Origin of the sequence: Neotabrizicola shimadae (genome assembly GCF_019623905.1) — a bacterium.
Taxonomy (GTDB): Bacteria; Pseudomonadota; Alphaproteobacteria; order Rhodobacterales; family Rhodobacteraceae; genus Neotabrizicola; species Neotabrizicola shimadae.
In genome coordinates this window covers 1,793,397-1,904,190 of the sequence record NZ_CP069370.1, presented here as the reverse complement: position 1 = coordinate 1,904,190, position 110,794 = coordinate 1,793,397, and the positions used below count along the sequence as shown (strand labels likewise).

The 110,794-nt window shown below is 66.4% G+C and carries 109 protein-coding genes and 1 tRNA gene (1 of these 110 running past the window's edge); 62 read left to right on the top strand and 48 right to left on the bottom strand.

Features of this window, described 5'->3' with window-relative positions:
- The 5 genes in view from urtA to urtE are tightly spaced (at most 57 nt apart) and all read left to right on the top strand, a layout consistent with a single transcriptional unit that may run on beyond the window.
- On the top strand, nt 1-261 hold the 3' end of the coding sequence (urtA, locus tag JO391_RS09150; protein ID WP_220664234.1) for an urea ABC transporter substrate-binding protein. Its footprint begins 1,023 nt before the window's first position; 261 of the gene's 1,284 nt are visible here — the last part of the coding sequence; its start codon lies off the left edge, out of view; it ends in the stop codon at nt 259-261.
- 57 nt (nt 262-318) lie between these two features.
- Nucleotides 319-2,253 (top strand): urea ABC transporter permease subunit UrtB, encoded by a 1,935-nt coding sequence (gene urtB / locus JO391_RS09145; RefSeq protein WP_220664233.1) that lies wholly within the window; start codon nt 319-321, stop codon nt 2,251-2,253.
- A 4-nt stretch (nt 2,254-2,257) separates the two neighbouring features.
- A complete protein-coding gene (urtC, locus tag JO391_RS09140) occupies nt 2,258-3,490 on the top strand; it encodes an urea ABC transporter permease subunit UrtC (RefSeq protein ID WP_220664232.1) in 1,233 nt (410 codons plus the stop codon).
- Nucleotides 3,487-4,233: an urea ABC transporter ATP-binding protein UrtD gene (gene urtD, locus JO391_RS09135; RefSeq protein ID WP_220664231.1), complete on the top strand. Its 747-nt coding sequence runs from the start codon at nt 3,487-3,489 to the stop codon at nt 4,231-4,233. Before urtC ends, urtD begins: the two co-directional genes overlap by 4 nt.
- The gene (gene urtE, locus JO391_RS09130) at nt 4,230-4,925 is read left to right on the top strand and encodes an urea ABC transporter ATP-binding subunit UrtE (protein ID WP_220664230.1); all 696 of its coding nucleotides are present in this window, start codon (nt 4,230-4,232) and stop codon (nt 4,923-4,925) included. Before urtD ends, urtE begins: the two co-directional genes overlap by 4 nt.
- Here urtE and JO391_RS09125 read toward each other — a convergent pair.
- The 8 genes from JO391_RS09125 to JO391_RS09090 all read right to left on the bottom strand — a co-directional run bounded on the left by JO391_RS09125 (nt 4,922) and on the right by JO391_RS09090 (nt 10,377).
- Nucleotides 4,922-5,614: a M48 family metallopeptidase gene (locus tag JO391_RS09125; protein ID WP_220664229.1), complete on the bottom strand. Its 693-nt coding sequence runs from the start codon at nt 5,612-5,614 to the stop codon at nt 4,922-4,924. The two genes, urtE and JO391_RS09125, sit on opposite strands and share 4 nt — an antisense overlap.
- 39 nt (nt 5,615-5,653) lie before the next feature.
- Nucleotides 5,654-6,250, bottom strand: coding sequence for a DedA family protein (locus tag JO391_RS09120; protein WP_220664228.1), 597 nt, complete (start codon nt 6,248-6,250; stop codon nt 5,654-5,656).
- A complete protein-coding gene (locus JO391_RS09115) occupies nt 6,250-6,558 on the bottom strand; it encodes a hypothetical protein (RefSeq protein WP_220664227.1) in 309 nt (102 codons plus the stop codon). The genes JO391_RS09120 and JO391_RS09115 overlap by 1 nt, the downstream gene beginning before the upstream one ends.
- The gene (locus JO391_RS09110) at nt 6,555-7,193 is read right to left on the bottom strand and encodes a DedA family protein (protein ID WP_220664226.1); all 639 of its coding nucleotides are present in this window, start codon (nt 7,191-7,193) and stop codon (nt 6,555-6,557) included. Before JO391_RS09110 ends, JO391_RS09115 begins: the two co-directional genes overlap by 4 nt.
- The gene (locus JO391_RS09105; RefSeq protein WP_220664225.1) at nt 7,190-7,564 is read right to left on the bottom strand and encodes a hypothetical protein; all 375 of its coding nucleotides are present in this window, start codon (nt 7,562-7,564) and stop codon (nt 7,190-7,192) included. The genes JO391_RS09110 and JO391_RS09105 overlap by 4 nt, the downstream gene beginning before the upstream one ends.
- Entirely contained in the window at nt 7,561-8,745 is a 1,185-nt protein-coding gene (locus JO391_RS09100) for a vWA domain-containing protein (RefSeq protein WP_220664224.1), read from the bottom strand. Before JO391_RS09100 ends, JO391_RS09105 begins: the two co-directional genes overlap by 4 nt.
- Before the next feature lie 63 nt (nt 8,746-8,808).
- Entirely contained in the window at nt 8,809-8,976 is a 168-nt protein-coding gene (locus JO391_RS09095; RefSeq protein ID WP_220664223.1) for an apolipoprotein acyltransferase, read from the bottom strand.
- 36 nt (nt 8,977-9,012) lie between these two features.
- Complete coding sequence (locus tag JO391_RS09090; protein ID WP_220664222.1) at nt 9,013-10,377, bottom strand: DUF2927 domain-containing protein; 1,365 nt, start codon at nt 10,375-10,377, stop codon at nt 9,013-9,015.
- Between the two features lie 457 nt (nt 10,378-10,834).
- On the opposite strand from JO391_RS09090, the gene JO391_RS09085 reads away from it, so the two are divergent.
- Nucleotides 10,835-12,124: a phytase gene (locus JO391_RS09085; protein WP_220664221.1), complete on the top strand. Its 1,290-nt coding sequence runs from the start codon at nt 10,835-10,837 to the stop codon at nt 12,122-12,124.
- A gap of 4 nt (nt 12,125-12,128) precedes the next feature.
- Here the strand turns inward: JO391_RS09085 and JO391_RS09080 are convergent, their stop codons facing one another.
- A complete protein-coding gene (locus JO391_RS09080; protein ID WP_220664220.1) occupies nt 12,129-12,971 on the bottom strand; it encodes an AAA family ATPase in 843 nt (280 codons plus the stop codon).
- A gap of 171 nt (nt 12,972-13,142) precedes the next feature.
- Here JO391_RS09080 and dksA point away from each other — a divergent pair, with 171 nt between their 5' ends.
- Both dksA and JO391_RS09070 read left to right on the top strand, forming a co-directional pair.
- Nucleotides 13,143-13,565, top strand: a complete 423-nt coding sequence (gene dksA / locus JO391_RS09075) for an RNA polymerase-binding protein DksA (RefSeq protein WP_220664505.1) — start codon at nt 13,143-13,145, stop codon at nt 13,563-13,565.
- 94 nt (nt 13,566-13,659) lie between these two features.
- A complete protein-coding gene (locus JO391_RS09070) occupies nt 13,660-14,844 on the top strand; it encodes an FAD-dependent monooxygenase (protein ID WP_220664219.1) in 1,185 nt (394 codons plus the stop codon).
- A gap of 620 nt (nt 14,845-15,464) precedes the next feature.
- Here the strand turns inward: JO391_RS09070 and JO391_RS21455 are convergent.
- Together JO391_RS21455 and JO391_RS09060 are read right to left on the bottom strand one after the other, a co-directional pair.
- Nucleotides 15,465-16,070 carry a class I SAM-dependent methyltransferase gene (locus JO391_RS21455; RefSeq protein WP_259444866.1) on the bottom strand — a complete coding sequence of 202 codons (606 nt, stop codon included), beginning with the start codon at nt 16,068-16,070 and terminating at the stop codon, nt 15,465-15,467.
- 42 nt (nt 16,071-16,112) lie between these two features.
- Complete coding sequence (locus JO391_RS09060) at nt 16,113-17,276, bottom strand: deoxyguanosinetriphosphate triphosphohydrolase (protein WP_220664217.1); 1,164 nt, start codon at nt 17,274-17,276, stop codon at nt 16,113-16,115.
- A gap of 74 nt (nt 17,277-17,350) precedes the next feature.
- On the opposite strand from JO391_RS09060, the gene JO391_RS09055 reads away from it, so the two are divergent.
- Together JO391_RS09055 and JO391_RS09050 are read left to right on the top strand one after the other, a co-directional pair.
- Nucleotides 17,351-17,698, top strand: coding sequence for a HesB/IscA family protein (locus tag JO391_RS09055; protein ID WP_375155693.1), 348 nt, complete (start codon nt 17,351-17,353; stop codon nt 17,696-17,698).
- A 90-nt stretch (nt 17,699-17,788) separates the two neighbouring features.
- Nucleotides 17,789-19,447 (top strand): tetratricopeptide repeat protein, encoded by a 1,659-nt coding sequence (locus JO391_RS09050; protein WP_220664216.1) that lies wholly within the window; start codon nt 17,789-17,791, stop codon nt 19,445-19,447.
- On the opposite strand, the gene JO391_RS09045 is transcribed toward JO391_RS09050, so the two are convergent.
- Nucleotides 19,444-20,244, bottom strand: a complete 801-nt coding sequence (locus JO391_RS09045; RefSeq protein ID WP_220664215.1) for a glycosyltransferase family 2 protein — start codon at nt 20,242-20,244, stop codon at nt 19,444-19,446. The two genes, JO391_RS09050 and JO391_RS09045, sit on opposite strands and share 4 nt — an antisense overlap.
- Nucleotides 20,245-20,403: 159 nt before the next feature.
- On the opposite strand from JO391_RS09045, the gene xth reads away from it, so the two are divergent.
- Nucleotides 20,404-21,183, top strand: a complete 780-nt coding sequence (gene xth / locus JO391_RS09040; RefSeq protein WP_220664214.1) for an exodeoxyribonuclease III — start codon at nt 20,404-20,406, stop codon at nt 21,181-21,183.
- Nucleotides 21,176-22,015: a sugar phosphate isomerase/epimerase family protein gene (locus tag JO391_RS09035; RefSeq protein WP_220664213.1), complete on the top strand. Its 840-nt coding sequence runs from the start codon at nt 21,176-21,178 to the stop codon at nt 22,013-22,015. Before xth ends, JO391_RS09035 begins: the two co-directional genes overlap by 8 nt.
- A gap of 9 nt (nt 22,016-22,024) precedes the next feature.
- Here the strand turns inward: JO391_RS09035 and JO391_RS09030 are convergent, their stop codons facing one another.
- From JO391_RS09030 to JO391_RS09020, 3 genes are all read right to left on the bottom strand, one after another.
- Nucleotides 22,025-22,387 carry a SpoIIAA family protein gene (locus JO391_RS09030; RefSeq protein WP_220664212.1) on the bottom strand — a complete coding sequence of 121 codons (363 nt, stop codon included), beginning with the start codon at nt 22,385-22,387 and terminating at the stop codon, nt 22,025-22,027.
- Between the two features lie 206 nt (nt 22,388-22,593).
- Nucleotides 22,594-23,058, bottom strand: a complete 465-nt coding sequence (locus JO391_RS09025; RefSeq protein WP_220664211.1) for a disulfide bond formation protein B — start codon at nt 23,056-23,058, stop codon at nt 22,594-22,596.
- A complete protein-coding gene (locus JO391_RS09020; protein WP_220664210.1) occupies nt 23,055-23,642 on the bottom strand; it encodes a YqaA family protein in 588 nt (195 codons plus the stop codon). Before JO391_RS09020 ends, JO391_RS09025 begins: the two co-directional genes overlap by 4 nt.
- A gap of 135 nt (nt 23,643-23,777) precedes the next feature.
- On the opposite strand from JO391_RS09020, the gene ypfJ reads away from it, so the two are divergent.
- From ypfJ to JO391_RS09000, 4 genes are all read left to right on the top strand, one after another.
- Complete coding sequence (gene ypfJ, locus JO391_RS09015) at nt 23,778-24,620, top strand: KPN_02809 family neutral zinc metallopeptidase (RefSeq protein ID WP_220664209.1); 843 nt, start codon at nt 23,778-23,780, stop codon at nt 24,618-24,620.
- A gap of 41 nt (nt 24,621-24,661) precedes the next feature.
- A tRNA-Leu gene (locus tag JO391_RS09010) sits at nt 24,662-24,745 on the top strand.
- Between the two features lie 708 nt (nt 24,746-25,453).
- Nucleotides 25,454-27,739: a Hint domain-containing protein gene (locus JO391_RS09005; RefSeq protein ID WP_220664208.1), complete on the top strand. Its 2,286-nt coding sequence runs from the start codon at nt 25,454-25,456 to the stop codon at nt 27,737-27,739.
- A 193-nt stretch (nt 27,740-27,932) separates the two neighbouring features.
- Nucleotides 27,933-31,292, top strand: a complete 3,360-nt coding sequence (locus JO391_RS09000; protein WP_220664207.1) for a Hint domain-containing protein — start codon at nt 27,933-27,935, stop codon at nt 31,290-31,292.
- On the opposite strand, the gene JO391_RS08995 is transcribed toward JO391_RS09000, so the two are convergent.
- Both JO391_RS08995 and JO391_RS08990 read right to left on the bottom strand, forming a co-directional pair.
- Complete coding sequence (locus JO391_RS08995) at nt 31,262-31,876, bottom strand: nucleotidyltransferase family protein (RefSeq protein WP_220664206.1); 615 nt, start codon at nt 31,874-31,876, stop codon at nt 31,262-31,264. The genes JO391_RS09000 and JO391_RS08995 overlap by 31 nt on opposite strands.
- Before the next feature lie 289 nt (nt 31,877-32,165).
- The gene (locus JO391_RS08990) at nt 32,166-34,589 is read right to left on the bottom strand and encodes a GcvT family protein (protein WP_220664205.1); all 2,424 of its coding nucleotides are present in this window, start codon (nt 34,587-34,589) and stop codon (nt 32,166-32,168) included.
- A 512-nt stretch (nt 34,590-35,101) separates the two neighbouring features.
- Between JO391_RS08990 and JO391_RS08985 the strand changes: the two genes are divergently transcribed.
- Nucleotides 35,102-36,718: an ArnT family glycosyltransferase gene (locus JO391_RS08985; protein ID WP_220664204.1), complete on the top strand. Its 1,617-nt coding sequence runs from the start codon at nt 35,102-35,104 to the stop codon at nt 36,716-36,718.
- Here the strand turns inward: JO391_RS08985 and JO391_RS08980 are convergent.
- The 6 genes from JO391_RS08980 to JO391_RS08955 form a co-directional block, all read right to left on the bottom strand.
- Nucleotides 36,687-37,991 carry a branched-chain amino acid ABC transporter permease gene (locus JO391_RS08980; protein WP_220664203.1) on the bottom strand — a complete coding sequence of 435 codons (1,305 nt, stop codon included), beginning with the start codon at nt 37,989-37,991 and terminating at the stop codon, nt 36,687-36,689. The genes JO391_RS08985 and JO391_RS08980 overlap by 32 nt on opposite strands.
- The gene (locus tag JO391_RS08975; RefSeq protein WP_220664202.1) at nt 37,988-38,998 is read right to left on the bottom strand and encodes a branched-chain amino acid ABC transporter permease; all 1,011 of its coding nucleotides are present in this window, start codon (nt 38,996-38,998) and stop codon (nt 37,988-37,990) included. The genes JO391_RS08980 and JO391_RS08975 overlap by 4 nt, the downstream gene beginning before the upstream one ends.
- Before the next feature lie 3 nt (nt 38,999-39,001).
- Nucleotides 39,002-39,379: a hypothetical protein gene (locus JO391_RS08970; protein WP_220664201.1), complete on the bottom strand. Its 378-nt coding sequence runs from the start codon at nt 39,377-39,379 to the stop codon at nt 39,002-39,004.
- 3 nt (nt 39,380-39,382) lie between these two features.
- On the bottom strand, nt 39,383-40,096 hold the full coding sequence (locus tag JO391_RS08965) for an ABC transporter ATP-binding protein (RefSeq protein WP_220664200.1): 714 nt from the start codon (nt 40,094-40,096) through the stop codon (nt 39,383-39,385).
- The gene (locus JO391_RS08960) at nt 40,089-40,880 is read right to left on the bottom strand and encodes an ABC transporter ATP-binding protein (RefSeq protein ID WP_220664199.1); all 792 of its coding nucleotides are present in this window, start codon (nt 40,878-40,880) and stop codon (nt 40,089-40,091) included. Before JO391_RS08960 ends, JO391_RS08965 begins: the two co-directional genes overlap by 8 nt.
- Nucleotides 40,881-40,991: 111 nt before the next feature.
- Nucleotides 40,992-42,176: an ABC transporter substrate-binding protein gene (locus JO391_RS08955; protein ID WP_220664198.1), complete on the bottom strand. Its 1,185-nt coding sequence runs from the start codon at nt 42,174-42,176 to the stop codon at nt 40,992-40,994.
- Nucleotides 42,177-42,339: 163 nt separating this feature from the next.
- Here JO391_RS08955 and JO391_RS08950 point away from each other — a divergent pair, with 163 nt between their 5' ends.
- Entirely contained in the window at nt 42,340-43,449 is a 1,110-nt protein-coding gene (locus JO391_RS08950; RefSeq protein WP_220664197.1) for a PQQ-dependent sugar dehydrogenase, read from the top strand.
- On the opposite strand, the gene JO391_RS08945 is transcribed toward JO391_RS08950, so the two are convergent.
- The 3 genes from JO391_RS08945 to JO391_RS08935 all read right to left on the bottom strand — a co-directional run bounded on the left by JO391_RS08945 (nt 43,446) and on the right by JO391_RS08935 (nt 46,665).
- Complete coding sequence (locus JO391_RS08945; protein WP_220664196.1) at nt 43,446-44,168, bottom strand: M15 family metallopeptidase; 723 nt, start codon at nt 44,166-44,168, stop codon at nt 43,446-43,448. The two genes, JO391_RS08950 and JO391_RS08945, sit on opposite strands and share 4 nt — an antisense overlap.
- Nucleotides 44,165-45,493, bottom strand: a complete 1,329-nt coding sequence (locus JO391_RS08940) for a caspase family protein (RefSeq protein ID WP_220664195.1) — start codon at nt 45,491-45,493, stop codon at nt 44,165-44,167. The genes JO391_RS08945 and JO391_RS08940 overlap by 4 nt, the downstream gene beginning before the upstream one ends.
- Nucleotides 45,494-45,639: 146 nt before the next feature.
- On the bottom strand, nt 45,640-46,665 hold the full coding sequence (locus JO391_RS08935; protein WP_220664194.1) for a GlxA family transcriptional regulator: 1,026 nt from the start codon (nt 46,663-46,665) through the stop codon (nt 45,640-45,642).
- A 145-nt stretch (nt 46,666-46,810) separates the two neighbouring features.
- Here JO391_RS08935 and JO391_RS08930 point away from each other — a divergent pair, with 145 nt between their 5' ends.
- Nucleotides 46,811-47,386, top strand: a complete 576-nt coding sequence (locus JO391_RS08930; protein WP_220664193.1) for a hypothetical protein — start codon at nt 46,811-46,813, stop codon at nt 47,384-47,386.
- A gap of 92 nt (nt 47,387-47,478) precedes the next feature.
- Nucleotides 47,479-48,849, top strand: a complete 1,371-nt coding sequence (locus JO391_RS08925; RefSeq protein ID WP_220664192.1) for a class II 3-deoxy-7-phosphoheptulonate synthase — start codon at nt 47,479-47,481, stop codon at nt 48,847-48,849.
- 49 nt (nt 48,850-48,898) lie between these two features.
- Here the strand turns inward: JO391_RS08925 and JO391_RS08920 are convergent, their stop codons facing one another.
- Complete coding sequence (locus JO391_RS08920; RefSeq protein WP_220664191.1) at nt 48,899-49,504, bottom strand: PAS domain-containing protein; 606 nt, start codon at nt 49,502-49,504, stop codon at nt 48,899-48,901.
- Nucleotides 49,505-49,669: 165 nt separating this feature from the next.
- On the opposite strand from JO391_RS08920, the gene JO391_RS08915 reads away from it, so the two are divergent.
- The 12 genes from JO391_RS08915 (at nt 49,670) to JO391_RS08860 (ending at nt 60,916) form a co-directional block, all read left to right on the top strand.
- Nucleotides 49,670-50,563 (top strand): YicC/YloC family endoribonuclease, encoded by an 894-nt coding sequence (locus JO391_RS08915; RefSeq protein ID WP_220664190.1) that lies wholly within the window; start codon nt 49,670-49,672, stop codon nt 50,561-50,563.
- A gap of 2 nt (nt 50,564-50,565) precedes the next feature.
- Nucleotides 50,566-51,213 carry a guanylate kinase gene (gene gmk, locus JO391_RS08910; protein ID WP_220664503.1) on the top strand — a complete coding sequence of 216 codons (648 nt, stop codon included), beginning with the start codon at nt 50,566-50,568 and terminating at the stop codon, nt 51,211-51,213.
- A complete protein-coding gene (locus tag JO391_RS08905; RefSeq protein ID WP_220664189.1) occupies nt 51,210-51,728 on the top strand; it encodes a gamma carbonic anhydrase family protein in 519 nt (172 codons plus the stop codon). Before gmk ends, JO391_RS08905 begins: the two co-directional genes overlap by 4 nt.
- Nucleotides 51,729-52,024: 296 nt before the next feature.
- Nucleotides 52,025-53,419, top strand: coding sequence for an aspartate aminotransferase family protein (locus JO391_RS08900; RefSeq protein WP_220664188.1), 1,395 nt, complete (start codon nt 52,025-52,027; stop codon nt 53,417-53,419).
- 298 nt (nt 53,420-53,717) lie between these two features.
- Complete coding sequence (locus tag JO391_RS08895; protein ID WP_220664187.1) at nt 53,718-54,509, top strand: sulfite exporter TauE/SafE family protein; 792 nt, start codon at nt 53,718-53,720, stop codon at nt 54,507-54,509.
- Between the two features lie 85 nt (nt 54,510-54,594).
- On the top strand, nt 54,595-55,629 hold the full coding sequence (locus JO391_RS08890) for a cysteine synthase A (RefSeq protein ID WP_220664186.1): 1,035 nt from the start codon (nt 54,595-54,597) through the stop codon (nt 55,627-55,629).
- The gene (locus JO391_RS08885) at nt 55,626-58,226 is read left to right on the top strand and encodes a DUF3772 domain-containing protein (RefSeq protein WP_220664185.1); all 2,601 of its coding nucleotides are present in this window, start codon (nt 55,626-55,628) and stop codon (nt 58,224-58,226) included. Before JO391_RS08890 ends, JO391_RS08885 begins: the two co-directional genes overlap by 4 nt.
- A complete protein-coding gene (locus JO391_RS08880) occupies nt 58,226-58,945 on the top strand; it encodes an alanyl-tRNA editing protein (protein WP_220664184.1) in 720 nt (239 codons plus the stop codon). Before JO391_RS08885 ends, JO391_RS08880 begins: the two co-directional genes overlap by 1 nt.
- 154 nt (nt 58,946-59,099) lie before the next feature.
- Nucleotides 59,100-59,933 (top strand): urease accessory protein UreD, encoded by an 834-nt coding sequence (locus tag JO391_RS08875; RefSeq protein ID WP_220664183.1) that lies wholly within the window; start codon nt 59,100-59,102, stop codon nt 59,931-59,933.
- Nucleotides 59,934-59,942: 9 nt separating this feature from the next.
- Nucleotides 59,943-60,245, top strand: coding sequence for an urease subunit gamma (locus tag JO391_RS08870; protein WP_220664182.1), 303 nt, complete (start codon nt 59,943-59,945; stop codon nt 60,243-60,245).
- Nucleotides 60,246-60,252: 7 nt separating this feature from the next.
- Entirely contained in the window at nt 60,253-60,558 is a 306-nt protein-coding gene (locus JO391_RS08865) for an urease subunit beta (protein WP_220664181.1), read from the top strand.
- 22 nt (nt 60,559-60,580) lie between these two features.
- A complete protein-coding gene (locus JO391_RS08860; protein ID WP_259444865.1) occupies nt 60,581-60,916 on the top strand; it encodes an antifreeze protein in 336 nt (111 codons plus the stop codon).
- Between the two features lie 23 nt (nt 60,917-60,939).
- Here the strand turns inward: JO391_RS08860 and JO391_RS08855 are convergent, their stop codons facing one another.
- Nucleotides 60,940-61,794, bottom strand: coding sequence for a c-type cytochrome (locus JO391_RS08855; protein ID WP_220664180.1), 855 nt, complete (start codon nt 61,792-61,794; stop codon nt 60,940-60,942).
- A 145-nt stretch (nt 61,795-61,939) separates the two neighbouring features.
- Here JO391_RS08855 and ureC point away from each other — a divergent pair, with 145 nt between their 5' ends.
- The 9 genes from ureC to JO391_RS08810 all read left to right on the top strand — a co-directional run bounded on the left by ureC (nt 61,940) and on the right by JO391_RS08810 (nt 69,845).
- Nucleotides 61,940-63,682, top strand: coding sequence for an urease subunit alpha (gene ureC / locus JO391_RS08850; protein WP_220664179.1), 1,743 nt, complete (start codon nt 61,940-61,942; stop codon nt 63,680-63,682).
- A gap of 144 nt (nt 63,683-63,826) precedes the next feature.
- The gene (locus JO391_RS08845; protein WP_220664178.1) at nt 63,827-64,087 is read left to right on the top strand and encodes a hypothetical protein; all 261 of its coding nucleotides are present in this window, start codon (nt 63,827-63,829) and stop codon (nt 64,085-64,087) included.
- A gap of 88 nt (nt 64,088-64,175) precedes the next feature.
- On the top strand, nt 64,176-64,793 hold the full coding sequence (locus JO391_RS08840; RefSeq protein ID WP_220664177.1) for a hypothetical protein: 618 nt from the start codon (nt 64,176-64,178) through the stop codon (nt 64,791-64,793).
- Nucleotides 64,794-64,812: 19 nt separating this feature from the next.
- Nucleotides 64,813-65,385, top strand: coding sequence for an urease accessory protein UreE (ureE, locus tag JO391_RS08835; protein WP_220664176.1), 573 nt, complete (start codon nt 64,813-64,815; stop codon nt 65,383-65,385).
- The gene (locus JO391_RS08830) at nt 65,382-66,023 is read left to right on the top strand and encodes an urease accessory protein UreF (RefSeq protein WP_220664175.1); all 642 of its coding nucleotides are present in this window, start codon (nt 65,382-65,384) and stop codon (nt 66,021-66,023) included. Before ureE ends, JO391_RS08830 begins: the two co-directional genes overlap by 4 nt.
- On the top strand, nt 66,020-66,643 hold the full coding sequence (ureG, locus tag JO391_RS08825; RefSeq protein WP_220664174.1) for an urease accessory protein UreG: 624 nt from the start codon (nt 66,020-66,022) through the stop codon (nt 66,641-66,643). Before JO391_RS08830 ends, ureG begins: the two co-directional genes overlap by 4 nt.
- Nucleotides 66,644-66,803: 160 nt before the next feature.
- Nucleotides 66,804-67,457, top strand: coding sequence for a protein-L-isoaspartate O-methyltransferase family protein (locus JO391_RS08820; RefSeq protein ID WP_220664173.1), 654 nt, complete (start codon nt 66,804-66,806; stop codon nt 67,455-67,457).
- 47 nt (nt 67,458-67,504) lie between these two features.
- A complete protein-coding gene (locus JO391_RS08815; protein WP_220664172.1) occupies nt 67,505-68,920 on the top strand; it encodes a TolC family outer membrane protein in 1,416 nt (471 codons plus the stop codon).
- Between the two features lie 67 nt (nt 68,921-68,987).
- Nucleotides 68,988-69,845: a hypothetical protein gene (locus JO391_RS08810; RefSeq protein WP_220664171.1), complete on the top strand. Its 858-nt coding sequence runs from the start codon at nt 68,988-68,990 to the stop codon at nt 69,843-69,845.
- 92 nt (nt 69,846-69,937) lie between these two features.
- Here JO391_RS08810 and JO391_RS08805 read toward each other — a convergent pair whose 3' ends face one another.
- Both JO391_RS08805 and ygfZ read right to left on the bottom strand, forming a co-directional pair.
- Nucleotides 69,938-70,258, bottom strand: coding sequence for a DUF6280 family protein (locus JO391_RS08805; protein WP_220664170.1), 321 nt, complete (start codon nt 70,256-70,258; stop codon nt 69,938-69,940).
- 261 nt (nt 70,259-70,519) lie between these two features.
- On the bottom strand, nt 70,520-71,308 hold the full coding sequence (gene ygfZ, locus JO391_RS08800; protein ID WP_220664169.1) for a CAF17-like 4Fe-4S cluster assembly/insertion protein YgfZ: 789 nt from the start codon (nt 71,306-71,308) through the stop codon (nt 70,520-70,522).
- A gap of 144 nt (nt 71,309-71,452) precedes the next feature.
- On the opposite strand from ygfZ, the gene JO391_RS08795 reads away from it, so the two are divergent.
- On the top strand, nt 71,453-72,655 hold the full coding sequence (locus tag JO391_RS08795; RefSeq protein ID WP_220664168.1) for a pyridoxal-phosphate-dependent aminotransferase family protein: 1,203 nt from the start codon (nt 71,453-71,455) through the stop codon (nt 72,653-72,655).
- 198 nt (nt 72,656-72,853) lie between these two features.
- Here JO391_RS08795 and JO391_RS08790 read toward each other — a convergent pair whose 3' ends face one another.
- Together JO391_RS08790 and JO391_RS08785 are read right to left on the bottom strand one after the other, a co-directional pair.
- Entirely contained in the window at nt 72,854-73,585 is a 732-nt protein-coding gene (locus JO391_RS08790) for a porin family protein (protein ID WP_220664167.1), read from the bottom strand.
- Between the two features lie 138 nt (nt 73,586-73,723).
- Nucleotides 73,724-74,086: an ArsR/SmtB family transcription factor gene (locus JO391_RS08785; protein ID WP_220664166.1), complete on the bottom strand. Its 363-nt coding sequence runs from the start codon at nt 74,084-74,086 to the stop codon at nt 73,724-73,726.
- Between the two features lie 234 nt (nt 74,087-74,320).
- Between JO391_RS08785 and JO391_RS08780 the strand changes: the two genes are divergently transcribed.
- From JO391_RS08780 to JO391_RS08760, 5 genes are all read left to right on the top strand, one after another.
- Nucleotides 74,321-74,662, top strand: a complete 342-nt coding sequence (locus tag JO391_RS08780; RefSeq protein ID WP_220664165.1) for an AtpZ/AtpI family protein — start codon at nt 74,321-74,323, stop codon at nt 74,660-74,662.
- Nucleotides 74,652-75,425: a F0F1 ATP synthase subunit A gene (locus JO391_RS08775; protein ID WP_220664164.1), complete on the top strand. Its 774-nt coding sequence runs from the start codon at nt 74,652-74,654 to the stop codon at nt 75,423-75,425. Before JO391_RS08780 ends, JO391_RS08775 begins: the two co-directional genes overlap by 11 nt.
- A gap of 46 nt (nt 75,426-75,471) precedes the next feature.
- Nucleotides 75,472-75,711 carry a F0F1 ATP synthase subunit C gene (locus JO391_RS08770; protein WP_220664163.1) on the top strand — a complete coding sequence of 80 codons (240 nt, stop codon included), beginning with the start codon at nt 75,472-75,474 and terminating at the stop codon, nt 75,709-75,711.
- Between the two features lie 83 nt (nt 75,712-75,794).
- Nucleotides 75,795-76,349, top strand: coding sequence for a F0F1 ATP synthase subunit B' (locus JO391_RS08765; RefSeq protein WP_220664162.1), 555 nt, complete (start codon nt 75,795-75,797; stop codon nt 76,347-76,349).
- Nucleotides 76,349-76,903 (top strand): F0F1 ATP synthase subunit B, encoded by a 555-nt coding sequence (locus tag JO391_RS08760; RefSeq protein WP_220664501.1) that lies wholly within the window; start codon nt 76,349-76,351, stop codon nt 76,901-76,903. Before JO391_RS08765 ends, JO391_RS08760 begins: the two co-directional genes overlap by 1 nt.
- 97 nt (nt 76,904-77,000) lie before the next feature.
- On the opposite strand, the gene JO391_RS08755 is transcribed toward JO391_RS08760, so the two are convergent.
- Both JO391_RS08755 and JO391_RS08750 read right to left on the bottom strand, forming a co-directional pair.
- Complete coding sequence (locus JO391_RS08755) at nt 77,001-77,654, bottom strand: YiaD family glycine zipper/OmpA-like lipoprotein (protein ID WP_220664500.1); 654 nt, start codon at nt 77,652-77,654, stop codon at nt 77,001-77,003.
- Nucleotides 77,655-77,758: 104 nt separating this feature from the next.
- The gene (locus JO391_RS08750) at nt 77,759-78,625 is read right to left on the bottom strand and encodes a methylated-DNA--[protein]-cysteine S-methyltransferase (RefSeq protein ID WP_220664160.1); all 867 of its coding nucleotides are present in this window, start codon (nt 78,623-78,625) and stop codon (nt 77,759-77,761) included.
- Nucleotides 78,626-78,723: 98 nt separating this feature from the next.
- On the opposite strand from JO391_RS08750, the gene nth reads away from it, so the two are divergent.
- Together nth and JO391_RS08740 are read left to right on the top strand one after the other, a co-directional pair.
- Nucleotides 78,724-79,371 (top strand): endonuclease III, encoded by a 648-nt coding sequence (gene nth, locus JO391_RS08745; protein WP_220664158.1) that lies wholly within the window; start codon nt 78,724-78,726, stop codon nt 79,369-79,371.
- Entirely contained in the window at nt 79,368-80,357 is a 990-nt protein-coding gene (locus JO391_RS08740) for an adenosine kinase (protein ID WP_220664156.1), read from the top strand. Before nth ends, JO391_RS08740 begins: the two co-directional genes overlap by 4 nt.
- A 22-nt stretch (nt 80,358-80,379) precedes the next feature.
- On the opposite strand, the gene JO391_RS08735 is transcribed toward JO391_RS08740, so the two are convergent.
- Complete coding sequence (locus JO391_RS08735; protein WP_220664155.1) at nt 80,380-80,820, bottom strand: MarR family winged helix-turn-helix transcriptional regulator; 441 nt, start codon at nt 80,818-80,820, stop codon at nt 80,380-80,382.
- Between the two features lie 71 nt (nt 80,821-80,891).
- Between JO391_RS08735 and JO391_RS08730 the strand changes: the two genes are divergently transcribed.
- Entirely contained in the window at nt 80,892-82,103 is a 1,212-nt protein-coding gene (locus JO391_RS08730) for an MFS transporter (protein WP_220664154.1), read from the top strand.
- An 8-nt stretch (nt 82,104-82,111) separates the two neighbouring features.
- On the opposite strand, the gene mnmH is transcribed toward JO391_RS08730, so the two are convergent.
- Together mnmH and argE are read right to left on the bottom strand one after the other, a co-directional pair.
- Nucleotides 82,112-83,167 (bottom strand): tRNA 2-selenouridine(34) synthase MnmH, encoded by a 1,056-nt coding sequence (mnmH, locus tag JO391_RS08725; protein ID WP_220664153.1) that lies wholly within the window; start codon nt 83,165-83,167, stop codon nt 82,112-82,114.
- Entirely contained in the window at nt 83,167-84,333 is a 1,167-nt protein-coding gene (gene argE / locus JO391_RS08720; RefSeq protein ID WP_220664152.1) for an acetylornithine deacetylase, read from the bottom strand. The genes mnmH and argE overlap by 1 nt, the downstream gene beginning before the upstream one ends.
- A 148-nt stretch (nt 84,334-84,481) precedes the next feature.
- Here argE and JO391_RS08715 point away from each other — a divergent pair, with 148 nt between their 5' ends.
- Nucleotides 84,482-85,162 carry a hypothetical protein gene (locus JO391_RS08715; protein ID WP_220664151.1) on the top strand — a complete coding sequence of 227 codons (681 nt, stop codon included), beginning with the start codon at nt 84,482-84,484 and terminating at the stop codon, nt 85,160-85,162.
- A gap of 213 nt (nt 85,163-85,375) precedes the next feature.
- On the opposite strand, the gene JO391_RS08710 is transcribed toward JO391_RS08715, so the two are convergent.
- The 4 genes from JO391_RS08710 to rpoH all read right to left on the bottom strand — a co-directional run bounded on the left by JO391_RS08710 (nt 85,376) and on the right by rpoH (nt 89,018).
- A complete protein-coding gene (locus tag JO391_RS08710; protein WP_220664150.1) occupies nt 85,376-86,359 on the bottom strand; it encodes a Gfo/Idh/MocA family protein in 984 nt (327 codons plus the stop codon).
- Between the two features lie 65 nt (nt 86,360-86,424).
- Complete coding sequence (pssA, locus tag JO391_RS08705) at nt 86,425-87,165, bottom strand: CDP-diacylglycerol--serine O-phosphatidyltransferase (protein WP_220664148.1); 741 nt, start codon at nt 87,163-87,165, stop codon at nt 86,425-86,427.
- 3 nt (nt 87,166-87,168) lie between these two features.
- On the bottom strand, nt 87,169-87,885 hold the full coding sequence (locus tag JO391_RS08700; protein WP_220664146.1) for a phosphatidylserine decarboxylase: 717 nt from the start codon (nt 87,883-87,885) through the stop codon (nt 87,169-87,171).
- Between the two features lie 236 nt (nt 87,886-88,121).
- The gene (gene rpoH, locus JO391_RS08695; protein WP_220664144.1) at nt 88,122-89,018 is read right to left on the bottom strand and encodes an RNA polymerase sigma factor RpoH; all 897 of its coding nucleotides are present in this window, start codon (nt 89,016-89,018) and stop codon (nt 88,122-88,124) included.
- Nucleotides 89,019-89,414: 396 nt separating this feature from the next.
- Here rpoH and JO391_RS08690 point away from each other — a divergent pair, with 396 nt between their 5' ends.
- Nucleotides 89,415-91,424 (top strand): potassium transporter Kup, encoded by a 2,010-nt coding sequence (locus JO391_RS08690; RefSeq protein ID WP_259444864.1) that lies wholly within the window; start codon nt 89,415-89,417, stop codon nt 91,422-91,424.
- On the opposite strand, the gene JO391_RS08685 is transcribed toward JO391_RS08690, so the two are convergent.
- The gene (locus JO391_RS08685; RefSeq protein ID WP_220664142.1) at nt 91,421-92,458 is read right to left on the bottom strand and encodes an RluA family pseudouridine synthase; all 1,038 of its coding nucleotides are present in this window, start codon (nt 92,456-92,458) and stop codon (nt 91,421-91,423) included. The two genes, JO391_RS08690 and JO391_RS08685, sit on opposite strands and share 4 nt — an antisense overlap.
- Here JO391_RS08685 and JO391_RS08680 point away from each other — a divergent pair.
- Complete coding sequence (locus JO391_RS08680; RefSeq protein WP_220664141.1) at nt 92,457-92,753, top strand: DUF6476 family protein; 297 nt, start codon at nt 92,457-92,459, stop codon at nt 92,751-92,753. The genes JO391_RS08685 and JO391_RS08680 overlap by 2 nt on opposite strands.
- Nucleotides 92,754-92,987: 234 nt before the next feature.
- Entirely contained in the window at nt 92,988-94,631 is a 1,644-nt protein-coding gene (locus JO391_RS08675; RefSeq protein WP_220664139.1) for a DUF1254 domain-containing protein, read from the top strand.
- Nucleotides 94,632-94,785: 154 nt separating this feature from the next.
- Here JO391_RS08675 and JO391_RS08670 read toward each other — a convergent pair whose 3' ends face one another.
- The 4 genes from JO391_RS08670 to JO391_RS08655 form a co-directional block, all read right to left on the bottom strand.
- Complete coding sequence (locus JO391_RS08670) at nt 94,786-96,612, bottom strand: M3 family oligoendopeptidase (protein WP_220664137.1); 1,827 nt, start codon at nt 96,610-96,612, stop codon at nt 94,786-94,788.
- Between the two features lie 80 nt (nt 96,613-96,692).
- Nucleotides 96,693-97,985 carry a caspase family protein gene (locus JO391_RS08665; RefSeq protein ID WP_220664135.1) on the bottom strand — a complete coding sequence of 431 codons (1,293 nt, stop codon included), beginning with the start codon at nt 97,983-97,985 and terminating at the stop codon, nt 96,693-96,695.
- Between the two features lie 10 nt (nt 97,986-97,995).
- Entirely contained in the window at nt 97,996-99,621 is a 1,626-nt protein-coding gene (locus JO391_RS08660; RefSeq protein ID WP_220664133.1) for an ATP-dependent DNA ligase, read from the bottom strand.
- Nucleotides 99,618-100,616: a ligase-associated DNA damage response exonuclease gene (locus JO391_RS08655; protein ID WP_220664132.1), complete on the bottom strand. Its 999-nt coding sequence runs from the start codon at nt 100,614-100,616 to the stop codon at nt 99,618-99,620. Before JO391_RS08655 ends, JO391_RS08660 begins: the two co-directional genes overlap by 4 nt.
- A 199-nt stretch (nt 100,617-100,815) precedes the next feature.
- On the opposite strand from JO391_RS08655, the gene JO391_RS08650 reads away from it, so the two are divergent.
- From JO391_RS08650 to JO391_RS08635, 4 genes are read left to right on the top strand one after another with little or no spacing between them, the layout of a single operon-like run.
- Complete coding sequence (locus JO391_RS08650) at nt 100,816-102,207, top strand: circularly permuted type 2 ATP-grasp protein (RefSeq protein WP_220664498.1); 1,392 nt, start codon at nt 100,816-100,818, stop codon at nt 102,205-102,207.
- A gap of 4 nt (nt 102,208-102,211) precedes the next feature.
- The gene (locus tag JO391_RS08645) at nt 102,212-103,162 is read left to right on the top strand and encodes an alpha-E domain-containing protein (RefSeq protein ID WP_220664131.1); all 951 of its coding nucleotides are present in this window, start codon (nt 102,212-102,214) and stop codon (nt 103,160-103,162) included.
- Entirely contained in the window at nt 103,162-103,965 is an 804-nt protein-coding gene (locus JO391_RS08640) for a transglutaminase family protein (protein ID WP_220664130.1), read from the top strand. Before JO391_RS08645 ends, JO391_RS08640 begins: the two co-directional genes overlap by 1 nt.
- A gap of 24 nt (nt 103,966-103,989) precedes the next feature.
- Nucleotides 103,990-104,715 carry a proteasome-type protease gene (locus tag JO391_RS08635; protein WP_220664129.1) on the top strand — a complete coding sequence of 242 codons (726 nt, stop codon included), beginning with the start codon at nt 103,990-103,992 and terminating at the stop codon, nt 104,713-104,715.
- A gap of 156 nt (nt 104,716-104,871) precedes the next feature.
- On the opposite strand, the gene JO391_RS08630 is transcribed toward JO391_RS08635, so the two are convergent.
- On the bottom strand, nt 104,872-105,804 hold the full coding sequence (locus JO391_RS08630) for an alpha/beta fold hydrolase (protein WP_220664128.1): 933 nt from the start codon (nt 105,802-105,804) through the stop codon (nt 104,872-104,874).
- 67 nt (nt 105,805-105,871) lie between these two features.
- The gene (locus JO391_RS08625) at nt 105,872-106,159 is read right to left on the bottom strand and encodes an SCP2 sterol-binding domain-containing protein (protein ID WP_220664127.1); all 288 of its coding nucleotides are present in this window, start codon (nt 106,157-106,159) and stop codon (nt 105,872-105,874) included.
- Nucleotides 106,160-106,336: 177 nt separating this feature from the next.
- Between JO391_RS08625 and JO391_RS08620 the strand changes: the two genes are divergently transcribed.
- From JO391_RS08620 to fdxA, 4 genes are read left to right on the top strand one after another with little or no spacing between them, the layout of a single operon-like run.
- Nucleotides 106,337-106,804: a tetratricopeptide repeat protein gene (locus JO391_RS08620; protein ID WP_220664497.1), complete on the top strand. Its 468-nt coding sequence runs from the start codon at nt 106,337-106,339 to the stop codon at nt 106,802-106,804.
- 22 nt (nt 106,805-106,826) lie between these two features.
- On the top strand, nt 106,827-109,844 hold the full coding sequence (locus JO391_RS08615; RefSeq protein WP_220664496.1) for a helicase-related protein: 3,018 nt from the start codon (nt 106,827-106,829) through the stop codon (nt 109,842-109,844).
- 48 nt (nt 109,845-109,892) lie between these two features.
- Complete coding sequence (locus JO391_RS08610; protein WP_259444863.1) at nt 109,893-110,171, top strand: RNA-binding S4 domain-containing protein; 279 nt, start codon at nt 109,893-109,895, stop codon at nt 110,169-110,171.
- 49 nt (nt 110,172-110,220) lie between these two features.
- The gene (fdxA, locus tag JO391_RS08605) at nt 110,221-110,559 is read left to right on the top strand and encodes a ferredoxin FdxA (protein ID WP_220664125.1); all 339 of its coding nucleotides are present in this window, start codon (nt 110,221-110,223) and stop codon (nt 110,557-110,559) included.
- Nucleotides 110,560-110,794: the final 235 nt, after the last annotated feature.

The following is a 110,794-nucleotide window of genomic DNA, read 5'->3' as shown; positions in this document are numbered from 1 at the left end:
GTCGGCCAGAAGGTCACCAACCTGACCGGTTCCACCGCCGAGATGCTGCCGAACCACCACCTGACCAAGCCGGTTCTGATCGGTGAAATCCGTGCGGATGGCCAGTTCGACATCATCAGCCAGACCGAGCCGGTGCCCGGCGACGCCTGGACCGACTATCTGCCGGAATCGGCTGTGCTCGAGTCCGACTGGGTCACTCTGAACTGTGGCATGTACAACAAGGACACCAAGACCTGTGTCCAGCTGAAGTCCAACTACTGACGCGAAAGGGGAGGGGCCGCATCGGGCCCCCTCCCGCCTTTTCCCTTCGGGATCCCCATGCGCAAGCTTCTGCTTTCCCTTCTCGCCGCGCTGGCGATCGGCTTCGGTCTGCCCGCGAAAGCCGAGACCGCCGCCGAAATCCTTGCCGCCAATGCCGCGCAGGTGGAAAAGCCCTCGCGCCAGACGATCGGTCCGGTCATCTCCGCGCTTGCCGGATCTGGCGATCCTGCCGCGGCGGCCGTACTGTCCGCCTGGGCCGACCGGCGCCTGGCGGTGCGCAAGGCCGATGGGGCCTTTGTCATCATCGACGGTGACACGATCACCGATCCGGCCGGCTCGGTGGTTGGTCCGCTTGTGACGTCCGACCTGACGATCCTCAAGCCCAATGCCGGCGTTCGCGGCCTGATCGCCACTGCGCTGGTACAGTTCACCCTGTCCGATCCCGACCGCGCCACCCGCGCCGCCGCGCTCGATTCCATCGCCCGTGACCCCGCGCCCGAAACGTTGGAGCCGTTGCGTGCCTCGATCGAGGGCGAGACCGATCCGGTGCTCAAGACGCAGAAGGAACGGCTGGAACGCCTGCTGACCCTGCGCTTCGATCCCGACAGCGCAGCGCGTGTCACGGCGATCGACAGCTTTGGCGCCGATACCAGCCTTGACCTGCGCGGCGCGCTGAACCCGATCCTTGCCACGACGCGGATTGCGGCGCAGGGCGATGTGCCCGAGGGCACCAACGTTGCCCGCACCCTGACCGTTGGCCGCGACCTCACGGCAGACGAGGCTTTCGACCTGCTCGTTGCGGCCGGTCTGGCCGCGCCCCGTCTCAGCCTGGCCGATCAGAAAGCCGCTCTGGCCGCGAACATCGTTGATGGAGCGGTGGGCGGCGTGCCCGTGGCCGAGCTGACCGATCCTGCCGCCCGCGACCGCGCCTACACTGCGCTGGAAGCCGCCGGGACGGTGCCGACCGCAGCCACGCCGGACGAAGTGGCGGCCGCCATTGCCGGCGCCACCTTCCTGGAGACTTATGCCGAGCCCGATCCTGCCGTGACCGAGGCCGCCGCGGCTGCGCTGCAGAAGATCCAGCTTCAGCTGGGCCTCATGCAGGCGGCCGACCTTGCCTTGGACGCCATGTCGCTCGCCTCGATCTACTTCCTCGCCGCCATCGGCCTTGCCATTACCTTCGGCGTGATGCGCGTGATCAACATGGCGCATGGCGAGTTCATCATGATGGGCGCCTACACCGGCTATGTCACCCAACTCTGGATCAGCGACTACACCGCCTCGATCCTCGTGGCACTGCCCTTGGCCTTTGCCGTGACCTTCCTTGCCGGGGTGGCGCTGGAACGGCTGGTGATCCGGCACCTGTACAAGCGCCCGCTTGAAACGCTGCTTGCCACCTTCGGCATATCCATCGCGTTGCAACAGCTTGCCAAGAACATCTTCGGCACCCAGGCCCGGCCGCTGACCGCGCCGTCCTGGCTGGACGGGGCGCTCAGCTTCAACGACGTGGTGTCGATCTCCTACATCCGCATCGCGATTTTCGTCCTCGCCCTTCTGTTCCTGGGCTTCTTCCTTTGGCTGATGAAGCGCACCCGCCTCGGGCTGGAGGTTCGCGCCGTGACGCAGAACCCGACCATGGCGGCATCCATGGGCATCAATCCCGGTCGCATCAACATGCTGACCTTCGGCATCGGGTCAGGGATCGCCGGTATCGCGGGCGTCGCCATCGGGCTTTTCGCCAAGGTCACGTCCGAGCTTGGGCAGGACTACATCGTGCAAAGCTTCATGACCGTGATCGTGGGCGGTGTCGGCAACATCTGGGGGGCACTGCTTGGCGCCACGATGATCGGCTTCCTGCAGAAGGGGATCGAGTTCCTGAACCCCTCGAACACGCTGGCGGCGCAGACCTACATGATCCTGTTCATCATCCTCTTCATCCAGTTCCGCCCACGGGGCATCATCGCCCTCAAGGGCCGCGCGGCGGGGGATTGAGCCGATGACCAAAGGCTTCCTGTCGCGCAACCCTTCGGTCCTGTGGTTCCTGCTGGTGCTGTCGATCTTCACGCTATCCGTGACCTTCCTCTCGGAAGCCTATGGAATCGCATTCGTTTCAACCTCCTTCGTAAAGGTGCTGGGCAAGACGCTCTGCCTTTGCCTCGTGGCCCTGGCGATGGATCTGGTCTGGGGCTATACCGGCATCCTGTCGCTTGGCCACATGGCGTTTTTCGCCATCGGCGGCTACATGATCGGCATGTGGCTCATGTATGCCCGGACCGAGGAAATCGTGATCCAGGCCATGTCCGCCGACGTGATCCCGCCCACGGCGGACGAGATCCGGAACGGCATCGCCACGCAGATCTTTGGCGTGGTCGGCTCCTCCGAACTGCCGCCGGTCTGGGCCTTCGCCCATTCGCTGACCTTGCAGATGCTGCTGATCCTGCTGATCCCCGGCCTTCTGGCGCTGGTCTTCGGCTGGCTCGCCTTCCGCTCGCGTGTCACCGGCGTCTATCTCTCCATCCTCACGCAGGCGATGACGCTCGCCCTTGCGCTTTGGCTCTTCCAGAACGACTCGGGCCTTCGCGGCAACAACGGGCTTTCCGGGCTTCAGAACATCCCCGGCCTTGGCGATGTCAGTCAAGACCGCCTGTCCATCTGGTTCTTCTGGGCCTCGGCTCTGGCCCTTGGTCTTGCCTATCCCATGCTGGCCTGGGTCGTCTCGGGCAAGTTCGGCTCGGTCATCCGCGCCATCCGCGATGACGAGGCGCGGGTGCGCTTCCTCGGCTATCCGGTCGAGGGCTTCAAGCTCTTCGTCTTCACCATGACCGCGATGATCGCCGCCATCGCCGGCGCGCTCTACTATCCGCAGGCCGGCATCATCAACCCGGCCGAGCTTGCGCCGATCGCCTCGATCTACCTGGCAGTCTGGGTGGCCATCGGGGGCAGGGGGCGCCTCTATGGCGCGGTGATCGGCGCGGCCTTCGTCTCGCTTCTGTCCAGCTGGTTCACCGGCGGCCGCGCGCCCTCCATCGACCTCGGCTTCTACACCATCAACTGGGTGGACTGGTGGCAGGTGCTGCTCGGGCTGGCCTTCGTGCTGGTCACGCTGTTCGCGCCCAAGGGGCTGGCCGGCATCTTCGACTGGCTGGAAGGCATCCGCACCCCTGACCGCAAGGGCGCACCGCTTGGTCCCGACGACGGGTCGCTCCAGGAGAAGGAGGCCCAGCAATGACCGCGCTTCTGGAGGTTTCCGGCGTCTCCGTCACCTTCGACGGCTTCCGCGCCATCAACAACCTGTCCTTCACCATCGGCCCGCAGGAATTGCGGGCCATCATCGGCCCGAATGGCGCCGGCAAGACCACGTTCATGGACATCGTCACCGGCAAGACCCGGCCCGACACCGGCAAGGTTCTCTGGGGCGAAAAGTCGATCTCGCTCCTGTCGATGTCCGAAAGCCGCATCGCCCAGGCCGGCATCGGACGCAAGTTCCAGCGTCCCACGGTGTTCGAGGACCAGACCGTCACGGAAAACCTGATGATGGCGCTGAAGGCCCCGCGGTCGCCTTTCCGCGTGTTGGGCTGGCGCGCGACAGCCGCCGACCGCAAGCGGGTGGAGGAATTGGCGGTTGAGGTCGGGTTGGGCGATCAATTGCCCCGCAAGTCGGGGGAACTGTCGCACGGCCAGAAACAATGGCTGGAAATCGGCATGTTGCTGGCGCAGGAGCCGCGGCTCTTGCTGGTGGACGAACCCGCCGCCGGCATGACGCTGGCCGAACGTGAGCATACCACCCGGCTTCTGGTCGATCTGGCGAAGACCCGGGCCGTGGTGGTGGTGGAACATGACATGGATTTCGTCCGGCGGCTGAACTGCCGGGTGACGGTGCTGCACGAAGGCGCGGTGCTGGCCGAAGGGTCCTTGGACCATGTGACGGCCAATCCGCAGGTGATCGAAGTCTATCTGGGGCGCGGCGGATGATTACGACCAAGGGCCTGACCCTGCACTATGGCGGAAGCCAGATCCTCTATGGCATCGACTTCGAGGCGAAGGCCGGCGAAGTCACATGCATCATGGGCACCAACGGCGTAGGCAAGACCAGCTTCCTGAAGGCGCTGGCCGGCACCCATCCCCGCTCGGGCGGCGAGGTGACATTGGCGGGCGAAAGCCTGCCCCGACTGGCCGCCCAGGACATGGCGCGGCGCGGTCTGTCCGTCGTGCCGCAGGGGCGCATGATCTTCCCGCTGCTTTCGGTGCGCGAGAACCTGGAAACCGCCTACTCGGTGCTGCCCAAGTCCGAACATCGTGTGCCCGACGAGGTCTATGAGCTTTTCCCGGTGCTGAAGGACATGTCGCACCGGCGGGGCGGCGACCTCTCGGGCGGCCAGCAGCAGCAGCTTGCCATCGCCCGGGCCATGATCATGAAACCCAAGGTCCTGCTTCTGGACGAGCCGACCGAGGGCATCCAGCCCAACATCATCCAGCAGATCGGCCGCGTCATCGGCTACCTGCGCAACAAGGGCGACATGGCCATCGTGCTGGTCGAACAGTACTTCGAATTCGCCTATGGCCTGGCCGACAGCTTCTATGTTTTCCGGCGCGGATCGGTGTCGATGTCGGGCACCAAGGCCGACCTGTCCAAGGACGTGCTGAGGGCCGAGGTTTCGGTCTAGCCGTCGGCCTGCATCCAGCGGGCTTCCTTGGCGGCAATCGCCGCGATGCGGTCTTCGGTCGCCGGATGGCTCATCAGCCAAGCCGGCGTGCCGCTGCCCGCCCCGCCGGTCAGGTGGCCGAGCTTTGACAAGAGCGACTTCTGCGGCGCCGTGCCGATCCCCGACTTGATCAGCAGGGCTGCGGCCCATTCGTCTGCCTCGTACTCGTCGCGCCGCGACAGGCCGGCCATCAGTGCTGTCGAAAGCCCACGCGCCAGCAGCACGCCCAGGCCGGGGATCAGCCGTCCCAACACCGCTGACAGCATGACGAAAACTGCGTTCTGCCCCGTGAAATCGATCATGCGCCGCCGGGAATGGCCAAGCGCCACATGGCCCAGTTCATGCGCGATGACCGAGGCCAGTTCCTCGGTCGTCACTGCCCCGGCGCGATGCCGGTCCAGAAACCCCTGCGTCAGGAAGATGCGCCCGTCCGGCGCGGCCAGCCCGTTGATCGCGGGCACGTCGAAGACATTCACCGCGATCTTCGGCAGGTCGAGCGCCTGCGCCAGTCGTTCCGACACCTTCACCAGTTCCGGGTCGGTCAGCGGGCGCGACCGCGTGTCCAGCATCCGAGCGGTCCGCCATGCCGAAAACTGCAGCATGGCAAAGCCGTAAAGCAACATCAGTACGAGCGGTAGGAACTTCAGCATGGGGACAATATGGGATCGGGCGCGGGTCTCGCCAAGGCGTCAGCCCTTGCGCCGCCGCCAGATCAGATGGCCAAGCGCCGCCGCGATGGCGAGTGCCGCAATGGCCCCCAGAAGCGAGGTCATTGTCGTGCCAAGTGCCTTCACCCGGTCGGCAAAGTAGGTGCCGCCCACGAGGTAGATCACGACCCAGACCGTATCGCCGATCGCTACTCCCAGGGTGAAGCGGCTCCACTTCACCCCGGTAGAGCCTGCGACCAGGTTCACCGAGGGCCCGATGGCCGACAGCGGAAACCGGCTGATGATCACGGCAATCTCGGCCCGCTTGTCCAACTCTTGCGCTGCCCGGTCCAAGGGCGCAGACAGGCGCGGCCGGGCGCGCAGCCGCTCCCACAGCGGCGCACCGCCAAAGCGTCCGGCGAAGAAGCCGATCTGGTCACCGATCATCGCGCCCACCAGCGTCGCCACAAACACAGTGGCCAGCGCCATGTCTCCCGATGCGATCAGCGCGCCCGAGGCCAGCATCATCGCCGAAGTCGGGATCGGCGCGCCCGCGCAGGACAGAAGCGCCGCCAAGAACATAACCACCGGCCCGTGCTTCGGGATCGCGGCATAGGCTTCGTGGATCAGGGTCTCCATCACGGCACCTCGGCCTGCAGCCGGGCGATCAGCGCGTCCGAGGTCTCGCCCCGTTCCGCGGCCAGGTCGCGCAATGAGGCGAAGGGCAGGGCGCCCGTGATCCCCAGGACCTCTGCCACACGCGCTGGCGGAATGCCGAACACCGCCGAGACATGGGCCGGTGTCATCCAGTCGGCCATCGGGTCCGGCGCAAAGCCCGTGCCGCTGGCGATGCGCCAGGTGGCCTGGACGCCCAATCCAAGCCCCAGCCCGAGACATAGAAGAAAGGCCAGCTTCAGGCCCGTGCCACCGGCCTCTGTCTCGCTCATGCGCTATCCTCCTGCCTCGTGCCGCCTTCGTCCCGCTCGTCCCGCGCCGCGCGCCACAGCATCCGCCCCAGAACCAGAGCCACCGCCGCGGCGCCCAGGCCGCCGGCCACGTTGGCCATCGCGGCGCCGATCTCGTCGATCTGCGCCGCAAAGGCGAAGCCGAGCCCGACATAGATCGAAACCCAGACCGCCTCGCCCGCGACCCCGGCGATGGTAAAGCGCCCCCAGTCCAGCCGCGTCATGCCGGCGGCAAGGTTCACATAGGGCCCGAGCGCCGAAAACAGCCAGCGCGACAGGAAGACCGCCAGAAGATCCCGTCGCGCCAGGTCCGCCACCGCCCGCGTCATCAGCGCCCCGGCCCCCGGGCGGGCCGCCATCCGTTCCCACAATGGCCCGCCGCCAGCCCGCGCCAGCGCATAGCCCACCTGGTCGCCCGCCACGGCTCCCAGAAGCGCCGCCCCCGCCACCACGATCAACGAAAGGTCACCAGAGGCGGTAAAGGCCCCGCCCGCCAGCATGACCAGCGAGGCGGGCAGGGGGAAAGCCAGACAGGACAGGAAAGTGACCGACAGGATCAGCCAGCCGCCCCATTCCGGCACAAGGGCCAGCGCGGTTTGCGACCATTCCGCGATCATTCGCCACCATCCGGCGGCGGTCCGGGCGGAGGCTCGCCCGGCGGCAGGCCCGGCGGGCGGTGCGCGTCCACCTCGGCCTGAAGCTCTGCCAACAGGTCGGTGACGATCACACCCTGCGCCGTGGCGATCTCGGCAATGGTCTGGCGCCTGTGTTCACCGGGCGTCAGGCCCAGGATCTCGCCCACCACATCTGGCGGGATGTGGTAGGTATGCACGACGAAGCCCGGCGTCATCCAGGCCGCCACCGGGCGCGTCGGATCACCGCGCGGCGGAACCAGGACAAAGCCCCGGATCAGGAAGCCTGCGGCCAGCACCACCATCACCGCGAAGGCGATGACCAGCTTGCGGTGATTGGCCCAAAGCCGCCTCATGCCTTCACCATCCGGATGCCCCGCGCCAGCCCGTCCACCGTCATCGGCACCATGCGTCCGCCGAAGATGCTGCCGATCATCCCGGTCGAGGCGCTGTGCCGCCAGTGCGCCTCGGGCACCGGGTTGATCCACAGATGCGCCGGCCATTGCGCGCAGGCGCGTTCCAGCCAGACCTGACCCGCCTCGCGGTTCCAGTGCTCGTTCGCCCCGCCCGGATGTGTGATCTCGTAGGGGCTCATCGCCGCATCGCCCACGAAGATCGCCCGCCAGTCCGGCCCATAGGTGCGCAGCACGTCCCAGGTCGGCACCTGCGCGTCCCACCGCCGCGCATTGTCACGCCAGACACCCTCGTACAGGCAGTTGTGGAAATAGAAGCTCTCCAGATGCCGGAACTCGGCCCGCGCCGCGCTGAAAAGCTCTTCCGCCACCCGCACATGCCCGTCCATCGACCCGCCCACGTCCAGGAACAGCAGCACCTTCACCGCGTTGCGCCGTGTCGGTCTTGTCTGCACGTCCAGCCAGCCATGCTCGGCTGTGGACCGGATCGTGCCGGGCAGGTCCAGTTCCTCTGCCGCACCGTCCCTTGCCCACCGGCGCAAGGCGCGCAGCGCCACGCGGATGTTGCGTGTCCCGATCTCCACCCGGTCGTCCAGATCGCGAAACTCGCGCCGGTCCCAGACCTTCACCGCCCGCTTGTTGCGGCTTTCGGCCTGGCCGATGCGCACCCCTTCCGGGTTGTAGCCATAGGCGCCAAACGGGCTGGTCCCCGCCGTGCCGATCCACTTGCTGCCGCCCTGGTGGCGGCCCTTCTGCTCTTCCAGCCGCTTCCGCAGCGTCTCCATCAGCGCATCGAACCCGCCAAGCGCCTCGACCGCCGCCTTCTCTTCCGCCGTCAGCGTCTTCTCGGCCAGCTTTGCCAGCCAGTCCGCCGGCAGGTCCAGCGCCTCCAGCACCGCTTCGGGCGAGATGTCCTCCAGCCCGCGAAAGGCTTCGGCAAAGGCGCGGTCAAACCGGTCCAGGTGCCGCTCGTCCTTCACCATTGCCGTGCGGGCCAGGTGGTAGAAGCCCGTGACGTCATGCGTCACCAGCCCGGCCGCCACCCCCTCCAGGAAGGCCAGGTACTCGCGCGGCGACACCGGCACGCCGGTGCGACGCAGTGTCAGGAAGAAGGGCAGGAACATTGCGTCCCCCGAAGATGCGCAGGCAGCGTGGCGGCTTCGGCCGGCGCGGTCAAGGCAGGCCGATCAGGCCGCCAACCGCTCGATCACGATGGTGGCGAACAGGCCCAGAAGCGTGAAGGCGATGCCATAGCCCGCGGCATATTGCAGGATGTCGGCCAGCCGCCCGCCGCGCCGCCGCGCCGTCAACGCGCCGATCAGCACGCCCAGAATGGCTGCCCCGATGACGATCATCCTGCATCTCCCGGTCCGCTGTGGCCCGGCGGTCTGTTAGCCGCGGCGCCCCGCAGCCGCAAGGGCGGCGATGTCAGCCATCCGCGCCATCACCTCGACATCCGAGCCAAAGCCATAGCGTGCCCAGCCCAGGCTTTCTGCCCGCGCCGCCTGTGCCTCGGCCGTCCTGCCCAGACCGTCCAGCGCCTCGGCGCGGATTTGCAGCAGCGTCGCCAGCAACGCCGCATTCTGTGCCGTGCGCACTGCCGGTATCGCCCCGTCCGCCAGCGCCAGCGCCTCCCTGAACCGCCCGCGCGACAGATCGAAGGCCGCAATCTGCATGTCGGCGTGGGCGGCATGGACGGAACAGCCTGGCAGGCTTGCATAGATCGTCTTGGCAGAGCGGAACGCATCGGCCGAAAGGTCCGGGTCGGTGCCCGTGGTCAACCGGCCAAGCGCGAACCAGGCAAAGGCCATGCGCGTATCGCGCCAGCCCTGTGCCTGGCCGATCGCCACCGCCTGCCGTGCCGCAGCCTGACGCTGGTCCAGCGCCGCTCGGCTGCCGAAGGCGGTCTCGATGGCCTGTGTCCAGTCGCGCGGGGTGGCTGACCCGGCGGGGATCGCCCCCACCGCGCCGCCTGCCGGATTGGCGCGGGCAATGACGCCCGGCAAGACAGCCGCGACCTCGGTCTCGGTCATGCCGCTCTGCAACTCCGGTGCATAGTGCACCTTCAGCATCAGCATGTCGAAGCCGGTCAGCACGGTGTGGAAATTGTCGTCGTTGTACACGGAATCCGGCAGGCGATAGAGGTCGTTCAGAGGCCCAAGCGCCTGCGCTGTCTCTTCGTGCAGGCAGTCGCGCACCTCCTGCGGCGACGTATCCGACGGCACGAAGACCGTGGCCGAGGTTCGCACCTCCATCCGCGTCCAGTCCACCGCCGCGCTGCCACGTTTGGCGCGGTAGTCGGCCAACCCGGTCACATTCGGCACCACATAGCAGGCGGCTGTCGGAACAAAACGCTGCAACTGCGCCTTCGGACGGAACTCTACGGTGATCGAGGCCGGGCCGGAGCCCACGCGGCTGATGTCGATCCCCGCCTCATTCCGCAGACGTGCGATCAGAAGGTCCAGGTCGGCTGCGGCCGAGGGCGGGATATCGCCCGCCATCGCCACCGTCACCGGCCCTTCGAACCGCGTCAGCCGTTCGACGCGACGACCGCTTTCCATCTGGAACTCCAGGTCCAGGAAGTCGCGCGCCATCTGCGCGTTCGACCGCCGCGCCGGTTCCACCGGCCCGCCGGAAAATCGCGTCGCCGGGGGCAGGGGAAAGTTGAACTCCGCTGCCTCGGGCAGGGTCCGGCTTACACCGACGCTGTCAGGCGTCGTTCCGGCGCAGGCCGAAAGAAGCAGCGCAGCACTCATGGACACAAACCGAGGCAAGTGGCGGACCGGGACCACAGGGTCGGAACCGGTGGGAGCACCGGCAACAGAAGGCAACTGGTACAAGGCACAGGCTCCGGGCAGTTCGGGGTATTGCGATGGCATCGTCGCGCCTTGGATCAGCGAACAAAGTGCGAGTGTCGGGATCGCGGCGGCATTGTGTCAAGACATGGGCAGTGTCTTTGCTTTCAGATACAATCTGTTGCGCCACGAACCCGATGTTTCGCCACAGCTAGGCAATCGCTGCGAACCTGTGGCGGCAACGTGCCCGAAGCCAGACGGAATTGTGGCGGAGCCGGGCGCCCTTTGCCGGCTTGCGCCTCCACGATTCGCCTCTTGCTGCCTTGGAGGGGCGACGGTCATCCCGGCGTTACCCATCTGTCACGGGGCTGTCAGTCAGAGGGCCTAAGGCGCGGGGACAACGCTTCAGGAGTCCCAGATGTTCCGTGCCGGCCTGTCCCTTCTTGCCTTTGCCGCCGCCTTGCCGACCGCCACCCTCGCCTGGGAGGTGGCCGACGTCGCGCCCACCCTGCAGACGCCGGTGCTGACCGAGGCCGACGCAGATGCCGATGCCGACGATCCGGCAATCTGGGTCGATCCCGCCGATCCGGCGAAAAGCCTGGTTGTCACTGCCGTGAAGAACGGCGGTGTCCGCGTCTATGACCTGACCGGCGCGCTGGTTCAGACCGTGCTTCCCGCCGAGGATGGCCGCATCAACAATGTGGACGTGGCCTATGGCGTGACCCTTGGCGACGGCAGCACCGCAGATCTGGTGATCGGCTCCGACCGGGGCCTGGACATCATCCGCATCTGGAAGATCGCCGCCGGTGACGCCCCCCTGACCGAGATCACCGCCCCTGCGGCAGGCCGGGCCTTCCCCACCCGCCCGGAGTCCGGCGCTGCGGTCGACAACCCGCTGGATGACCAGAACACCGTCTATGGCCTGACCACCTGGAAGGACGGCGACACGCTCTGGATCGCCGGAACTCAGCGCCACCAGCCGGTGGTCGGTCTGTTCAAGCTGCAGGCCAATCCCGACGGCACCGCGCAGGCGGTCAAGGACCACGAATTCTCTGTGCCCGCCACTCACAAGGGGCAGGATCTGACCGTCGAGAGCGACGAAGACCCGGCAAAGGACTGGTCTAACCAGTTCGAAGGCTCGGTGATCGACCGCACCACCGGCACGCTTTACACGGGGCAGGAAGACGTGGGCATCTGGGCCGTTCCCGTGACGGGCGGCGAACCGGTGCTGGTCTATGAAACCCGCGGCGCGGCCGGCTCCAGCTTCCGCAACGAGGACAGCGTGATCGCGCGCGATGTCGAAGGGCTGACCATCTGGTACGGCGGCGACGGCACGCGGTATCTTCTGGCCTCCAGCCAGGGCGGCGCCCATGGCGACGCGCCCCTGGCCGACGCGCCCTACGATGACAGCTTCGCCGTGTTCCGCCTTGGCGGCACCGCGCCCGAGCTTCTGGGGTCCTTCCGTGTCGCTGCCAGCGGCGCGATGGACGCCGTTCAGGAAAGCGACGGCGCCGATGTGATCGCCATGGCGCTGCCCGGCTTCCCGAACGGCCTGTTCATCACCCAGGACGGCTATGCCGGCGATCTGAACGGGCTCGACGGCGAAGTGGCCTCGACCAACTTCAAGTTCGTGGACTGGAAGGCCATCGCCGACAGCTTCACCCCGCCGCTGGCCGTGGCCCCCGAAGGTGCCGATCCCCGGCAGTGACGTCTCAGCCGCGCCCGCCGCGGTTCAGGAAGGCCAGCCGCTCGAACAGGTGAAGGTCGGCCTCCGTCTTCAACAGCGCGCCGTGCAGCTTTGGCAGCACGGCGCCCGGCTCGGCGCGCAGATCCTCCGGCGCCAGATCCTCGGCCAGGATCAGCCGCAGCCAGTCCAGCACCTCGCTGGTCGAGGGCTTCTTCTTCAAACCCGGCGTCTCGCGCAGTTCAAAGAACTGCACCAGTGCCGCGGTCAGAAGCCGGTCCTTGATGTCGGGGAAATGCACGCGGACAATGGCCTTCAGCGTGTCGATGTCGGGAAACCGGATGTAGTGGAAGAAGCACCGCCGCAGGAAGGCGTCGGGCAGCTCCTTCTCGTTGTTCGACGTGATGATCACCACCGGCCGGTGCCGCGCCCGCACCACCTCTCCCGTCTCCTCGACGGTGAACTCCATGCGGTCCAGCTCTTGCAGCAGATCGTTCGGAAACTCGATGTCCGCCTTGTCGATCTCGTCGATCAGCAGCACCACGCGGCCCTCGGCCTGGAAAGCCTGCCAAAGCCTCCCCTTGCGGATGTAGTTGCGCACGTCATGCACCCGCGCATCGCCCAGCTGGCTGTCGCGCAGCCGGCTGACCGCGTCGTACTCGTAAAGCCCCTCGCGCGCCTTGGTTGTGCTCTTCACATGCCACTCGATCAGGGGCAGCGACAGCGCCGCCGCCACCTGCCGCGCCAGTTCCGTCTTGCCGGTCCCCGGCTCGCCTTTCACCAGAAGCGGCCGTTCCAGCATCACCGCCGCGTTTACCGCAACGGCCAGTTCATCGGTGGCGACATAATCCGTCGTGGAAGCAAATTTCATCGGTCTGTCAAGGCTCTGTGAAGCGGGGCGAAAGCACCCTAGTCCGGCCCCGAAATTGTCGCAACCGCTAGTGACAATCCGGGGGCCATGGGATAGATGCACCGCCAGCAGGAGGACGCGATGACAGAAGCTCACCTGTCGGAGCGATCCGGCCCCAAGGAGAGAAGGCAGATGAAGGCCGAAGTCTTTCTTCCCGATGATTATCGCCCCGCCGAGAACGAGCCTTTCATGAACGAAAGGCAGCTCGAATACTTCCGCCGCAAGCTGCAGACCTGGAAGCAGGAACTGCTCAGCCAGTCGGCCGAGACGATCGACAACCTGCAGGACAGCGCCCGCAACGTCCCCGACCTGGCCGACCGCGCCAGCGAAGAAACCGACCGCGCGCTGGAACTGCGCACCCGCGACCGCCAGCGCAAGCTGGTCGCCAAGATCGACGCCGCGCTCCGCCGGATCGAAAACGGCGAATACGGCTACTGCGAGATGACGGGCGAGCCGATCAGCCTCAAGCGTCTGGACGCGCGCCCCATCGCCACCATGACGCTGGAAGCCCAGGAAAAGCACGAGCGTCGCGAAAAGGTCCACCGCGACGACTGAGTGACGCAGGCGCGCGGGCTTGCCTCGCGACCCCGTGACAACGAAAGTGGCGCCGGGCCGAAAGGTCCGGCGTTGTTCTGTCCGGAGGTCGGCGATGAGCCTGCATGGTGAAAAGGTCACGGTCCTTGGGGCTGGTGTCGCCGGTCTGGCCGTGGCGCGCGCGCTCGCGCTGCGCGGCGCCGCCGTCACCGTGCTGGAACAGGCCGACGCCATCCGCGAGGTTGGCGCCGGCCTGCAGATCAGCCCGAACGGCGCCGCCGTGCTTCGGGCGCTCGGGCTGGAACCCGAACTCGACCGCCTCGGCCAGCGCGCTGATGCCGTGGAGCTGATGGACGGGCTGGACGACACGCCAGTGATGCGCATGGACCTCTCCCGCTCCTCGGCGGGTCAGGGATTCCGCTTTCTGCACCGCGCCGATCTCATCGACCTTCTCGCCCGCGGCGCCCGCGAATCCGGCGTGGAAATCCGCCTCCTGCAAAAGGTGAAGACGGTCGATCTCTCCGGCCCGCGCCCCCGTGTCACCACCGCTCAGGGGGGCGAGATCGAGACTGGCCTCCTGATCGCCGCCGACGGGTTGCACTCGCCCACCCGCACGGCGCTCTGCGGGGCCGGCAAGGCGATCTTTACCAATCAGGTTGCCTGGCGCGCTGTCCTGCCGAACGACAGCCCCATCCCCCCGGTCGCCGAGGTTCACATGGGCCCGGGCCGTCACCTGGTCACCTATCCTCTGCGCGGCGGCACGCTGCGCAACATCGTCGCCATCGAGGAACGCCCACGGTGGGCCGAGGAAAGCTGGGCCCTGCGGGACGATCCGATGGAACTGCGCCTTGCCTTCAAGGATTTCGGTCCCCGAGTCCGGGGCTGGCTGGATCAGGTCCAGGATGTCTGGCTCTGGGGCCTGTTCCGTCACCCGGTTGCCCGGACCTGGACGAAGGACATGGCCGAAGGTGCCGTTGCGATCCTGGGCGATGCCGCGCACCCGACGCTGCCCTTCCTCGCCCAAGGCGCCAACATGGCGCTGGAAGATGCCTTTGTCCTCGCCCAGGCGCTGGACACGCATGACGACCGTGCCGAGGCGCTGGCAAGCTATCAGGCCGCCCGCGCGCCGCGCTGCAAGAAGATCGTGGAAGCCGCCAACCGCAACGCCCGCGCCTATCACCTGTCCGGCCCGTTGCGCTCCGTCGCGCATCTGGGGCTGAAGATCGGCAGCACGCTCCTGCCCGATTTCGCTCTGTCGCGCTTCGACTGGATCTATGGCCACGACGTGACGGCGGGGTAGGGGCGGCCGGGGTCTCCCCGACAGGGCCAGACCCGTGTAGGCTCAGGCCATCCACCACAACGGGAAGGCCGCCATGGCAACGCTCTTCCAGGGAATGAACCTGTCGCTCGACGGCTATGTGGACCACGACCGCTTCGCCCCCGACGACGCGCTGTTCCGCCACTTCACCCAGATGGTCGGCGACCTGACCGGCAGCCTCTACGGCCGCCGCCTTTATGAACTCATGCGCTACTGGGACGAGGACCAGCCGGACTGGACGCCTGACTTGCACGACTTCGCCAGGGCCTGGCGCGCCCAACCGAAATGGGTGGCCTCGCGGACACTCACATCGGTCGGCCCCAATTCCACCCTGCTTGGCCCCGACCTCGCGGCCGAAGTGCGCCGCCTGAAGTCCACGCTTCCGGGCGAGATCCAGGGCGGCGGCCCGGTGCTGGCCCACGGCCTCTCACACCTCGGGCTCATCGGCGAATACCGCCTGTACATCCGCCCGGTGGTACTGGGCCGGGGCAATCCGTCCTTCGCCGGCCCCTGCCGCCGCCACGCCTCCTGTCCAGCGCCCACGTGGGCGAGGATGCCGTACAGCGAACGTTCGTTCCAGCATAGCAAACTCGGCCCAGAAGTCATTCCGGTCGTCTTGTCAGGATCGCTAGCCAGGGGCCTTGAACGCCTTTGTCGAACCCTCCCCCGATGTATTCGACAACAGACAGGATATCCCAATCGCCCGATGCCTCATAGATTGCGACCAGTTCGTCGCGCGACAGGTAGTTGAAATAGCGACCGTGACTGTCCCGCCCTTCTCGGTCGCCCCCTTTGTAGCTCGCATGGTGAAGCCCACCCGGCTTCAGCGCACGCCTCACCTTCGATAAGACTTCCGGAAGGTCCGGACGAGGAACATGCAGCAAGGAGGCATTGGCCCAGACAGCATCGTAGTCCTCCTCGGCCTCCAGTTCATCGAAGCGCATCACACGCACGGGAATCTGCAAAAGCGCTTCGGCCTTTGCGGCAATCGCCGCCGAGCCATCCGTCGGATCGACCCGATGTCCCGCCGCGATCATGGCTTGGGCGTCCCTTCCACCGCCGCATCCCAATTCAAGGATCGTGGAACCGGGCTTCAAGACCTCAAGAAAGTAGGGCAGGTGTCGGCTTACGCCGCCTGCGCCGCTCGCAACGTAGGTGGGGGCGAATTCGGAATAGAACGCCAGTGTCTGCGCGTCAGGGGCTGGCATTTCTGGTCACCTATCTCCGCAAGAAGGGCTTCGCCCGACAAGTCACCCGCACAGCCGCGCGTGTTCCTGCAAGGCGAACCGGTCCGTCATCCCTGCCACATAATCCGCAACGATCCGCGCAAGCACCACCTCGTCGGTGGCCGCGGCAATGTCGGCCTGCCATTCGGCCGGCAGAAGCGCCGGTTCGCGCAGGAACAGCGGGAACAGGTCGTTCACCACCTGCGTCACCCGCGCCCGTTCGGCCATGACCGAAGGCGCGCGGTACATGCGGTGGAACAGGAAGGACCGGATCGCCTTCAGCTCCTGGTAGAGCGGCTTGGAAAAGCGGATGATCGTGGTGCCCATGTGCCGGATATCGTCCACCGATTTCGGTTGCGCCGCCGAAAGCCGGTTCTGCGCCACCGCGATCACGTCCTCGACCATGCGCCCGAACACCCGGCGCAGCGCCTCGTGCCGGCGGCGCATCTTCTCCAGCCCCGGATAGATCGCATCCACCTCGGCGAAGGCCGGCCCGGTGACCGGCAGGTCCATGAGGTCGTCCTCGGTGAACAGGCCCGACCGCAACCCGTCGTGCAGGTCGTGGTGCGAATAGGCCACGTCATCGGCAATCGCCGCCACCTGGGCCTCGGCGCTGGCATGGGTGTCCAGTTCCAGATCCCACATCGCATTCACTTCGGCCAGGGCATAGGGCAGTGGCCCCTCATGCTTCTTGTCGGCATTCGGCCCGATGACCGGCCCGTTGTGCTTGGCAATGCCCTCCAGCGTCTCCCAGGTCAGGTTCAGCCCATCGAAATCGGCATAATGCCGCTCCAGCCGCGTCACGATCCGCAGCGCCTGCGCATTGTGGTCAAATCCGCCATAGGGCGCCATCAGGCGCTCCATCGCATCCTCGCCGGTATGGCCAAAGGGCGTATGCCCCAGGTCATGCGCCAGCGCGATCGCCTCGGCCAGATCGGTGTTCAGGTTCAACACGCCCGAGATGGTGCGCGCCACCTGCGCCACCTCGATCGAATGGGTCAGCCGTGTGCGATAGTAATCGCCCTCATGTTCCACGAAGACCTGGGTCTTGTGCTTCAGCCGGCGGAAGGCGCTGGAATGTATGATCCGGTCGCGGTCGCGCTGGAAGGGCGACCGGAAGGACGACGTGCGTTCGGGGTATAGTCGGCCACGGCTCTGGTCGGGCAGGCAGGCATAGGGGGCAAGCATCCGGGGCCGTTCTTGTTGCGGTCTTCACTCCGACTTATATTCATGGAACCGCACCAAGGATATGCGAACAAACCATGACCCTCATGTTGCCGCCAGATGCGTCCAATCCCCGCGTGACCGACCGGGCCTTCGCCCGCCTGGCCGAGATTGCCGAGGCGATGGGCGAAACGAAAGCCCTGCGCATCGCGGTCGAGGGCGGGGGATGTTCCGGCTTCCAGTACGATATCCGCCTGGACGAAGCGGCCGAGGATGACCTTGTGCTGGAAAAGGACGGCCAGCGCGTCCTGGTCGATGCCGTCTCGCTGCCCTTCCTTGCCAATGCGGTGATCGACTTCACCGACGAACTGATCGGTGCGCGCTTCGTGGTGCAGAACCCGAACGCCACCGCCTCCTGTGGCTGCGGCACATCGTTTTCCATCTGATGCCACCCTCCGGCTGAACCCGCGCTTGCCGCAGGGGCCTGCCCGATTCATGCTGCCCGAAAAGAGCAGATAACAAAATCAGAGGCAGGCATGACACTCGATCCGCTGTCCCGGATGGCGGTGCTGAACGGCACCGACAAGTTCGGCTACCATTGCTACACGCCCAACTACCACAAGCTCTTCCACCGCTGGCGCGACCGCGAGCTGAAGATCCTCGAGATCGGCGTCGGCGGCTACCAGGACGAAGACCGCGGCGGGCAAAGCCTCGCCACCTGGCGCGACTACTTCCCGAAGGCCCAGGTCACCGGCATCGACATCCAGAAGAAGGTGCTGGATTTCGGCCCCCGCGTCGCCATCCGCCAGGGCAGCCAGGTGGACCCGGATTTCTTTGCCGCGCTGGTCGCCGAACGGGGCCCCTTCGACCTGATCGTCGATGACGGCAGCCACCGCAACGAACATGTGGTGGAAACCTTCCGTCTGCTCTTCCCCACGCTGAAGCCCGGCGGCATCTACGTGGTCGAGGATGTCCAGACCTCCTTCATGCCCCGCTTCGGCGGCTCGCTCGACCTGGCCCAGCCCAATTCCGTGGGCTTCTTCCGCGACCTGATCGCCGCCCCGCCCGCGGGCGTCACGGCGATGGAGCGGTTCCACAACATGGTGGCCATCCACAAGGCCGGCGGCCCCGATGCCGGCCTCGACCGCTCCACCGCCGCCACGCTGCCCGGCACCGGCGCCAAGGTCCGCCGCCTCTCCGCCGCCCATGCCACGCCCGAAAGCTGGCGCCGCGCCTTCGCCGAGCTTCCCGAGCGCGCGCTCCTCGTGCTCGACGGCCAGCCCGGCCCGGCGCTGCTGGCCGACCTCCTCGCCCGCTTCGTCGAGGTCGACCACCGCGAGATCCGCCACAACTTCCCCAAAGCCACCCCAGACCCGGTGGCAACCCAGCTTTACGGCATCGAACGCCATGCCGAAGGCTGGGTGCTGATCAAGGCGCCGAACGACTATCCGTCCAACTTCGCCTTCGATATCGACCATCCCCAGGCCCAGGCCACCTGCGCCGCCATCGAGGCCATACTGCGCGAAACCCCCACCGAGGAGGGGCTCGTCCACTACGCCGGCCTCGTCACCGCCGAACGCGGCCGCGAGGCGGCACGCGACTGGGTCGCCCAACTCGACCGGATGGAGGCGACGGCGCGGCAGTACTTCCTCCTCTCCGGCGGCCTCGCACAGCGCGACCGCCAGCTTGACCGCGCCGCCCAGGTCTTCGCGCGCGCTCTGGTCCATTTCCCCAACGACCCCGGCTTCGCCCTCGCGCTCGGCTCGGTCCTCCTGGCGCAAGGCCGCGCCGAGGATGCCGGCCATGCCATCGCCGCCCCGCTGCTGGCCCATCCCCGCGACGCCAATCTGCACCTGCTCATGGCCCGCATCGCCGATGCCCAGGACGAGGAAGCCCAGTCGATCGACCATGCGACCAAGGCCGTCACCTACTCGCCGGTGCCGAAAAAGCCCCGCGCCCAGGCGGTGCTGGGCGAGCTTCTGGTGAAGGCCGACCGGCTGGACGAGGCCGAAGCGGCGCTCACCGCCGCCGTGGCCGACGACAGCCGACACGCCGCCCGCGCCTGGCGCATGCTGTCTGACCTGCACGCGCGGCGGGGCGAAAGGGAAAGCGCCCTTGCCGCTGCCGACCGCGCCACCGACGCCTCACCCTCAACGCGAGAATACCGCGACTGGCGCGCAAAACTGGCGGGTTAACCCGCCACTCCGGCCGCAAAGGCATAGAAGTGCCGCCCCGCGCCCTCCGACGCGTGGCGGCGGTTCAGTGCCATCTTTGCCTCGAACACCCGCGCCGCTGCCTCGGCGCAATCGGGCGACAGCACCGTCTCGCCAGCCCGAAACGCCCGGATGTGGTCGCGGTAGGCCGCCTCCACCCGGTCGGCGAAATCCCCCGCATCCGTCACCGACCCCTCGGTCAGTTCCATGACATAGGGCGCGGCGGTCAGCGGCAGACGCCCGCCATGCGCGCCGATCACCTCCAGACCATGCGCCACGTCCTGCGACAGCAGGTTGCGGAACCGTCCGACGCGCGTGCGCCGCACCACGGGCCGCAGCGAGGCCCCGGTGCGCGCCGCCAGGTCGAAATCCGCCCCGGCCCCGTGCCGGGCGAGGTCAAAGATGGTCTCGCCCGCCAGCCGTACCTCCAGCCGCGCCATGGCCGCCCCCGATCCTTCGGCCAGTGCAACAGCCTCGGCCAGAAAGCCCGGCGCCAGCCAGTCGTCGGCATCCAGGAAGGCCACCCAATCCCCCGTGGCCCGGTCCAGCGCGCGGTTGCGCGCCGGCCCCACGCCACTGGCCACCGCGCCGCTGACTCCCACCTTTACCGCCGGCGACAGCGCCGCCGCTGCTGGGTAATCCGCGCCGTCGTCGCTTTCGACCAGGATTTCCAGCGCCGCCTCTGGCAATCCGCCCTGCAATACCGAACCCACCGCCCGCGGCAGCACCGCCCCGGCACGATAGGCGGGGATTACCACGGAAACGGCAGGGGTGGTCATGTCAGGCCTTTCGCGGCGGGGCAGGGGCCGGAAGTGGCGCAATGTTCGCTCCGGTCAAGGGTCACAACCATTCCTGCCCTTTGCGTGCCACCCCAACCCCCGCTTGCCCCTTGCCCCACCCCAAGGCTACACCTTTCCCCGAGGCGGCAGGAGAGCCCGATGAAGATCGCGACCTTCAACATCAACGGCATCAAGGCGCGCATCGAGGCGCTGACCGAATGGCTGGCCGAGGCACAGCCCGACGTGGCCTGCCTGCAGGAAATCAAGTCGGTGGACGAAGCCTTCCCCCGCGCGCATTTCGAGGACCTGGGCTACAACGTCGAAACCCACGGCCAGAAAAGCTTCAACGGCGTCGCCATCCTGTCGAAGCTGCCGCTGGAAGATGTGACGCGCGGCCTTCCCGGCGACGACACCGATGAACAGGCCCGCTGGATCGAGGCCACCGTGGTCGGCCGCACGGCCATTCGGGTCTGCGGGCTTTACCTTCCCAACGGCAACCCCGCGCCGGGCCCCAAATACGACTACAAGCTCGCCTGGATGAAACGGATGCAGGCCCGCGTGACCGAGCTTCTTGCAACCGAAGAACCCCTGGTCTTCTGCGGCGATTACAACGTGATCCCCCAGCCCGAGGATGCGGCGAAGCCCGAGGACTGGAAGACCGACGCGCTGTTCCTGCCCGAAAGCCGCGCTGCCTTCCGCCGGCTCATCCACCTTGGCCTCACCGATGCCATCCGGACCCGAGACCCGCGCCCCGGCACCTATACCTACTGGGATTTCCAGCGCGGCGCGTGGGAACGCAACAACGGCATCCGCATCGACCACCTGCTGCTCTCGCCCCAGGCCGCCGACCTGATGCGCGAGACCGGCATCGACAAGGCCGTGCGCGGCCGCGAGAAGCCGTCCGACCATGTTCCTGCCTGGGTGGACCTCGATGCCTGATCTTCCCCGCGCCGGATGCGCCACCTATCTGGCGAGCCTGTCCGCCGTGCCCGGCCTGCGGGACTGGCTGGCACAGGGGCGAGATCTGGAATTGCGCGACTTCACCGAGATCGGCGCGCTCCAGAACGACGCCTGGCGCGACATCGCCGCGCGGGCAAGGTCGGACCTTGCCGGCCATACCGGGCGCATCGGGGTGCACGGCCCCTTCTGGGGCTTCCAGATCGACCAGCCCGATCCCGACCTGCGCGCCATCGTGCAGGACAGGATGCTCTGCGCCCTCGACGCGCTGGACTTGATCCTGGGGGGCAAGGGCGGTGGCCACATGGTCGTGCATTCGCCCTTCACCACCTGGTCCGGCTTCAACCGTGGCACCGAGATGGACGATCAGGCCGGCATCACGGCCCGCTCGCTGGAAACCATGGCCCCCGTGGTGGCGCGGGCCGAGGCTCATGGCATTACCCTCGTGGTCGAAAACTGCGAAGACCGCGATCCGCAGGAACGGGTGGATCTCGTCCGCGCCTTCGCCTCGCCCGCGGTCGCCGTCTCGCTGGACACCGGCCATGCGCATTATGCCCACGGCTCCACCGCCGCACCGCCCGTCGATACCCATGTGCGCGCCGCCGGGCCGCTTCTCGCCCATGTTCACCTGCAGGATGCCGATGGCGTGGCCGACAGGCATTGGGCGCTCGGCCAGGGCACGATCCGCTGGCACGGGCTGTTCCGGGCGCTGGCCGAACTGCCGCAGATGCCCCGCCTCATCATCGAGATGGCGCGTCCCGAAGATATCCTCGTCTCGGCCCGATATCTCGAAGCCGAGCGGCTGGCCGTCTGATCGACCGTCCTATTCCCGCAGCCAGGCTTCGGCCTCCGCCAGCCGGGCCGCAGGAAAATGGCGCATGTCCACCGCCAGCATGGCGCGCCCGAGCGTCTCTGCAACCGGGCCGAACCCGGCGTCCGTTACAAGAGCGACCTTGGCCAGCCTGCGGTGAAACTCGCGGATAAGCCCGACATGGGCCATCAGCGCAGAGACATCGGCATAACCCGGAAACTGCGCCGCATTCACCAGAAGCCCCCGCACCGCATGACCCGCCTCTGCCTGGTCCTCCAGCGCCTTCCGCAGCCGGTCAATATCGCCCTCCTCGATCACCCCATGCGGATGCAGCGCAAGGATCGTCCCCGGCTCCATCAGGTGTATTGTCAGCATCTCTTCCCCCACCACTTACCCGAAACTGGTTCCCCGTGAGGCAGAGGATGCCACATTTTTAATCTTTATCAAAATGTCGTGAGCACTGGGCGGCCCGGCACGATGACGCAGCCCGCCGGAGCGTGGCCAATTATGAAGTCCAAGTTAATATGCGTCGGTAAGATATTGATTTTACATGGATTAGTAAAGCGTCCGAGCTCGGACGCCTATCGCTTCCGGGTCGCCGCGATCACCCAGACCAGGGTCAGGCCCAGGCTCACGATCACATTCCATCCGGCCATCGAGATACCCCACATCTCCCAGGGGATCACGTCACAGGCCACCGGCCCGCCGACCGTGACGTCCAGGTTCAGCAGGTCATCCCTGCCCACCCCCGACAGCGCATCCACGGTGCAGGTGGCCAGCCCCTCCCACCACCTTTGCTCGACCCCGACGTGGAACACCCCGATCCCCGCCGTGGTCAGCGTGGCGAGCGCCCCCACCCAGGGCCAGAGCCTCCACCGCGTCACCAGCGCCAGCACCCCCGCCAGCACCGCCGCCCCATGCGGCCAGCGCTGCCACAGGCACAACTGGCAAGGCAGCAGCCCCATCCCGTACTGAAAGAAGAACGCCCCGCCCAGCACAGCGGCGGAGCCAAGCGTGGCCAGCACGACAAGAAAGTTCCGGCTCATGATAGGACCCCTTTGACAAGCAGGTAGGCGAGCGCCCCCAGTACGATGACTCCGGCCGCGATCCAGGGAAAGCGCCGCTCGATGAAGCCCAGGATCGGCCGGCCATAGTGCCTCAGCAGCCATCCCAGCAGAAAGAACCGCCCGCCCCGCGCCACAATGGCCGACGCCACAAAGGGCGCCAAGGGAAACCCGATCAGCCCCGCCAGGATCGTCACCACCTTCATCGGCGGCAGATGGGAAAAACCCGAGGTCACCAGCAGAAGCAGCACCAGCCCTGGACCAGAAGCTGCCAGCGCCTCGAAGGCATCCAGCTTGCCGTAGAATTCCAGCAGCGGCCGCGCGATGAGCGCGAAGGCAAAGCGCCCGATCAGCCAGCCGGCCACCCCGCCCAGGACCGATGCCACCGTGGCCACCGCCGCATAGCGCATCGCCCGGTCAGGCCGCGCCAGACACATCGGAATGAACAGGACATCCGCCGGGATCGGGAAGACGGAACTTTCCGTGAAGGACACCGTGGCCAGCACCGGCTCGGCATGGCGATGCGCGGCCTGCCGCAGGGTCCAGTCGTAAAGGCGTCGAAGCATCGGGCTTCCTTTCGGTGCCGACATGGCGCGGCCAGGGCCGGAAGGTCAAGCTGCCCCTTGTGCAGGACGCTTCCCCAGGCTGCAAACCCCGCCTACACTTGAGCGTGATCGACCTGGAAGCTTGGAGGCGGGGTCATGGAGTGGCGCGGGCGGCGGCAAAGCCAGAACATCGAGGACCGCAGAGGTTCGCGCGCGGCCAGGGGCGGCGGGATCGGCGTGGTCGGGCTTCTGGTCGTGCTCGCCGTGGGCTACTTCTTCGGTGTTGACGTGACGCCGCTGATCGAGAATGGCGGGCAGGTGACGACCAGTGAGCCGGCCGATCTGACTGCAGCCGACCAGGAACGCGCAGAGTTCGTCGCGGTCACCCTGGCCGATACCGAGGAGGTCTGGGCTGATGTCTTTCGCCAGCAACTGAACGCCTCGTACGCGCCGCCGGTTCTCGTGCTGTTCAAGGGCGCCACGGCGTCTGCCTGCGGCGGGGCCGACATGTCGACCGGCCCGTTCTATTGCCCGGTCGACCGCAAGGTCTATCTCGACACCGATTTCTTCGTGCTCATGGAGCGCCAGCTTGGCGCGGGCGGCGACTTCGCCCAAGCTTATGTCGTGGCGCACGAAGTCGGACACCACGTGCAGAACCTTTTGGGCATCCTGAACGAGACCGCGCGCCTGCGTCAGCGCATGAGCCCCGCCGACAGCAATGCCGTGTCGGTCATGGTCGAGCTTCAGGCGGATTGCCTGGCGGGAATCTGGGCGCGCAAGGCGTCCGAGAAGTTCGGCACGATCGACCGAGCCGACGTCGAGGAGGCGATGAATGCCGCCCGCCAGATCGGCGACGATACGCTGCAGCGCAATGCAGGCCGCCGCCCGATGCCGGACAGCTTCACCCATGGCACATCGGCGCAGCGGGCGGACTGGTTGTTGCGCGGGATGAAGACCGGCCAGATTGACGCTTGCGACACCTTTTCCGGCAATCTTTGACCAGTTGACCATCCCCCGCCCGGCAGGCTAACTGCGCCGGGGCCCGAGTGGCGGAATGGTAGACGCAGCGGATTCAAAATCCGTCGCCGCAAGGTATGCGAGTTCGAGTCTCGCCTCGGGCACCACCCCAGGATCATGGCTAGAAGATGGCGAAAGCCGGTTCGCGATTCGGCGATTCGACCGACACAATGTTCTTAACGCCGCGTCATTTTCAGTAGAATCCTTGCATTGGTCCGCCTTCGGCAACGGCTCCTAACCAATCAGGGCCAAAATCGGGCGCACACGCGGCAATTGTGGCGAGATGGCGACAAGAGGCGATTGTTGCGGCATCGGAAACGCGCTTCTCGATGGCGCCTGGATTTACCCAATCATTTTAGGCATTTGTGTTCCGGTCTGCGGGGGAGCGATGCGGAATTGTTGCGGGAATGCGGCCGGGGGTGCAACCAGAGGCTGTTGAGCGTCGCGCTACACGCCCGGTAACCAATTGGAGATCACGGGTTTTCAGCTTTCTGAAACCTTGTTTTCCCTGTATCCAAACTTTGTCTGCTGGATGGCGCGGAACCGTGGGGGCGGGACTGCGTCATAGGTGCACTGAAAGGTGTATCAACGGTGACAATGGGCTGCCGAGGTTAAACCTCACCAAGAATCGGCTGAGCCGGCACTTCGCCGGACCGGAAGAGGTTTGGTGTCGCGCAAGACGGGCCGTGCCCCTGTAACCGGAGACCCCTCGGGTCGAAACCAGTGGACCGTCGCTCTCGCAAGGGGGGGCGGACGTTGGGGCGAGGCCGATCGGCCTCGCTCGGGTTCGGGTCGGTTTGGATATTGGTCGCACAATGAGCAGCACGTACAGCAAGAACAACGATGGATGCGGCGGTGGCAGCACGACCACCCGCGACGGAATTGTCACCGGCACGGCCGGCAACGACTTCATGGATACAAGCTATGTCGACAAGGACGGTGATCGCCCCGACTCCTACGACGCGATCCTGCCTGGCGCTGCCCCGAACGATGATCTGATCTATGCCAAGGATGGCAACGATACGGTGATCGCGGGCCTCGGCAACGACAAGGTGTATGCCGGCAACGGCAACGACTATGTCGACGGTGGTGTGGGGAATGACACCATCTATGGCGAGGCTGGCAACGACACGCTCTGGGGGCGTGAAGGTCAGGATCTGATCTACGGCGGCGAAGGCGCAGACTTGCTCAAGGGCGGGGCGGACAACGACACGGTTGACGGCGGATCTGGTAACGACGTGATCTACGGTGGCGACCTGGGCCCGATTTGCAACGATGGTGCCGATGCGCTTGATGGCGGCGATGGCAATGACACGATCTATGCGGGCACGGGCAACGACACGGTTTCCGGCGGAAACGGAAGTGATCGTATTGAGGGCGGCGATGGTGACGACCTGATCGACACCGCGGGCGGAACCACGACGTCTGCCATCAGCGCGGCGAGCCTCACCTCCGGCAACGTTGGCCTGCCCGACCGCGGCTATCCCGGGCTCTATCCTGCCGACAGCGATCCCTACAACGACCGCGACACCGTGTTTGGCGGCAACGGCAACGACACGATCCGCACGGGCGACGACAATGACTCGGTTGCCGGTGGCGAGGGCAATGACCTGATCGACGGCGGCGTCGACGATGATACGCTGAACGGGCAGGGTGGCCGCGACACCATCATCGGTGGCGAAGGCAACGACCTGATCGACGGCGGTAACGAAGGCGACCTGATCTATGGCGGCTACGACTCGTCCGTTCCGGATGCGGTGAACATCCGCGACGATGCGGGCGATCTGCGCCCGGACAACGGCCTGGACACGATCTACGGCGGCGAAGGTAACGACACGGTCTTCGGCATGGACGATGCCGACCAGATCTTCGGCGGCAACGGAGATGACTCGCTGGATGGCGGCATCGACAACGATCTTGTCGATGGCGGCGAAGGCAACGACACGGTGATCGGCGGCCAAGGCAATGACACGCTGTTCGGCGGCGGAGCCCAGGACCGGCTGTACGGCGGTGATGGTGCTGACAGCGTTTCGGGCGGAGAGGGCGACGACTCTGCCGAGGGCGGCAATGGCAACGACAGCCTGAGCGGTGGTGGCGGACAGGACACGCTGGCCGGCGGCGCGGGCGACGATGTCATGGACGGCGGCACCGGCGATGACCGCCTGACGGGCGATGCCGGCAACGACGCCCTCACGGGTGGCGATGGCCAGGACCGGCTGGATGGCGGTGCCGGCAACGACACGCTGACCGGCGGCAATGGCGTCGACACGATGCTGGGCGGCGACGACCGCGATACCTTCTACGCCGGCTTCGGCGACAGTGTGGATGGCGGCACGGGCGGGGACGATTTCGACACGCTGGACCTGACGGCGCTGATCCCGCCGGGTGGTTCGGTCGAACTGGCCAATGTGACCGACGACCCGGACGGGGACTCGATCAGCGGGATTGCGATCATCCGCAACTCCTCCGGCGGTGAAGTCGGCCGCGTGACATTCACAGAAATCGAACAGTGCGTGCCCTGCTTCACCCCCGGTTCGCTGATCGCGACGCCGCGTGGTGAAGTGCCGGTCGAAAGCCTGAAGGTGGGCGACAAGGTCATCACCCGCGACAACGGCATCCAGGAAATCCGTTGGGTCGGCCAGAAGGACCTGTCATGGGCCAATCTCGTGGCCATGCCCCACCTGAAGCCGGTTCTGATCCGTCAGGGCAGCCTTGGCAACGGCCTGCCCGAGCGGGACATGCTGGTGTCTCCCAACCACCGGATGCTGGTGGCCAGTGACCGCACGCAACTCTATTTCGACGAACACGAAGTGCTGGTTTCGGCCAAACATTTGGTCTCGGGCAATGCAATTCATCAGGTGGACCGGGCCGGGGTGTCCTATATCCACTTCCTGTTCGACGATCACCAGATCGTGCTGGCGGACGGCGCCTGGACCGAAAGCTTCCAGCCAGGCGACTATTCGCTGAAGGGCATCGGCAATGCGCAGCGGTCGGAAATCCTGGAACTCTTCCCCGAACTGGCGACCGAGGGCGGGCTGCAGGATTACGTGGCGGCCCGCCGCACGCTGAAGCGGCACGAAGCGCGTCTGCTGGTTCGCTGAAGCCATTGAAATGACTTGAAAGGGGGGCTTCCGGCCCCCCTTTCGCTTTCCGCCCTGTTGCGAAGCCGCAACGGCCCCGACCGGTTCTGGCGAGTGCCCACTACCTTTCCGCCTTCGACCCGGCCCCGTGCCACGATTATGCCGCATTTCGGCTGTCCTGCTGCCCAAATCAGGCAATGGTCAGAAGCAGGAAATGCCGACCTATTCAGGCAACGGGTCCAGCAACACGCTGAACGGTTCGTCCGGCAATGACGTCTTCTACGGCGGCAATGGCGACGACACGATCAACGCCTATGGCGGCAACGACTTTGTCTACGCCGGTTCAGACGACGACAGCGTGCTGGCGGGCGATGGCCAGGACACTGTCTACGGCGGAAACGACAACGACACGCTGGACGGCGGCACCGGCAACGACAGGCTATTCGGCGACGACGGCAACGACAGCCTGCTGGGAGGCACGGGCACCGACACGCTGGACGGGGGCTCCGGCAATGACAGCCTGTACGGCGGCGAAGATGCGGACAGTCTGCTTGGAAGCTCGGGCACCGACCTGCTGTTCGGTGGAGCGGCCAACGACACACTTTCCGGCGGCACCGATGCCGACACCTTGTCCGGCGACGACGGAAACGACAGCCTGCTTGGCGACGACGGCAACGACAGCCTGATCGGCGGCCTTGGCAATGACACGCTGGATGGCGGCAACAACAACGACACGCTGGCCGGTGGCGATGGCGACGACAGCCTGATCGGTGGTTCGGGCGCCGATCTGCTTGATGGAGGTCTCGGAACCGACCGACTTTTCGGCGGGGATTCCGCGGATACGCTGTCTGGCAGCGACGGCACCGATTATCTGGATGGCGGGACCGGCACGGACTCCCTGTCCGGCGGCACCGGCAACGACACAATTTTCGGCGGCGCCGATGCTGATACCCTGTCCGGCGACGACGGGAACGACAGCCTGCTTGGCGACGACGGCAACGACAGCCTGGTCGGTGGCCTCGGCAACGACACGCTGGATGGTGGCAACAACAACGACTCGCTGGCCGGCGGTGATGGAGACGACAGCCTGATCGGTAACTCCGGTTCCGACCTGCTGGATGGCGGCACCGGAACCGATCGGCTCTTCGGTGGCGACTCCGCTGACACGATGTTCGGCGGCGACGGCACCGATTATCTGGATGGCGGGACCGGCACGGATTCCCTCTCCGGCGGCACCGGCAATGACACGCTGTATGGCGGCGGCGAGAACGACACGCTGTCCGGCGACGATGGCGACGACAGTGTCTTCGGCGACGACGGCAATGACACCCTGTTTGGCGGCTTTGGCAACGACACGCTGGATGGTGGCAGCGGGACGGATTCCCTTACCGGCGGCGATGGCAATGACGTCCTGACCGGCGGCTTCGGCAACGATACGCTTTGGGCCGGCGTGGGCGACGACAGCGTCTATGGCGGAAGCGACACTGACACGATCTATGGGGGCGACGGGCGCGATCTTCTGGATGGCGGATCGGCCAACGACCTGATCGACGGCGGCACCGGTATCGACACACTCTATGGTGGCGACAGTGCCGACACGCTTTACGGCGGTTCCGAAGACGACCTGATCGACGGAGGAACAGGTACGGATTCCGCCTTTGGCGGCGACGGCAATGATACCGTCCTGGGCGGCACCGACAACGATACGCTCTATGGCGATGCCGGCGACGACAGCCTTGATGGCGGCGATGGCGTGGATTCGCTCTATGGCGGCACAGGGCGGGACACGCTGGACGGCGGGTCGGGCAACGACCGTCTGTTCGGTGGCGACGACAACGACATCATCACCGCCGGTCTGGGCGTGGATACCGTCGACGGCGGCCTTGGCGACGACTCGATCTATGGCGGCGGCGACAGCGACTCCCTGGCCGGCGGCGATGGCAATGACCTGATCGACGGCGGCACCGGAAACGACACGATCGACGCCGGTACGGGCGATGACCGGGTATTTGGCGGCGATGGTACCGATCAGATTTTCGGCGGGGACGGGGCCGATTCCCTCGATGGGGGCGCCGGTCCCAATTCCCTGTATGGCGGCAACGACAACGATACGCTGGTTTCGGGCGCCTCGGGCGATCTGCTCTATGGCGGCGAGGACATGGACTATGTGGACTATTCCCAGTCCACTTCGGCCATCCGCATCGACCTCGCCACCTATGCGGTCAGCGGCGGGTATGCCGCTGGCGACACGTTGGCCGGCATTGATGGCGTCATCGGTTCCGCCTTCAACGACACCATCTACGGCTTCGACAATTCGGGTGTAACTGGCAACGACATCTACACCAACATACTCTATGGCGCGGCCGGCAACGACTACATCGACGCCCGCGGCAGCGACGACATCGTCTTTGGCGGCGCCGACAACGACACGGTTCTGGGTGGCGACGGCAACGACACCGTCTCAGGCGATTCCGGCAATGACAGCGTCTTTGGCGGTGCAGGGAATGACAGCCTGTCCGGGGGCGACGGCAACGACACGGTTGACGGCGGCGACGGCAATGACAGCGCCGATGGCGGCATCGGCAACGACAGTCTGTATGGCGGCATCGGCAACGACACCCTCTCGGGAGGCGATGGGCAAGACCGCCTGGAGGGCGGCACCGGGACGGACCGGCTGTTCGGCGGGGCAGGGGCCGACACGCTGTACGGCGGCGACGGCGACGACACGCTGTCCAGCGGCACGGGCGCCGACCTGGTCTATGGCGGCGGCGGGCGCGATACCTTCAGCTATGCCGACCGCACCGAAGCCTTCGGCGATACCGTCTTCGGAGACGAAACCGGCACCGACCTCGACACGATCGACCTGTCGAACGCCGGCCCGCTGCGCATCACCTACACGTCGGCCGATCAGGAGCATGGCTATGTCGAGTTCCTCGACAGCTCGGGCGCCGTGGTCGGGCGGCTGGATTTCCACAACATCGAGACGGTGGTGCCCTGCTTCACCCCCGGTACGCTGATCACCACACCCACGGGCGCGCGGGCGGTGGAGGCTCTGGCTCCGGGCGATCTGGTGCTGACACGCGATCATGGGCCCCAGCCCGTCCGCTGGATCGGCCAACGCGCCCTGTCTCTGGCCGATCTGATTGTCGCCGAACGCCTTCAACCCGTGCGCATCGCCGCCGGGGCGCTTGGCGGTGGCCTGCCCGAACGCGACCTTGTGGTGTCGCCCCAGCATCGCATCCTTGTCGAAGACGCCCGCGCCGAACTGTGCTTCGGCGATGCCGAGGTGCTGGTGGCGGCCCTTCACCTGGTGGGTCGGCCCGGTATCACCCGGATCCTGCCGCGCGGCGTGACCTACATCCACCTGATGTTCGACCGGCACGAGATCGTGTTGTCCGAAGGCGCATGGACCGAAAGCTTTCAGCCCGGCCCGCAATCCGTCGGCGGGCTGGCCGATGCCGCGCGGATCGAGCTGCTGGAACTGTTCCCCGATCTGGCCCGGACCGGCGCATGCCAGCCTCCGGCACGGCTCACGCTCAAGGCCTACGAGGCACGGGTCTTGATGTCGGCCTGAGTTGCCCGCCAGGCTTCCCAGTCCTCTGGCGTGTCCAGATCGGTCAGCGCACGGTTTGCCGGCAAAGGTACCAGGCGCACCAGGTCACCATGGCGCTGGATCAGCGCCCGTGCGCCTTCATCTCCCGACAGCGCCTCGATCTCGGGTCGCAGCCATCCGGGCAACAGAACCGGATGGCCCGGCCGCCCGTCTTGCGCGGCCCCCCGCAGGATCATGTCGGGCGCTTTTGCCGCGGTCGCCAGCACGGCCCGCAGGTCATCAGTCTGCAGGTCCGGCAAGTCAGCCAGCATCGTCAGGACCGGTCCCCCCCCGGGCAAGGCCGCGAAGCCGGCCTTCAGGCTTTCGGACATGCCTTCCCGCGCCAGTGGCACCGGCACGCGGTGCAGGTCCAGCCCCGCAAGCGCGACCTCCCGCTGCGGCCGGTCCGTGGCCAGGGCGATGCTCACGGGATGGCCGGTCGCCAGCGCGGTCTTTGCCACGCGGACAAGAAGCGGCTCGCCCGCGACATCCTCCAACAGCTTGTCGCGCCCGCCCATGCGCGACGAGGCTCCGGCAGCAAGGATCAGGATCGGGATCATTGTCATGGGGGTGAAGCCTAGCGCAGAGGACCACCATCGGCTTGCCCGAAATTAAGTCAGTAATATTGACCTTGCGGCCCGCCGTGGCATCCTCCTGTCAGGAGGTGCATCATGCGCGACGATCTTGTGAACGCCTTTAACGCCCGATCCAAAGCCCCGCCGCAACCTCGGTTCTCCCTTCATCGCCCGGTTGATGCAAATCCTGTCTGCTCCGTCGCCCGCGCCGGGTTCCACGGTCAGTGGGTCAGAACGACCGATGAAGCGAAAGCACCGGCCTAGGGCCGGCGCTTCCTTCTCAGCCCCGCATCCGGCCGCCGTCGTCCCATAGGGGGGCCAAGTGCACTTTCGCAGGCCGCCGCTCGCCCAGGATCTCGATCTCGCAGGCGAGGCCGTCCTGCACCCGGTCGGCCGGCAGGAAGCCCTGCGCCACCGACTTGCCGGTCCAGAAGCTGAACCCGCCCGAGGTGCACCAGCCCACCACCGCGCCGTCCAGCCAGATCGGCTCCCAGGCCACCACGTCGGCGTCCGAGGCATCGACCACAAAGGACACCAGCTTCCGTTTCGGCCCTGCGGCCTTTTCGGCTGTCGCGGCGGCCTTGCCGATCCATTCGGCCTCCTTGTTCCAGCGGATGAAACGGTCCAGGCCGGTTTCCATCGGCGTGTAATCAGGGCTGAACTCGCGGCCCCAGGACCCGAACCACTTGTCCAGCCGCAGCGACATCATGGCCCGCATCCCGAAGGGCCGCAGCCCCAGGTCCTTGCCGGCTTCCGAAAGCACGTTCCACAGGTGCCGCACCGACATGTGGTCGGTGAAGATCTCATAGCCCAGGTCCGCGGTGTAGCTGACGCGCTGCACGATGCAGTTGGCCATGCCGACGGTCATGTGCTTCACGTCCATGAACCTGAACGCTTCGGCCGACACGTCGCTTCGCGTCACCCGCGACAAGAGCTCGCGTGCCTTCGGCCCTGCGATCTGGAAGCCTGACCGCGCGTCCGAGATGTTCTCGACCCTGACATCCTGCCCCATGTTCTGTTCGAACCACCGCGAATGCCAGCCCTGCGCACCATAGCTGGCGGTCAGCTGGAACTCGATCTCGCTGAGGCAGGACACCGTGAAATCGCCGAAGATCTTGCCCGAATGGGCCAGCATGGGCGTCAGCGAAAGACGGCCCGGCTTCGGGATCGTCCCGGCCATGATCCGGTCCAGCCAGGCCCGCGCACCCTTGCCGGTCACGCGGTACTTGCCGAAGTTCTGCACCTCGTTGATGCCCACGCTCTCGCGCACCGCCAGCACCTCCTGGCGCGTCGCCTCCCACGCGTTCGACCTCTTGAAGGTCGGTGTCTCATAGCGCGGTTCGCCCGGCAGCGCGTGGTAGTTCACCACCTCCAGCCCGTATTGCTGGCCCCAGACCGCGTTCATCTCGTCGAACACCTGATACATCGGCGTCGTGCGGAAGGGGCGGGCGGCGGGACGTTCCTCGTTGGGATACGAGACGTTGAACCGCATCTGGTAGTTCTCGATCACCTTGGGCACGGTATAGCCGGGTGAGGTCCAGTTGCCGAAGCGCGCCACGTCGAACCCGCGGGGATCGCGCTCCACCTCGCCGTGGATCATCCATTGCGCCAGCGCCAACCCCATGCCGCCGCCCTGGCTGAAGCCCGCCATCACCGCGCAGGCGGACCAGTAGTTGCGCAGGCCCGGCACCGGGCCGATCAGCGGGTTGCCGTCGGGGGCAAAGGTGAAGGGCCCGTGGATCACCCGCTTCACGCCCGACCGCTCCAGAACCGGAATGCGCCGATACGCGAAGTTCACCGAATCCTCGATCTTGTCGAACTGCTCGTTCAACAGCTCGTGGCCGAAGTTCCAGGGCGTGCCGTCCACCGCCCAGGGCTCGCAGGGCTTTTCATAGAAGCCGATGCACAGGCCGCGGCCTTCCTGGCGCAGGTAGAACTCGCCGCCGGGGTCCATCACATGCGGGAACTCCTGGCCGCGGCCCAGGATTTCCAGGATTTCGGGGATGTCGTCGGTCACCAGGTATTGGTGCGCCATCGGCAGCAGCGGCAGGTAGATGCCCGCCATGGCGCCAACCTCGCGCGCCCAGAGGCCGCCTGCGTTCACCACATGCTCTGCGATGATCGTGCCCTTTTCGGTCACCACCTCCCAGCTTCCATCCGGGCGCGGGTTCGTCTCCAGCACCCGGTTGTGCAGAACGATTTCCGCCCCGCCCATGCGCGCGGCCTTGGCATAGGCATGGGTGGTGCCCGATGGGTCAAGGTGCCCGTCCAGCGGGTCGTAAAGCCCGCCGATGATGTTTTCCAGGTTCACCATGCCGTCGGTCAGGCGGCTGATTTCCTCTGGCGTCACCAGTTCGGTATCCAGTCCCATGTAGCGGTGCTTGGCACGTTCGGCCTTCAGCTGCTCGAACCGCGCCATGTTGTCGGCCAGCGTGATGCCGCCCACATGGTGCAGCCCGCAGGACATGCCTGTAATCGCCTCCAGCTCCTTGTAGAGCCGGATGGTATAGCCCTGAAGGGCGGCCATGTTGGTGTCGCCGTTGATGGTGTGGAACCCACCCGCGGCATGCCAGGTGGATCCGCTGGTCAGTTCGGACCTTTCGACCAGCATGACATCCGACCAGCCCAGCTTGGTAAGGTGGTACAGCACCGAACAACCGACGACACCGCCGCCGATGACGCAAACGCGGGTATGGGTTTTCATGGAGAACCTCGCAGGATTTGCCCAAACCTGTGCGCAAGCACGCCGTGCGGCCCGCGCGTTTACGACAAAGTTTGTCGCTCGTTGCGTGTCGATGCTCGGCATAGCCGTGGTTGTGATCTTCAGACGGTATGTTCACCGTTGGTTAAGGGTCTTGAGTGGCCCTGTTCGTGACATGAAGACTGGCGCCGCTCCGGCGGTTCTGCTCGTTTCTGGCTTACCGGCTCCGTCTTGCTCCGCTTGACACATTGCAGACGGTGAAGCGACAGCGCCGCCACTCCCGATGCAAGGGCTTCTTGGCCTCGCCGGCCCGGACCAACATGCGAACAGCGGGCCAGCAACCTGCTGCAAGCGGTACAGCCAGGGAAAGGGCTGAGGCGACAGCTTCAATTCGCACGGGAAGTCGTGCCGCAAGGGGGGCGGCTGTGCCCGCGATGGGTAAGCACCCGCTGATACAGCACCTGGAATGCATTGCTCACGTGGTCGCTGTGCGCTTGCCCCGCTAGGTTTGCCCCATGCACATGCCGTCCGATTCCCGCCCTTCCGCCCCCCCGGTGATCAGTTCCACCCCGTCCACCAGTCTTGCCATCGTCATCGCCGCGATGCTTCTGCTGCTGGCGATCCCGGCGCTCCGCCCTTTCCTTCCGGTGGACGAAACCCGCTATCTTTCCGTTGCGTGGGAGATGAGGCTTTCCGGCGATCCCTTTCATCTCACGATGAACGGCGCCCCCTACAGCCACAAGCCGCCGCTCCTGTTCTGGCTCATCAACCTGATCTGGTCCTTCACCGGCCCATCTGCCTATGCCGCGCGGCTGGTCGGGCCGCTGGCGGCCATCGCCGTCATCGGCCTGACCGGGCTTCTGGCCCACCGCATCGCCCCGGCCGACCGCGGCCTGCCGCTGGCCGCGATGGCCGTGCTGGCCGGCACGACGGGCTTTCTCCTCTACGGTGGCGCGACGATGTTCGATGCGCTGCTGACCATCTGGGTTCTGCTTGGCATCGGCGCCATCTGGCGCGTGGGCCAGGGGCAGCGCGGGGCGGGGCCCTGGCTGGTCCTTGGGCTCGCCTTCGGTTTCGGTGTCCTGACCAAGGGCCCCGTGATCTTCCTGCATCTGATCCCGGTGCTGCTGACCGTGCGCTTGTGGGGCGTAACACCGCCCACGCTGCGCGACGCGATCCGCGGTCTGGCGGTCGCCCTCGGCATCGGTCTGTTGTTGGTCGCCATCTGGCTTGTGCCGCTGGTGCTTGGGGCGGATGCCAGCTTCTTGCGGGAACTCCTTTGGGACCAATCCGCCGACCGCATGGCGGGCAACATGGGCCACGGTCGCCCGGTCTGGTATCTGGCCGCGGTGCTGCCGGCCCTGATCTTTCCCTTCGGTTGGTCCTTCGCCATCTGGCGCGGTATCCCCGCGGCCGTGCGTGCCGACGGGGCAGGGCGGATGCTGGCGATTTGGGCGGTCTCGGCCTTCGTGCTGTTCTCGCTGATCGGCGGCAAGCAGCTTCACTATCTGCTGCCCGAGCTGCCTGCCTTCGCCATCCTCGCCGGCCGTGCTTTGCCAGCCGGGCAGCGCTCGATCGTCTTAGCCTTCCTGCTACCCCTGATCTTCGCGCTGGTTGCCCTTGCGGCCAGTTTCGGTCTGGTCCCGGTCAAGGGCATGGAAGGCGCCATCGGCCCCCTCTGGGTGCTCCTGCTGGGAACGCTGGCCTTCCTCGCGCTTGCCGCCGCCGCCTTCCGCCTGCCGCTCCCCACGGGCCATGCCATTGCCGGCATCGGCACGGCTCTGGTCGCCACGCTGATCCTGTCGGCCTCGGGCATCGGCGACCGGCTCGATCCCACCCCCATGGGCGAGCGCCTCAAGTCCGCAGAGGCCGGGGGACTTGCCATCTGGAAGGGCGACTACCAGGCCGAGTTCAACTATGCCGGCCGTCTGACCGCGCCGCTTGCGGTCTTCACCGATCCGGCGCCCTTGGCAAGCTGGCTTGCCGCCCACCCGGAGGGCACGGTCATCGCCCCCATCCTCGCTCCGCCGGCCGATGTCGAACCGGCAAGCGTCCTTCCGTTCGAGGATCGGCTCTGGGGCTTCTGGCCAGCCCCCACGCTCATTTCTCCGGGATCAGCCCCCGCGGACTGAACCGCAGAACCAGAAGCAGCACGATCCCCATGGTCATGAACCGCATGTGCGCGGCCGATTCCAGCAGATGCGCCTTCAGCGCCCCGTCCGGCATCCCCGCCGTCACCGCGCCAATCAGCCACTGGCCCATCGGCTCGACCATGACCCACAGCCACCAGATCAGGAAACCGCCCAGAACCGAGCCCCAGTTGTTGCCCGATCCGCCCACGATCACCATGACCCAGACCAGGAAGGTGAACCGCAACGGGATATAGCTGTTGGGCGTCAGCTGCCCCTCCATCGAGGTCAGCATGGCCCCGGCCAGCCCAAGCGCCGCCGAGCCCAGGATGAAGATCTGCAGATGGCGCCGGGTCACGTCCTTGCCCATCGCCTCGGCCGAAACCTCGTTGTCGCGGATGGCGCGCATCATGCGGCCCCAGGGGCTCTTCAGCGCCATCTCCGACATCCAGATCAGCCCGGCCAGCACCAGGCCGAACAGCCCGATGTAGATCAGCTTCACGACGATGGACGAAGCGGTCGCCGGATCGAAACCCCAGTTCGCCACCCATCCCAGGAAGCCGGGGTCCTTCTGAAGCTCCACCTCATAGGGCACAGGCCAGGGCCGCGGCAGGTTGATGATGTTCTTCACCCCGCGCGCCAGCCAGTCTTCGTTGCGCATCACCGCGATGATGATCTCGGCAATGCCAAGCGTGGCAATGGCCAGGTAATCCGACCGCAGGCCAAGCGCCGTCTTGCCGATTGCCCATGCGGCGATGGCGGCAAACAGCGCCCCCACCGGCCAGGCCACCAGCGACGGCAAGCCAAAGCCGCCGATGTTGCCGGCCGTCGCCGGGTTGAAGGCTTCCACCGCCGTCACTGCCGGGTCGAAGACCCCGCGATACAGCACGAAGCCGCCCACCAGCAGCAGGGCCATCACCACGTTGCGCATCCGGCCCTTGGGCAACCGCCCCCAGGCGAAGATCGCCACGGCAATCGTCACCGCCCCGGTCAGCAGCCCCGCCAGCAGCCGCGGCCCGCCGGCGGCCCAGGCCTCAGGAATGGGGGCCGATGACATGATGACAACCGCCAACCCGCCGAGGGCCACAAAGCCCATGACGCCGGTGTTGAACAGCCCGGCATAGCCCCACTGCATGTTCACCCCCAAAGCCATGATCGACGAGATCAGCGCCATGGTCAGGATGTTCAGTGCCAGGTTCCAGCTCTGGTACATCCCCGTCAGCAGGAACAGCAGAGCGACCGCCGCGAACAGCAGGGGTGTGCGATAACGGGTCATACCGATTTCCCCTTGAAAAGCCCGGTCGGCATGAACAGCAGCACGATGATCAGGATCGCGAAGCTGACCGCCAGCTTGTAGTCGGTGGACATCAGCTGCACGAGCCCGTCAGGCGCCATGTCCGCCGGCACCAGGTAACCCAGGACCTTCTTCCAGGCATAGGTGACCATGATCTCCGAGAAGGCGATCAGGAACCCGCCAACGATGGCACCGATGGGCGATCCCAGCCCGCCCACGATGGCCGCCGCGAAGATCGGCAGCAGAAGCTGGAAATAGGTGAAGGGCTTGAAGCTCTTGTCCAGCCCGTACAGCACCCCAGCAATGGTGGCGAGCGTGGCAGCGATGATCCAGGTGATCTGAACCACCCTGTCCGGGTTGATGCCGGAAAGAAGCGCCAGATCCTCGTTGTCGGAATAGGCCCGCATCGACTTGCCAGCACGTGTCTTTTGCAGGAACCAGAACAGAAGGCCCACGCAGATCAGCGCCACCACCACGGTGATTGCCTGGGTGGACTTGATCGCCAGCCCTTCGGCCAGCCCCGTCGCTGCCTTGAAGTCCCCGGCCGAAATCAGGAACCGACCCCCATCTGCAAAGTTCTGCTCGCCAACGCCGATGATGAACCGCGTCAGCGCGTTCATGATGAACATCACGCCCATCGACACGATCACCAGGATCACCGGTGGCGCCTTGGTCCGGCGGTAATAGGCATAGACCATGCGGTCCGTACCCAGAACCAGAGCGCAGGTCACGACGATCCCGAAGGGCAGCGCCAGCAGCGCGGTGGGCAAGGGGCCGAAATGCCAGCCCATCGACTGGAACCACCAGGTGAACAGGATCGTGGCCATGGTCCCGAAGGCCATCGTGTCGCCATGCGCAAAGTTGGAAAAGCGCAGGATCGAATAGATCAGCGTCACGCCAAGCGCGCCAAGCGCCAGCTGCGCGCCATAGGCCACCGCCGGCACGAAGACGAAGTTGAGGAAGGCCACCAGGGCATTCAGAAAATCCATGGTTCAGCTCCTCGGCTTGCAGTTGCCGAACGTCGTCTCGACATTGGGGCCGTTCAGGTCCTGCTGCACGGTCATGGCAAAGCGCCCATCGACATAGATCGAAAGGATCACCGCCACACCGTCCTCCGAGACGGCGTTGAAATGCACGATCCCGCCCGTGGCCGAGCCAAGCGGCGACAACAGCACATCGGCGCCCGCATCCAGTGTGGCGCGGTAGCCCGCGCCTTCGGGATCAAGCTCCACTTCCACACCAAGCGCGTTGCAGTCGCCGCCCGCAATGCAAACCACATCTGCCTGACAGGTCAGGGCAGGGGGGGCAGCAAAGGCGGGCAAAGACGGCACGAGGGCAAGCACCAGCGGAAGGCCGAAAGGAACACGCATCGGTCAGCCTCCCAGGAAACTGCGGCGGACTTCCGGGTCCGCCAGCAGCGCCGCGCCGGTATCGGTGAAACGGTTGGCTCCCTGCACCAGCACATAGCCGCGGTCGGCAATTTCAAGCGCCTGCCGGGCATTCTGCTCGACCATGAGGATCGAGATGCCGGTCCGCGCCACCTCGATGATGCGGTCGAACAGCTCGTCCATCACGATGGGCGAAACGCCCGCCGTCGGCTCGTCCAGCATCAGCACTTTGGGCTGGGTCATCAGCGCGCGGCCCACGGCCACCTGCTGGCGCTGCCCGCCCGACAACTCGCCGGCGGGCTGGCGTCTCTTCTGTTTCAGGATCGGGAACAGGTCATAGACCTGCTCCATCGTGCCCTTGATGTCGTCCTTCCGCAGGAAGGCGCCCATCTCCAGGTTCTCCTCGACGGTCATCGAGGTGAAGATGTTGTGCGTCTGCGGTACGAAGCCCATGCCCTTTGCCACGCGGGCCTGGGGCGACAGGGCGGTGATGTCCTCGCCCGCCAGCCTCACATGGCCCTTGCGCAGCTTCAGCATCCCGAAGACCGCCTTCATCGCCGTGGACTTGCCTGCGCCGTTCGGCCCCACGATCACCGCGATCTGGCCGGGGTCCACCGCCAGAGTGCAGCCATGCAGGATGTCCGCGCCGCTGCCATAGCCGCCGGTCATGCCTTCGCCGATCAGGAAGGGTTCAGCCATGCGCGGCCTCCTCCTTGATCTTGTTCTTCAGGCCGCGGCCCAGATAGGCCTCGATCACCCGCTCGTCGTTCTTGACCTCGTCCACCGTGCCTTCCGCCAGCACCTTGCCTTCGGCCATGCAGATCACCGGGTTGCACAGGCGGGCGATGAAATCCATGTCGTGCTCGATCACGCAGAAGGTGTAACCGCGTTCCTTGTTCAGCCGCACGATGGCATCGCCGATGGTGTTCAGAAGCGTCCGGTTCACCCCGGCGCCCACCTCGTCCAGAAAGACGATCTTGGCATCCACCATCATCGTCCTGCCCAGTTCCAGAAGCTTCTTCTGCCCGCCCGAAATCTGGCTGGCCTTCTGGTCGGCCAGGTGGCTGATGGTCAGGAACTCCAGCACCTCGTCGGCCTTGGCCCGCAGCGCCCGCTCCTCCGCCGCCACCTTGCCGCGGCGGAACCATGCGTTCCACAGCGTCTCGCCCGACTGGCGCGGCGGCACCATCATCAGATTCTCGCGCACCGTCATCGACCCGAATTCATGCGCGATCTGGAAGGTGCGCAAAAGGCCCTTGCCGAACAACTCGTGCGGGGGAAGGCCCGTGATGTCCTCGCCGTCCATGGCCACCCGGCCCGAGGTCGGCGGCAGGCGTCCAGCGATGACGTTGAAGAGCGTGGTCTTGCCCGCGCCGTTTGGCCCGATCAGGCCGGTGATCGTTCCGGTGCCGATCGTCAGGCTCGCGCCATCAACGGCCCGGAAACCGCCGAAATGGCGGTGCAGGTCTTCGACTACGATCATCCGTCTCCCCATGCCTGCCGCGTTCCGGTTTCCCGCCGGGCAGGCTTTCCTTGTGGCAACGGCCCGGGCTTTGCCCCGGGCCGTTCCTGTCTGTCAAGTCTCAGGCCAGGATCACTTCCAGCCGACCGTGGCGTTCTTGCCGTCCTGCACTTCGATCAGGCGATAGCGCCCGGCGCTTTCGCCCGGCCCGATCAGGGTCACGGCGGTCGCGCCTTCATAGTCGATGGGCTGGCCGGCCGCGATCAGCTCCAGCGCCTTGGCCAGGTCGCCGGGATAGATCTTCTCGCCCGGGCCGTTCGCCAGTTCCATTACCTTGTCCTTGTAGACCTTCGGGTCCGTGGACTTGGCCGCCTGCATCGCCAAGAGGATCAGCGCGGCGGCGTCATAGGATTCCGGCGAATAGGCCGAGGTCCCGTCGAAGCCGCCGGCCTTCATCATTTCCTCGAACTTGGCCGCACCGGCCGAATCCGAACCCGCGATCTGGCCCCAGGACCCGTTCAGCCCCGGCCCGATGGCGGTGGGCAGCGAGTCGCCGATCATGCCGCCCGGCAGACCGAAGGTCGAGAAGGCGCCGGTGTCCAGCGAGGCCTGGATGATGCCCTTGCCGCCCTGGTCCAGATAGCCCGCGACAACTAGGATGTCGCCGCCCGCCGCCGCCAGCGCCGCCACTTCCGAGGAGTAGTCGGCCTTGCCGTCGTCATGCGCGGCGTTGATCGTCACCGTGCCGCCCTTGGCGATGAAGGCATTGGCGATCGATTCCGCCAGGCCCTTGCCGTAGTCGTTGTTGGTGTAGGTCAGGGCGATCGACTTGATGCCCTTCTCGGTCAGCGTCTCGGCCATCACTTCGCCTTCGCGCGCATCCGACGGCGCGGTGCGGAAGAACAGGCCGTCGTCTTCGGCCGTGGTCAGCGCCGGGCTGGTGGCCGAGGGCGAGATCATGACCATGCCGTTCGGGCGCGCCACGTTCTGCAGCACCGCACCGGTCACGCCCGAGCAGTCGCCGCCGACGATGCCCTGCACCTTGTCGGCCGTCACGAGGCGTTCCGCCGCCGCCGTGCCCGCCGCGGCGTCGCCGCAGGTCGAGTCGCCGCGCACCGAGACGACCGTCGAGCCGTCCAGGAACTTGCCGGAATCCGAGACTTCCTTCATCGCCATTTCCGAGGCCGCAGCCATCGCCGGCGTCAGCGATTCAATCGGGCCGGTGAAGCCGATCAGAACGCCAATCTTGACCTCTTCGGCCGAAGCGGCACCGGCGCACAGCGCCACGGCGGCCGAGGCCATGAGCAGTTTCTTCATTCTTGTCTCCCATGTTGGATCGAAATCCTGAAGCGACCCTAGAGTGCGCCTTTGCAAAAGGGAAGCGGGGAACCGCCCACCTATCGCGCCTCGCTCGCGCAGCTGTCATTGGCCCTGTCCGGCGGCCTTCCTATCTGTGGCGAAGACGCGAAAGGACCTCCGCATGAAACCCGCCCCGATCCTCGCCCTCGCAGCCCTGCTCGCCTCGCCCGCCGCCGCCGAGGGCATCATCCCGTCCAGCGCCGGCTCGCTCGCCGTGACGCCCGTCCTCACCGGCCTGAACGAACCCTGGGGCATGGCCTTCCTGCCTGACGGCAGCGTCCTTGTCACCGAACGCGACGGACGCCTTCTTCTCTCGCGCGATGGCGCCGCGGCCGAGGTCGGGGGGCTTCCCGAGGTCTTCGCCGAAGGGCAGGGCGGCCTGCTCGATGTTCTGGTGCCACGCGACTTCGCGGACAGCCGCCGCGTCTGGCTCAGCTTCGCCAATCCTGTCGAGGGTGGAGCGGCCACCGCCACCGGCTTCGGCCGCCTGTCCGACGATGGCACCCGGATCGAAGGCTTCCGCACCGTCTTCACCGGCGATCCCATGCCCGGCGGCCGCCATTTCGGCGCGCGCCTCGTTGAAATGCCGGATGGCACCGTCGCGCTGACCACCGGCGACCGGGGCACCGGGCCGATGGGCCTGCAGGCGCAGGATCCGCAGCGCGCCGAGGGCAAGGTGATCCTGCTCACCGGCGAGGGGGCGCCCGCCGTCACCCGCCCGGATGCGCGGCCCGGCGTCTTCAGCCTGGGCCACCGCAACATTCAGGGCGCCACGCTGGATCTCCAGGGTCAGCTCTGGGTCGTGGAACATGGCGCCAGAGGCGGGGACGAGCTGAACCGCATCGAAGAGGGGCGCAACTACGGCTGGCCCGTCATCAGCTACGGCGTGAACTACAACGGCGACACCATCGGCAACGGTTCCGCTCAGGACGGCATGGAACAGCCGGTCCACTACTGGGACCCCTCCATCGCGCCCTCGGGCCTCCTGGTCTATTCCGGCAAGCTGATCCCCGGCTGGAAAGGCGACATCCTGTTCGGCAGTCTGAACAGCGATTTCCTGGGCCGGCTCGACCCCGACACCCCCGCCGCCACCGGCTTCGCCGAAGAACGCCTGTCCTCGGACGAAACCCAACGCGTCCGCGACGTGACCGAGGCGCCGGACGGCTCGATCTGGTTCCTTTCCGTGGGGCAGGGCGCGCTTTACCGCCTCGCCCCCGGCACCTCGGGCTAGCGCAGCGGAAAATCCATCGCCGCCCCGGCCTCTGGCCCGGTCAGCCGGAAATGCCACCATTCGGCGGCATATCCGGCAAAGCCTTCCGCCTCCATCGCTGCGGCCAGTCGCGCCCGATGCGCCCGCGCCGCTGCCGACACCGCGGCATCCGCGGCCGAACGCGGCGAAAAGCAGTCGAAGGCCGTGCCCATGTCCAGCATGGACTCCCTGGGCCGCTCGGCAAAGGGGGCATCGCACCGGGCGACGCCGGCCGTCTCGGGCCGCGAGACCGGCGCATCGGCCCGGTCCAGCCCCACATCCACCGCCAGCCCAACCGAATGCGACGACCGCCGCGCGATGTAGCCCTCGGCCACCAGCGCGCCACGGGCAACGTCGGGGTGGAAGTACACCTCGTCCCGTGGGTCATCCGCCGCAACCCAGTCCATGAACGCCGCAACCGCCCGTGCGGGCCGATAGCAATCGAACACGGTCAGGCGGAACCCGTCGGCCCGCAGCCGCGCCTCCACCCGCGTCAGTGCGACTGCCGCCTCGCGCCGCAGCACGCAGACCGGCGCCCCGTATCCCGGCACCGGCGCTCCGGTGAAGTTGAAGGCGCGGGCATAGCGGATGTCCTGAACAATCCCCGGCGCCACTTCGTCCAGCCGCACCCAGCCGTCCGGCATGTCCTCTGCAATGGCCGGCGACGACAGGCTCAACGCCAGAGCCAGCGCCGCCCTCATTCCCGCTCCAGGCCGTTCTTCGACACCCAGCCCTGCTGGCCCATGAAGCTGACAAGGCACCAGTCGTACTTCCCCCCGCCCGGATCGGGCGGCAGACAGGTCTCCATGGGTAGGCTGCCTGTGCCAGCGGGAATACGGAACAGGATCGAATGCATCGTGCCGGGGCCCGACCGCGCGTTCACATAGCCGTCCGACACGCCGGCCTTCACCGCCCAGGTCTCGATGCCATAGTCCTTCGGATTGACCAGCATCTGCTTTGCCAGATCGGACAGCTTCTGCTTCTGGTCCGATGGCTCTGGCGCCTCTACCGACGCCGCCGCCCCCTCCAGCCGCTCGGCCTCGGCCAGGGCCGCATGGCTCAAGGGCGCGCAGGCCGCATGGCTCTCGGCAAAGCCGCGCAACGCCACCGCGTTGCTTAGGGCCAGCACGGGCCCCCAGTCGGCCGCCGCCGCCGCACAGGCCTGCGCATTGCCCGCCACCACGGGTGCCGCCGTTTCGGCCCCGTCCAGCGCCACTGCCCCCCGCGACAGGGAAGCCGGCGCCAGCACATAATCTCCGGTCAACTCGTCGTAATAGGCCGGGCGCTGCTTGTGGTTCACCGTGGCCGCCCGCGCCTCGACCTCGCCCCGCGCCAGCCGTGCCACTTCGGGCAGGGTCAGGTCATCCCGCGCCAAAAGCGGCAACAGCGTGCGCGTAAAGACCGAATTCGGGTCGCCGTCGCCCTGCCCAAGCGAATCCAGTGCCGATTGCCCGGCCCCGGCCGAAAACAGGATGAACGACCCCTCCGGCGCCGCAATCGGCGCCAGCCCGCGCGCCGATCCCGCCGAGCGGGTGCCTTCGCGCGGGAAGGGATTGTCACGGCAGGCGTCAAGGATCAGCACCGTCACCGCCGCGCCGCGCTCCTTGAACGTGTACAGCACATCATCCGCCGCCACGCTTTCGGCGGTCAGAAAGGATTCGTCCCCCGGCCTGGCCGCCGGCGCATCGGCAGGCAGCAGATAATTGCGCCCCGCCACCTCGACCCCGTGCCCGGCAAAGTAGAACAGCGCCTCGTCTCCGGGCCCGATGCGCCCCGCCATGTCCGAGATGCCCCTGGTCATCGCCCGCCGACCGGCGTCGGTCAGCAGCGTGACCTCGAAACCCAGCCCCTCCAGCGTCGCGGCGACCGACTGCGCGTCGCTGCGCGCCTTCTTCAGGACCGGCAGGCTCTCATAGCTGTCGTTGCCGACCACCAGCGCATGGCGCTCGGCAAAGGCCGGCAGCGCGGCGGCCACGGCAAGGAGGATGGCCAGCAGAAAGGCCGTCAGATCGGGAACGCGCTTCATAGCCCGAGACTAGCGGCGCTCACCCGCCTTACGCAAGGGAAACGACGGGCGGCAAGCGGCGGCCAATTCCTAACGCCAAGTTAAGACGCGTCCGCAAGGCATTGATTTCATTAAGCCTGACAAAGCGTCCGAGCTCGGACGCCCGGTCAGATCGACAGCCGCACGCCAGTCCCCGGCGCCCCGGTGCCCTGCGTCCCCCGCTCGCGGTAGGGGGTGGTGTTGTAATGGGCCCGGTAGCACTTCGAAAAATGCGACGGGCTGGCAAAGCCACAGGCCAGCGCCACGTTGATGACGCTCATGTCGGTCTGCATCAAAAGGTTGCGCGCCTTCTGCAGCCGCAGCTCCATGTAGTACCTCTTGGGCGAGCGGTTCAGGTAGCGCCGGAACAGCCGCTCCAGCTGCCGCGTGGACATGCCCACCAACTCGGCCAGCTCCGCAGGCGACATCGGATCCTCGATGTTGCCCTCCATCATCTGGATCACCTGGCTCAGCTTCGGATGCCTGACCCCGATCCGCGTCGGGATCGACAGCCGCTGCGTGTCCTGATCGGTGCGGATGGTGGAATAGATCAGCTGGTCGGCCACCGAATTGGCGACATCCTCGCCGTGGTCCGCCGCGATCACCTTCAGCATCAGGTCCAGCGAAGAGGTGCCGCCCGCCGTGGTCCACCGGTTGCCGTCCATCACGAAGACCGATTTCGTCAGCTTCACATCCTCGAACTCCTCAAGGAACCCGTCCTGGTTCTCCCAGTGGATGGTGGCCTTCTTGCCGTCCAGAAGGCCCGCCTTGGCAATGGCGTAGGCGCCGGTGCACAGCCCGCCGATGGTCACGCCCCGCCGCGCCTCGCGCCGCAGCCAGTTCAGAACGCCCCGCGTCGTCGCCTTCTGCACATCCATACCGCCGCAGACCAGCAGCACGTCGTCCCGGTCGATTTCGTCGAGGCCCAGATCCAGCTTGAACGCCGCGCCATTAGAGCAGATCGCCACATCCCCGCCTTCTCCGGCCAGCTTCCAGCGATAGACCTCGCGGCCGACCATCCGATTGGCGATCCGCAGGGGTTCGATCGCGCTGGCAAAGGCCAGCATCGTGAAGCGATCCAGAAGCAGGAACACGAACCGCCTTGCGGCGGCCGGCTGGGCCAGCGAGGTGGCCTTGCGAGGGGGGGCAGACATCTTGCGACCTGTGCGTGTCGTATCCGGGCCATCAGTACAGGAAAGCCGGCGACCCGCAAGGGCCGGACCGCAACGAGGCCGGTCGCTTCACAACGCCGTCACAGATGCATGTCACGAGGCTTCATCTGCACGTCGCGGGGTAAGCATGGCGCGCCACGGGTTCCGCCTGTTCAAGTGGACGGTTTATGGCCTTCTGGCCTTGAATGTGTGGCTTTTCCTAAGAACCGAGGAAACGCTGACGGCCTTCATCGACAGTGCTGCTTGGGTGGCACTTCTGGCCGTGATGGAATGGGAAAGCACCTCGCTGGAGAAGCCCTACGACAGCCGCTTCGAAAAGCGCATCATTGGCTTGGTCTCGGTGACTGCCTACGGCATCATCATTTATGCCTGGTATGGCTACTTTCGCGAGGAGGACTGGGTCGATTTCATCAATGCTTCGGCCTGGCTCATGGTCTGCGCGCTCCTGTCCTGGCAGATCTGGATGCCGGGAGAATATGAAGGCCGCGAACATGCGGTGATCAAAGCTGCAAAGTTTGCGACCTATCTTGTCATCGTTGCCTGTGCCCTCTGGTGGACCATTGATGCGGAGAACCCTCTGGACGCCATTGATGCCTGGCTGTGGCTCGTGTGCTTTGCCGTGATTGAACTCAACGTCTTCGGTTTCGAAGCGCGACAGGCCGGAGAGCAACAGGATGCGGCCGAACTCGCAGCGCAGGAATGATCCCACCCGCCGGTGGGTCCGAGCGCCTTGGGGCTTTCCAAGCCTGACTCAATTCCTTATAGCCCTCGCACCTGAACGGAGGGAGGGTACCCATGACCAAGGGCTGGACGAAATCGGACTGGCGCGCCAAGCCGCGCATCCAGATGCCGGATTATCCCGACTCCGCGGCCCTCCTGGCGACCGAGGCTCAGCTTGCCAAGTATCCACCACTTGTGTTTGCCGGCGAAGCCCGCCGCCTGAAGAAGCAGCTGGCCGAGGCCGCGGAAGGCCGCGCCTTCCTCCTGCAGGGGGGCGACTGTGCCGAAAGCTTCGCGGAATTCTCGGCCGACAACATCCGTGACACGTTCCGCGTGATGCTGCAGATGGCGGTCGTGCTGACCTATGGTGCCAAGGTTCCAGTCATCAAGGTCGGGCGCATGGCCGGCCAGTTCGCCAAGCCCCGGTCGGCGCCGACCGAGGTGATCGACGGCGTCGAGTATCCCTCTTACAGGGGCGACATCATCAATGGCTTTGACGCCACGGTAGAGGCCCGTCGCCCCGATCCGGCCCGGATGCTTCAGGCCTATACCCAGGCCGCGGCCTCGCTGAACCTTCTGCGTGCCTTCTCCTCGGGCGGCTTCGCCGATATCCACCGCGTCCATTCCTGGACGCTTGGCTTCGCTGAACATGACAAGGCCGAACGCTACCGCGAACTGTCGAACCGCATCTCCGATGCGCTCGACTTCATGAACGCGGCAGGCGTGAACTCCGACACCGCCCACACGCTGCAGACTGTCGACTTCTACACCAGCCATGAGGCACTGCTGCTGGAGTACGAAGAAGCTCTCTGCCGCATCGACAGCCTCACCGGCCAGCCGGTCGCGGGTTCGGGCCACATGATCTGGATTGGCGACCGCACCCGCCAGCCCGACGGCGCCCATGTCGAGTTCTGCCGCGGCGTGCTGAACCCCATCGGCCTGAAATGCGGGCCGACCACCACCGCCGAAGACCTGAAGGTGCTGATGTCCAAGCTGAACCCGCAGAACGAAGCGGGCCGGCTCACGCTCATCGCCCGCTTTGGAGCAGGCAAAGTGGCCGAAAACCTGCCGCGGCTCATCAAGGCCGTGCGCGAGGAAGGCGCCAACGTCGTCTGGTCCTGCGACCCCATGCACGGCAATACGATCAAGTCTTCGAGCGGCTACAAGACCCGGCCGTTCAACTCGGTCCTGTCCGAGGTGCGCGAGTTCTTCGCGGTCCACAAGGCCGAGGGCACGATCCCCGGCGGTGTACATTTCGAGATGACGGGCAAGGACGTGACAGAATGCACCGGTGGCCTGCGTGCCGTGTCGGATGAGGATCTGTCCGACCGGTATCACACCGCCTGCGACCCGCGTCTGAACGCCAGCCAGTCGCTTGAATTGGCTTTCCTTGTGGCTGAAGAACTCACCAGCCTGCGCGAAGGTGCCCGCCGCGTCGCTCTCTGACCGGCCGGGACAGCGAACCAGGGGCGGTGCCGTCAGGCGCTGCCTCTTTTCATTCGTTCTTCACCAAACGAAGGTGCGCCCGACCCGGTGCCGCCCGCCACGGCCGGTGCGCCTCGGCAAAGGCCGGCGCCGGCGCCACGACCGGCGCCTTCAGCCGTTCATGTACTGCGCGGCCGAGATCAAGCCGCCGCGGCGCGCGACCTGTATCGCTCGGAAGACAGATCGCCCCCAAGGCCACATCGACAGCGCCCTCCGAACCGGTCAACGGCAGCACCACCATCCGTGCGCGCAGCGCCGGCCGGCCCCAGCCTCCTTCGCCCTCCACCCGCGCATCCAGGATCGCCGGCGCAGCAAAGACGGGCTCCAATGCCGCCGCCAGCCTCATCCGCGACTCGGGCAGGAACAGCGCCGACAAGGGCATCCCGCGCAGTTCCATTCCCAGAAGATCACACAGAGCAGACCCCGCCAGCCGCAGCCGCGCCAGCCCCGGCGCGATCCGCTCGGCCAGAAAACAGCGGTCCAGCGCCCCGGCCATGCCCCGTGGGTCAATCCGGTCCCGCGCCGGCAGGCTACCGTCCACCCGCAGCGCCTCCCAATAGCCGCGCAGTTCCGCCAGCCCGCGCTCGCTGCCCTCCTGACCGCCGAAGAATACCATGACCGTCCTCCCTTATGGGCTCCGGTTGTGGCGCACGCACCGCTTTGCTATGCCGCGACACAAGGGCAGACCCCTGCCATCCCATGAACAGCCTACGCCCCTTGGTCGGAGAAATCCCTCGGATTTTAGACAAAGGGTAAACGCCAGCCGGCGGAAAGGGACGCGATGATCACTTCGATGACGGGCTTCGCCAGCCAGCGCGGCCAGGGAGCCGGCTACGACTGGACATGGGACCTGCGCTCGGTCAACGGCAAGGGGCTTGAACTGCGCCTGCGCGTACCCGACTGGATCGAAGGGCTGGAACCGGCCATCCGCACCGAGCTGACGAAAGCTGCCTCCCGTGGATCTGTAAGCCTGACGCTCAAGGTCGCGCGCGAGGCTGGCGGGGCCGAAGCGGCCACACTGAACACTGCCGTGCTTTCCGCCGCCATTTCCGCTTTGGCCGAGGTCGAACAGGCCGCCATGTCCGCGGGCCTGACCCTTGCCCCGTCCACTCCGGCCGACCTTCTGTCGCTTCGCGGCGTACTCGACACCGCGCCTGCGGACGAAGACACAACGCCGCTGCGTGCCGCGATCCTGGCCGACCTGCCCGCGCTCCTGTTTGCCTTCAACGCCATGCGCGCCGCCGAAGGCCGCGCGCTCGATGGCATCATCACCGCCCAACTCGACCGCATCGCCGCCCTGGTGGAGGATGCCACCGCCGCCGCCGGCGACCGCCGCATCCGCGCCGAAGCCACCCTGCGCGACGGGCTCGACCGCCTGCGCGGCGCGGTGGACAGCTTCGACGAACAGCGCGTCGCCCAGGAACTTGCCCTTCTCGCCGTGAAGGCCGATGTCGCGGAAGAACTCGACCGCCTCACCGCCCATGTCGCCGCTGCCCGCGCGCTGCTGAAAGACAAGGGACCGGTCGGCCGCAAGCTCGATTTCCTCATGCAGGAATTCATGCGCGAGGCGAACACGCTTTGCTCCAAGGCGGGCGATCTCGCGCTTACCCGCATCGGGCTCGACCTCAAGACGGTGATCGACCAGATGCGCGAACAGGTCCAGAACGTGGAATGACCATGACACATGGACAGCCCCGGCGCGGCCTTCTCCTGATCCTGTCCTCGCCCTCGGGCGCCGGCAAATCCACCATGGCGCGGATGCTGATGGCCTGGGACCCGACCATTCGGTTCTCGGTCTCGGCCACCACACGCAAACCGCGCCCCGGCGAGGTTCACGGCCAGCACTACTGGTTCCACGACCATGACAGCTTCCGCGCGCTGGTCGCCTCGGGCGGGATGCTGGAACATGCCGAGGTGTTCGGAAACTTCTACGGCAGTCCGCGCGCCCCGGTCGAACAGGCCATGTCCGAAGGCCGCGACACGCTGTTCGATGTGGATTGGCAGGGCGGCCAGCAGATCCGCAACTCCGCGCTCGGCAAGGACGCGGTCTCGGTCTTCATTCTTCCCCCCTCCATCGCCGAGCTGGAAAACCGCCTGAAGGGCCGCGCGCAGGACAGCGCCGAGGTGATCGCCGGCCGCATGGCAAAAAGTCGCGACGAAATCAGCCACTGGGCAGAGTATGATTATGTCCTCGTCAACCGCGAGGTGGACGAGACCTTCGCCGACCTCAAGGCCATCGTCACCGCTGAACGCCTGCGGCGCGACCGCCAGCCCGGCCTCAACGATTTCGTGCGGGACCTGAACACGGAGTTCGAAGCCAGATGATCTATGCGCTCGACGGCATCGCGCCGGAGGTCGACCCCACAGCCTGGGTTGCCCCCGGCAGTCACATCATCGGTCGCGTGATCCTTCAGGCCGAGGTCGGAGTCTGGTTCAACGTCACCATGCGGGGCGACAACGAACTCATCACCATCGGCCGCGGCTCGAACGTGCAGGAAAACTGCGTGCTGCACACCGACATGGGCTATCCGCTGACCGTGGGCGCCGATTGCACCATCGGCCACAAGGCCATGCTGCACGGCTGCACCATCGGTGACGGCACGCTGATCGGCATGGGCGCGACAATCCTGAACGGCGCGAAGATCGGAAAGGGCTGCCTCATCGGAGCCTGTGCCCTCATCACCGAGGGCAAGGAAATCCCGGACGGCGCGCTCGTCATGGGCGCCCCTGGCAAGGTGGTTCGCGTTCTGGATGCCGAGGCGCAGGCCAGGCTTCTGAAGAGTGCCGAAGGCTACCGCGCCAACGCCCGCCGCTTCCGCGATGGCATGAAGCTGGTTTGAGGCGGCCGGACAGCAAGGAGTCTACGCAGGCGTCCTTCCAGAAGCATTGCCATGAAGGAGCGCAATGCTCCAAGCGAGATGCACAAGTTGCGGGGTCTTGCTTCCGGCACTTGGGCCGTAGTTTCGGCGCCCCCGTACCTCATTAGGTCGTGTTTAGTCTGACATCACCCAGCTGGGGCCTCTCGGATTCAAGAAATTTGATCAAATTTCTTGAATGGAGCCGCGTTTGATCATATCCTTGCCGCATCGAGTCGCGCCCTGGGGGTGTGCTCACACCCTTCCTTCCGAGGTTCGCCATGAACATGATCACCAACCATATGCCGACCGAAGAGCTGCAGGCTCTGGACGCCGCGCATCACATGCACCCGTTCACTGATGCGAACGGTCTGGCGAAGAAGGGCGCGCGGATCATCACTCAGGGCAAGGGCGTCTGGCTGACCGACTCGCGCGGCGAGAAGATCATCGACGGCATGGCGGGCCTGTGGTGCGTGAACATCGGCTATGGCCGGCCCGAGCTGGCCGAGGTCGCGGCGCGCCAGATGAATGAACTGGCCTATTACAACACCTTCTTCCAGACGAGCCACGTTCCCGCCATTGCGCTGGCGGCAAAGCTGGCGGAACTCGCGCCGGGCGACCTGAACCACGTGTTCTTCGCCGGTTCGGGGTCGGAAGCCAATGACACGAATATCCGCCTCGTCCGCCGGTACTGGCAAGTCAAGGACATGCCCGAAAAGCGCGTGATCATTGCACGGACCAATGGCTATCATGGCTCGACCATGGGCGGCGGCTCGCTCGGCGGCATGTCCCCGATCCATGCGCATGGCGGCAAGATCGACGGCATCGTCCACATCGGCCAGCCCGACTGGTGGAGCGAGGGCGGCGACATGACGCCCGAGGAATTCGGATTGATGCGCGCCCGGGAGCTGGAAGAGAAGATCCTGGAACTGGGCGTCGACAAGGTCGCGGCCTTCATCGGTGAGCCGATCCAAGGTGCCGGCGGCGTGATCATACCGCCCTCGACCTACTGGCCGGAAATCCAGCGCATCGTCGACAAGTATGGCATCCTGTTGATCGCCGACGAAGTGATCACCGGTTTCGGTCGCACCGGCAACTGGTTCGGCAGCCAGACCTTCGGCATCCGCCCACATATCATGACGATCGCCAAAGGTCTGTCCTCTGGCTACCAGCCCATTGGCGGCTCGATCATCTCGGACGAAGTGTTCAACGTGGTCGCCGAAGGGGGTGAACTCTATCACGGCTACACCTATTCGGGTCACCCGGTGGCGGCTGCGGTGGCACTGGAGAACCTGCGCATCATCGAGGAAGAGGGGATCATCGACCACGTCCGCAACGTGGCGCATCCCTACCTGAAGGAGCGTTGGGACGCGCTGACCGACCATCCGCTGGTGGGCGAGGCCAAGCTGGTGGGCCTGATGGGCTCTATCGCGCTGACGCCCAACAAGGCCACCCGCGCCAAGTTCGCCTCGGAAGCCGGCACCGTGGGCTTCCGCTGCCGGGAGCGCTGCTTCGCCAACAACCTGATCATGCGCCATGTCGGCGACCGGATGATCATTGCCCCGCCGCTGGTCATCAAGCCGGAAGAGATCGACATCCTGATCACGCGCGCGCGCAAGTCGCTGGACGAATGCTATGCCGGTCTGAAAGAAGACGGACTGCTGAAATCGGCCTGATCTGTCCGGCCTGATCTGTCCGGCCTGACCGCAACGCGAACGCGCCTGCATGCGACCTGAAGCCCTCAGCCGGGGCAGGGGGTCCAGGCGGGCGCGTCTTGCTTCCGGAATCGGCCTTGCGTGCCCTGGTTCAACGCCCGACTGGCCGCGGTGCGGACGGGCAACGACGCAGGCGCGCGGAAACTGACCGATTGATCGGCAGAGAACCGGCATCTCTTCGCGCAAGTAGAGACAGAACAACATAGTCGTTGACTCACGCAGCCGTGGCGGCATCTTCTGCGCGAAATCACGACAAGGATTGCCGATCATTTCTCCATTCGATCCGCTGTATTCGCTGTCCGGCCTGGCCGTCGGAACCATCGTGGGCCTGACAGGCGTGGGCGGCGGGTCGCTGATGACGCCTTTGCTGGTGCTGCTGTTCGGCGTGCATCCGGCGACCGCGGTCGGGACCGACCTGTTGTATGCCGCCGCCACGAAATCGGTGGGAACATTCGTGCACGGCAAGTCCGACACGGTCTCCTGGCCCATCGTCGGGCGCCTGGCCGCAGGATCGGTGCCGGCGGCAATCCTGACACTTCTGGGGATGAACGCGCTCGGGCTGGAAAGCGGCAAGGTCTCGTCCACCATCCCCTTTGTCCTGGGCATCGCGCTCTTGCTGACTTCGGTGACGCTGGTATTCCGCAGCCAGATCGCCTCGTTCGCACACCGCCACAGCGGCGGGGGCAGTCGGGGCCGGACCTTGTTCCTGACCGTGTTCACGGGCGCCGTCCTTGGCTTCCTTGTCTCGGTTTCCTCGGTCGGGGCAGGGGCCCTGGGCGTGACGGCCTTGATCCTGCTATACCCTCAGCAGCCCACGGTGCGCATCGTCGGGTCGGACATCGCACATGCGGTGCCGTTGACGCTTCTGGCGGGGCTCGGCCACTGGATGATGGGTTCGGTAGATTGGATGATGCTGGGCTCGCTGCTTGTCGGGTCGATCCCAGGCATCGTGATCGGCAGCCTGCTGGCGCCGCGCCTGCCCGATATCGTGCTGCGCACGTCTTTGGCCGTGGTCCTGGTCCTTGTTGGGACCAAGCTGGTGCTGTCCTGACAGGCAGCCGCCGTCCCGTTGCCGTGCGGCTTGAGATTTTCCGCATCCGCCCCTAGAGCTTGGGAACAAAGTGATAGGACCGGCCATGCGGATCAACAGCGACCTCGCCGAAACCATCGGCAACACTCCCCTGATCAAGCTGCACAAGGCCAGCGAGATGACGGGCTGCACGATCTTGGGCAAGGCCGAGTTCATGAACCCTGGCCAGTCCGTGAAGGACCGTGCGGCGCTGTACATCATCCGCGATGCGGTGGCGAAGGGGCAATTGAAGCCCGGCGGCACCATCGTGGAAGGCACGGCCGGCAATACGGGCATCGGCCTTGCGCTTGTGGGTGCCAGCATGGGCTTTCGTACGGTGATCGTGATCCCAGAGACGCAGAGCCAAGAGAAGAAGGACATGTTGCGACTGGCGGGGGCCGAGCTGGTGCAGGTTCCGGCGGCGCCCTACCGTAACCCCAACAACTATGTGCGCTACTCCGGCCGCCTGGCAGAGGCCCTGGCGCGGACCGAACCGAACGGCGCGATCTGGGCAAACCAGTTTGACAATGTGGCGAACCGCCAGGCGCATATCGAAGGCACCGGTCCCGAAATATGGAGCCAGACCGACGGCAAGGTGGATGGCTTTGTGTGCGCCGTGGGCTCGGGCGGGACGCTGGCCGGCGTGGCCATGGCGCTGCAGCCGAAGGGCGTGAAGATTGCCCTGGCCGATCCAGAGGGCGCGGCTCTTCATGCCTTCTACACCACCGGCAAGCTGGAGGCGCCCGGTTCATCGATCACCGAAGGCATCGGGCAGGGCAGGATCACGGCGAACCTGGAAGGCTTCACGCCCGACTACAGCTATCGCATCCCCGATGCCGAGGCGCTGCCGCTCGTCTTCGACCTGCTGGAGGAAGAAGGGCTTTGCCTGGGCGGGTCATCCGGCATCAACATCGCAGGCGCGATCCGCATGGCCAGGGATCTGGGGCCGGGCCACACGATCGTGACGATCCTGTGCGACTATGGGAACCGCTATCAGTCCAAGCTGTTCAACCCGGTCTTCCTGAAGGAGAAGGGCCTGCCAGTTCCGGCCTGGATGGACCGGGCGCCGCGGGCGCTACCTACTGTTTTCGAAGACGCATGATCCGGGGGCTCGCGCGCGCAATTGCCGTGGCGGTCTTGGCTGCGGGGCTGTTTGGCGTTCCGGCACTTGCGCAGGATACGGCGCCAAAGCCTGAGCAACGCGACGACATCCCGCCGCCGCTGGTTCCGCCGCAGGCGGAGGGGCCGTCGAACGTGGCCGACGGCGCCGCCGGTCAGACCGTGGTCGAGCCACCTCTGAAGGGCGACGGGGCCAAGGGGCCGGACCTTGATGCCTGGAATGCCATGGCGACTCGGGCGGAGCAGGCTCTGTCCAATCCCGAGACCACGGATGTTTCGCTGAACCTTCTGCGCGCCCAGTTGACCGATTGGCGAGAGGCTCTGCTGTCGGCGCAAAGCGCGAATGGCGACCGCATCGCTACGGTGCGCGACCAGATCGCTGCCCTTGGCCCGGTTCCGGGCGAGGGCGAGACCGAGGCGCCCGAGATCGCAAAGCGCCGGACCGAGTTGAACGATCAGCTCAGCCGTCTGCAGGCTCCAGGTATAGCCGCCGTGGAAGCCTATCGCCGCGCCGATGGCCTGATCCGCGAGATCGACCGGACGCTGCGTGAGCGCCAGACCAGCAAGCTGATGCAGATCTGGCCGGCGCCGTTCAATCCGGCGAACTGGTCGTCAGGGTTCAACGCTGTCAGGGAAACGGCATCGACCGTCGTGGCCGAGTCGACGGCCCTGATCCGCAAGCCGGAAACGCGCGCTCAGGCTCTGGACAGCCTGCCCGCGATCCTGATCACCCTTGTCTTCGGCCTGTTCTTTCTGTTGCGCGGCAGGCGCATAATGGAACGCTGGACACTCCGGCTTCAGCAGAAGTCTGGGGGATTCCGGCGGCTGGTGGCCTTTCTACTGTCGCTCGGGCAAATCCTTCTCCCGGCCATCGGCATCCTCCTGCTTCTGGTCTCGGTGCGGACCACGGGAGTTCTGGGCGTCCTGGGCGAGACAATCCTGACCCAGATCGCCGGTGTCGCGATCATGGTCTATGCCGCTGCCTGGCTGGGGAGCTGGGTTTTCCCCAAGATCCCGCTTGCGAACCGAAGTGTCCGGATGTCCGAGGCTCAACGGACTCAGGGCCGCAGGCTGACGTTGGCGCTTGGCATAGTGCTGGGGTTCAGCAACCTAGTCGAGGAGTCGCTGAACGAGGTGGCCACCTCGGAAGCGGCAATGGCCGTGCTGCAGTTCCCGGCCATCCTTGCGGCCGGGTTCCTTCTGTATCGCATGGGGCGCCTGCTGCATCGCCAGTTCAGCAAATCCACCGGGTCGGAGGACTCCGGTAACGCTTTTGATGGCGTGCTTGCAGTGCTGTCACGCGGCATCTCGATCCTTGGGATCGTCGCGCCCCTGCTTGGCGGGTTCGGCTATGTCGCTGCTGCGGGCGCACTGGTCTTTCCGGCAATTCAGACCCTCGCACTAGTGGCGCTTCTCGTGCTGTTGCAGCGGGTTGCGGTGGAAATCTATGCCGTCCTGATCGGGGACGACGAGGGTGCGCAAGAAGCCTTGGTGCCCGTCCTGATGGGCTTTGCCCTCGTTCTTGTCTCGCTTCCGGTCTTTGCACTTGTGTGGGGTGCACGCGTATCCGACATCACTGAACTCTGGAACCGTTTCCAGGAAGGGTTCCAGATCGGGCAGACCAAGGTCTCGCCGGCGGACTTCGTCTATTTCGTCGTGATCTTTGCCTTCGGCTACACGATCACCCGACTTTTGCAGGGCGCGCTTCGCAGCACCGTGCTGCCGCGCACCGCGCTGGACCCTGGGGGCCAGACCGCCGTCATTTCCGGCGTGGGCTACATCGGCATCTTCGTTTCCGCGCTGATCGCCATCGACACCGCAGGGATCGACCTTTCAGGCCTGGCCATCGTAGCAGGCGCGCTGTCCGTCGGCATCGGTTTCGGCCTGCAGACGATTGTGGGCAACTTCGTTTCGGGCATCATCCTGCTGGTCGAACGGCCGGTGTCCGAAGGAGACTGGATCGAGGTCGGCGGCGTTCAGGGCACCGTGAAATCCATCTCGGTGCGGTCGACCCGCATCCAGACCTTTGACCGAAGCGACGTGATCGTGCCCAACCAGGACCTGATCGCGCAACGCGTGACGAACTGGACCCGGTTCAGCCTGTCCGGGCGGTTGATCGTTCCGGTGGGCGTTGCCTACGGAAGTGATACGCGCAAGGTCGAGCGTGTGCTCCGTGAAATCGCCGAGGCGCAACCGCTTGCCCTGCTGAACCCGCCTCCGATGGTGGTGTTCATGGGGTTTACAAACGATGCCCTGACTTTCGAAATCCGTGTGATCCTTCGTGATGTGAACTTCTCGCTTTCGGTGCGAAACGAGATCAATCACCAGATCGTGGAACGCTTTGCCCAAGAGGGCATCACGATTCCCTTCGCGCAGCGCGACATTACCCTGGTCAATGCTGCAGAGGTGGGGGCTGTCCTGCGCGACGGGATGCAGGTTGCGGCTGCCGTCGGCCTAAGGGCAGTGCGAGATGAGCCCGTGCCCGCGCCATTGCAGATCGCCGAGCGCGAGCTGGATTCGGTGTTGGATCCGGAGTCCGATGTCGATGCGGATAATGCCCCGGAAGGAAAGGAACGCTGATGCCGTCCGAGCTTCTCTTCCGCGAGGACGCCTACCTGCGCGAGGCTCAGGGAAAGGTCCTGGGACATACTGACGAAGGTGGTATTCTTCTGGACCGTTGCCTTTTCTACGCCACGGCGGGTGGGCAACCGGGCGATTCCGGCTGGCTGAGCTGGGGCGATATTCGTTTGCCGGTGGCCACGGCTGTCAAGGCCGAGGGCGGCCTGGTCGCGCTGGTCCCCGCCGAACCGGCGGAACTGCCCCCGCCTGGAACCGAGGTCCTTCAGGTGCTGGACTGGGAAAGGCGCCATGCCCACATGCGGGTTCATACAGCGTTGCATTTGCTGTCGGTCGTAATCCCTCTTCCGGTGACGGGCGGGCAGATCGGCGCCGGGCGGGGCCGATTGGATTTCGACATGCCCGAGCCTCCCGATGACGTCCTGGCGCTGGAGGCGCGGGTTAACGCGCTTGTGGACCTGGACCTTCCAGTGACCGACACCTGGATCAGCGATGAGGAATTGGCCGCGAATCCCGGACTGGTCAAGACCATGTCGGTGATGCCACCCACCGGACAGGGAAAGGTGCGGCTGGTCCGCATTGGAACACCCGACAAGCAGGTGGACTTGCAGCCCTGCGGCGGAACTCATGTTGCCCGGACCGGCGAGATAGGCCGTGTCGAGATTGGCAAGATCGAGAAGAAAGGCCGCATCAACCGCAGGGTCACGCTGACGCTGATCTGAGCCCGTTTGCCAACTTTTCTTGTCGCTCATGTTTTGGGCGATTTCGTTCTTTCATGAGCGATGGCGCATGAGGCGCAGGCGCAGCCCCGATGTCCCATCAGGCGCAGGTTGAGACTCCCGCTCTGCGCGCGCCAACTGTGGGGACGGAGGACAGATGAACGCGCATGTCGATCCCTTCATCCGCCCGGCAGGCCGCCATCAGCGGGCCGAAGGCGAGGCGAACGTCTCGTTGCGAGCGCGGCCGGACGGGGTGATCGGTTTGGGTCGGTTGCGCCAGCAGGGGTCTGCAAAGGCGATATCTCTCTTGTCGGGCCGGACGGGCGAGATCGTATTCCTCAACACCGCGGGTGGTCTGACCTCGGGCGACCGACTGAGCTATGCGCTGCAAGCGGCGCCGGGTCTTTCGGCAACGGCCACCACCCAGACGGCCGAGCGCGCCTATCGCGCCCCTTCCGGTCCGGCGCAAATGGTTGTCTCGCACCGGGTGGGGCAGGGCGCGCGACTGGACTGGCTACCGCAGGAAACCATCCTGTTTGACGGTGCCTCGCTGGAACGCCGAACCGAGATTGCCCTTGAGGGAGATGCCGCTTGCCTGATGCTGGAAGCGGTGGTCATGGGACGAGCCGCCATGGGGGAAACCTTGGCACGTGTTCACCTGAGCGACCGGCGGTACATCCTGCGCGACGGTGCGCCAGTTCTGGTCGAGCCACTGCGACTGGAGACCGCGGCGCTGACAGCCGGCCCGGCGGTGCTGGACAGCGCCCGCGCCTTCGCCACGCTGGCGTTTGTGGCCGCAGGCGCCGAAGACGCACTGGCGCCGGTACGGCGTGTTCTCGACGAACCCGGCACGAGTGGTGCGGCCTCGGGCTGGGACGGGCGGCTGGTCGTCCGGCTCCTAGCCGTGGACGGCTGGCCGCTGCGCCGTCAGATCCTGCGGCTGCTTGCCGTACTCAGACCCGGCCCGCTGCCGCGCGTCTGGCAGATGTGAAGGACCAAGATGAACCTGACGCCCCGTGAAAAGGACAAGCTGCTGGTCAGTCTCGCCGCCATGGTGGCGCGAGGCCGTCTGGCCCGCGGCGTAAAGCTTAACCATCCCGAAGCAGTGGCCCTGATCACCGATTTCGTGGTTGAAGGTGCGCGCGACGGCCGGTCCGTGGCCGACCTGATGGAAGCTGGCGCTCATGTGATCACAGCCGAGCAATGCATGAAAGGCATCCCAGAGATGATCCATTCCGTGCAGGTAGAGGCAACGTTCCCCGACGGCACCAAGCTCGTGACCGTTCACCACCCTATCCGTTGAGGCAGCGATGATCCCAGGACAAATCTTCCCTGCCGAAGGCGAAATCGAGTTGAACGCCGGGGCGCCGGTGACGGTGCTGATGGTCGCTAACACCGGCGATCGTCCGGTGCAGGTGGGCAGCCACTATCATTTTGCCGAAACCAACCCGGGACTGAGTTTCGACCGCGAGTCCGCGAAAGGCTTGCGGCTGGACATCGCCGCCGGCACTGCGGTTCGGTTCGAACCGGGACAGGTGCGCGAGGTGCGGCTTGTCCCATTGGCCGGAGCACGGCGTGTTTTTGGCTTTAATGGCGCCGTGATGGGCGACGTGTAGAGCCCTTCGAAAGGAGACGGTCGTGACCCAGCCCCCACGAAGCATGCTGACCATGCCGCTGGACGTGTTCCGCTTGTGGATGCAGTCGGGCCTGATGCTGGCCGAAGCGCAGGCGGTGATCGCGATGCGCCTGTGGGGAATGGCTGGGCTGTGGAACACCGCGCCGGGCGAGATGACCCGGATGGTGTCCGAGAAGGGAGAGGCAGCAGTGGCCTCGGCCCGGGCGGCAGGGCGCGCAGTGGCGCAGGGAAAGCCCGCCACAGATGTTGCGCTTGCCGCGCTGAAGCCGGTGCGGGCACGCACCAAATCCAACGCGCGGCGCCTGACCCGGCGCGGACCGTCCGGTCCTGCGGCATGATGCAGCGGGACCGGAGTGGCCGTTCAGCCCTTGGGATCGGGTTGAGGCGGCATGCTGCGCAAGTACAGGATGACGGCCTGCAAGTCCTCGGGCGTCATCTTCGCCAGATAGGGGTAGGGCATCGGCGGCATCATCGGGCTGCCGTCGGGCCGTTTGCCCATGGTGATCATCGCGGCCAGTTCGTCGTCGCTGTAGGCCGCGATGCCATCCTCGCTTGGCGTGATGTTGGCCGCGACCGAAGTGCCCCAAGGTCCGTGGAACTCGAACCCGCCGGCACCAAGGCGGCTGACGTCGATGCCCTGTGGACCCATCGGCGTGTGGCACTCCAGGCAATGGGCGACCGGCCCTGCGAGGTAGGCGCCGTATTCGGCAGTGGCGCCGCGCGGCGGGGCGCTGACGCTTTCCACCGGCGGGCCATAGGCCGGGGGCAGGGGGATATGGTACTCGCTGGCGGGCAGGTCTCCTGCGGTTGGCGTGGCCGGAATGCTGCGCAGGTACATGACGACCGAGGCAACATCCTCGTCGGACAGACCTCGGTACTGGCCGATGGGCATCGGCGGGCCGATCAGGCTGCCGTCCGGGCGCAGGCCCTCGCGGATCGCCTTGACCAGTTCGGCATCGCTCCACCCGGCGATGCGGCCTGCGGGCGTGATGTTTGGCGCCACGGCGCGGAAGGCCGGGCTGTCCTCGACCACGCGGCCGGTCAGATCCTGATCCATGACGAAGCCCTGCGGGCTGATGGGCGTGTGGCAATTTCCACATCCCATGGGGCCTTGAACCAGGTATTCGCCCCGCTCGAGGCTGGCATCGGCCAGAGCAACACCTGCCACCCCGACGGCACCCCACGCCGACAGGAGCAGGACGGTTGTCCTTCTCATCTCACTTGTCCTCCCGAAACAGGCTTGCCGGCGGTTTGGACCGCCGCGCTGGCGTCGGGGCAAGCGAGGCCCCGGCGCGACCAGCGTAGAACGCGGCATCGCCAAGTCAACTTTTCCCTGTGAGAGTCCCGAACGGAGCCTGATCATGCCCGCCCGTATCACCCGCGCCGCCTATGCCGATATGTATGGCCCCACCACGGGCGACCGCCTTCGTCTGGGCGATACCGAGCTGATCATCGAGGTCGAGCGCGACCTGATCGCCGAACGCTCGGCCGGAGGGGCCAACGCGCCGCGCTATGGCGAAGAGGTGAAGTTCGGCGGGGGCAAGGTCATTCGCGATGGCATGGGACAAAGCCAGTTGACCCGCGCCGAGGGTGCTATGGACACGGTCATCACCAATGCGCTGATCCTGGACTGGACCGGTATTTACAAGGCCGATGTCGGCCTACGCGACGGGCGTATCGCGGTGATCGGCAAGGCCGGCAACCCCGACACCCAGCCGGGAGTCGATGTCATCATCGGGCCCGGGACAGAGATCATCGCCGGCGAAGGCAAGATCCTCACCGCCGGTGGCATGGACGCCCACATCCATTTCATCGCGCCGCAGCAGATCGACGATGCACTTCATTCGGGGCTGACCACGATGCTGGGCGGTGGCACCGGCCCCGCGCATGGCACGTTGGCCACGACCTGCACGCCAGGGCCATGGCACCTGATGCGGATGATGCAGGCCGCGGATGCCTTTCCGATGAACCTGGCCTTCGCCGGCAAAGGCAATGCCTCGCTGCCCGCCGCGCTGGAGGAACAGATCCGCGCCGGCGCCTCCTGCCTGAAGCTGCACGAGGATTGGGGGACCACTCCGGCCGCCATCGACTGCTGCCTGACTGTGGCCGACGCGATGGACGTGCAGGTGATGATCCACACCGACACGCTGAATGAATCCGGCTTTGTCGAGAATACTCTGAAGGCCATCGGCGGCCGCACCATCCACGCCTTCCACACCGAAGGGGCAGGGGGCGGCCATGCGCCCGACATCATCAAGGTCGTGGCCAGCCAGAACGTGCTGCCGTCCTCGACCAACCCGACCATGCCCTACACGGTGAATACGATCGAGGAACACCTCGACATGCTGATGGTTTGCCATCACCTTGATCCGCATATCCCCGAGGACGTGGCCTTCGCCGAAAGCCGCATCCGGCGCGAGACCATTGCGGCCGAGGACATCCTGCACGACATGGGTGCCTTCTCGGTGATCTCGTCCGACAGTCAGGCGATGGGCCGCGTGGGCGAGGTCATCACCCGCACCTGGCAGACCGCGCACAAGATGAAGGTTCAGCGGGGGCGGCTTCCGGAAGAGCAGGGCGAAAACGACAATGTGCGCGTGAAGCGCTATGTCGCCAAGTACACGATCAACCCCGCCATTGCGCACGGCCTGTCGCGCCACATCGGCAGCGTCGAGAAGGGCAAGCGCGCCGATCTGGTGCTTTGGTCCCCCGCCTTCTTCGGCGCAAAGCCCGAAATGGTGCTGATCGGTGGCTGTATCGTCGTGGCCCAGATGGGCGACCCGAACGCCAGCATCCCCACGCCACAGCCGGTACACACACGGCCCATGTTCGGCGCGTTCGGCCGGTCGGTCGAACGCAACGCCGTGATCTTCACCAGTGCCGCGGGAATGGAAGCGGACGTCAGGGGCCGGTACGGCCTCGCCAAGGACATGCTCGCGGTGGAGAACTGCCGCAACATCGGCAAGCGCGACATGAAGCTGAACGATGCCACTCCAAGCATCGAGGTGGACCCGGAAACCTACGAGGTCCGCGCGGATGGGGTGCTTCTGACCTGCGAGCCGGCCAAGGAACTGCCGCTGGCGCAGCGGTACTTCCTGTTCTGATCGGTTCTGGCTACCGGTGAGGTTCGCTGTGTCTTTCCGAAATGCCGCCGCACAATTTTCGCTGCGCCGCAGCAAGGGGGCTGGACAGGCCGAGCCGAGTCGCACCACCCTGTCTGAAGGGAGGATCGCAACCCGGAGGCAACCATGCCCGCCGCGACACGCTTGATCCCCGCCAATTCGCCGCTTTCGCCCGAGGCCGCCGCGGCGCTTGACCTGTTCTTGTGCACCGAGGCTCCGGGCTTCAACTTGTCCCGTCAAAGGCTTTGCCGGGAACGGGAGTTCGCCCGGCTCTATGCCTTGCCGGATGCCGCGCTTCACGGCATGGGTCTCAACCGGGGCGAGCTCCCCCGCTGGCTGTTCCGCGACCTGTTCGGCTGGCGTTCCGGGGCGTCGCTTCCCGCATGAGGGTGGCATTGCCTGTCAGGGATGCGCGGCGATTGCGAAAGGATCGGCTTTCGACCAATGTCGACCGGCACCCAACACAGTGAGTCCCATGCTGCGACTGTCCCTGCTCCTCGCCCTTCTGGCGTCCACGCCGGTCGGCGCAGAATGCCTGACCGAGGCGTCGCTGGACTCGGGCGTCATGTTCACCCGCGCCGATGGCCGGACGGGCTCTGCCGTCCGTGGGCCACGCGATGTCCTGCGCATCGACTATGCGCTTGGGGATGCAAACCGCATAGACCGGGTCGAGGCAAAGTACGGCATCTTCACACAGAAGGCGCTGGACCGGCTGGGTCCGCCCGGAACGCCCGCGACAGAGACCATATTCCGTCGCGCGGGCCGTCAGAAGGCGCCGCAGGCGGGGGAAGCCTGGAAGACGCGCCTCTCCATCGTCGCCGAAACCGAGGCGGTACCACCGGCCCGGCCAGTGAAGTCGCGGGCCGATTATCAGGTGACCTATTCCTATCAGTCCGAACAGACCGTCACCCTTTCTGGCTGCAAGTATCGCATGATCCCTGTCGAGGCGACTTTCGTGGGTGACACCGCTCATTTCACCCGGAGGTGGGACTACTTCCCAGAACTCGGACTGGGGCTGGAAACCCGCTATACTGATCACCGCACGGGGATCGATACCCGTTTGGACCTGAAGGCGCTGCGCGCGCCCCAATAAGCCCTGCAAGAGGCCCAGGATGCCGCACGATCACCACGACCATCATGACCACCCCCATGAGCATGACCAAGACCTGCCGTCCGCCCGCGCCGTCCTGCACCGCGGCACCTGGTCGGGTGCCTATGACTTGGTGGTGTTGAGCTATGACGAGCGTTTCCTGCGTCGGAAGCGTCTCGAGACGGTTCATGCCGAGGGTTTCCTTGTGGATTTGCCTGAAACCACCAGCCTGGATCAGGGCGATGCGCTGCAGCTGGCCGACGGTCGGCTGGTCGAAGTGATCGCTGCCGAGGAGCCGATCCTGGTTGTCACGGGCGATCTTCCAAGACTGGCCTGGCACATCGGCAACCGTCACACCCCTTGCCAGATCGAGCCCGACCGTCTGCTGATCCGACAGGATCACGTGCTGGAGGCCATGCTGCTCCAACTGGGCGCGACGGTGGTACGGTCGAGCGAACCCTTCACCCCCGAGGGCGGGGCCTATGGTCACGGGCGCACCATGGGGCACGATCATGGCCACGGCCACGGTCGCCTTCACCACCATTCCGCCCACAATCGCAGCGACGATGACGAGGCGGACGAGCCCGAGGCATGAATTCCGTCCCAGGCCTGCTGACCCTGACGCAATGGCTGTCGCCGGCCTTCCCGACAGGGGGGTTCGCCTATTCGCACGGGTTGGAATGGATGATTGCCGAAGGCGGGCTGAAGGGTGCAGACTCGCTGCGTGATTGGCTGTCGGACATCCTGCGCTTCGGGTCTGGTCGGCAGGATGCCATCCTTCTGTCTCTCGCGCTGCGGGACGGCGCCGATCACGCGGCTCTGGACGGTCTGGCTCGGGCGCTTTGTCCTTCGGCAGAGCGGCTGACAGAAACGCTGGACCAGGGCCGTGCTTTCGCCCGGACCGTGGCTGGCATCTCTGGCCGAGACTTGCCCCCGCGCGTCCTTCCCGTTGCTGTGGGCGAGGCCGCCCGAATGCTGGACCTGCCACGCGAGCAGGTGATCGCGCTCTACCTGCACGCCTTTATTGCCAACCTCGTTTCGGTCGGCATCCGCTTCCTGCCGCTTGGCCAGACCGAGGGCCAGGCGGTTCTGGCGGCGCTGCACCCGCTGATCGAGGCATTGGCCGCCGAATGTGTCGAGGCAGGCGAGGCCGACCTGGGCAGCGTAGCACTTGGCGCCGATCTGGCCGCTATGCGGCACGAAACCATGGATGTAAGGATTTTTCGCACATGAAGGGCAATGGCCCCCTCCGCGTCGGCATCGGCGGCCCCGTTGGCGCCGGCAAGACCACCCTGACCGAACAGCTGTCGCGCGCGCTGGCCGCCCGCTGTTCCATGGCGGTCATCACCAACGACATCTACACGCGCGAGGATGCGGACTACCTCTTGCGCGCCCAGGTGCTGCCCGCCGACCGGATCCGCGGGGTCGAAACCGGAGGCTGCCCGCACACGGCGATCCGCGAAGATGCTTCCATCAACCTGGCCGCCGTGGCCGAGTTGAACCGCGCGCATCCCGACCTGGACCTGATCCTGATCGAAAGCGGAGGTGACAACCTTGCCGCCACCTTTTCGCCAGAACTCGCCGACCTGACCATCTATGTCATCGACACCGCGGCCGGGCAGGACATCCCCCGCAAGCGTGGTCCCGGCGTCACGCGCTCGGACCTCCTCGTCGTGAACAAGATCGACCTTGCCCCGCATGTCGGGGTCGACGTGACGCTTCTGGAAGACGACACCCGCCGCGCCCGTGGAGCGCGACCCTATGTCATGGCGCGGCTTCGCCACCGGCACGGGGTGGACGAAGTCGTGCATTTTCTGGAACGGCACGGCGGGCTTCCGCTTCGCCCCGCCTGAGCGTCAGGTATCTGTATCCCGAGAGGGCTATACGGGGGCAGAGGTGCCACGGCCGGCGGAAATCTTGCGATGATCCCATGTGCGGCGCAGCCGCCGGTTGCCCGTGCCGGATTGTTATGGCAAGACGATTCAAGCAGGAACTAGACTGACGAGTTCAGACATGACCGACTTCCGTCACCGCCGCATCACCATGGTCGATACGCAGGTGCGCCCATCGGACGTGACCAAGTTTCCCATCATCGATGCGATGCTGACAATCCCGCGCGAGGTTTTCGTGCCCGAGTCGCAGCGCGAAGCCGCCTATGTCGGAGAGCATGTCGAACTGGCCCCTGGTCGCGTGGTTCTGGATCCGCGCACGCTCGCCAAGATCCTTGACGCCCTTGATGTTCAGCCGGTGGAACTGGTGCTCGATGTGGGCTGTGGCCTTGGCTATTCGACTGCGGTGATCGCGCGTCTGGCAGAAGCCGTCGTTGCGGTGGAAGAAGACGAAGCCATGGTTGCCGAGGCGCAGGCCCGGCTTTCGGCGGAATCCGTGGATAATGCCGCCGTGATCGGTGGGCCGCTGGCGGCCGGCTCGGCCAAGCACGGACCCTTCGACGTGATCGCCATCGAAGGCGCCGTCGAGGAGGTGCCCGCCACGCTGCTCGCCCAATTGAAGGAAGGCGGCCGCATCGCCGCGATCTTCATGGAAGGGGCTCTTGGCGAAGCGCGCGTCGGCTACAAGATCGACGGTGTCATCACATGGCGCTTCGTATTCAACGCTGCGGCCCCGGTCCTGCCGGGCTTCGCAAAACGTCGGGCCTTCGCACTCTAAGACAGCTGCCGGAACCGGCGGCAAGGACACAACAAAGGGCGAGCAGAATGCACTTCGTGAAACGGGTAGTGGTGGCACTGTCGCTGACAGCGGGGATGCAGGCCCCGGCCGCCTGGGCGGAATCCCTCGGCGATGCCCTGATATCGGCCTACAAGAACTCGAACCTCCTCGACCAGAACGAAGCACTGCTCCGCGCGGCAGACGAGGGCGTTGCCGCAGCCGTGGCGCAGCTCAGGCCGATCGTCCAGTTCGTTGCGAATGCAACGACCGATCGCACCCTCTATGCGGACGGCCGCAGCTTCGACAACAACTGGAGCGACCTGACCGCGACCTATGCCATTGTCGCTCAGGCAACGCTGTACGACTTCGGCCGTAACGCCATCGGCGTTGAAAGCGCAAAGGAAACCGTGCTCGCCACACGCGAGGCTTTGCTGCAGATCGAACAGCAGGTCCTTCTGTCCGCCGTGCGCGCCTACATTCAGGTCCGCGTGAACCAGGAAGTCGTCGCCATCCGCGAGAACAACGTCCGCCTCCTGTCCGAGGAATTGAAAGCCACGCAGGACCGCTTCGAAGTGGGCGAGGTCACCCGCACCGACGTGGCCCTTGCCGAGGCCCAGCTTGCCCAGGCTCAGGCCGGCCTGTCTTCCGCCGAGGGCGATCTTCTCGTCGCTCGCGAAGCTTACAAGGCCGCTGTCGGGCACTATCCCGGCGAGCTGGACCGGACGCCACCGATGCCGCAGACCGCCAGTTCGCAAGCAGACGCCGAGGCCGTCGCCCTGCGGACGCATCCCGCGGTGCGTCAGGCGCAGCGCGAGGCGACGGTGGCACGGCTTGCAGTTGAAGGCGCTCGTGCCGAACTCGGTCCCGAGCTGGTTGGAACCTTGCGCCTTGGCGGCAGCGAATTCACGGCCGCCAATGACGATGCCGATCTGAACTTCGATGGGGGCAGCGCAACGTTCAACTTCGAATTCAATCAGACGCTCTATGGCGGCGGTGGCCTTTCGGCCGCCTACCGCGCGGCGCTCGCCCAACTGGATGCCGCCGATTCCAATCTCTTGCAGGTGGGTGTCGAAATCAAACAGGACGTGGGCGATGCCTGGTCCCAGCTTTCCGTTTCGGGTGCCAACATCGCTGCAACGGTCAAGCAGGTCGATGCGGCCCAGATCGCATTCGAGGGCATGAGGGAAGAAGCCAACCTTGGCGCCCGCACGACCATCGACGTTCTGGATGCCGAACAGGACCTGCTGGACGCCCGCTTCGCGCGGCTTCAGGCCGAGGCCGAGCGCTATGTCGCGGCGTATAACCTGCTTGCCTCGATGGGTCTGCTGACTGTCGATCACCTGAAGCTGAACGTGCCGGTCTATGATCCAGCGGCCTATTACAACGCGGTTCGCCGCGCGCCGACGTCAAGTCCGCAGGGAAAAAAGCTCGATCGTATCCTGAAGACCATACAGCAGCCCTGAGACCGCCCGGCGCTCGTCCAAATCTTGTGCCACGCCGGCCTCGGCGCTACTGTCTGAGGGGGGCAGGATGATCGGGGACTCCATGTCGGAACAGATGACATCGCGCGATATCGAAGATGTGCTTGTCTCGATCCGCCGGCTGGTCACTGAAGATCTTCGTCCGGCACAGCGCGATGGCGATGCCTCCGAACCTGGCAAGCTTCTTCTGACACCGGCGCAACGGGTGATCCCGGAGCCGGCGGGTGCACGGCCTGTCCTGACGCCCGAGCCTGTGGTTCCGCCCGAGCCACGCGTTGACATGGTGGTCGCTGCCCTTAGCCGGGCACTGAAGGACCGCACACCGGAATGGGAGTCCGAAACCGGCGACCCGTCGCCGCTGCGCCTCGAAACCCAGGTCATGCCAGCAGCGCGTGCTGCCGCCCCGCACCATGGCGGCCGCTTGCGTCTTGGTCTACCGATCCAGCCGGTCAAGGAGCAGGAGCCGGAACCCGAGGTTCTGCCCGACCCGGACGTTTTCATCTACAAAGATGATCTGGCCTCCTTTCGCCACGAGTCGCCCGCCTGGGCGCAAATGGAACCGGCGCCGCTCGCGGCGGAACAGCCTGCGCCGATGGCCGAGATCCAGCAGCCAGAAGACACCATTACCCCTCCGCGCGACAGCGCGTGGTCGGATGCGGCCGAGGCGGCTGCCCGGGCCGAACTCGAAGGTATGGCACGACCCGAGCCGATGCAGGCCGATGATTACGACGAAATGATCGAATCGCCGGAGGCCGCCCTGATGGACGAGGCGAGACTGCGAGAAATCGTGCGCGACGTGCTTCGCGAAGAACTGGCAGGTCCGCTTGGCGAGCGCATCACGCGAAACATTCGCAAGCTCGTGCACCAGGAAATCGCGCGGTCTATGGCCGTGCGCAATCTGGACTGAACGTCAGACCTGATCCGAAACACCTTGCGCTCTGACCAAAACGAAACGCGCCCCGGCTGGGGCGCGCCTTATGGTTCGGCAAAGCTACGGGATCAAGCGGCCTCGGCCTGCTCCAGCGCATGGCGGCGCTCGCTCTCTTCGCGCGACAGCGCGACCGAGGTGCGGACACCCTTCGAAACGAATTCCATCAGGCCCTTGACCACGCGCTCGTTCGGGTCGATCCCGGCACAGGACAGGACCTCGCGCCCATCACGGGACCGCGCCCACCGGGCGATCTGCTCGGGGCCGTTGCCATACTTCTTGTCGTCAGCGATCGCGTCGTCCAATGCAGCCAGCACGACGGCCGCAAACAGTTTACGCGCACGCTGCCCCTGCTCGTAGTTGAAAGCGGTGCTATCAACGAAATCAGCCATCTCGTCGTCCTTGTCGTCTCGGTCTTGTGTTTTCGGGCGTCCGCCGAACCTACCCGTTGCCGGACGATTCGGGGTTTCTTCTTCGTCATGCCTGCCATGCGGCGCCTGCATGGGTGGAAAGCAACAACCACCGTATCTTGTCGGCGCAGTAACAGCGAACCGCCCATATATGGGACACTTACAGAACAAATCAAGCATTTGTCGCAGTTTTGACATGGAACGCCACGTCGCAACCTTGACCTTTGCGTGAATGTACTGGCCTCAGCCGCGCGCCGCCTCGGGCCAGTCCGGGTCCAGCCGCACCACGGCCGAGCCTGCCTGCATGACCCCCTCAGCCCTGTCCAGCCGCAGATGAGCAATGCCGCGACCACCTGCCGTGGTGAAAAGCCGTCCAACGTCGCGCTCGCCCGAAAGGACCGTGCTGCCAGGCACCGCCTGTCCCTCGACCAGGACGCGCACCAGACCCTTGCGCAACTCGGTCTTGTGCTTCATGCGCGCGGTGACCTCCTGGCCGACATAACAACCCTTGCGGAAGTCCACGCCGTGCAGCCGTTCGAACCCGGCTTCAAGGATATAGGCGTCCTCAGGCAGCAGTTCGATCCCGCTTTCGGGGATGACATGGGCCACGCGGATCGCATCCCAGTCTGTCGTTTCCGGCCCGCCGGGCGCGTTTCCGTAAAGGCGCCAGCCCAAACCGGGGTGCCGCGGATCGGGCAAGGCGCCCTCGGGTGCGTCGTCGATGCCGCGGCCGACCTGCAGGTCCGTCGGCGCCATCCTCACGTCCGCCCGCAGGCGATACATCGTCAGCCGTTTCAGCGTGGCGTCGGCAAGGGGGGCCGGCAAGTCCAGGATCATGCGTCCGTCCGGCAAGTGGCCCACGAAGAAATCGGCCAGATACTTGCCCTGCGGCGTCAACAGCGCGGCCCACACAAGCCCGGGGCCCTTCGCCAGCGGCAGGACGTCGTTGGTGACCAGACCCTGCAGGAAGGGCAGCACGTCCTTGCCGGACAAGTCCACCACTACCCGGCCCTCTGCCGCTTCGCCCGTCATGCGCGCCTCTGTTCCCGAACCGAAGGGACGGACAGCTTCGCCCAAAGTACGGCCGACGGCAACTGCTCCGCGGGCGTTGACCCTGCCGCGGGTGGGACGTAGCCAAGGCGGGCCAGACTCTGGCGGGTTGGACAGGAGAACCTCATGAGCCTCGACCGCGGTCGCCCCTACCTTGCCATTCCCGGTCCGTCGGTGATGCCCGACCGGGTGCTGGCCGCGATGCACCGGCCCTCACCGAACATCTATGCCGGAGCCTTGCCCGACATGGTGGAAACGATCCGGCCCGACCTGCGCGAGGTGGCGGGCACCGCAGGGCATGTGGCGATCTATATCGGCAATGGTCATGCCGGGTGGGAGGCGGCGATCACCAACCTCTTCAGCCGGGGCGAGAAGGCGCTGGTGCTGGCCTCGGGGCAGTTCGGCCTGTCCTGGGCCAATGCGGCGCGCGGGCTTGGGGTCGAGGTCGAGGTGATGGACTTCGGCCGCTCCGCCGCCGCCGACCCGGCGCGGGTCGAGGCGCGGCTGCGCGAGGACCGGGCGGGTGAGATCAAGGCGGTGCTGGTCTGCCATGTGGACACGGCCTCGACGGTGCGGGCCGATGTGCCGGCGATCCGGGCGGCGATGGATGCGGCGGGGCATCCGGCCCTGTTGGCGGTGGACTGCATCGCGTCTCTGGGCTGCGACGAGTACCGGATGGATGACTGGGGGGTGGATGTCACGGTGGCGGCCAGCCAGAAGGGGCTGATGACACCGCCGGGGCTGGCGTTCCTTTGGTTCTCGCCCAGGGCGGCGGAGCGGTGCCGGGGGGCGGACCTGCGGACGCCGCACTGGAACTGGGGGCCGCGGGCCGAGGCGGAGGAGTTCTGGCAGCTGTTCCATGGCACGGCCCCGACCCACCACCTGTATGGCCTGCGCGAGGCGCTGACCATGATCCTGCGCGAGGAGGGGCTGCCGGCGGTCTGGGCGCGGCACGAGCGGCTGGCGCGGGCGGTCTGGGCGGCGGTCGAGGGCTGGGGGGCAGGCAACCCGGCGATCCGGCTGAACGTGGCCGATCCGGGCCAGCGGGGCAGGGCGGTGACCTCGGTGCTGATGGGGGCGCCCCATGCGACCCGGCTGAGGGAGTGGACGGAGACCAGGGCCGGGGTGACCCTGGGCATCGGGCTGGGGATGAACTCGGCCGAGGATCCCGGCGCGGACGGGTTCCTGAGGGTGGCCCATATGGGCCATGTCAATGCCCACATGACCCTGGGGGCGCTGGCGGTGATGGAGGCGGGGATGATCGCCCTGGGCATCCCCCATGGCGAGGGCGGCCTGAGGGCGGCGGCCGAGGTCGTGGCGGGGGCCTGAGGGGGCGTCCGAGCTCGGACGCTTTCTCGATGCAAATGATTTCAATGGTTTGAGCGCGCGCTTTAACTTGGACTTAAGAATTGTCCAAGCCAAGTTGTCCCCCGCCTGCCATGCGCCGCATCCTTCGGAGCCGGGGCCAATTCCCACAGCTGACACCACCGCCCGCGCCAACCGGCGCGGGCGGGAAGGTATCTGGCGTCAGAACGAGATGGTCACGCCGGCCAGGATGCCGCTGAGGTCGGTGTCGATGGCCCGGCCTTCGAAGGTCTGGCTGAAGTTCATGTAGCGATAGCCGATCTGGGTGGACCAGGTTTCGTTGAAGCGGTAGCCCACGCCTGCATAGCCCTGCCAGGTTTCGGTGTCGCTGCCAGCCATGCCCCAGTCAATCAGACCGTCCACGAACCAGTGATCGTCGATCGGCTTGTAGAACTGAGCCGCCAGCACGGGCACCCACCAACTGTCGGACAGGGAGTTTTCGACCCGTGGCTGCGACCCGCCGGTCAGCACCGTATCGGCCGACAGGTTGAAGTACCGGAAGCCTGCGCCAAGTCCGAACTGAACATCGGGTTCCCGCGCAATGTCATAAAGCGCGTAGCCGGTGACGGCTGTCAGCTTCTGCTCGATGCGGACCTGATCCCACAACATGCCATGCGGCGTGTCTTCCGAGGCCCCGAGATCGGTGTAGAGCAGGTCGCCCCACAGGATCACATTGCCATTCTGTGCCCCGACGCTGCCCATGAACCCCATGTCGAGGTTCGAGAGCGCATCGGTCGGGCTGAGATCGGAGGAGACGGTTCCTTCGGGGGTGTCGACGGTGGCCGACATGCCGGGGAACCAGAGATAGAGCGTGGTCCGGAAATCCCAACCGCTGTCCTGCGCCAGCGCCGGTGTGGCGAGACAGCCTAGAAGAAGTGCGGTCACGAGTTTCATGGCTGGCTCCTGTTGCTGTGCAATCAGGTAATGCCCACGAAAGAGGCAGACGGCCATGATACAAATCAAGTAATGGATATTCGTTAATTCTTGCAGGGGATGCCGGTGTTTCGGCCCGCGCAAGACGGCGGGCGCCTTTCAGCCGGCGGGGGCAGGGGAGGGCGCGTCATCCGGCGCATCGTCCTGCAACTCGCCTGCGAGGAAGCGTTCAAAGGCATCGAGGTCGACGGGGTCGAACTGGCCGAAACCCTGCATCCAGACCGAGGCGGCGCGCAGCGCATCGGGTTCGAGCTTGCACCATTTCACGCGGCCGCGGCGTTCCTGGGTGATGAGCCCAGCCTCGGCCAGCACCTGAAGGTGCTTGGAAATCGCGGCCAGCGACATCTGGAACGGTTCGGCCACATCGGTGACGGCCATGTCGTCTTCCAGAAGCAGCGTGAGGATGCGCCGCCGGGTCGGGTCGGCCAAGGCGGAGAACACGGCATCGAGCGCATGGGACATGGGCCAAGGATGCGGGGTGGGCCGATGATCGTCAACCGGAGCGATCATCAACCGGATGGTTGAATATGCCGCGCTGCCGCAAGCGGCCGGAACGGGTGCGCAGTGTGCGCCCCGGAAAATCTGAAATCACTTATATTACAATGAGTTATCCGGCGCCCTGCCGGCCAAATGCGCGGTTGACTCAATTCCCTGTGACACTTAGGTTGCCGGCGAAGTTCGAGGGGGCCCCTGGCCATGGACGAAGACGCGGACCGGGCGCGGCTTGAGGCGCTTGAGAAGCGGATCGCCGCCGCCAAGGGGATAGAGCCGGAAACGGCGCACCAGGAGAACGACTACAGCCAGGCGCAGCTTGCCTGGCGCATGGTGATCGAGCTGGTCGCGGGGATCGTGATCGGCTTCGGCATCGGATACGGGCTGGACACGCTGTTCGGCACTAAGCCCGTCTTTCTGGTGCTGTTCATTTTGGCGGGCTTTGCCGCGGGCGTGAAGACGATGCTCCGGTCGGCAAGGGAAGTGCAGGAACGACGGTCGGCAGCTGACGCCGGCCAGAACGGAGAGGCGAAGCATGGCGGGTGAGGCTCACGAAGGCGGCGGACTGGTGTTCCACCCGCTGGACCAGTTCAAGATCCATCCCCTGTTCGGGGGCGAGACCATCAGCTGGTACACGCCGACCAACGCGACGCTGTGGATGGCGCTGGCCGCGATCTGCATCGTGCTTCTGTTCGTGTTCGGCACCCGTGGTCGCGCCATCATCCCGACGCGCATCCAGTCGGTCGCCGAGCTGATCTACGGCTTCATCTACAAGATGGTCGAGGATGTCGCCGGCCATGACGGCGTGAAGTACTTTCCCTACATCTTCACGCTGTTCCTGTTCATCCTGTTCGTGAACTACCTCGGGCTGATCCCTGGGTCCTTCACCCCCACCACCCATATCGCCGTGACCGCGGTTCTGGGCTTTGGCGTGTTCATCGCCGTCACGCTTCTGGGCTTTTACAAGCACGGCGCGCATTTCCTGGGCCTGTTCTGGATGAAGGACTCGCCCCTGATCCTGCGCCCGGTGATCGCGGTGATCGAAGTCATCTCGTACTTCGTGCGCCCCGTCAGCCACTCGATCCGTCTTGCCGGCAACATCATGGCGGGCCACGCGGTGATGAAGGTGTTCGCCGCCTTCGCGCCGATGATCCTGCTGTCGGGCATCGGCATCGTGGTGACCCCGATTTCGGTCCTGGCGATTGCCGCGATCTATGGCCTTGAGTTCCTGGTTGCCGGGATCCAGGCCTATGTCTTCACCATCCTGACCTGCGTCTACCTCAAGGATGCGCTGCATCCGGGTCACTGACGCCGGTTCCCCTGAAACGAACGCTTCCATTGTAAGGAGAATACCCATGGAAATCGTCGCCGCTGCCGCTCTGGGCAAGTTCATCGGTGCTGGTCTTGCCGCCATCGGCTCGGGCGCTGCCGCCATCGGTGTGGGCAACGTTGCCGGCAACTTCCTGGCCGGCGCCCTGCGCAACCCTTCGGCCGCCGGTTCGCAAACCGCGACCCTGTTCATCGGCCTGGCCTTCGCCGAAGCCCTTGGCATCTTCGCCTTCCTCGTCGCCCTGCTGCTGATGTTCGCAGTCTGATCCCGACGGAAGCTCCTTACGGCCGGGAATGTCGCCCTGTGCGGCATTCCCGGATGTCTTGAAGGGTCCGACGGAGGACGACGATGACTACGACGAATCCAGAGGTCGTTCAGGGCGCAGAAGATGTGGCCCATGCGGTCGAAGCGGGGATGCCCCAGCTCGACTTTTCGACCTTCCCCAACCAGATCTTCTGGCTGGTGGTGACGCTTGTCGTGATCTACCTGGTGCTGACGCGCGTGGCGCTGCCGCGGATCGGGTCGATCCTGGCGGAGCGCAAGGGCGTGATCACCAATGACCTCGCGGCGGCGGAAGAGCTGAAGCAGAAGGCCGTGGACGCCGAGCGCGCCTACAACGAGGCGCTGGCCAAGGCCCGCACCGAAGCGGCGAAGATCGTGGCGCAGGCCAAGGCGGAGATTCAGGCCGACCTGAACGCGGCGACCGCCGAGGCGGATGTGGCGATCCAGGCCAAGGCCAAGGAATCCGAGGGCCGCATTGCCGAGATCCGCGATGGTGCCGCGGATGCGGTGACGGCCGTGGCGCGCGACACGGCGCGTGAACTGGTGGTGGCGCTTGGCGGGCAGGTCGATGCCCGGTCGATCGCCGGCGCTGTCAATGCGCGTGTGAGGGGGAAGGCATGATGATCCGGCTGATCGTTCTGGCCTCGCTGGCGGCAACGCCGGCGCTGGCGGCGGGGGGACCGTTCTTCTCGCTGTGGAACACCAACTTCGTCGTGACGCTGGCCTTCCTTCTGTTCGTCGGCATCATCATCTGGGCCAAGGCGCCGGCCAAGGTCGGCGCGATGCTGGATGGTCGCGCGGCACAGATCAAGGCCGAGCTGGACGAGGCCAAGGCGCTGCGCGAGGAGGCCCGTGCGCTGCTGTCTTCCTATGAGAAGAAGCAGAAGGAAGTGCAGGAGCAGTCGGCCCGCATCGTGGCTTCGGCCCGCGAAGAGGCGGAGGCGGCGGCGGCCCAGGCGAAGGAAGACCTGAAGGTCTCGATCGCGCGGCGGCTTGCGGCGGCCGAGGACCAGATCGCGGCGGCCGAGGCTTCGGCGATCCGCGAAGTGCGCGAGCGCGCCATTGCGGTGGCGGTGGCGGCGGCGGGTGACGTGCTGTCCAAGCAGATGACCGCCGAGGGGGCTTCGGCCTCGATCGACACGGCCATCGACCAGGTGGCGGCCAAGCTGCACTGAGCCTTCGCGAAGACCCAGTGAAAAGACCCGGCCTTGCGGCCGGGTCTTTGCGTTTGCGGGGACGGCGGGCGCGAGGCGCCCGCCTGTTGGCCGGGGCTTACTTCGCCGGCCAGATCAGGATTTCGACGCGGCGGTTCTGCGCGCGGCCTTCCGGCGTGAGGTTCGAGGCGACGGGCTGATCCTCGCCCATGCCGCGGGTGCTGACGCGGCTGGCCGGGACGCCGGCGCCGATCAGGACCTGGGCGACCGAGGTGGCGCGGCGCAGCGACAGGTCGGCGTTCCAGGCGGCGGTGCCGGTGTTGTCGGTGTGGCCGATGACCTCGATCCGCTGGTTGGGATAGGCGGCGAGGTTGGTTCCCACGGCCTGGATGTCGCGCACCAGTGCGGCGTTCAGCGAGGCGCTGTCGGTGGCGAACAGCAGGTCCTGCGGCATGTTCACGACCAGATGGTCGCCCATGTTGGTGACCGAGATGTTCGGGTTGGCGAGCGAGGCGCGCAGTTCGGCGGCCTGGCGGTCGAGCGTGGCACCGATGGCGCCGCCGGTTGCGGCGCCGATGATGCCGCCTACGACGGCGCGGGTGGCCTGTTCCTTGCCGCCGTTGCCGGTTGCGGCGCCAACGGCCGCGCCGAGCACGGCGCCCGTGATGGCGCCGGTGCGGGCGTTCTGGCCGGGCGGCGTGTCGGGGCTGACACAGGCCGACAGGGCGAGCACGGAGCAGAGGGAGAGCGTGAGGGGAATGCGATAGGTCATGGTGTTGCCTGCGGTTGCTGCCCGGTGGTCCGGGTCCGCGCCCTTATAGCAGGCCGCGGCCCGCAGGGGCCAGAGCGGGGCGGGCTGCGGCAGGATCTCGCGCATCACGTCCCGGTGCGCATGTCCGGGCGCGCATCTTCGCGGGCGGTTTCCCAGGCGAGGATGGCGCGCTTGACCGGCAGGCCCCAATGATAGCCTCCAAGCGCCCCGTCGCGGCGGATGGCGCGGTGGCAGGGGATCAGCAAGCTGATCGGGTTGCGGCCCACCGCGGTTCCCACCGCGCGCACCGCCTTGGGGTGGCCGATGGCGCCGGCGATTTCGGAATAGGTGGTGACATGGCCCGAGGGGATGGCGAGCAGGGCCTCCCAGACCTTGATCTGGAAGGGCGCGCCGATGAGGTAGAGCGGCGCATCGGCGTTCTGGCCGGGACCGGCGCCGAAGGCCGCCAGAACCCAGGGCCGCAGCATCATCGGGTCTTCGACGAAGCGGGCCTTGGGCCAGCGCGACACCAGGTCTTCCAGCGCGGCCTCCTCACCAGTTTCTGCGGCGAAGCCGATGCCGCAGATGCCGCGGTCGGTGCCCATCACCAGGGCAGGGCCGAAGGGGCTTTCGAACCAGCCCCAGAAGATCGTCAGACCCTCGCCGCCGCGGGCATAGTCGCCGGGCGACATCGCCTCCCATGTGACGAAGAGGTCGTGCAGGCGGCCTGGGCCGGAAAGGCCGGTGTTCAGCGCGGTGTCGAGCGTGGTGAAGCGTTCGGCCAGCAGGCGCTTGGCCAGGTCCAGCGTCAGGTATTGCTGGTATCGCTTGGGGCTGACCCCCACCCATTGCGAAAAGGTGCGCTGGAAATGCGCGGGGCTCATGTTCAGCCGGGCGGCGAGGTCGTCCAGCGACAGGCCGGGTCCGGCCTCGTCGATGATCTTCAGCGCGCGGCCTATCAGGGCGTAGTGGTAGGGGACGGCATCGGTCATGGGCAGGCTCTCCTTGACCGCGATGATAGGCGGAGCGGCCGCCCCCCGCGACCCGGAACTTGCTTGAAGGGCGGCGCCCCTGCTGGCAGGAAAGGGGCATGACGCGACAGCTTCCCTATGCCCAGATGAAGGCCATCTTTTCCCGCCTGCGGGAGATCGAGCCCGAACCGAAGGGAGAGTTGGAGCATGTGAACGCTTTCACCCTTCTGGTTGCCGTGGCCCTTTCGGCGCAGGCGACGGATGTTGGGGTGAACAAGGCGACGCGCGGGCTGTTCCCCGTTGCCGACACGCCGGAAAAGATGCTGGCGCTTGGTGAGGAGGGTCTGATCGAGAAGATCAAGACCATCGGCCTTTTTCGCAACAAGGCGAAGAACGTCATCAAGCTTAGCCGCATCCTGATTGATGAGTATGGCGGCGAGGTGCCCTCTTCCCGCGCGGCGCTGATGTCGCTGCCGGGCGTGGGGCGCAAGACGGCGAATGTGGTGTTGAACATGTGGTTCCACCAGCCGGCGCAGGCGGTGGATACCCATATCTTCCGCGTCGGCAACCGCACCGGCATTGCGCCGGGCAAGGACGAGGGCGCGGTGGAACGCGCCATCGAGGACAATGTGCCGGCCGAGTTCCTGCAACACGCGCATCACTGGCTGATCCTGCATGGACGGTATATCTGCGTGGCGCGCAAACCCAAATGCGGCATCTGCCCGATCCGGGACTGGTGCCTGTACGATCAGAAGGAAGACGCATGACCCGGTATCAGGTGGTCGGCATCGGCAATGCCATCGTGGACGTGCTGTCCCAGACCGAGGAGACGTTCCTTGACCTCATGGGGATCACCAAGGGGATCATGCAACTGGTGGAGCGCGAGCGCGCCGAGACGCTGTATGGCGCGATGCGCGAACGGACCGAGGCGCCGGGCGGATCGGTCGGCAACACCGTGGCGGGCTTGGGCAACCTGGGCCTGAAGACCGCCTTCATCGGCCGGGTGCGCGACGATGCGCTTGGCCGGTTCTATGCCAAATCGCTGGTTCTGGAGGGCACCGATTTCCCCAATCCGCCGGTTGCCGGGGCCGACCTGCCCACCTCGCGGTCGATGATCTTCGTCACGCCCGACGGCGAGCGGTCGATGAACACCTACCTTGGCATCTCGGCCGAGATCTCGCCGGACGATGTTGCAGAAGATGTGGCGGGCAGCACGGACTGGCTGTTTCTGGAGGGCTACCTGTTCGACAAGGACAAGGGCAAGGCGGCGTTCCAGAAGGCTGCGCGCGACTGCCACAGGGGCGGCGGCAAGGCCGGGATCGCGCTTTCCGACCCGTTCTGCGTGGACCGCCACCGCCATGACTTCCGCCGGCTGGTGAAGGAGGAAATGGATTACGTCATCGGCAACCAGCACGAATGGGAATCGCTCTACCAGACCACGGATCTGGAGGAGGCGCTGTCCCATGCCAGGCGCGACTGCGGGCTGGTGGTCTGCACGCGGTCGGGCGCGGATGTGGTGATCCTGCGCGGCGAGGAACGGGTCGAGGTGCCGGTGCACCGCGTGGTGCCGGTGGATGCCACGGGCGCGGGCGATCAGTTTGCCGCCGGGTTCCTGTATGGCATGGCGACGGGGCAGAGCCTGAAGGTCGCCGGCCGCATGGGCTGCATCGCCGCGGCCGAGGTCATCAGCCATTTCGGCGCGCGGCCGGAAAGCGACCTGAAGGCGATGTTCCGCGGGGCCGGGCTGATCTGATGTTCAGGCGCGGCGGCGCGTCCTAGATGTCGCGCAACTGAAGGGCAAGGCGTGCGGCCACGCCCTCGGGCAGTTCGGCCGCAAGGCGCCCATGTTCCTCGCGCCACAGGGGCAGCGCCTGCACCAGGAGCGACCGGCCTTCCGGCGTAAGTGCAGGGCGGCGGACGCGGGCGTCGGTTTCGTCAGGCGACAGGGTGACCAGCCCGCGCCGGTCCAGCGTACGGACGGCGGCGGTCATGGTGGCATGGTCCATCGCCAGGAAGTCGGCGAGCTCTCCCAGTCGGGGCTTCCATTGGCCCGACAGCGCCATCATCAGCGAGAACTGCCCGTTGGTCAGCCCGAGCGGCGCGAAGAGCTTGTCGAAACGCCGTGCCAGCCGCCGCGCCGCGCGCTGCGTGGCAAGGCAAAGGCAGGTGTCGCGCACCTCGTGGATGGCCGAGAGGGGGAGGCTTGTCTCGCTCATTTTATGTTGATATCAAAATAGAGTCGGGGGAACAAGGCGCGGGGCTGCGGCCGCGTGCCGCAGGAGGGATCATGGCAGACCAGGGCTATCGCTGGGTGGTCGTCGCGGCGGGCGGCCTGATGGGCTGCGTTGCGATGGGGGCGATGTTCTCGCTGCCCGTGCTCTTGAACGGCATGGCCGAGGATACCGGCTGGTCGCGCACCGGCATTTCGGCGGCGATGACTGTGGCCTTCCTTGCGATGGCCTTTTCCTCGATGGTCTGGGGCGCCCTGTCGGACCGATATGGCGCGCGGCCCGTGGTGATGGCAGGGGCCGCGCTTTATGCGGCAAGCCTGTGGCTCGCTGCGCAGGCGCCCTCGCTGATCCTGTTCCAGCTGGCTTTCGGGGTAATGCTGGGCGCCACTGTGTCGGCCTTCTTCGCGCCGATGATGGCCACTGTGACCGGCTGGTTCACCACGCAGCGCGGTCTTGCCGTATCGCTGGTGTCTGCCGGGATGGGGCTGGCCCCCGTCACCATGTCTCCGCTGGCCGCGCGGCTCGCCGAAACCCATGACTGGCGCGGGGTGCTGACCATCCTGTCGGTGATCGTGGCGTTGCTGACCGTCCCGACCGCGCTGTTGCTGCGCCGCCCGCCGGCGGAGCCCGCACCGGCCCCCGGCAGCGATGTGCCTTCGGAATCCATGTCGGTGCGCGAGGCGGTGAGGTCGGCGCCCTTCCTGATCCTGGTTGCCACCAATTTCTTCTGCTGCGCCACGCATTCCGGGCCGATCTTCCACACGGTGAGCTATGCCGAGCTGTGCGGCCTGACCGCGATGGCCGCCGTGTCGATCTACTCCGTCGAGGGCATCGCCGGGATGTTCGGCCGGGTCGGGTTTGGCGTGATGGGCGACCGTTTCGGCGCCAAGCGCGTGCTTGTGGCGGGGCTTTTCGCCCAGGCGCTTGGCGCGGGGGCCTATGCGCTGGCCGGCGGGTTGATGAGCTTTTACGCCGTCGCCGCCGTCTTCGGCTTCATCTATGCCGGGATCATGCCGCTGTATGCTGTGCTGATCCGCGAGAATTTTCCGCAGAAGATGATGGGCACGATCATGGGCGGCACGGGGCTGGCAGGGGGGCTTGGCATGGCCACCGGGCCGGTCTTGGGCGGCTGGATCTTCGATGCGACCGGAGGCTATGGCGCGATGTACCTGACCTGCATGGCGCTTGGCCTTGGTGCCTTTGGCATCGCCATGACCTTCCGCCCCTTCCCGAAGGCGCCGGAGAGGGGCCTGCAGCAGGCGGCCTGACCCGCCCATCAGCCAACCAGCCGCGCCACGGCCATCGCCACTTCGGCGGCAACGCCGGGCAGGGCGGCAGGGGCCAGAGAGGCGGCCTCGATCCGCGCCGCGGGCGCGGGCATCCGGGCGCGGTGGCGGGCATAGCGCGGGTCGTAGTGGCGGGCCATCAGCCCCTCGGCGAGCGGCAGGAAGGCCCCTGTTTCGGCCATGGCCAGCCAATCGGCGATGATGTCGCGCGGCTGGACGGTGCGAAGCTGTTCGATCACGGCGCAAAGACGCGCGCGGTCGGCGATGACATCGGCATAGGCCCGGGCGAGATAGGCCGCGCGTTCCTCCAGCGGTGCCGACAGCACGATGCGCGGCGCGGCGGTCATCGCCGACCACAGCTGCGGCGGCAGGCGCAGATTGCCCACCTTTGACGATTCCGCCTCCACCACCACCGGGCGGCGCGGATCGAGGCGCGAGATCGCAACCGCCAGCGCGGTTTCGAACCCGCGCTGTGCAGGCTGGCCACCCTCCACCGCGCCGAACAGCGAGCCGCGGTGCCGCGCCAGCCCTTCCAGATCCAGCACCTGAACGCCGAGGCCGGGCAGCAGGTTCAGGATCTCGGTCTTGGCGGTGCCGGTGTTGCCATCCAGCACGATGACGGGGCAGGGGAAAGGGTCTTCGTAAAGGGTGCTGACGACCAGCCCGCGCCAGGTCTTGTAGCCGCCGGCCAGGGTTTCCACCCGCCAGCCGATCTGGGACAGGATCAGCGCAAAGCTGCCCGACCGCTGCCCGCCGCGCCAGCAATAGACCAGGGGGCGCCAGCCGCCGGGCTTGTCGGCGAGGGGCCCCTCGATATGCGCCGCCGCATTGCGCGCCACCAGCGCGGCGCCAATCTTGCGCGCCAGGAAGGGGCTTTGCTGGGTGTATATCGTGCCGACGCGGGCGCGTTCCTCGTCGCTGAGGACCGGCAGGCTGATCGCGCCGGGCAGCCGGTCCTCGGCATATTCGGAGGGCGCGCGCACGTCGATGATGTCGTCGAAGCCGTGGGCCGCCAGGTCGGAAAGGCGCCAGAGCGTGATCGCCATCAGAGCCCCGCTTCCAGCCGGTCGGTCAACCGGTCCAGCATCGCCTCGCAGCGCGCCAGTTGTTCCACGGTGACATATTCGTCGGGCTTGTGGCCCTGGTTCATGCTGCCCGGCCCGCAGATCACCGTGGGGATGGCCAGCCCGCGGTCAAACAGCCCGCCCTCGGTGCCGAAGGCCACCTTGATCGTGCCGTTCGCCCCGGTCAGGCCCTGCACGAAGCGGGTGATCCAGGCGTCCGGCGCGGTGCCGAGGCCGGGGTAATCCCACAGCCGTTCGATGCGGATGTCGGCTTCGGGGAAATCGGCCTTCAGGGGCGCGAGGATCGCCGCGCAGGCGGCGCGCAGGCGGGCGATGATCGCTTCGGGGTCGTCTTCGGCCAGCGAGCGGATTTCGAAGTCGATGGTGGCGTGGTTCGGCACGATGTTGACCTGCACGCCGCCCTGCATCTTGCCGGCATGGACGGTGGTGTAGGGCACGTCGTAATCGCCATCCCGCCTGCCGGTCGCCGCGATCTCGGCCTGCAGCGCCCGGATCGCGCCGATGCAGTCGGCAGCCAGGTGCAGGGCGTTCAGCGCCAGGGGCGCCAGGGCCGAATGGCCCTCGCGCCCGGTGCAGGTTGCGCGCAGCGCAACCTTGCCCTTGTGGCCGGTGGCGACGGCCATGTCCGTGGGCTCGCCCACGATGCAGAAGGCGGGCTTCACGGGCGCGCCTTCCAAGAGGTCGATCAGCGAGCGCACGCCCATGCAGCCGATTTCTTCGTCATAGGAGAAGGCCAGATGCAGCGGCGTCGCCAGAGGACGCCCCGCCGCCTTTAGCGCGGCGGACAGGGCGCAGGCGACAAAGCCCTTCATGTCGGCGGTGCCGCGCCCGTAAAGCCGCCCCCCGGCCTCGGTCAGCCGAAAGGGTGGGTGGGTCCAGGCCTGGCCTTCGACCGGCACCACATCGGTATGGCCCGACAGCATGACGCCGCCACGGTCGGCGGGGCCGATGGTGGCATAGAGGTTCGCCTTGCCCCCATCCTCGGTGGGCACCAGCGTGCTGGCGATGCCGTGGCTGGCGAGCAAGTCTTGCACCCAGTCGATCAGGGCCCGGTTCGGGCGCGAGGAAACGTTGTCGAACGCAATCAGGGATTGCAGGATGTCGCGGGGAGAGGGGATCTGGGCCATGCCCTTGGCGTAGCGCGGAACGACCGCGCCGAAAAGGGGCGCGCGTGACGGCATTTGTCACGACAAGCAGGCTTCCCAAAGGGCAATTGCGCTGCCAGATTTCGGAGTGTCAGCCGGCAAGGTTCCGGCTCAAAGTGGAGGACGTCTTATGCTGAAAACCGTTTCCGTCGCAGCCCTTTGCCTGTCTGTTGCCCTGCCGGCCCTGGCCGAGGACAAGAAGCAGAACGTCATGGTTGGCGCCTCGGGCACGCCGGGCGCAGTGTCGCAGATGGAACTGGCGCAGCAGCTTTACGCCGTGGGCGTGGCCAATGCCGATGCACTGACGGTGCTGACCGCGGCCAAGCTGGCGGCGGGGGTCGAATTGAAGGACACCGACCGCAAGAAGGAAACCAAGGGCGATGCACCCGCCGAGGATGCCGAGGGCGGTGCCGAGGCGCCGGTGGATGCCGCCGCCATGCTGGCCAAGGCCAAGGAACTGGCCGGCGAGGATGAAACCCTGGTGGGCCTGGTCGAGGATGCCGAAGCCGAAGGCTCGCGCGGACGGATCGGCGGGGCCTCTTCCACCCTGTCGCGCCTGCCCGCCGGCATGACCGACGTGTGGGAGATCCCGTTCTATGGCGAAAGCTATGCCGAAATCGGTGTGCTGGGTGACGGCGATTCGAACCTCGACGTGCTGGTCACCGACGAGAACGGCAACACGATCTGCTACGATGTCAGCTGGTCGGACAAGGTCTACTGCGATTTCACCCCGGCCTGGAACGGGTATTTCTACGTCACCGTGCAGAACACCGGCTCGGTGCGGAACAGCTATTACCTGATGACGAACTGATTTCGCGCCCAACGCGACGGGGGGCCGGGCCATTGTGCCCGGCCTTTCCCTTATGCGCGGGGGTGGGATATGCGTCTTTCGCCGAGCCCGGCCTTTCCCGCCCCGGGGGCAAGGCAGGCCCGGTTTGATGGGGCAGGGCGCGCCACGTGTGCTGGCCGGCCCGACGGCGGGCCGGTTGGCTATTGCGAGTACCCAGGCGGGGCTGTCGCCGGTTCAGATCTCGACCGCCACGTCGTAGACCCGGTCCATCATCGCCTGCGTGCCGCGCACAAATTCCAGCGGGCAGGGCCAGGGAGCCCCTTCGCGGACCGACCGGCAGAAGGCCTCGACCTGCAGCTTGTAGTGATTGGCGGCAGGGAAGCGGTCGGTCACGGTCCGGAAATGGTGGTGGTGCAGTTCCACCTCGGCCAGGTCGTTCACATTGGCATTGAACGGCCCGCCCTCGACCCGGATCATTCCCTTGTCGCCCTGGAATGTCACAACCTGCCGGGGATACATCCGCATCGAGGTCATGGAGCCATAGGTGAACCTTCCCGTCGGCCCCTCCATCACCGCGGCCACCTGGGCGAACACATCCACCCCGTTCTCGCGGTGGATGCGGGCCGAGATGTCCACCGGCTCTGCCCCGGTCACGAAGCGGGCCGAGCCGAAGGTATAGACGCCGATATCCCGCAGGGACCCGCCGCCCACATCGGGCCGGTTGCGGATGTTGGACAGGTCCTCCAGATTGAAGCTGAAGGCCGCATCCACATGCCGCAGCGTGCCGATTTCGCCCGCCTGAAGCCACTCACGCGCCCGCTGCCACTGGGGGTGGTGGACGATCATGTAGGCCTCGGCCGCCAGAAGACCCGTGCGATCCCGCGCCGCGATGATCTGGTCGATTTCCTCGGCCCGCATCGCGATGGGCTTCTCGGTCAGGACATGCTTGCCGGCCTCCAGCGCCTTCAGCGTCCACTCGACATGCAGGGTATTGGGCAGCGGAATGTAAACGGCGTCGATCTCGGGATCGGCCAGCAGGGCGTCATAGCTGGAATGAAGCCGCAAGCTCGGGCAGAAGGCGAGGAACCCCTCGGCCTTGGCCGGATCGGATGTGGCAAGCGCCGTCAATTCGGCTCCCTCTGCCATGTGAATGGCGGGCGCCATGTGGTTCTTCGCGAAATTCGCGGCACCCAGAACGCCCCAACGAACAGGATTCATTTCGTCCTCTCCCCAAAGGATATGGGCAGGCTAGGCGCCGTGCCGACTGAATACAAGGAATTCGCTCAACGCTTCAACGCGCCCTGCCACCAGATCCAGAGAATTCCGCCCAGGTAGAGCATCGCCAGCGAAAGCAGGGTCACCCAGGGATAGGTCAGCATGGCGGCGACAAGCGCCACGCCCCCCACCAGGACAAAGCGGGCATAGTCGGCATCGACCTTCACCCGCTTCAGCGATGGCGTCCGGATCTTGCTGATCATCAGCGCCCCGATGGCGACCATCCAGAGCGCGATGGCGGCCGGCGGCAGGGTGAACTGGCGGTCCAGCATGAAGGTCAGGTACATGGGCGAAAGCACCAGCATGGCGCCTGCCGGGGAGGGCACACCGATGAAGGTGGTCTTCTCGGCCGCGTCGTCGGCGCGCTTGATGCCGACGTTGAAGCGGGCCAGGCGCAGCATGCAGCAGACGATGTAGACCAGAACGGCGATCCAGCCGAGGCTTGTTTCCGTCCGCAGGCCCCAGAGATATAGCACCAGCCCCGGCACGACCCCGAAGTTCACGAAATCGCCCAGGGAGTCGATCTCGGCGCCCATGGCGCTTTCGGATTTCAGCATCCGCGCCAGGCGGCCGTCCAGCCCGTCGAAGACCGCCGCGGTGCCGATCAGAAGGATGGCCAGTTCGAACCAGCCGATCAGGGCGAAGCGGACCGCGGTCAGGCCGGCACAGAGGCCGAGGATCGAGACCATGTTGGGCAGGAGCTTGAGGAGGAGGAGCTCGCGCGGGCGCTTTGGGGCAGGGTCGTCCATGGATCACTCCACCCGGGCAAAGCGGCGCGGCAGGGTGGTTCCCAGGACCGCGATCACCGTCTCGCCGGCGATCATGGTCTGGCCGAGGGCGACCTGCGGTTCCACGCCCTCGGGCAGGTAGACATCGAGGCGGGAGCCGAAGCGGATCAGGCCGAAGCGTTCGCCGGTGCGCAGGCCCTGGCCTTCAGTGACGAAGCACAGGATGCGGCGGGCAACGAGGCCGGCGATCTGGACGACGGCGAGCTTGCGGCCGTCGGGGAGATCGAGGACGAGGCCGTTCCTTTCGTTGTCCTCGCTCGCCTTGTCGAGCGAGGCGTTGAGGAACTTGCCGGGGCGATAGGCGACCTTCGACACGGTGCCGGCGATGGGGGCGCGGTTCACGTGGCAGTTGAAGACCGACATGAAGACCGAGACCCGGGTGAGGGGCTGGGGGCCGAGGCCGAGCTCGGCCGGGGGCACGGCGGGTTCGATGAGGGAGACCACGCCGTCGGCGGGGGAGACGATCAGGCCCTCGCCGGCGGGGACCGAGCGGCGGGGGTCGCGGAAGAAGTAGTAGACCCAGACCGTGAGGCCGGTGCCGATCCAGCCCAGGGGTTCCCAGAGCAGGAACAGGACCAGGGTCAGGGCGGCGGCCAGGCCGACGAACTTGCGGCCCTCGGGGTGCATGGGCTTGAGGAAGGTGCCGAGCATCGAAACGCCGGGGGTGTCGGATCGGGGCATGGGGGTCTCCGTGGTGTGGGACCTACCTATCCGTTTGGGCGGGCCGGGGCAACGACCCCGCGGCGTCCGAGCTCGGACGCCCATGCGGGTCAAGCAATATCAATGAGTTGCGGAGCCGTCTTAACTTGGACTTAAGATTTGTCCGGGCTTCGGACCAGGCAGGATTCTTCGAACAGGTCTGCCCGGAGCCTTCAAAGGCTCCGGGGAGGGGCGTCCGCGCCAGCCTCAGGCCAGCCTCAGGCCGGCACCGCCATGCCCTTGCCGCGCGCAAGCTCGCGCATCTTCTGTTGCAGCTTCTCGAAGGCGCGGACCTCGATCTGGCGGATGCGTTCGCGGCTGACGCCGTAGCTTTCCGACAGGTCTTCCAGCGTCACCGGATCTTCCGACAGGCGGCGCTGCACCAGAATATCCTTCTCGCGGTCGTTCAGCACCGACATGGCCTGGGCCAGAAGCTCGCGCCGGGCATCCAGTTCGTCGCGTTCGGCATAGGCTTCGGCCTGGTTGCTGTCTTCATCCTCCAGCCAGTCCTGCCACTGGGTCGAGCCGTCGCCATCGGACCCCACCGTCGCGTTCAGCGAGGCATCCGAGCCCGCGAGGCGGCGGTTCATGTCGATGACTTCGTCTTCCGAGACTGAGAGGTCCTTGGCGATCTGCGCGACGTTTTCCGGGCGCAGGTCGCCCTCTTCCAGGGCGCCGACCTTGGCCTTGGCCTTGCGCAGGTTGAAGAACAGCTTCTTCTGCGCCGAGGTGGTGCCGAGCTTCACCAGGCTCCACGACCGCAGGATGTATTCCTGGATCGAGGCGCGGATCCACCACATGGCATAGGTCGCGAGGCGGAAACCCTTTTCGGGATCGAAACGCTTGACCGCCTGCATCAGGCCCACGTTGGCCTCGGAGATGACTTCGGCCTGCGGCAGGCCATAGCCGCGATAGCCCATCGCGATCTTGGCCGCGAGGCGCAGGTGCGAGGTGACCAGCTTGTGCGCGGCCTGCGCGTCCTGATGGTCGGCCCAACGCTTGGCCAGCATGTATTCTTCTTCCGGTTCCAGCAGCGGGAACTTGCGGATTTCCTGCATGTACCGGTTCAGCCCCTGTTCCGGGCTGGGTGCGGGAAGGTTTGCGTAGGTGCTCATTCAATGCCCCCTGTTGATCCGGGTCCGGCTGCGGCCCCCGGAAGCCCCCTGACGTAGGATCCCCCCTGGCGGGTTTCAAGACCCGCGCGGCCCGCTGGCCATCCCTGGCATCCCATGTCTTGCTGAACGAAGCATGTAGCCCGTTCCGTCGCAACGGAAGCGGAAAGTCCCGTCCTTCACGCAGACGTCACCCTGCGCGAGCGCAGGGCGGGCACGCAGACTTCACCCTGCGCGGGGCAGGGCGGAGATGATCGCCAGACCGCCTGCGGGGCCGCAGCGCGGTATCTTGCAGGTGCAGCATGGACGGAGTAACATGATCGTGCGCTGCAATGATGGCGTGTGTTGGAGCATCCGGGGCCCTCTGCCAGGGGTCGCCTTCTGACCGCAGGACGGGCCATGCCCCACCTGCCCCCCCTCATCACCATGACAGATCAAATCACGCCTTCGGGGTCCTCTCCCGACCCGAAACAGCTAAGCCTCTTTGACGAGGACGAGCTGGACATCGCCGATTACCTGCGCCAGGAGGCCGAGCCGCCACCCGAGCATGGCCCCCGGCAAGGTTTTGCTGCCCTGACGCTGGGTGCCATCGGCGTTGTCTATGGCGACATCGGCACAAGCCCGATCTATGCCTTCCGCGAGGCGCTGCGGCCGGTCACGGATGCCGATGGCGTGAATCGCGCCGAAGTGCTGGGGCTGCTTTCCCTGCTGATCTGGACGCTGATCCTGATCGTGACGGTGAAGTATGTGATCTTCCTTCTGCGGGCCGACAACCGCGGAGAGGGCGGCGTGCTGGCGCTGTACACGCTGGTGCGGCTGGCCATCGGGCGCCGGTCGATCCCGGTGCTGGCGCTGGCGCTGATGGGATCGGCGCTGTTCTTCGGCGATGCGATCCTGACGCCGGCGATTTCCGTCCTGTCGGCGGTCGAGGGTGTGGAACTGGTGATGCCTTCGCTGGACCGCTTTGTCGTGCCCGCGACGCTTGTCATCCTTCTGGTGCTGTTCCTGGTGCAGCGCGGGGGCACGGCGCGGATTGCCGTGCTGTTCGGGCCGATCACTCTGGTCTGGTTCCTGGTGCTGGCCGGGCTGGGGCTGTGGCACATCGGCGAGAATCCCGAGGTGCTTTTGGCCTTCAACCCGCTGTATGGATTGCGGTTTCTGGTCAGCCACGAGATCGTGGCCTTCACCGTGCTGGGTGCCGTCTTCCTGGCGGTGACGGGGGCAGAGGCGCTTTATGCCGATCTGGGGCATTTCGGCCGGCCGCCGATCATCGTGGCCTGGCTGGCGCTGGTCTTTCCGGCGCTGGTGCTGAACTACCTGGGCCAGGGCGCGCTGGTGCTGGCCGATCCGGCAACGGTGGCCGACCCCTTCTTCGAGATGGCGCCGAAATCCGCCTTGCCCTTCCTTGTGGCCATGGCGACGGCGGCCACGGTGATCGCCGCGCAGGCGGTGATTTCGGGCGCCTTTTCGATGGCGCGGGGTGCCATGCAACTGGGCCTTCTGCCGCGCATGATGATCCGGCACACGGCGCAGGACCAGAGCGGGCAGATCTACATCCCCGCGATCAACTGGTGGCTTCTGTTCGGGGTTATGTGGCTGGTCATCGCCTTCGGGTCTTCTTCGGCGCTGGCCTCGGCCTATGGCATTGCCGTGACCGGGACCATGGTGATCACCACGATCCTCGTGATCCTGTATGTCTGGCAGTCGGGCCGGCTGCCGCTGATTGGTGCCATCCTGGTGGCCCTGCCGATCGCGGTGCTGGAACTGGCTTTCCTGGCTTCGAACCTGGTGAAGGTAGCGGATGGCGGCTATGTGCCGCTGGCCATCGGCGCGGTGATGGCGGTGGTCATGTGGGCGTGGTGGCGCGGGACGCAGGTGCTCTTGGCGCGCGCCCACAAGCAAAGCGTGCCGCTGGCAAGCTTTGTGCGGTCGATGGCGCGGACATCGGCGCAGGTGGTGCCGGGCACGGCCTTCTTCCTGTCGCCCGACCCCGAGGTGGTGCCGACCGCGCTGTTGCACAATCTGAAGCACAACCGGGTGCTGCACGAGCAGGTGGTGTTCCTGACGGTGGAGTCGCTGCGTGTGCCCTATGCCGAGCCTGAGGAGCGGGCGAGTTATGAGAAGCTGTCGGACCGCTTCGGTCAGGTGATCCTGCGCTTTGGCTTCATGGAGACGCCGAATGTCAGCCGGGCGATGGGTGCGGCGCGACGGGCGGGGCTGAAGTTCGACGTGATGACCTCGACCTTCTTCCTGGGGCGCCGGCGCGCGGTGGCGGCGGGGCAACCCGGATTCGGGCGGGCGCTGGACCGGCTTTATGCGCTTTTGTCGCGGCTGGCGGCCGATCCTTCGGATTACTACCACATCCCGCGCGACCGGATCGTGGAACTGGGCGAGCGGGTGGCGATCTAGGCCTTCCGCAACGCTTGCACCAGCGCCGCCATGTCGGGCGGCAGGGGCGAGGCGAACTCCAGTTCTTCGCCGGTGACGGGGTGGGTGAAGCCCAGGGTGGCGGCGTGGAGCGCCTGGCGCGGGAAGGCGTTGGCCATGTCTGCCGCGGGGCCGAGCAGGCGGGCGGGCACCTTGCGGCGGCCGCCATAGGTCTGGTCGCCGATCAGGCCGTGGCCGGCATGGGCCATGTGGACGCGGATCTGGTGGGTGCGGCCGGTTTCCAGCCAGCAGTCCATCAGACTGACCGCATCGCCGCCGAAGGATTCAACGACATGGGCGCGGGTGATGGCATGGCGGCCGCCATCCCAGGTGACGGCCTGGCGCTGGCGGTCGGTCTTGTGGCGGGCGAGGCCGGTGGCGATCTTGACGATGCCGCCGGCTTCGAAGCTGACACCCTTGATGCCGCGCAGGCGGGGGTCGGCGGCGTTGGGCTGGCCGTGCACCAGGGCGAGGTAGTGGCGGTTCACGCTGTGCGCCTCGAACTGGGCGGCAAGGCCGTGGTGGGCGCGGTCGGACTTGGCCACGACCAGCAGGCCGGTGGTGTCCTTGTCGATGCGGTGGACGATGCCGGGGCGTCTTTCGCCGCCGATGCCGGACAGGCTGTCGCCGCAATGCGCGAGCAGCGCGTTGACCAGCGTGCCGGAGGGCGAGCCAGGGGCGGGATGGACGACCAGCCCGGCGGGCTTGTCGATGACGATGAGGTCGGCATCTTCCCACACTACGGTCAGGGGGATGTCTTCGGCCGCCGTGTCCGTCTCGGCGGCGGGGTCGAGGCGGAGCGCGTAGGTCTCGCCCTCTTGCGGGCGGTGCTTGGGGTCGGTGATGGGGTGGCCGTCCAGCGTGACGGCGCCCTCGGCGATCATCCGCATCAGGCGCGAACGCGAGAGGCTCGCCTCGGGCGGGACGTCGCGGGCAAGCGCCTTGTCAAGCCGGTCGGGGGGCTCTAGGCCGATGGTGACGGCGAGGATGCCGGTTTCGGGGGAGATGTCGGACATGGACGAGGCTCCGCAAGCGCTGCCGGCCAGCCTGGTCTGGCTCAAGGGTCTGGTGATCGTGCTGATGGTCACGATGATCCTTGGCGTCATAGCGGTGGTCGCGCTGCTTGTCACCCGGATGCCGGATGCCAACGCGCTGCCCTTGCCCGAGGCCATTGACCTGCCGGAGGGCGCGAAAGCCCAGGCGGTGACGGTGGGGCCCGACTGGTTTGCCGTGGTGACGACCGAGGGGCGGATCCTGGTCTATGACCGGCTGTCCGGCGTGCTGCGGCAGGAGGTGACGATCGCGCCTTGAGGGGACTTCGAGCCTGGATTCCTGGCTGAAACAAATGATTTCAATTGGTTGCTGGCGCTTGTTGACGTGGATTCGGGGAGTGTCCAGGCCGAGGCGGGGTGCTTTCCGGCGCGGCTGACTTTGAGGCCGGGGAAATGGTCTGGCGCTATGGGCGAAGTTGTGGCGCAGATGCCGATTTCCACGTCTGCCCCTCACGGCTAGACTGCGCCGCGCCAGAAACCACAGGAGCACATCTTGCTGCACACCGTTCACCACAAAGGCCGCCGACCGTCATTCAGCGCCCTTGCCATCGCGGGCCTTGTGCTTGCTGCCGCGGGCGGCGCTCGTGCCGAAGTTGCCCCCGAGGTTCTCGACTCCCTCGGCGCGCCGGCCAGCATTGCGACGGGCTTTGGCCAACTGGATTTCACCGATGGTGTGCCCACGGTCGAGACGGCGCAGAAGACCTATGACATGCTGGACTTCACCCAGGCGCTGTCTGCCTATAACAACAGCTTCCGCGGCGCCTCGGCGCTCGCCATCGTGAAGGGCTTTGAAGGGATCGGTGCCGCGCCGGGCGATGTGGTGATCTTTGAAAAGTTCATGGATTCCAATTCGCTGTTCCTGACGGCGAATGCGGATACCGTGTACTACCTGACCGGCCTTGACCTGAGCAAAGGCCCGATTGTCGTGGAACAGCCGCCGGGTGCGGTGGGCACGATCAACGACATGTGGTTTTCCTGGGTGATCGATATCGGCGCGCCGGGGCCCGACCGTGGCCTGGGCGGGAAATACCTGATCGTGGGCCCCGGCTATGACGGCCCGCTGCCCGAGGGCGGCTATTTCATCGCCCATGCCAAGACCAACATCGCGCTCTATGCCGCGCGGGCCTATCTGGTGGACGGCAAGCCTGAACCGGCGGTCGAGACCATCAAGAAGACGATGAAGGTCTATCCCTATCAGCCGGGATCCTTTGGCACCTCGATCGCGCAGGCGCTGGAAGGCACGGTGAAGATCGCGGGCGAGCCGAAGATCCCCGAGACCAAGTTCATCGACGGCTCGGGCATGAAGTTCAACACCATCCCGCCGAGCGATTTCGGCTTCTGGGAGATGATCAACGAGAACGTCCAGATGCAGCCGGCCACCAGCTATGACGTGGAACTGGCGGGCGAACTGGCGGCGGTGGGGATCGTGCACGGCAAGCCGTTCAATCCCGACGAACGGATGAAGAAGATCCTGACCGAGGCGGCGGCCTTCGGCAATGCCACGGGGCGGGCGCTGAACTGGCGCTATGCGATGAAGCACCCGGACTGGGCCTATTACGACGGGTCGCAGTGGGGCACGATGCTGTGGGAAGGGGGCGCGAATTTCGAGACGCCGCCGCCCCTGTTCGAGGATGGCATGTTCAAGCCGCTGCCGCCGACCGGAGCGCGCACGCTGGATAGCCGGACGGCCTTCTACTACGGCTATACGCTGGATTCACCCGGCATGATCATGCGCATTCCGGGCGTGGGCTCGCAGTATCTGATGAGCTTTGCCGACAGCACCGGGAACGTGTTTGACGGGTCCAAGACCTACAAGGTGGTGCTGCCGCCCAAGGTTCCGGCCGAGGCCTTCTGGTCGCTGACGCTGTATGACAACCAGACCCGGTCGATGTTGCAGACGTCGCAGATGTATCCGCGCGCGGGCAGCCAGGCCTATCCCTCGCCTGCAGCCGAGGCGGCGGAGGATGGCACGACGACCATCTGGTTCTCGCCCGAGCAGCCGAAGGATGTGGCGCGGGGCAACTGGATCCAGACCGACCCGAAGAAGGGCTGGTTCACCATCCTGCGGCTTTACAGCCCGCTGCCGACATTCTTCGACAAGAGCTGGCGCATCGGCGAGATCGAAGAAGTGAAGTAACGGCGGTCCGGGGCCTGCGCCCCGGCACCTGCGCACGACTTGTGATGCCGCCCGTGCGCCCAAGGCGCGCGGGCGGTCCGCGTTTTGGGCGAGGCCCCGGCTATCGCCGGGGCGGGGTACGGTGCGCGATGAATGCGCACCCTACGGGGATGGCTTACGCCTCCATCGCCTCCAGCTCGTCGATGAAGGCGGCGATCATGTTCAACCCGCGGTCCCAGAAGGCGGGATCGGCGAGGTCCAGGCCGAAGGGGGCCAGAAGCTCCCGGTGGTGTTTCGAGCCCCCGGCCTTCAGCATGTCGAAATACATGTCCTCGAAGCCGGGCATGCCCGCCGCATAGGCCGCGTAGAGCGCATTCACCAGCCCGTCGCCGAAGGCATAGGCATAGACGTAGAAGGGCGAGTGGACGAAATGCGGGATGTAGCACCAGAAGGTTTCGTAGCCCTCCATGAAGTCGAAGGCATCGCCCAGGCTTTGCGCCTGCACCGACATCCACAGCGCGTTGATGTCGTCGGGGGTCAGTTCCCCCTCGGCCCGCGCCGCGTGCAGCCTGCATTCGAAATCGTAGAAGGCGATCTGGCGCACGACGGTGTTGATCATGTCCTCGACCTTGCCGGCGAGCAGGGTCTTCCTCTCGGCCGGGGTCCTGGCCTCGTCCAGAAGCTTGCGGAAGGTCAGCATCTCGCCGAAGACGCTGGCGGTCTCGGCCAGCGTCAGGGGCGTTGCCGACAGAAGCTCGCCCTGGCCGGCGGCAAGCACCTGGTGGACGCCGTGGCCCAGCTCGTGCGCCAGCGTCATCACGTCGCGCGGCTTGCCCAGGTAGTTCAGCATCACATAGGGATGCACCGTGGTCACGGTGGGGTGGGCGAAGGCGCCCGGCGCCTTGCCGGGCTTCACGCCCGCGTCGATCCAGCCCCGGCGGAAGAAGGGCGCGGCGATCTCGGCCATGCGGGGGTCGAAGGCGGCATAGGCCTGCATCACCGTTTGTTCGGCCTGATCCCAGTTGACAAGGCGCGGGGTTTCGATGGGCAGGGGCGCGTTGCGGTCCCAGACCTGGAGCTTGTCGAGGCCCATCCATTTCGCCTTCAGCCGGTAGTAGCGGTGGCTGAGTTTGGGGTAGGCGGCGACGACGGCATTGCGCAGCGCCTCGACCACCTCGGGTTCGACATGGTTCGACAGGTGGCGCGCGTATTGCGGCGAGGGCATCTTGCGCCAGCGGTCGTCGATTTCCTTTTCCTTGGCCAGCGTGTTGTGGACGCGGGCGAAGAGCTTGATGTTGCGGTCGAAAACCTCGGCCAGGGCGCGGGCGGCGGCTTCGCGTTTGGCGCGGTCGGTGTCGGTCAGCAGGTTGAGCGTGGATTCGAGGTTGAGCTCGTCCTCCTCGCCCTCGACCTTGAACATCAGGCCGGCGATGGTTTCGTCGAAGAGCTTGTTCCAGGCAGAGGCGCCGACCACCGAGGCGTCGTGCAGGTAGGTTTCCATCTCGTCCGAAAGCTGGTGCGGGCGCATGGCGCGCATCCGGTCGAAGACCGGCTTGTAGCGGGCGAGACCGGCATTTTCCGCGTAAAGCCGGGCGAGGTGGTCGTCGTCGAGGCGGTTGAATTCGAGGCTGAAGAACACCATCGGCGTGGTGGCGGTGGTGATGCGGTCCTGGGCGTCGGCCATGAACTTGGCGCGCTCGCTGTCCATGGTGTTCTGGTAATAGCGCAGGCCCGCGTAGGACATGAGGCGGCCGGCGGTGGTTTCGATGTGTTCGTAGGTGCGGATGCAGGTCAGGAGGCCGACAGCGTCCAGGTCTGCAAGCTTGCCCTTGTAGCTCAGCTCGAAGCTGGCGCCGGAGGCTTCGACATCGGCCATGTCGCGCGCGAAGGCGTCGCAGTCGGGGCTTTCGTAGAGGTCGGTCAGATCCCATTCCGGCAGGTTGCCGAGGGAATTGCCGCCGATGCGGGAATCGAAGGCGGGGCGGGGGAAGCTGGGGGCCATGCGTGTCTCCGGGGCGTTTGGTCTGATGTAGGACAGCCACGAGGGAAAGGGAACCGCGGGCGGGGCGGCTCACGCAGGCGTCAGTTGCAGCCGAGCCGGCTTTCGAGGCGCGAGAGGCGATCGACCTCGGCCGCGTCTTCGGGGGCAAGCGAGATGGCGGCGCGGTCGAGGCCCTGCTGGCAGCCCTCGTTGCCGAAGGCGCGGATGGCGCGGTCGGTGGTGAAGCAGTAGCCGTAGTCCTTCCAGATCAGGTTGCGGGCGGTCCAGAGCTGGTCGCAGGTGGCGCCTTCGTCCAGCACCTGCAGGATGGCGGGGTCGGGCGGCGGCGGGGCGGCGGGCTCTTCCACGGTGACGCAGCAGAAGATCCAGTTGGAATGGGCCCAGCCTTCGCGGCCGTCCTGGAGGCGGACGTTGAGCCAGTCGCCGCTTTGGCCGAGGATGGTGAGCAGCGTGCCTTCGGTCATCTTGGCGAGCCGGGTGGCGGAGGAGGTGGTGCCCGAGCGCAGCGCGAGGAAGCCGTCGCCGTTGGGATCGAGGCCGCCGACATAGTGGTAATCGACGTTGCGGGTTGCGGCGACGGCGGGGCGGCTGATCTGGGCGGTGGAGACGGGTTCGGGCGGAGGTGCGGCGCTGGCGAGGAAGACCTCGGAGACGAGGGAGGAGTTTTCCCAGGGCACCTGGCTTTGATTGGTCTGGGTCACCACATCGGCGCGGACGGCGCGCATGACGGCGTGGATGTCGAGGCCGGGCTCGCCGATATGGGCGAGCAGTGCGGTGGTGAAGGGACTGTTCTTGCCGGACCCGTCCAGAGCCACATTGCCGGGCTGGGTGGAGAAGGCGATGAAGCTGCCCACCCCGGCCTCGACCTTGGCCAGCCCGCGCGCCACGCCGCCCGAGACATCGCGGGAGGCGAGCTTTTCCACGAAGGGGTTGTTGCGGCAGGCGTCGAGGATGACGATGCGCTGGTCGGAGCGCAGTTCCATGGTGCGCAGGATGGATTGCAGTTTCACCGAGGCGTCGATCAGGCTGACCTCGTCGGTGGGCGCGGCGTCGATGGGGATGACATAGTTCTCGGCCCCCACCTGCGCGCCGTGTCCGGCGTAGAAGAACAGTGCCAGATCCTCAGGCTGGAGCGCCTGGGAGAATTCCGCCACCAGCGACAGGGTTTCGGCGCGCGTGAGGTCCACGCCGGAATAGACGGAAAAGCCGATGTCGGTGAGCCGGGTCGCCATGTCGCGCGCATCCTGCGCGGCATTGGGCAGCGGGTTGGCGTGAATATAGCCGGAATTGCCGATGACGAGCGCCACCCTTTCGGCCCGCGCGGCAAGCGGGACGAGCAGGAGCATCAGGGCAAGGGCAAGGGTGCGCAGCATGGCCGCAAGGCTACACCGGGCTGCCCGGTCCGCGCAGGTGATTCGTCTGGTTCATCAGCGCGCGCAGGCTGTCGAGCGTGTCGATCTCTGCCGCCGGCTTGTCGCGGCGCCAGCGCAGCATCCGGGGAAAGCGCAGCGCGAGGCCGGCCTTGTGGCGGGGGCTGGGCTGGATGCCTTCGAAGGCGACCTCGAACACCAGGTCGGGCGGCACGCGGCGGACCGGGCCGAAGCGTTCCAGCGTGTGGGCGTTGACCCAACGGGTGATCTCGGTGAACTCGGCATCGGTCAGGCCGGAATAGGCCTTGGCCACGGGCACCAGCGCCTCGCCATCGCGGACGGCGAAGGTGTAGTCGGTGTAGAGCCCGGCGCGGCGTCCGTGTCCGGCCTGAGCATAGAGCATCACCATGTCGGCGCTGAACGGGTCGAGCTTCCACTTCCACCAATCGCCGCGCTTGCGCCCGCCCAGGTAGGGCGAGGCGGCGCGTTTCAGCATCAGGCCCTCGGCCCGGGCGTCACGCGCCTGGGTGCGGGTCAGCGCGAGGCCGGTCCAGTCGGGGATGGGCAGAAGGGGCGAGGCCGACAGCGGCAGGAGCGGCAGACGGGCGATCAGCGCCTCGAGCGCGGCGCGACGGGTGGCGAAAGGGGCGGAGCGCAGGTCCTGGCCATCGGTTTCCAGGAGGTCATAGGCGATGAGGCGCACGGGGGCCTCTGCCAGCAGGCGGCGCGGCACGGTCTTGCGGCCGAGCCGGGTTTGCAGCGCGGCGAAGGGCAGGGGGGCCTGGGTGGCGGCATCCCAGGCGAGAAGCTCGCCGTCGATCACCGTGCCGGGGGGAAGGTGGTCGGCAAGAGGGCTGAGTTCGGGGAAGCGGGCGGTGACGAGGTCTTCGCCGCGCGACCAGATGGCGAAGGCGCCAGGGCGGGCGACGATCTGGGCGCGGATGCCGTCCCATTTCCATTCAGCCTGCCAGTCGGCGGGGTCGCCGAGGGTTTCGGGCGGGTCTTCCAGCGGTGAGGCGAGGGCGAAGGGATAGGGGCGGGCATCGGGGCCGGCGGTTCGGGCGGTGCCGGTGAGGGTGGCGAAGGGGGTGGTGGCGGGGTCCCAGTCGCCCATGAGGGCCTGGGCCACCTGCGCCTCGGGCTGGCCGGAGGCGCGGGCCAGCGCGCGGGTCATCAGGCCCTGGGCCACGCCCATGCGGAAGCCGCCGGTCAGGAGCTTGTTGAAGAGGAAGCGTTCGGTCGGGGGGAGGGTTGTCCAGGCCGCGAGGATCGCCGCGCGGCGGGCTTCGGTGGGCTGGCCGGGCAGGCGGGAAAGAAGCGTGAGGGTGTCGGCGAGCGACGGCGCAGGGCCGGGGGCCGGGGCGGTTGGCAGGATCAGGGCGATGGTCTCGGCCAGGTCGCCGATCAGGGCGTAGCTTTCCTCGACCAGCCAGGGGGGCAGGCCCGCAGCCTCGCCGGCCCAGAGGCGCAGTTCGGTGGAGGTGGCGGCGCGGCGCGGGCGGCGGCCGGAGAGCAGCGCCACGGTCCAGACGCGGTCGGGCTCGGGGGCGGACTGGAAGTACTCGGCCAGCGCCGTTGTCTTGGCGGCGGTTGAGGTGGTGGAATCGAGGGCGGCGAAGAGGGCGGCGAAGGGGGTCATGGGTCGTCTTCGCCTTCGGTGCCGTAACCGGTGGCGACAATGCCCGCGTCATAGCCCTGTTCCTCCAGCCAGCGGCGGAAAGGGGCGGTATAGCCATGGGTGACGAAAACGCGGGAGGCGCCGGTGGCGCGGATGGCGGCATTGAGGCCGGGCCAGTCGGCATGATCGGAGAGGGTGAAGCCAAGGCCGAGCCCCCGGCGGCGGCGGATGCCGCGCACCGCCATCCAGCCCGAGACGAAGGCCTGTTCGGTATCGCCCGCCCGGTCGAGCGCGGCAGAGCCGAGGGCGGCGGGGGGCACGATGGCCAGGGCGGTCCTCGGGGCGTCTGGGGTGAGGCGGGCGGTGGGGGGCAGGTCATAGCCCTGGGCGCGCAGGATCGCGGTGATTTCTTCCACCGCCGGGTAGGTCAGGATCGGGCCGGGGAGCGGGCCAAGGGCGGCCAGACCCGCCATCAGCCGTTGCGCCTTGCCGAAGGAATAGGCGCCCAACACCGAGAGCCGGCCTTCGGCGGCGTTGGCCTGCCACCAGCGGGCGATGCGGGCCATGCTGTCGGCCTGCGGCTCCCAGCGGAAGACGGGCAGGCCGAAGGTACATTCGGAGATGAAGGTGTGGCAGGCGACCGGCTCCCAGGGTTCGGCCAGGCCGTCGGATTCGGTCTTGAAATCGCCCGAGACCACCCAGACCTCGCCCCGGTGTTCCACCCGGATCTGCGCCGATCCGGGGACATGGCCGGCAGGGTGGAAACTGACGGTGACGCCGTTGATCCGGCGGCCTTCACCCCAGGCGATGCCCTCGGCCTGGATGCGGCCCAGGCGGTGGCGGATCACCGGCAGGGCGGCCTCGGTGGCCAGATAGGCGCCCATGCCGGGGCGGGCATGGTCGGAATGGCCGTGTGTCACAAGAGCGCGGTCCACCGGCCGCCAGGGGTCGATGTGGAAATCGCCTTCGGGGCAGTAGATGCCGCGGTCGGTGAAGGTGAGGAGCGGCGGGGCCATGGGGCGAGATTAGCGCGGGCCGGGCCGGGGGAAAGGGGGCGAAAGGGCCGATGCCGGGCGTCATGCCCAAGATTTAGGCAGAACTTCGTGTCGCAGCGGGGTTTTCCGGCCGGGGTCTTTCCATCCGGCGCGGCGGGCTCTTAACTGGAGCCATCCCGCCTGTAGGGGAAGAGGCCCGGTGACGACCTATTTCAACGAGATGTACGAGGGCGAGGCGATCCGTTCGCCCTATGCCCGGCTGGGAGACTGGGTGCAGGCGATGCCGGCCGAGTTGCGCCAGATGAAGCAGGCCGAGGCCGAGGCCTTGTTCCGCCGGATCGGCATCACCTTCGCCGTCTATGGCGAGGGCGGCGACCCGGATCGGCTGATCCCGTTCGACATGTTTCCGCGCGTGTTTTCCGGCGCCGAATGGGCGCGGCTGGAGCGCGGCATCAAGCAGCGGGCGCGGGCGCTGAACGCTTTCCTGGTGGATGTCTATGGCCGGGGCGAGATTGTCCGGGCGGGGCGCATCCCGGCTCATCTGGTTTATCGCAACGAGGCTTACGAGAAGGCGGTGTCGGGCTTCGTGCCGCCGAAGGGCGTCTATTCCCACATCGTCGGCATCGACCTGGTGCGGACCGGGCCGGATGAGTTCTTCGTGCTGGAGGACAATTGCCGCACGCCTTCGGGCGTGAGCTACATGCTGGAAAACCGCGAGATCATGATGCGGATGTTCCCGGAACTGTTCCGCGAGAACCGCATCGAGCCGGTGGACCAGTATCCGGAACTGCTGCGCCGCACGCTGGCGAGCGTGGCGCCGGTGAAATGCGACCGGGAGCCCACCGTGGTGATCCTGACGCCGGGGCATTTCAACAGCGCCTATTACGAACATTCCTTCCTGGCCGACCTGATGGGGGTGGAACTGGTCGAGGGGCAGGATCTGTTCGTGGAGGGCGAGTTCGTCTGGATGCGGACGACCGAGGGCCCGAAGCGGGTGGACGTGATCTATCGCCGGATCGACGACGCTTTCCTGGACCCTTTGTGTTTCCGGCCCGAATCCATGCTGGGCGTGCCGGGGCTGATGGATGTGTACCGCTCGGGCGGGGTGAGCATCTGTTCGGCGCCCGGTGCGGGGGTGGCCGATGACAAGGCGGTCTATACCTATGTGCCTGAAATGGTGCGGTTCTACCTGGGGGAAGAGCCGATCCTGAACAATGTGCCGACGTGGAAATGCGGGCAGGCCGAGGATCTGAAATATGTGCTGGCGCATCTGCCGGAACTGGTGGTGAAGGAAGTGCACGGTTCAGGCGGGTACGGGATGTTGGTCGGGCCCAAGGCATCTTCGGAGGAAGTGGAGCGGTTCCGCGCCCGCATCCTGGACGACCCCGGCAACTATATCGCGCAGCCGACGCTGGCGCTTTCGACCACGCCCACTTTCGTGGCCGAGGGTGTGGCGCCACGGCATGTGGACCTGCGGCCATATTGCCTGGTGGGCGAGCGGATTGAACTGGTGCCGGGCGGGCTGACCCGCGTGGCGTTGAAGGAAGGGAGCCTGGTGGTGAACTCGTCGCAGGGCGGCGGGGTGAAGGACACCTGGGTTCTGGCGGAGTGAGCCGATGCTGAGCCGGACGGCGGACAACCTGTTCTGGATCGCCCGCTACATGGAGCGGGCCGAAACCATGGCGCGGCTTCTGGAAGTGGGGTCGCGGATCGCCATGCTGCCTTCGGCGCATGGCTACCGCAACGAGTGGGATTCGCTTTTGCGCGCATCCGGCACAGCGGATGGATTTGCCAGGAAATATGGCGATTCGGTGCAGCGCAACATCGAGAGCTATCTGTTCTTCGACCGGGACAACCCGTCTTCGGTGGCAAGCTGCATCACCGCGGCGCGCGAGAATGGGCGGATCGTGCGGACGGCGCTGACCACGCAGGTCTGGGATGCGCTGAACTCGGCGTTCCAGGAACTGCGCGCGCTGGAGCGCGAGCCGCGTTCGGCGCTGGAGTTGAGCCGTCTGACGGAATGGACGATGCGCAATTCTGCGCTGGTGCGCGGGGCGATCGACGCGACGCTGCTGCGCAACGGCGGCTGGGATTTCCTGAACATCGGCTACTATCTGGAGCGGGCCGACAACACGGCGCGGCTGATGGATGTGAAGTATTATGTCCTTCTGCCGCGCGCCGATTTCGTTGGGTCGGGGCTGGACAATTACCAGTGGACCACGCTCTTGCGGTCGATGTCGGCGCATCGGGCCTTTCACTGGGCCTACGGCGGCGAGGTGACGGCGGCGAAGATCGCCGACTTCCTGATCCTTAACCGGCAATGCCCGCGGTCGTTGATGACTTGCATCTGCGGGGTGCAGTCGCACCTGGACCGGCTGGCGGCGGACTATGGGCGTGAGACCGAAGCGCAGGCGCAGGCGCGGGCGCTGCGGGCGGCGCTTGAGGGGCTGACGGTCGAGGAGGTGTTTGACGAGGGGCTGCACGAGTTCCTGAGCCGCACCATCCGGTCGGCGGCGGATCTGACCTCGACGATCCATGACAGCTATCTGAGCGGGGGTCTGCGCTGATGCGGATCGCGGTCGATCATGTGACGCTGTACCGCTATGAGCGACCGGTGCGGGGCGTGGTGCAAAGCCACAGGCTGACGCCGGCGAGCTTTGATGGGCAGCGGGTCCTGTCCTGGGAGATCACGGTCAGCGGCGGGCTGAAGGGCGGCGGGTTCCGTGACGGGGCGGGCGACTGGGTTCAGGGCTGGACGGTGGGCGGCCCGGTGAGCGAGATCGAGGTTCGGGTGGCGGGCGTGGTGGATACCACGGACCTTGCGGGCGTGCTGCGGGGCCACCGCGAGTTGCTGCCGCCCGAGGCCTGGCTGCGCGAAACCGGGGCGACGCGGGCCGATGCGGCGCTTTCGGCGATGGGCAAGGGTGTGGCGGGCACGAAGGATGCTCTGAGCGCCGCGCACGAGCTTGCGGCGGCGGTGTCGGAGGCCATCGCCTACAAGCCGGGGGCGACCCACGCCCATACCACGGCGGCCGAGGCCATGGCGCAGGGCGAGGGCGTCTGCCAGGATCATGCCCATGCCCTGATTGCCGCGGCGCGGGTGGCGGGTCTGCCGGCGCGTTATGTGGCGGGCTATCTGATGAGCGGCGAATCTGAGGCGGAGGCGGCCCATGCCTGGGCCGAGATTCACGTGGCGGGCCTGGGATGGGTGGGCTTTGACGCCGCAAACCGCTGCTGTCCGGATGAACGCTATATCCGGCTGGGATCGGGGCTGGATGCACGCGACGCGGCGCCGATCAAGGGCACGGCGCGCGGATCGGGCGAGGAACATCTGGAAGTGACCGTTGCGGTTGCCAACGCGCAGCAATAGCTTGGCGGCGCTTCGGGGGGAACAATGACATATTGCGTGGGACTGCTCTTGGATGCGGGCATGGTCTGCCTGTCGGACACCCGCACCAATGCCGGGCTGGACAATATCGCGACCTATCGCAAGATGTTCCATTTCGAGGAACCGGGCGAGCGGGTCATCACCATCATGACGGCGGGAAGCCTGTCGGTGACGCAGACCACCATCGCGCGGTTGCGCGAGGCGGTGGAGGATCCGGAGGCTACGCCGGAAAGCTCCATCATGAAGGCGCCGACGCTGCTGAAGGTGGCCGATATCGTGGGCCATATGTTGGCCACGGTGCGCCGCGAGGTGGACGAAAAGCTGAGCGCGATGAACCAGGGCGCCAGCGCCAGCATGATCGTGGCCGGGCAGCGCGCGGGCGGCGCGATGCGGTTGTTCCTGATCTATCCCGAGGGCAATTACATCGAGGCGACCGAGGATACGCCCTTCCTGCAGATCGGCGAGCACAAATACGGCAAGCCGATCCTGGACCGGGTGGTGCGGCGCACGACTTCGCTGGCGGATGCGCAGAAGGCGGTGCTTCTGTCGATGGATTCGACGCTGCGGTCGAACCTGTCGGTCGGGATGCCTCTGGATATGTGCGTGATCGAGAAGGACGCTTGCCGCGTGACGCAGCAGCGCCGGATCGAGGCGGGCGACGAGCAGTTCCGCGCCATGAGCGAGGCTTGGTCTCGCACGCTGCGTGACGGGTTCACGCAGATTTCGATCTGATTCGGCGCGAGGCCGTTTCTTTAAGGAAAGCAGTCGGTTGCGCGCGTTTCCTTAAGTCGCGTGACGAGACTTCTGCGAAGAGCAAGGCCTTGCGTGGCGACTGGCCAGAATCCAGAATGTTCTCATAAGAATCAATGTCTTGCCGGGCGATGCTGATCAGCCGGCGATGCGGTCGAGCGCGGCATCCAGGAAGGCGCGGCGCGCTCTGTCGCGTTCCATGACCAGTTCGTGTTCGGCATCGGGCACCAGCATCAGCCGGCCCTTCTGCCAGCGCGCCATCACGGCATGGACGGGCCGCGGGTCCACCACCCGTTCGGCCAGCCCAAGGCCCGTGAGGGCGGGCAGATCGGGCGGGGCGCTGCGGGCGAGCGCGCGACATTCGCGCAGCGCCTCGCGCAGCCAGCCCATCGAGGGGCCGCCTAGCGCAAGCTCGGGGCGGGTCGTGACCTGGCGGCGCATCAGCTCGAACATGGTTTCATCGCGCGTCAGGCTGTTGCCGGCGAAGGGTGCGGTGGCGACGTAGGTGGTCGGGCCGGTGGACAGGGCAAAACGCTGGTCGGCGCGCAGGGGCTTTGCCGCATGCGTCAGCGTCCAGGCCACGGGGCGCAGGCCGGGGGCGAAGGCAATGCCCCACATCGGCGCAGAGAAGACCGCCGCCTTGGCCGGGAAACCGGAGAGAAGCGCCCGGAGCGCGATGGCGCCGCCCATGGAATGGGAAAAGACATGCCAGGGCTTGGGAAGTTTCAGGTCGGTCGCATGGGCGGCCAGCGCCTGGAGGTCCGCCTGGTAATCGGTAAATCCCGCGACATGGCCCATCATCGGCTGGCGCGGGTGCCGGTCCGACAGGCCCTGGCCGCGCCAGTCGATGGTGACCGAGGCCAGGCCCGCGCGGGCGAACTCGGCCGCGAGGGGGGCGTATTTCTCGATGTACTCCGACCGGCCGTGCAGGATGAAGACCGTGCCCCGCGCACCATCCACCGGCCAGGCTACGGCGCGCAGGCGGATCCCGTCGGCTGTGCGCAGCCAGGCGGTGCGGCCCTGTTCGGGCCGGTCGGGCACAAGATCGTGGAAGAAGGGGGCTTCGGTCATCGCGGCATCCGGGGCCGGAGGGTCCGGCCGCCTGTTTCTGCGGCGGCGGCCGGGCGAAGTCGATAGGTCAGGACAGGACGGCGGCGAGTTGCATCGCCTTGCCCATGCTGCCGTCGATCTTGAGCTTGCCGGTCATGAAGGCGGAGGTGGGGTTCATCGTGCCTTCGAGGATGGCCTGGAACACATCGGCCGAGGCGATGAGGGTCACGTCGGCCTCTTCGTCGCCTTCGCGCACGCCATCGGCGTCCATCATGATGGCGCCTTCGCCGGTGATGACGAACTTGGCGATGCCGCCGTCGAACCGGCCGACACCGGCCGAAAGCCGTTCCACCGCCGCATTGATCACGTCGCTCATGGGATCCTCCGCATTTGTTGACCGGCGGGCCGTTCCATTCGTCCGCCAAAGCGCTACAGTCCGGTTATGGGCTTGAGTATCGCACGACACAACTTTGCCGTTACGTTCCGACACCTGCTTTCGGTGGTTGCGGCGCTGTTTCTGGGCGCGGGCCTGGCGCTGGCCCAGGATGCGGACATGGACGAGCTGTTCGCCCGGCTGCAGAAGGCCGACCGGGCTGAGGCCGAGCGGATCGAGCGGCTGATTGTCATCGAATGGTCGAAGTCGGGCTCGCCCGCGATGGATCTTCTGTTGCAGCGCGGGCGCGAGGCGCTGGACAATGGCGACACCGCGGTGGCCATCGAGCATCTGACGGCGCTGACCGACCATGCCCCCGACTTTGCCGAAGGCTGGAATGCGCTGGCGACGGCCTATTACCAGGAGGGGGAGTTCGGCCCCTCGGTCGAGGACATCGCGAAGACGCTGACGCTGAACCCGCGGCATTTCGGGGCGCTGGCGGGGCTGGGCATGATCTTCGAGGAGATCGGCGAGCCCGAAAAGGCGGTGGAGGCCTACAAGGCGGCGCTGGCTATACATCCGCAGATGCAGGGCGTATTGGAGGCCGTGAAGCGGATCGAGGCAGAGACCGCAGGGCAGGACCTCTGATAGGCAGGCGGCGATGAACGCCATGAACGGGACCGGGCGGGTCATGGCCGTGCTGGGGCCGACCAATACCGGCAAGACCCATTTCGCCATCGAGCGTATGCTGACGCATCGCACGGGGGTCATCGGCCTGCCGCTGCGTCTTTTGGCGCGCGAGGTCTATGACCGGGTGGTCGCCAAGGTCGGGCCCTCGGTCGTGGCCTTGGTCACGGGCGAGGAGCGGATCGTGCCCGAGCGGACGCAATACTGGGTCTGCACGGTCGAGGCGATGCCGCAGGGCATTGGCGCGGATTTCGTGGCGGTGGACGAGATCCAGCTTTGCGCCGACCCGGAACGGGGCCATGTGTTTACTGACCGGCTGCTTCATGCGCGCGGGCTTCTGGAGACGATGTTCCTGGGCGCCGACACCATGCGGGGCGCCATCGCTGCGCTGGCGCCGGGGTCGATTTCGACGCGGCGCGAGCGGTTTTCGAAGCTGTCCTATACGGGTGCCAAGAAGATCAGCCGGATGCCCGAGCGCAGCGCGATCGTGGGCTTCTCGGTCGAGAACGTCTATGCCATCGCCGAGCTGATCCGCCGGCAGAAGGGCGGCTGCGCCGTTGTGATGGGGGCGCTGTCGCCCCGCACGCGCAATGCGCAGGTGGCTTTGTACCAGAATGGCGACGTGGATTACCTGGTGGCCACCGATGCCATCGGCATGGGGCTGAACCTGGACATCAAGCATGTCGCCTTTTCCTCGACCGCCAAGTTCGACGGGCGGCGGATGCGCCAGCTTTGGCCGCAGGAACTGGCGCAGATCGCAGGGCGGGCGGGGCGGCATACCGAAGATGGCACCTTCGGCGTGACGGGAGAGGCACGGCCCTTTGACGAAGAGGTGGTGGAACAGATCGAGGGCCACCGCTTCCAGCCGGTCAAGAAGCTGATGTGGCGCAATGCGGATCTGGATTTCGGCAGCGCCGAGCGGCTGATCCGGTCGCTGGAGGCGCCGACCTCGAACGACTGGCTGAGCCGGGCGCGCGATGCCGATGATGTGGTGGCGCTGAAGACGCTCTCGGCGATGCCCGAGGTGCAGGAAAAGCTGACCGGTCCGAAGCGGGTGCAATTGTTGTGGGATGTCTGCCGCATCCCCGATTTCCGGTCGGCCAGTGAAACGGAACATGCGACGCTGCTGGCGCGCATTTTCGACTTTCTGGTGGGGCGCGGGATCGGCGGGGGGCGGGTGCCTTCGGACTGGCTGGCGAAGTCGATTTCCCGCATCGACCGTACCGATGGCGACATTGACGCGATTTCGAAACGGCTGGCCTATATTCGCACCTGGACCTATGTGGCGCAGCGCAAGAACTGGGTCGAGGACGAAAGCCATTGGCGCGACGAAACGCGCGCTGTAGAAGACCGCCTGTCGGATGCGCTGCACCAGCGGCTGACCCAGAGATTTGTTGACCGGCGGACATCTGTTCTGCTTCGCCGGTTGAAGCAGAAGGAGGACCTCGTGGCCGAGGTGAACGACAAGGGCGAAGTGACGGTCGAGGGCGAATTCGTCGGCCGGCTGGAAGGGTTCCGCTTCCAGCAGGACGCAAGCGCCAGCACCGACGAAGCGCGGACGCTGCGGCAGGCGGCGATGGCGGCGCTGAAGCCCGAGTTCAGCCTTCGCGCCGACCGGTTCTACAATGCGCCGGATACCGAGATGGACTTCACCGAACAGGGCGGCCTGATGTGGGGCAACCTGGCGGTCGGCAAGCTTGTGAAGGGCGCCGACGTGATGAAGCCCTCGGTCGAGCCCTTCGTGGACGAGGAAGCCGGTTTCGACGTGACCGAGAAGGTGCGCCGCCGGCTGCAACATTTCATCGACCGCAAGACGGCGGCGCTGTTCGAGCCGCTTCTGGCCATGGGCCGGGACGAGGCGATGGCGGGGCTGGCGCGGGGCGTGGCCTTCCGGCTGGTGGAGGCGCTTGGCGTGATGCCGCGCGAGGGCGGGGCGGCCGAAGATGTGAAGGCGCTGGACCAGGAAGGCCGGTCGGCGCTGCGCAAGCACGGCGTGCGCTTCGGTCAGTACACGGTCTTCCTGCCAATCCTTCTGAAGCCTGCGGCCACCCGGCTGCGGCTGGTGCTGTGGTCGCTGTACCATGACCTGTCGGAGTTCCCCGAAAGCCCGCCGCCGGGTCTGGTGACGATTCCGAACTTGGCTGATGTGCCGCGCGGGCATTACACGCTGGCGGGCTATCACCCGGCAGGGGCGCGGGCGATCCGCATCGACATGCTGGAACGCCTGGCGGACCTGATCCGCGCCAAGGACAGCCGGGCCGGGTTCGAGGCGACGCCCGAGATGCTGTCGATCACCGGCATGACGCTGGAACAGTTCGCCGACCTGATGGCGGGTCTGGGCTACAAGGGCGAAAAGGGCGAGCGGCCCAAGGTGAAGCCCGAGGCGGCGGCGGTCGTGGTTGAGGCCGCGCCGGAGGGCGAGGCGGTGCCTGTGGACGGAGCCGTGGCGGACGGCGAGGCTGCAGAGGTGGTCGCAACCGAGGTGGCTCCGGTGGAGCCGGAGGCCGCTACGGAACAGGCAGAGGCCGCCCTGGCTGCGCCGGTGGAAACCGAGGTGTTCTACAGCTTCACCTGGGCGCCGAAGCCCCGGTTCGAGCGCAAGCCGCGGTTCGAGCGGCCGGCCCGCACCGAGGGCGAGGGCAAGCCGCGGGGCGAGCGCCGGGGCGACCGGGGGCCGCGCGCCGAGGGCGAGGGCAAGCCGCAGGGCGAACGCCGAGGCGACCGTCCGCGCGGCGAGGCCAAGCCCGCTGAGGGCGGGCAGGCCGAGCGCCCGCAGGGGGAAGCTCCGCAAGGCGAGCGTCGGGGCGACCGCAAGGGCGGGCGTCCGCATCACGACCGCAAGGATGGCGACCGGAAGGATGGGGACCGCAAGGGCGGCGACCGGAACGACCGGAAGCCGCAGGGGGCCAAGACCTTCGAATCGCGCCCGCCGCGCCCCGAAAAGCCCATTGACCCTGACAATCCCTTTGCCGTTCTGGCGGCCCTCAAGGGCAAGGTCTGAGGCTTGGCCGGGCCGTCGGGACGCCCGGCCCCGGCCAGCCGGCCGGTGTTGCGACTGGACAAGTGGCTGTGGCAGGCGCGCTTTTTCAAGGCGCGTGGCGATGCCGCGGACGCGGTCCAGGCCGGAGGCGTGCGCCTGAATGGCCAGGCCGTGATGAAGGCGGGTCATGTGGTGGGGCCGGGCGACGTGCTGACCTTCTCGCAAGGGGGACGGGTGCGCGTGGTGCGGGTGCTGGAGATCGGCATCCGCCGAGGCCCGGCCAGCGAGGCGCAAACGCTCTATCTGGACCTGGATGCGCATCCGCCTGCTCCGGACCGCCTTGAATGATGCGGCAGGGTGGGCTACCTCACCGCCGAGACGGAAAGGGACCAGCCCGATGACCTATGTCGTGACGGACAATTGCATCGCCTGCAAGTACACCGACTGCGTGGAAGTCTGCCCGGTGGACTGCTTCTACGAAGGCGAGAACATGCTGGTGATCCATCCGGACGAGTGCATCGACTGCGGGGTCTGCGAACCGGAATGCCCGGCCGATGCCATCCGGCCCGATACCGAGCCGGACATGGAGGAGTGGGTCGCCTTCAACCGCAAGTATGCGGTCGCCTGGCCGGTGATCGTGACGAAGAAGGACCCACTGCCCGAAGCCGAGGAACGCGACGGCGAGACCGGCAAGCGCGACAAGTACTTCTCGGAAGCGGCCGGTCCGGGCGGCTGATCGGGGCGGCCGATCTGGCGGGGATTCGCCGAAAGGCGCAGCGCGAATCGGTGATCGGGCCTTTCTCGCCGGTTTGCGACCTGGCAACGGTGCGGCATGTCCCGCCACGCCAGTTGGAATCGGGGTGATTCCATGTTATATGGATGTCATAGAAAGCCTGTGTCCGCCCCGCAGCTGCTCGCTCGGGACGGTTTTCATGACGATAAGGATATGTCATCGCCGGGGGTATCTGTCC

Excerpts from the sequence above, each read along its gene's own strand:
- urtB (WP_220664233.1), top strand. The coding sequence starts at position 319 with ATGCGCAAGCTTCTGCTTTCCCTTCTCGCCGCGCTGGCGATCGGCTTC.
- urtC (WP_220664232.1), top strand. The coding sequence starts at position 2,258 with ATGACCAAAGGCTTCCTGTCGCGCAACCCTTCGGTCCTGTGGTTCCTG.
- urtD (WP_220664231.1), top strand. The coding sequence starts at position 3,487 with ATGACCGCGCTTCTGGAGGTTTCCGGCGTCTCCGTCACCTTCGACGGC.
- urtE (WP_220664230.1), top strand. The coding sequence starts at position 4,230 with ATGATTACGACCAAGGGCCTGACCCTGCACTATGGCGGAAGCCAGATC.
- JO391_RS09125 (WP_220664229.1), bottom strand. The coding sequence starts at position 5,614 with ATGCTGAAGTTCCTACCGCTCGTACTGATGTTGCTTTACGGCTTTGCC.
- JO391_RS09120 (WP_220664228.1), bottom strand. The coding sequence starts at position 6,250 with ATGGAGACCCTGATCCACGAAGCCTATGCCGCGATCCCGAAGCACGGG.
- JO391_RS09115 (WP_220664227.1), bottom strand. The coding sequence starts at position 6,558 with ATGAGCGAGACAGAGGCCGGTGGCACGGGCCTGAAGCTGGCCTTTCTT.
- JO391_RS09110 (WP_220664226.1), bottom strand. The coding sequence starts at position 7,193 with ATGATCGCGGAATGGTCGCAAACCGCGCTGGCCCTTGTGCCGGAATGG.
- JO391_RS09105 (WP_220664225.1), bottom strand. The coding sequence starts at position 7,564 with ATGAGGCGGCTTTGGGCCAATCACCGCAAGCTGGTCATCGCCTTCGCG.
- JO391_RS09100 (WP_220664224.1), bottom strand. The coding sequence starts at position 8,745 with ATGTTCCTGCCCTTCTTCCTGACACTGCGTCGCACCGGCGTGCCGGTG.
- JO391_RS09095 (WP_220664223.1), bottom strand. The coding sequence starts at position 8,976 with ATGATCGTCATCGGGGCAGCCATTCTGGGCGTGCTGATCGGCGCGTTG.
- JO391_RS09090 (WP_220664222.1), bottom strand. The coding sequence starts at position 10,377 with ATGAGTGCTGCGCTGCTTCTTTCGGCCTGCGCCGGAACGACGCCTGAC.
- JO391_RS09085 (WP_220664221.1), top strand. The coding sequence starts at position 10,835 with ATGTTCCGTGCCGGCCTGTCCCTTCTTGCCTTTGCCGCCGCCTTGCCG.
- JO391_RS09080 (WP_220664220.1), bottom strand. The coding sequence starts at position 12,971 with ATGAAATTTGCTTCCACGACGGATTATGTCGCCACCGATGAACTGGCC.
- dksA (WP_220664505.1), top strand. The coding sequence starts at position 13,143 with ATGAAGGCCGAAGTCTTTCTTCCCGATGATTATCGCCCCGCCGAGAAC.
- JO391_RS09070 (WP_220664219.1), top strand. The coding sequence starts at position 13,660 with ATGAGCCTGCATGGTGAAAAGGTCACGGTCCTTGGGGCTGGTGTCGCC.
- JO391_RS21455 (WP_259444866.1), bottom strand. The coding sequence starts at position 16,070 with ATGCCAGCCCCTGACGCGCAGACACTGGCGTTCTATTCCGAATTCGCC.
- JO391_RS09060 (WP_220664217.1), bottom strand. The coding sequence starts at position 17,276 with ATGCTTGCCCCCTATGCCTGCCTGCCCGACCAGAGCCGTGGCCGACTA.
- JO391_RS09055 (WP_375155693.1), top strand. The coding sequence starts at position 17,351 with ATGACCCTCATGTTGCCGCCAGATGCGTCCAATCCCCGCGTGACCGAC.
- JO391_RS09050 (WP_220664216.1), top strand. The coding sequence starts at position 17,789 with ATGACACTCGATCCGCTGTCCCGGATGGCGGTGCTGAACGGCACCGAC.
- JO391_RS09045 (WP_220664215.1), bottom strand. The coding sequence starts at position 20,244 with ATGACCACCCCTGCCGTTTCCGTGGTAATCCCCGCCTATCGTGCCGGG.
- xth (WP_220664214.1), top strand. The coding sequence starts at position 20,404 with ATGAAGATCGCGACCTTCAACATCAACGGCATCAAGGCGCGCATCGAG.
- JO391_RS09035 (WP_220664213.1), top strand. The coding sequence starts at position 21,176 with ATGCCTGATCTTCCCCGCGCCGGATGCGCCACCTATCTGGCGAGCCTG.
- JO391_RS09030 (WP_220664212.1), bottom strand. The coding sequence starts at position 22,387 with ATGCTGACAATACACCTGATGGAGCCGGGGACGATCCTTGCGCTGCAT.
- JO391_RS09025 (WP_220664211.1), bottom strand. The coding sequence starts at position 23,058 with ATGAGCCGGAACTTTCTTGTCGTGCTGGCCACGCTTGGCTCCGCCGCT.
- JO391_RS09020 (WP_220664210.1), bottom strand. The coding sequence starts at position 23,642 with ATGCTTCGACGCCTTTACGACTGGACCCTGCGGCAGGCCGCGCATCGC.
- ypfJ (WP_220664209.1), top strand. The coding sequence starts at position 23,778 with ATGGAGTGGCGCGGGCGGCGGCAAAGCCAGAACATCGAGGACCGCAGA.
- JO391_RS09005 (WP_220664208.1), top strand. The coding sequence starts at position 25,454 with ATGAGCAGCACGTACAGCAAGAACAACGATGGATGCGGCGGTGGCAGC.
- JO391_RS09000 (WP_220664207.1), top strand. The coding sequence starts at position 27,933 with ATGCCGACCTATTCAGGCAACGGGTCCAGCAACACGCTGAACGGTTCG.
- JO391_RS08995 (WP_220664206.1), bottom strand. The coding sequence starts at position 31,876 with ATGACAATGATCCCGATCCTGATCCTTGCTGCCGGAGCCTCGTCGCGC.
- JO391_RS08990 (WP_220664205.1), bottom strand. The coding sequence starts at position 34,589 with ATGAAAACCCATACCCGCGTTTGCGTCATCGGCGGCGGTGTCGTCGGT.
- JO391_RS08985 (WP_220664204.1), top strand. The coding sequence starts at position 35,102 with ATGCACATGCCGTCCGATTCCCGCCCTTCCGCCCCCCCGGTGATCAGT.
- JO391_RS08980 (WP_220664203.1), bottom strand. The coding sequence starts at position 37,991 with ATGACCCGTTATCGCACACCCCTGCTGTTCGCGGCGGTCGCTCTGCTG.
- JO391_RS08975 (WP_220664202.1), bottom strand. The coding sequence starts at position 38,998 with ATGGATTTTCTGAATGCCCTGGTGGCCTTCCTCAACTTCGTCTTCGTG.
- JO391_RS08970 (WP_220664201.1), bottom strand. The coding sequence starts at position 39,379 with ATGCGTGTTCCTTTCGGCCTTCCGCTGGTGCTTGCCCTCGTGCCGTCT.
- JO391_RS08965 (WP_220664200.1), bottom strand. The coding sequence starts at position 40,096 with ATGGCTGAACCCTTCCTGATCGGCGAAGGCATGACCGGCGGCTATGGC.
- JO391_RS08960 (WP_220664199.1), bottom strand. The coding sequence starts at position 40,880 with ATGATCGTAGTCGAAGACCTGCACCGCCATTTCGGCGGTTTCCGGGCC.
- JO391_RS08955 (WP_220664198.1), bottom strand. The coding sequence starts at position 42,176 with ATGAAGAAACTGCTCATGGCCTCGGCCGCCGTGGCGCTGTGCGCCGGT.
- JO391_RS08950 (WP_220664197.1), top strand. The coding sequence starts at position 42,340 with ATGAAACCCGCCCCGATCCTCGCCCTCGCAGCCCTGCTCGCCTCGCCC.
- JO391_RS08945 (WP_220664196.1), bottom strand. The coding sequence starts at position 44,168 with ATGAGGGCGGCGCTGGCTCTGGCGTTGAGCCTGTCGTCGCCGGCCATT.
- JO391_RS08940 (WP_220664195.1), bottom strand. The coding sequence starts at position 45,493 with ATGAAGCGCGTTCCCGATCTGACGGCCTTTCTGCTGGCCATCCTCCTT.
- JO391_RS08935 (WP_220664194.1), bottom strand. The coding sequence starts at position 46,665 with ATGTCTGCCCCCCCTCGCAAGGCCACCTCGCTGGCCCAGCCGGCCGCC.
- JO391_RS08930 (WP_220664193.1), top strand. The coding sequence starts at position 46,811 with ATGGCGCGCCACGGGTTCCGCCTGTTCAAGTGGACGGTTTATGGCCTT.
- JO391_RS08925 (WP_220664192.1), top strand. The coding sequence starts at position 47,479 with ATGACCAAGGGCTGGACGAAATCGGACTGGCGCGCCAAGCCGCGCATC.
- JO391_RS08920 (WP_220664191.1), bottom strand. The coding sequence starts at position 49,504 with ATGGTATTCTTCGGCGGTCAGGAGGGCAGCGAGCGCGGGCTGGCGGAA.
- JO391_RS08915 (WP_220664190.1), top strand. The coding sequence starts at position 49,670 with ATGATCACTTCGATGACGGGCTTCGCCAGCCAGCGCGGCCAGGGAGCC.
- gmk (WP_220664503.1), top strand. The coding sequence starts at position 50,566 with ATGACACATGGACAGCCCCGGCGCGGCCTTCTCCTGATCCTGTCCTCG.
- JO391_RS08905 (WP_220664189.1), top strand. The coding sequence starts at position 51,210 with ATGATCTATGCGCTCGACGGCATCGCGCCGGAGGTCGACCCCACAGCC.
- JO391_RS08900 (WP_220664188.1), top strand. The coding sequence starts at position 52,025 with ATGAACATGATCACCAACCATATGCCGACCGAAGAGCTGCAGGCTCTG.
- JO391_RS08890 (WP_220664186.1), top strand. The coding sequence starts at position 54,595 with ATGCGGATCAACAGCGACCTCGCCGAAACCATCGGCAACACTCCCCTG.
- JO391_RS08885 (WP_220664185.1), top strand. The coding sequence starts at position 55,626 with ATGATCCGGGGGCTCGCGCGCGCAATTGCCGTGGCGGTCTTGGCTGCG.
- JO391_RS08880 (WP_220664184.1), top strand. The coding sequence starts at position 58,226 with ATGCCGTCCGAGCTTCTCTTCCGCGAGGACGCCTACCTGCGCGAGGCT.
- JO391_RS08875 (WP_220664183.1), top strand. The coding sequence starts at position 59,100 with ATGAACGCGCATGTCGATCCCTTCATCCGCCCGGCAGGCCGCCATCAG.
- JO391_RS08870 (WP_220664182.1), top strand. The coding sequence starts at position 59,943 with ATGAACCTGACGCCCCGTGAAAAGGACAAGCTGCTGGTCAGTCTCGCC.
- JO391_RS08865 (WP_220664181.1), top strand. The coding sequence starts at position 60,253 with ATGATCCCAGGACAAATCTTCCCTGCCGAAGGCGAAATCGAGTTGAAC.
- JO391_RS08855 (WP_220664180.1), bottom strand. The coding sequence starts at position 61,794 with ATGAGAAGGACAACCGTCCTGCTCCTGTCGGCGTGGGGTGCCGTCGGG.
- ureC (WP_220664179.1), top strand. The coding sequence starts at position 61,940 with ATGCCCGCCCGTATCACCCGCGCCGCCTATGCCGATATGTATGGCCCC.
- JO391_RS08845 (WP_220664178.1), top strand. The coding sequence starts at position 63,827 with ATGCCCGCCGCGACACGCTTGATCCCCGCCAATTCGCCGCTTTCGCCC.
- JO391_RS08840 (WP_220664177.1), top strand. The coding sequence starts at position 64,176 with ATGCTGCGACTGTCCCTGCTCCTCGCCCTTCTGGCGTCCACGCCGGTC.
- ureE (WP_220664176.1), top strand. The coding sequence starts at position 64,813 with ATGCCGCACGATCACCACGACCATCATGACCACCCCCATGAGCATGAC.
- JO391_RS08830 (WP_220664175.1), top strand. The coding sequence starts at position 65,382 with ATGAATTCCGTCCCAGGCCTGCTGACCCTGACGCAATGGCTGTCGCCG.
- ureG (WP_220664174.1), top strand. The coding sequence starts at position 66,020 with ATGAAGGGCAATGGCCCCCTCCGCGTCGGCATCGGCGGCCCCGTTGGC.
- JO391_RS08820 (WP_220664173.1), top strand. The coding sequence starts at position 66,804 with ATGACCGACTTCCGTCACCGCCGCATCACCATGGTCGATACGCAGGTG.
- JO391_RS08815 (WP_220664172.1), top strand. The coding sequence starts at position 67,505 with ATGCACTTCGTGAAACGGGTAGTGGTGGCACTGTCGCTGACAGCGGGG.
- JO391_RS08810 (WP_220664171.1), top strand. The coding sequence starts at position 68,988 with ATGATCGGGGACTCCATGTCGGAACAGATGACATCGCGCGATATCGAA.
- JO391_RS08805 (WP_220664170.1), bottom strand. The coding sequence starts at position 70,258 with ATGGCTGATTTCGTTGATAGCACCGCTTTCAACTACGAGCAGGGGCAG.
- ygfZ (WP_220664169.1), bottom strand. The coding sequence starts at position 71,308 with ATGACGGGCGAAGCGGCAGAGGGCCGGGTAGTGGTGGACTTGTCCGGC.
- JO391_RS08795 (WP_220664168.1), top strand. The coding sequence starts at position 71,453 with ATGAGCCTCGACCGCGGTCGCCCCTACCTTGCCATTCCCGGTCCGTCG.
- JO391_RS08790 (WP_220664167.1), bottom strand. The coding sequence starts at position 73,585 with ATGAAACTCGTGACCGCACTTCTTCTAGGCTGTCTCGCCACACCGGCG.
- JO391_RS08785 (WP_220664166.1), bottom strand. The coding sequence starts at position 74,086 with ATGTCCCATGCGCTCGATGCCGTGTTCTCCGCCTTGGCCGACCCGACC.
- JO391_RS08780 (WP_220664165.1), top strand. The coding sequence starts at position 74,321 with ATGGACGAAGACGCGGACCGGGCGCGGCTTGAGGCGCTTGAGAAGCGG.
- JO391_RS08775 (WP_220664164.1), top strand. The coding sequence starts at position 74,652 with ATGGCGGGTGAGGCTCACGAAGGCGGCGGACTGGTGTTCCACCCGCTG.
- JO391_RS08770 (WP_220664163.1), top strand. The coding sequence starts at position 75,472 with ATGGAAATCGTCGCCGCTGCCGCTCTGGGCAAGTTCATCGGTGCTGGT.
- JO391_RS08765 (WP_220664162.1), top strand. The coding sequence starts at position 75,795 with ATGACTACGACGAATCCAGAGGTCGTTCAGGGCGCAGAAGATGTGGCC.
- JO391_RS08760 (WP_220664501.1), top strand. The coding sequence starts at position 76,349 with ATGATCCGGCTGATCGTTCTGGCCTCGCTGGCGGCAACGCCGGCGCTG.
- JO391_RS08755 (WP_220664500.1), bottom strand. The coding sequence starts at position 77,654 with ATGACCTATCGCATTCCCCTCACGCTCTCCCTCTGCTCCGTGCTCGCC.
- JO391_RS08750 (WP_220664160.1), bottom strand. The coding sequence starts at position 78,625 with ATGACCGATGCCGTCCCCTACCACTACGCCCTGATAGGCCGCGCGCTG.
- nth (WP_220664158.1), top strand. The coding sequence starts at position 78,724 with ATGACGCGACAGCTTCCCTATGCCCAGATGAAGGCCATCTTTTCCCGC.
- JO391_RS08740 (WP_220664156.1), top strand. The coding sequence starts at position 79,368 with ATGACCCGGTATCAGGTGGTCGGCATCGGCAATGCCATCGTGGACGTG.
- JO391_RS08735 (WP_220664155.1), bottom strand. The coding sequence starts at position 80,820 with ATGAGCGAGACAAGCCTCCCCCTCTCGGCCATCCACGAGGTGCGCGAC.
- JO391_RS08730 (WP_220664154.1), top strand. The coding sequence starts at position 80,892 with ATGGCAGACCAGGGCTATCGCTGGGTGGTCGTCGCGGCGGGCGGCCTG.
- mnmH (WP_220664153.1), bottom strand. The coding sequence starts at position 83,167 with ATGGCGATCACGCTCTGGCGCCTTTCCGACCTGGCGGCCCACGGCTTC.
- argE (WP_220664152.1), bottom strand. The coding sequence starts at position 84,333 with ATGGCCCAGATCCCCTCTCCCCGCGACATCCTGCAATCCCTGATTGCG.
- JO391_RS08715 (WP_220664151.1), top strand. The coding sequence starts at position 84,482 with ATGCTGAAAACCGTTTCCGTCGCAGCCCTTTGCCTGTCTGTTGCCCTG.
- JO391_RS08710 (WP_220664150.1), bottom strand. The coding sequence starts at position 86,359 with ATGAATCCTGTTCGTTGGGGCGTTCTGGGTGCCGCGAATTTCGCGAAG.
- pssA (WP_220664148.1), bottom strand. The coding sequence starts at position 87,165 with ATGGACGACCCTGCCCCAAAGCGCCCGCGCGAGCTCCTCCTCCTCAAG.
- JO391_RS08700 (WP_220664146.1), bottom strand. The coding sequence starts at position 87,885 with ATGCCCCGATCCGACACCCCCGGCGTTTCGATGCTCGGCACCTTCCTC.
- rpoH (WP_220664144.1), bottom strand. The coding sequence starts at position 89,018 with ATGAGCACCTACGCAAACCTTCCCGCACCCAGCCCGGAACAGGGGCTG.
- JO391_RS08690 (WP_259444864.1), top strand. The coding sequence starts at position 89,415 with ATGCCCCACCTGCCCCCCCTCATCACCATGACAGATCAAATCACGCCT.
- JO391_RS08680 (WP_220664141.1), top strand. The coding sequence starts at position 92,457 with ATGGACGAGGCTCCGCAAGCGCTGCCGGCCAGCCTGGTCTGGCTCAAG.
- JO391_RS08685 (WP_220664142.1), bottom strand. The coding sequence starts at position 92,458 with ATGTCCGACATCTCCCCCGAAACCGGCATCCTCGCCGTCACCATCGGC.
- JO391_RS08670 (WP_220664137.1), bottom strand. The coding sequence starts at position 96,612 with ATGGCCCCCAGCTTCCCCCGCCCCGCCTTCGATTCCCGCATCGGCGGC.
- JO391_RS08665 (WP_220664135.1), bottom strand. The coding sequence starts at position 97,985 with ATGCTGCGCACCCTTGCCCTTGCCCTGATGCTCCTGCTCGTCCCGCTT.
- JO391_RS08660 (WP_220664133.1), bottom strand. The coding sequence starts at position 99,621 with ATGACCCCCTTCGCCGCCCTCTTCGCCGCCCTCGATTCCACCACCTCA.
- JO391_RS08655 (WP_220664132.1), bottom strand. The coding sequence starts at position 100,616 with ATGGCCCCGCCGCTCCTCACCTTCACCGACCGCGGCATCTACTGCCCC.
- JO391_RS08650 (WP_220664498.1), top strand. The coding sequence starts at position 100,816 with ATGTACGAGGGCGAGGCGATCCGTTCGCCCTATGCCCGGCTGGGAGAC.
- JO391_RS08645 (WP_220664131.1), top strand. The coding sequence starts at position 102,212 with ATGCTGAGCCGGACGGCGGACAACCTGTTCTGGATCGCCCGCTACATG.
- JO391_RS08640 (WP_220664130.1), top strand. The coding sequence starts at position 103,162 with ATGCGGATCGCGGTCGATCATGTGACGCTGTACCGCTATGAGCGACCG.
- JO391_RS08635 (WP_220664129.1), top strand. The coding sequence starts at position 103,990 with ATGACATATTGCGTGGGACTGCTCTTGGATGCGGGCATGGTCTGCCTG.
- JO391_RS08630 (WP_220664128.1), bottom strand. The coding sequence starts at position 105,804 with ATGACCGAAGCCCCCTTCTTCCACGATCTTGTGCCCGACCGGCCCGAA.
- JO391_RS08625 (WP_220664127.1), bottom strand. The coding sequence starts at position 106,159 with ATGAGCGACGTGATCAATGCGGCGGTGGAACGGCTTTCGGCCGGTGTC.
- JO391_RS08620 (WP_220664497.1), top strand. The coding sequence starts at position 106,337 with ATGGACGAGCTGTTCGCCCGGCTGCAGAAGGCCGACCGGGCTGAGGCC.
- JO391_RS08615 (WP_220664496.1), top strand. The coding sequence starts at position 106,827 with ATGAACGGGACCGGGCGGGTCATGGCCGTGCTGGGGCCGACCAATACC.
- fdxA (WP_220664125.1), top strand. The coding sequence starts at position 110,221 with ATGACCTATGTCGTGACGGACAATTGCATCGCCTGCAAGTACACCGAC.